Here is a 113,914-nt window from a genome sequence, read left to right on the forward strand (position 1 = left end):
TGCTCATGACCGGCCACACCGACGACGCAAAGAAGCCTGGCCCACGTTTGACCACATTCGGCCGCATCTACGAGGCATTCAATCGCCAGTTCGAGCACATGCGCGGCAACTACGCCGCCGTCCTGGGCGGGTTGCTGGAGCGCCGCCGCGTGTTTGCACTGTCGTTCCTGGGCTTCTGCGTGGCGTCGTGCGCGCTGTTCCTGGTGCTCGGCCGAGACTTCTTCCCCGATGTGGATGCGGGCCAGATCCGTCTGCACATGCGTGCACCGTCGGGCATGCGCATTGAAGAGACGGCACGCCTGGCCGACGAGGTGGAGACGGCCATCCGGCAGATCATTCCCAAGAACGAGTTGTCGACGATTCTCGACAACCTCGGTGTTCCGAACTCGGGTATCAACCTGTCGTACAGCAACGCCGGCACCATCGGCACGCTGGACGGCGAAATCCTCATCGCCCTGCACGAGGGCGAGCGCAAACCCAGCGCCGAATACATCCGGCGCCTGCGCGAAGAACTGCCGAAGCGGTTCCCCGGCGTGGAATTCGCCTTCCAGCCCGCAGACATCGTCAGCCAGATCCTGAACTTCGGCCTGCCGTCGGCCATCGACGTGCAGTTCTCAGGCGCCGACGTGGCCACCAACAAGCAGCTCGCGGGCATGCTGGCCAACCGCATCAAGCAAATACCGGGCGCCGTGGATACACACGTACACCAGCGCTTCGACCAGCCCACGCTGGCCTTGAACATGGACCGCACGCGCCTCCAGCAGGTCGGGCTCGAAGGCCGCGACGTGGCGCAGAACCTGCTGGTGTCGCTCAGCTCCAGCTTCCAGACTTCACCCACGTTCTGGCTGAACCCGATCAACGGTGTGGTGTACCAGGTGGCCGTTACAAGCCCGCAATACCGCGTCGACTCCCTCGACGCGCTACTGCGCACCCCGGTGGCGGGCTCACGTGGTGGCGCGGCACAGGCAGGGGGGCCGCAGTTGCTGGGCAACCTCGTGCAGGTCAGCCCCGGGGTGCAACCCCAGGTGGTCTCGCATTACGACATCACCCCCGTGGTGGACGTGTACGCCGCCGTGCAGGGCCGCGACCTGGGCGCCGTCGCCAAGGAAGTGCAGAAAGCCGTCGACGACATCCGCCCGAGGCTGCCGCGCGGCGCGCAGGTCACGGTGCGCGGTCAGGTGAAGACGATGGAATCGTCGTTCGTCGGCCTGGGCGTTGGACTGGTGATGGCGATCGTGCTGGTGTACCTGTTGATCGTCGTGAACTTCCAGTCGTGGATCGACCCGCTCGTCATCGTCACGGCCCTGCCGGCGGCGCTGGCAGGTATTGCGTGGATGCTGTTCGTGACAGGAACGACGCTGTCGGTGCCGTCGCTCACGGGGGCGATCATGACGATGGGCGTGGCAACGGCCAACTCGATTCTGTTGATCTCGTTTGCCCGGGAGCGCCTGGCCGAAGGCATCGCGCCGGTGCAGGCCGCGCTGGAAGCCGGCGCCACCCGCCTGCGCCCGGTGCTGATGACGGCGCTGGCGATGATCATCGGCATGGTGCCCATGGCGTTGGGCCTTGGCGAGGGCGCAGAACAGAACGCGCCGCTGGGGCGCGCGGTGATCGGCGGTCTGCTGTTTGCAACCGTCTCGACCCTCTTCTTTGTTCCGGTGGTGTTTGCCAGCGTGCACAACAGATTGCAGCGGCGCGCCGCACGGCGGAGTCACGATTTGCGGGGAAGCGAAGGACATGTCTGAGCAAACATCCAGTGCCCATTCCGGGGCGCATTCGGGGCCGCATTCTGGGCACCTCGCGGACGGCCCGCCGCACCACGTCGTCACGGTCGACCCGATCGAACAGGTGGACCGCGGCCCCGCCATGCGGCGCGCACACTGGGTCGTGATTGTGGTGGCGGTGCTGTTGGCGCTGGGCGCCGCGCGCACGCTGGTGGGCCGCTACTACAACGCGCACGCGCTGGAGCGCCAGGTGAGTGCGCAGACCAGCCGCTACGTCACCACCACCGCTCCCAAACCGGCCAGCGCCAACCGCGAGCTGACGCTGCCGGGCACGCTGCAGGGCTACGTTGAATCGCCCATCTATGCGCGCACCAGCGGCTACGTGCTGCGCTGGTTCAAGGACATCGGCGCCCACGTCGACAAGGGCGAAGTGCTGGCGCTGCTCGACACCCCGGAAATCGACCAGGAACTGAACCAGGCGCAAGCCACACGCAACCAGGCCGCCGCACGCAAGGCGCTGGCGCAGACCTCGCTTACGCGCTGGCAGAACCTGCGCCAGAAAGATGCCGTCTCTCAGCAGGAACTGGACGAGCGCACCAGCGCTGCCAATCAGGCCCAGGCCGACCTGGCCGCTGCCGAAGCCAATGTGCGCCGCCTGCAGGAACTGCAAGGCTTCCGCCGGGTAGTGGCCCCGTTTGCGGGCGTGGTGACCAAGCGCAATGTCGATGTCGGCGCGCTCGTCAACGCCGGCAATGCGGGCGCCAACCGCGAGCTGTTCACCCTGGCGCAGACCGATCCGCTGCGCATCTACCTATATGTGCCGCAGGCGTATTCGCAGCAGGTGAAGGTTGGGCAGGATGTGGCCGTCACGCTCGCAGAGCTGCCCGGCCAAACGTTCCACGGCACCATCGCGCGCGCCTCCGGCGCCATCGACGCCACCACGCGCACCATGCAGGTGGAAGTGCAGTTGCCCAACAAGGACGGCCACCTGCTGCCGGGCGCGTATGTGCAAGTCGCCATCAAGGGCAAAACGTCCGGCGACGATGCGGGTGCCAACGCGCAGGGGGCCTATCTGGTGCCGACCAACACGCTGCTCTTCCGCAAGGAAGGCCCACGCATCGCCGTCGCAGACAACGGCCGAGTCGAGCTGCGCCCGGTCACCATTGGCCGCGACTACGGCCGCACGGTAGAGATCGTCTCGGGCCTCAAGCCAAACGACGCGCTGATCCTCAACCCGGCCGATTCCATCGAGCAAGGCGAAGTGGTGACCATCGTCACACCGGCCCCGGCCCCCGCATCGGCACCGGCGGCTTCCGCGCCGCACGCATCATGACGCGGTTGCGAACCCCAGCGCTGGCGGCTTCGCTGATCGTCTCGCTGGCCGGTTGCTCGCTCGCGCCGACCTACGAGCGCCCGGCCATGGACATGCCCGCGCACTGGCAGACCGAAGCGCCCTGGCGCGCCGCCCAACCTGCCGATGCAGCACCCAAAGGCCCGTGGTGGCAGCGCTTCAACGATCCGCAGCTCGACAAGCTGATCACGCAGGCGCTGCAGGAAAACCAATCCCTCAAGGTGGCACTGTCGAACCTGGTGCAGGCACAGGCGCAGACGCGCGTGGCCCGTGCCAGCCTGCTGCCGACCATCACAGCCGCCAACAACGACACGCGGTCGCGCACATCCTCGGAACGGCCGCTCTCGTCGTACACAAGCCCGACGATGTCGACGGTGCAGAGCGATTTCGTGCTGCGCGCCGACGTGAGTTACGAAGCCGATCTCTTCGGCCGCGTGCGCAACACCGTCGCCAACGCCGCCGCGAGCGAAGCGCAGGCCGGCGCCAATGTCGAGAACTTCCGCCTGCTGCTTGCCGCGCAGGTTGCCACCACCTGGTACAACCTGCGCGAGACCGACGCGGAAATCGCCGTGGTGCAGGAAGGGCTCGCACTGCAGAGCAAGGCGCTCGATTTCGTCACCTCACGACATCAGGACGGCGTTGCGTCGGGGCTCGATCTGGCACAGCAGCAGGCGCTGGTCGACAGCACGGCCACGCAGGCCGAACTGCTGACCAAGCAACGCGCGCAGTACGAACACGCGCTCGCTACGCTGGTCGGCACACCCGCACCCGCCTTCCACATCGATCCGATTCCGCTCAAGGGCGCGGCACCGCAAATTCCGGTGGCGCTGCCGTCCGACGTGATCGAACGCCGCCCCGACGTGGCCGCAGCAGAGCGCGGCGCCGCTGCTGCCAACGCGCAAGTGGGCGTGGCGCGCGCTGCCTTCTTCCCGAGCGTGATGCTCAACGGCGGCGCCGGTTGGGAAAGCCGCGATCTGGCGCTGCTGTTTTCTGCGCCGACGCTGCTGTGGTCGTTCGGCACGCAGATCGCCCAGACGGTGTTTGACGCGGGTCGCACGCGGGCGCGCGTGGACTTTGCCAATGCGGCCTACCAGGGCGCGATTGCCAACTACCGGCAGACGGTGCTGGGAGCGTTGCAGGAAGTGGAAGATGGACTGGCCGGGCTGCAATCGCTGGACCGTGCGGCAACCCAGGCGCGCCATGCCGTGGAAAGCGCTCGCAAGGTCTACGACATTGCCAGCGTGCGCTACGAGGGCGGGCTCGCAACCTCGTTGGACGTGATCACCGCGCAGCAGTCGCTGTTGAACAACCAGCGCACGGCGGTGCAGATTCTCGGCCAGCAGATGACGACGAGCGTGTTTCTCGTCAAGGCGGTGGGCGGCGACTGGAACCACGTGATCGCCACGCCAACGCCAACGGCCAAGCGGTAAGCCTCAGGCAACGGCGCGCAGGAAGCGCGCGCCCACAAAAAGCCCCACCAACCAGCTCAACGTCAGCGCCACGGCAACGACCAGCTGGAGTAGCGCGGTGGCATCGCCGGGCACGCGCAGCGCCAGCGCAATCACCGCGGCCATCAGCGCACCCGCTGCGACCAGGCTCACCAGCAGCGCACCCAAACCGGATGCGAGCGTACGCACGAGCGGCGGATGCACATGTGCCGGCGGACACAGCACCGCCATGCGCGCCCGCACATAGGCGGTGGTGCGCGCGCCATCGGTGGCTTCGGCGTGATGGCGCATCACGTACATCCAGGTTTGCGTGTCGAGCACGCCGGAACTCAGCTCGTGCGTCACACGGCGCAGTGCAGCACGTTCGCGCGCGTGGTCGGTGGCATCGCTTGCCGTTTCGTTGGGGTTGAGCCTGTCGAATACGGCCGGCGCAGCAGCCGGATCGTTCGCGCGCACCTCATGCCGATACGTCACGCGCACGCGGCGCGACCGGGCGAGATACGCCAGCGTCCCGAGCGGCACCAGCACCTCCGCCGCCAGCAACAGCGCGAGCGGTAACCCCGCCGCCGTGCCGCCCGATGCCTGCGCGGCCCACGCCTTGATCCCACCGCTCATGCCCAGCGTGGCCAGCAATTGCAGCAGGCAATAGCCCAACCAGACCCATGGAAACCAGCGCACGCGCAAAAACGCCACAACCACCAGCCCCAACGGAAACGCCAGCCCAGCAAGCGCCAGCACCGGCCGCGCCGCGCCACCGCCCATCTCGCCCAGCATCAGCACCATGGCCATCGCCAAAACCACCACCAGCGCCGGCAACGTGCTCAACCACAGCAGCGTCACCAGCCAGCCGCGAACGCCATAAAGCCGGTGCGCCCGCGCACGCGCCGCCGATATCGCAATCCACCTTCCTTGCATGAAGCTCCTTGTCCGGGTCCGCCATGCGGCGCGCCGTAGCGCAGCATGGATTACTGAATTTCGGCGATTGTGTCATCGGGGCAACGCAGGTGGCCCCCTCTGGAGTGGGGACAGCCGCACATTGTTGCTAATGTCTGGGCGGGCCCAATGCCGACAAGGGTTTGCGAGCAATTAGTTGTTCTTAATTCAGATGTTGAAATCTCTGAGTGTTGTATCGGCGCCTTAATGTGGGCGCGTCCGCTGGCAAGGGTCAGCATGTCCGCCGCGCATACGAGCCCGAACCATTTGCATGTGATGTGTGCCACAAGGCTCCTTACACTCGCTGCAAACTCAAAGGAAGCCGATATGCGCCCACACCGTCTGCCGCAGTGCCTGCTGTCCGCCCTCATCCTGAGCCTTGCCCTCGCCGGCCCCGCCGGTGCTGCGCCGGAGCCTGAACCGGTCGACATCCTGATCCGCAACGGCACCGTGGTCGACGGCAGCGGCGGCGTGCCGTTCGTGGCCGACGTCGGCATCCGCCATGACCGCATCGTGCTGGTCCAGCCCTCCGCCACCGGCGTCCAGGCGAAAACGGTGCTCGATGCGAGGGGGCTCGTGGTGGCGCCGGGCTTTATCGATCCGCATACGCACGCCTATCACAACCTCATCTCCAAAGATCGGCACCAGAACCAGCCGTACCTGCTGCAGGGCGTGACGACGGTGGTGATCGGCAACGACGGCATTGTCCTCGAAGCCGACGGGCCGGATCTCGACCGCATCGGCCCGACGCTCAAGGCGCTGGACGCCAACCGCATCGGCACCAACGTGGCCATACTGGTGGGTCACAACGCGGTACGCCATCGCGTGATGGGCGATGTGGCCCGCGCACCGACGGCTGAAGAACTCAAAGCGATGCAGGGCCTGATGGAAGACGGCATGCGCGACGGCGCCTTCGGCATGTCGACGGGCCTCGTGTACACACCCGGGCTGTTCGCCAAAACCGACGAGGTGGTGGCGCTGGCCAAGACCGTGGCCGCGCGTGGCGGCATCTACGACACGCACCTGCGCGACGAGGGCAACTTCCGCACGGGCCTCGTCAACGCCGTGAAGGAGGCGCTGGACATCGGCCAGCAGTCGGGCATCCCGATCCACATCTCGCACATCAAAGCGCTGGGCGTGGATTCTTGGGGCAAGAGCGCGGAGATCATCAGCTTGATACGGCAGGCGCAGGCCGGCGGCATGAACGTATCGGCAAGCCAGTATCCGTACACGGCGTCGAGCACGCACATCATTCCGGCGCTGGTGCCGGGCTGGGCGCGCGACGGCGGCAACGACGCGCTGCTCAAGCGCCTGGAAGACCCGGCCACACGCGCGCGCATTGCCACCGACATGGAAAAGGCCATGCAACAGCGCAACGGGCCGGCGGCGCAGGTGCTGATCTCCACCAACCCCGAATACAACGGGCAATCGCTCGAGGCGCTGGGCAAGAAGCTCGGCGTGAGCCCCGTCGATGCGGCCATCAGCGTGATCCAGCACGGCGGCACGAACATCGTCTCGTTCAACATGAGCGATGCCGATCTGGAAGCGTTCATGAAGCAGGACTTCGTTGTGGGCGGCTCCGACGGCATTGCCGGACACCCGCGCGAGGCCGGTACCTTCGCACGCCGCATCGGTGAATACGTCACGCGCAAGCACGTGATAACGCTGCCGTTCGCCGTCCGCCAGACAAGCGCCCGCACCGCTGAGATCTTCGGCATCAAAGACCGCGGCACCGTGCAGGCGGGCAAGTTTGCCGATTTGGTCATCTTCGACCCAGCCACCTACGCCGACCGCGCGAGCTATGAACAGCCGGCGCTGCCGCCTGTAGGCGTGCGGTGGGTGCTCGTCAACGGCGCGGTGGCCGTGGCCGATGGCAAGGCGGTGCCGGAGGTTCTGGCGGGGCGGGCGCTGCGCAAGTGAAGCGCAGGAGCGCTACCATCGACGCTCCTTTCGCTTCTTTGAATCCATAACTGAACCGACATGCCCGACATCCAACGCTTCCACACCAACGCCCGCATGAGCCAGATCGTGATCGCCAACGGCATCGTGCATCTGGCCGGACAAGTGCCCGACATCGACTTCAAGTCGATCACCGAGCAGACCAACAACATCCTCGCGCGCATCGATACGTTGCTGGCCGAAGCGGGTGTCGACAAGACGCGACTGATCTCCGCCAACATCTGGCTGACCGACGCCAAGCACTTCGCCGAGCTGAACGCCGCGTGGGAGGCCTGGGTGCCGGCCGGCCACGCGCCCACGCGCGCCTGCGTGCAGTCGGGCCTGATGCGCCCGGGCATTGACGTGGAGATCGCCGTCACGGCGCTGGCCAAGGGTTAAGGAGCCAGCCGCCATGCGCTTTGACACCCTTGTGCTGGGCGCCGGCATTGTCGGCGTATCGGTGGCGGTGCATCTGCAGAAACGCGGGCGTGCCGTCGCGCTGGTGGACCGCCGGGCGCCGGGCTTTGAGACGTCGTTCGGCAATGCCGGGCTGATCCAGCGCGAGGGTGTGTATCCGTATGCGTTCCCGCGCGATCTGTCGACGCTGTTGCGTTATGCGGGCAACACGTCGGCGGACGTGCATTACCACCCCGGCGATCTGCCCCGACTGCTGCCGTTCTTGTGGCAATACTGGCGCAACTCGCACCCGACGCGGCACGCGGCGATTGCGCGTGAGTATGCGCCGCTCATCGCACATAGCGTGAGCGAGCACCGCGCACTGGCCGAAGCCGCCGGTGCCATGCATCTGATCCGCCCCAGCGGCTGGATCAAGGTCTTCCGCAATGCCGCCACGCAGGACAAGGAAACGCGCAACGTCGAGCGCTGGCAACGCGAATACGGCGTCGCGTTTGAAGCGCTCGACCCGGCACGCCTGCATACGGTTGAACCGCATCTGGACACATCGCTGCTGGGTGGTCTGCGCTATACGGAAGCCGACGCCGTCAGCGACCCCAACGCACTGGTCACGGCCTACGCAAAGCATTTCGAGCAACTCGGTGGCCGCCTGTTTGAAGCCGATGCCAACACGCTGACGCCCAACGCGCCGTGGCTGCTGCAAACGAAGGAAGGCGAGCTGCGCGCCGACAACGTCGTCGTGGCGATGGGCCCCTGGGCGGATGTACTGACATCGCGCCTGGGCTACAGCCTGCCGCTGGCCGTCAAGCGCGGGTATCACATGCACTACGCGCCCGCGCACGGTGCGCAGTTGAACCATCCCGTGCTCGATGCCGACGGCGGTTATGTGCTGGCACCGATGGCGCGCGGCATCCGGCTGACGACCGGCGCGGAACTCGCACACCGCGATGCACCGAAGACGCCCGTGCAGCTCAACGCCGTCGAGCCCATCGCCCGCAAGCTCTTTCCGCTAGCCGAACGTGTGGATGCGGAACCCTGGCTTGGCGCCCGCCCCTGCACGCCCGACATGCTGCCGATCATCGGGCCTGCTCCGCACCATCCAAGCCTGTGGTTTGCGTTCGGCCATGCGCACCACGGCCTGACGTTGGGGCCGATTAGCGGGCGATTGATTGCGGAAATGATGACGGGCGAGACACCTACCGTAGATGTTCGCCCGTTCCGTGCACAACGCTTCTGGGATTCAGCGCGCTAGTTCAGGCCGCCCTGGCACAGGTACTTGATCGACAGGTAATCGTCGAGCCCGTACTTGGAACCCTCGCGGCCGTAGCCCGATTCCTTCACGCCGCCAAAGGGCGCCGCCTCGCTGGCGAGCGCGCCTTCATTGATGCCGACGATGCCCGCTTCCAGCGCGCGTGATACACGCTCGATGCGGCGGATGTCCTGCGTGTAGAAGTACGAGGCGAGCCCAAACGGCGTGTCGTTGGCGGCCTGCACGGCTTCGGCTTCATCGACGAAGCGGAACAGCGGCGCAACGGGGCCGAACGTTTCTTCGCCGCACAGGGCCATGCTGCTGTTGGCGTCGGCCAGCACGGTGGGCGCATAGAAGTGTTCGCCAACTTCCGGCAGGCGCTTGCCACCGGCCAGCACGCGCGCACCGTTGGCAACGGCGTCCTGCACGTGGCGTTGGATCTTGTCGACGGCGCGGGCGTTGATCATCGGGCCGATCTGCGCATCCGGATCGGTGGCGGGCGCGACTTTCAGCGCGGAAACCCGCTCGGCCAGCATGGCGCCAAAGCGCTCATACACGCCGGCCTGCACGTAGACGCGGTTGGGGCACACGCACGTCTGGCCGCCGTTGCGGAACTTGGCCGCCAGCAAACCCGTGATGGCCGCATCAAGGTCCGCGTCGTCAAACACGATGAACGGCGCGTTGCCGCCCAGCTCCAGCGACAGCTTCTTTAGCGTGCCCGCCGATTCGTGCGCCAGATACTTGCCCACCGGCGTCGAGCCCGTGAAGGTGATCTTGCGCACGCGGCTGTCGTGCAGCCAATCGGCCACGGCCTCGATGCCGCGCTCACGCGAGGCCGAGATCATGTTCAGCACGCCCGGCGGCAGCCCGGCCTCCTGCGCAAGCTGCGCCAGCGCGAGCGCCGTGAGCGGCGTGTCTTCCGCCGGCTTGGCGACCACGGTGCAGCCCGCCGCCAGCGCCGGCGCGATCTTGCGCGCAATCATCGCCAGCGGGAAATTCCACGGCGTGATGGCCGCCACGATGCCGACGGGCTCCTTGACGGCGCTCATGCGCTTGCCGCGCTGCTGCTGCGGGATCAGGTCGCCGTAGATGCGCGTGGCCTCGTCGGCAAACCAGGCGACGTACGAGGCGCCGTACATGACCTCGCCGCGCCCTTCGGCAAACGGCTTGCCCTGCTCCAGAGAAATCAGCCGCCCCAGCGCGTCGGCATTGGCAACGATGGCCGCGTGCCAGCGGCGCAAGATGGCAGCGCGCTCGGCAGGCAGCGTGTCGCGCCACGCGGGAAAGGCGCGGGCTGCCGCGTCGGTGGCGGCACGCGCGTCGGCGGCGCTGCTGTCGGGCACGTTGGCGATGAGGCTGCCGGTGGCCGGGTCCGTCACGGCAAAACGTGCGCCGTCGGTGCCGGCAACCCACTGGCCGTCGATCAGGTTGTCGGTGCGCACGAGCCCCGTCTGCCGAAGTTGGTCGAAGCTGAAAGCCATCATCGATTCCTTCTCGTCGCTCAACCGAGGTGCGCGGCAATCGCCTCGCCCACCTGAGTGGTGTTGGCAGTGCCGCCCAAGTCCGGTGTGCGCGGGCCTTCTTTCAGGACGCTTTCGATGGCCGCGACGATGGCGTCGTGCGCAGCGCGGCCTGCCCCCTGCCCTTGCGTCAGGAAATCCAGCATCAACGCGCCCGACCAGATCATCGCGATCGGGTTGGCGATGTTCTTGCCGTAGATGTCCGGCGCCGAGCCGTGCACCGGCTCGAACAGCGACGGGAACGTGCGATCGGGGTTCAGGTTGGCCGATGGCGCCAGGCCGATCGTGCCGGTGGTGGCGGGGCCAAGATCGGACAGGATGTCGCCGAACAGGTTGGTGGCGGCCACCACGTCGAAGCGGCCCGGCTGCAGCACGAAGCGTGCGGTCAGGATGTCGATGTGCTGCTTGTCGAGCGTGACATCGGGGTAGCTTTGCGCGACTTCATCCGCGCGCTTGTCCCACCACGGCATGCTGATGGCGATGCCGTTGCTCTTGGTGGCGAGCGTCACGTGCTTGCGCGGGCGGCTCTGTGCAAGGTCGAACGCGAACTTGAGCAGCCGCTCTGCACCCTTGCGCGAGTAGACCGATTCCTGGATGACGATTTCGCGGTCGGTGCCTTCGTACATGATGCCGCCGAGCGATGTGTATTCGCCTTCGGTGTTCTCGCGCACGACGTAGTAGTCGATGTCGCCCGGCTTGCGGTTGGCGAGCGGGCACGGCACGCCCTCAAACAAACGCACGGGGCGCAGGTTGATGTACTGGTCGAATTCGCGGCGGAACTTGAGCAGCGAACCCCACAGCGAAATGTGATCGGGCACCGTGGCCGGCCAGCCGACCGCGCCGAACAGGATGGCGTCCATGCCTTGCAGTTGCTGCTTCCAGTCGTCGGGCATCATCTGGCCGTGCTGCTGGTAGTAATCACAACTGGCCCAGTCGATGTGCTGGGTCTCGAGGCTGATGCCGAAGCGGCGCGCGGCCGCTTCGAGCACGCGCAGGCCTTCGGGCATCACTTCGTGGCCAATGCCGTCGCCGGGGATCACGGCGATCCGGTAAGTCTTGCGGGTCATGTCAGATCCGTTGGAAAGAGAAGAAGGATCAGGCGGTTTGCGGCGCGATGAAGTCTCGCGCGAGCTTGCGGGCGCCGTTGGCGAACAGGAGGATGTCGATGCCGGTGGCGACAAAGGTGCAGCCGAGTTCGAGGTAGTGGCGTGCGAGCACGGGGTCGGATGTGAGCGTGCCGGCTGCCTTGCCCGACGCGATGATCGTGCGCATGGCGTTGTCGATGGCGGCCTGCACCTCCGGATGGCCGGCATTGCCGCGATGGCCCATCGACGCGGCCAGATCAGCCGGGCCGATGAAGACGCCGTCCACGCCATCCACGGCGCAAATGGCTTCGAGGTTCTGCAGGGCGATCACGGTTTCGGCTTGCACGAGCAAGCAGGCTTCGTCATCAGCCACTTGCAGGTAGTCGGTGCGGGCGCTCCAACGCGATGCACGGCCTACCGCGCTGCCCACGCCACGAATGCCGAACGGCGGGTAGCGCACCGCACGCACGAGATCGCGCGCCTGTTCCGCCGTATCCACCATCGGCACCAGCAGCGTGCGTGCGCCAATGTCGAGCAGGCGCTTGATGAGGGCGGGATCGCCGCTGTACGGCCGCACGATGGGCTCGGCACGGTACGGCGCCACGGCCTGCAGTTGCGCGAGGATCGTGCGCACGTCGTTCGGAGCGTGCTCGCTGTCGATCAGCAGCCAATCGAAGCCGGCCGTGGCACTCACTTCGGCCAGGTACGGATCGCTCATCGCCAGCCAGAAACCGATCTGGCGTTGCTTGGCGGCCAGCGCGGCCTTGAAACTGTTCGGTCGGTTAAGCGCGGGCGTCTGCATTGCGTTGGTCATGCGAATGATGTGTTTCAGGAGTGGGCTCGAAGCTGATGGGTTCCACCTTGCCGAGCAGGAAGAGGTAATTCAGGATCGCGAGGCCGATCAGTGCGGCGGAGAACACCAGCGCCGGAATGAACGAGCCCGTGGCACCCACGATGGCGCCGGTGACGATCGGGCCGACCACGCCTCCCATATTCGACACGCTGTTCTGCAGGCCCGCCACCATCGACACGTTGTTGCCCGGCGCCACATCCGCCGGAAGCGCCCACACCTGCGACGCCGCCACGGTCGTGCCAGACTTCGCGACGCACAGCAGGATGACTGCCACAACGGCCGACTGTGCGAACGCCGCCAGCCCGATGCTCGACGCCATCACGAGACCGATGATAAGGAACAGCTTGCGCGTGGCCGTGAGCGAAAGCTTGCCCGACGCATACACGCGGTCCGACGCCCAGCCCGCGAACACCTCCACGAACATCGAGACGAACAGCGGCAGCGACGCCATGAGGCCCATCTGCATCAGGCCCATGCCGCGTTCCTTGACGAGGTACGTCGGCAGCCACGTGATGAAGAAGTACGAGTTGTAGTTGATCATGAAGAAGCCGATGCACATCGCCCAGATGTTCCGGTGCGTGAGCAGCTTCGTCCAGGGCACCTTGGGTTCATCCTTGCGGGCTGGCGGCAGGCCGCGTTGGATGTGGGCCAACTCAGCGGCGTTCACGCCTTTGTGCGCTTCGGGCGTTTCCTTGAACACCGCCCACCACACCACTGCCCACACGATGCCCAGCCCGCCTGTCACTGCAAAGGTGATCTTCCAATCGAACATCACCAACAGCCACGCGATAAGGGGCAAGGCGACGGCGCTCCCCAACTTTGAGCCGCTATCGAAAATGGCCGCCACCGTGGCGCGTTCCTGTTTGGGGAACCAGCGCCCCGTGATGCCCGCGCTGCTCGGATACGCACCTGCCTCGCCGATGCCCAACGCCACACGCAGGCCCACCAGCGACTTGAAACCGTTTGCCAGGCCCGTCAACGCCGTCGCAACAGACCACCACAGCACCGCAAACCCGAGCACCTTCTTTTGCCCGAAGCGGTCGGCCAGAATGCCGGCCGGCAACTGCAGCAGCGCATACGACCAGAAGAACGCCGACATGACGACGCCCATTTCCACCGCGCTCAGGTGGAATTCCTTCTGGATGTGCGGCGCGGCGGCCGACAGCACGGTGCGGTCGATGTAGTTGATGGCAATCGCCGCCCACATGAGGCCGGCGACAACCCAGCGCACTTTCGAGCGCGGGCCGCCTTGTGACGTGTCCTGCATGGTTTGTCTCCTGTTTTGTAATAGGTGATGCGTGCCTTCGAGTCGAGGCGCTAACTCACGATGCCCATGTGCCACGGCACGAATTCATGGTCTCCAAGACCGAGCAGTTCGCTCTTGGTGCGCTCGCCCGAGGCGGTACGCAGGATGTGTTCGAAGATGTCCTGACCCATCTCTTCCACCGAACGTTCGCCGTCGAGAATGCGGCCGCAATTGATGTCCATGTCTTCTTCAAGCCGGCGGAACATGGGCGTGTTGCTGGCGAGCTTGATCGTCGGAGCGGGTTTCGAGCCGAACATCGAGCCGCGTCCCGTGGTGAAGCAGATCAGGTTGGCGCCGCTGGCAATCTGGCCCGTCACGGCAACGGGGTCGTAGCCGGGGGAATCCATGAAGACAAAGCCCGCGCGGTCGATGGGCTCGGCGTATTCGTACACGGCCTGCAGCGGCGTGGTGCCGCCCTTCATGGCCGAGCCGAGTGATTTTTCGAAGATGTTGGCCAGACCGCCCTGCTGGTTGCCGGGCCCAACCACGCCGTTGAACTGGCCGTTGTGGCCGCGCGTGTAGTTCTCCCACCAGGCCAGCCGATCGAGCAGCTTCTGGCCGACTTCGGGCGACACCGCGCGGCGCGTGAGCATGGTTTCCACGCCGTGGATCTCCGGCGTTTCCGACAGGATGGCCGTACCGCCATGGCGCACCAGCAAATCCATCGCCGCACCGAGCGCCGGGTTGGCGGTAATGCCCGAGAAGCCATCGGAGCCACCGCACTCCAGGCCGATCTTGATATGACTGGCCGATACCGGGCGGCGAACGATGTCGTTGGCCGCCGGCAGCATCTTCTGGATGGCGGCGATGCCCGCCTCGATGGTGGCGCGCGTGCCGCCGGTGTCCTGCATCACCAACGTGTGCATCAGGTTGCCGGTTTTCAGGCCCTGACTGGTCATCAGATCTGCCACCTGGTTGCGCTCGCAGCCCAGTCCGACGATCAGCACACCCGCCAGGTTCGGATGCCGCGCGTAGCCCGCCAGCGTGCGGCGCAGCACATCGAAATGCTCCGAGGGCGACGACATCCCGCAGCCGCTCGTCTGCGCAAATGCCACCACGCCATCCACATTGGGAAACAGCGCGAGGCGCTCCGGCGAGAACCATGCCGCAATGTTCTTGATGACGGTCGACGAGCAGTTGACCGACGCCAGGATGCCGATGAAGTTGCGCGTAGCCACGCGGCCATCGGGGCGGACGATGCCATTGAACGTAGCGCGCTGCGCCTCTGGGATGTAATCGACCGGGCGCACATCCAGACCGAAGCCCGGGTCGCGTGCGTAGTCGGTCAGCTCGACGTTGTGCGTGTGGACGTGTTCGCCCGCCGCGATGTCGCGTGCGGCGCGCCCGATGATCGTGTCGTACTTGCGGATGGCTTCGCCCTGGGCGATTCGCCGCGCGGCGATCTTGTGGCCGGCCGGCACCTGCGCGCGCAGGCGCACCGTCGTTCCGTTGATCGACAGGTTTGCGCCGAGCGACAGCCCTTCGCGCGCAATCAGCACGTTGTCTGCCGCGTTCAGCTGAATCAGCGGCCCAGCGTACGCTGGGGTTGCCTGCAACATCCTTTGCTCCTCCGGGCTGTCTTCTCGTGCAGCCGCAGTCGATCGTGAGTTTTGATGTTACCGGTTTATGTAACCGGTAACATTTGCGCAATCGTAGTCTGGTTTTGCGATAATTGCTAGCCCCTTTTTCCCTGTGTTTCCCCAATCGGCCCATCGATCACGTGACCAAGTCCACCACCGTGTCCCTCGTAGAAACCGCGCCGGCGGCCCCACGCCGTGCGCGCAAGAACACCGGGCGCGTCACTCTGAGCGACCTTGCCAAGCTGGTGGGTGTGACCAAGGTGACGGTGTCCCGTGCGCTGAACACGCCGGAGCTGGTGTCGGGCGACACGCTCGAGCGCGTGCGCGAAGCGGTGCGGCAGACCGGCTATACGCCGGACCTCGTGGCCGGCTCACTGGCATCCAACCGCAGCCGGTTGATCGTCGCGCTCATCCCGACGATTGCGGGCAGCGTGTTTCAGGAAACGGTCGCGGCGCTGACCACCGAGCTGGCTGCTGCGGGCTATCAATTGCTGATCGGCCAGAGCGGCTACGACGAATCACGCGAAGATGCACTGCTCGATGCGATCGTCGGACGGCGCCCCGCGGGCATCGTGCTGACGGGCGTGGTGCACTCCGCCAGCGTGCGGCAGAAGTTGCAGGCGGCCGGCGTACCGGTAGTGGAAACCTGGGACATCACGCGCAACCCGCTGGACATGCTGGTGGGCTTCTCGCACCAGAAGGTCGGCCAGGCGGCGGCGCGCTATCTGAAACAACGCGGCGCAAAGCGCCCCGCCGTCATCACGCCGAGCGACCGCCGTGCACAGGCCCGCGCGCAAGCCTTCGTGAAGGCGTTCGGCTCAGAGGCCGACATTCCCGTGATGGCCGCCGAATCCCCCGCCAGCCTCGGCGACGGCCGGCGCGCACTGGGCATATTGCTAGAGCAACATCCGGACACCGACGCCATCTTCTGCGGCGCAGACATCCTTGCGCTCGGCGTGCTGATGGAGGCGGAACATCGCGGCATTGCCGTGCCGGCGCAACTCCGCGTGGTCGGCTACGGCGACCAGGTGTTCGCCAAAGACACCACGCCCGCGCTCACCACCATCCGCATCGACGGCACAGGCATCGGCAAGCTGGCAGCGACGTTGCTGATCAACCGCATCGAACACGGCGACGAAGAACGGCGCACGGTCGATGTGGGTTTCACCCTCGTTGAGCGCGACAGCGCGTAGCGCTTAGGCAGGCACCGCGTCCGCATCGAGCGGAAACACGGGCCGCTGCACCTTCACAAACGGAAAGCGCGCGTAATCCGAACTGGTCACGCCGCCGCCATCGCACTCCACCACGGCCTTGGCAATCGGCACGAACACGGGCCGGCAATACATGCGCGACTTCAACAGCACGAAGCGCGCGGCATGCGGGTCCACGCCGATGTGCGTGAAGATACCGAGGTCCCAGTGCTCCTGCGGCGTCTCCGTGACGACGATCTGCGCCGCGCCGATGTCGAGCAGCGCCGTGCGGCCCATGCGGATGCGCTGGCCCGTATAGGTCGGCCCCGTGATGGTGTATTCGCCGTCGCTGATGCCGACAACCTTGCCCGTCAGCGCGCGCGGCACAGGGTAGATACCCAGCTGCACGAGCGGCACCTTGTCGCCCACGGGCAGCGAGACGGTAGCACCCTCGCCCGCCTCGATCATCGCAGCGACAGCTTCCGGGTCGCACACTGGCCCGACGGCGATGCCGCTCAAGCCTTGCTTCAACGCTTCGTGCAGGACGTGCATGTCATCGCACGTGCCGCCTGACATGCAGTTGTCGCCGTGGTCGAGCAGCAGCACGGGGCCGCTGCCGGGGGCGTGTGCCAACTTGGCCGCGCGCGCAATCGATTCGGTCAGCGGTTCAGAGCGGTAGACGAACCCTTCGCGGTCGGCCCAGATGGCATCGGCGATGCGTTGCGCCGCGGCGTCGGCGGCATGCTTGTCGCCGTTGCCGACCACCACGACGGAAAGGCACGGGGCGGCAATGTCCGCCAGCCCGAATCCGGCCAGGATCGACACGGCCAGCATGCCGTCAGTCTCGGCCTGCTTGGCGAGCGCCACGGCGCGGTGCATCGCCCCTTCGTCGGTGCGGCTGCGCAGGGTGTGCGTGACCATCGGCAGGCGGCGCCACGCGAGCACGGGGTTCGCGCGGCCGGCCAGCTTGTCGAACAGCAGGCGGCCGGCGTGCTCGCCGGTTTCGTACATGTCAACGTGCGGATACGTCTTGAAGCTGACTGCGATGTCGGCCAGGTCAATGAACTTCTGCGTGAGATTGCCGTGCAGATCCAGCGCGACGGCAATCGGCACGCCGGGCGCCACCGCGCGCAGGCGTTCGAGCAGATCGCCTTCGCCGTCGTCGCTGTTCTCGGCGACCATCGCGCCGTGCAGGTCGAGCATCAGCGCATCGCAGCCGGGTGCAGCCGCGACGATGGCGTCGCACAGCGTGGTGTACGCCTCGGCAGCGACCCGTCCGCTGGGGTTCGCTCCGGCCACGACGGGCACGACGATTTCCGCGCCCGCCGCCTCCGCCAGATCGATGAACGCACCGGCCGCCGTGCGCGTGCCCTTGGCGGCGCGGTACGCGTCGGCACCGTAGTGCGGATGGAACGATGCCAGCGGCGTCGGCACCGGCGAGAACGTATTCGTCTCGTGATTGAAGCGGGCGATCAGGATGCGCATGAGCGGTCGGGTGATGGTGTCAAACGCGGCCAGCGGCCTGGAGCATCGCGTGCAGCAGCACGTTGGCCCCGGCTTCCAGATGTTCGGGGCGGGCGTCTTCGATTTCGTTGTGGCTGATGCCGTCCTTGCACGGCACGAAGATCATCGCGGTGGGGGCCACACGCGCCAGATAGACCGCGTCATGGCCTGCGCCGCTGATCACGTCCATCTCCGACAACCCCAACTGCCGCGCGCCGCTGCGCACCGCGTTCACCAGCGTGGCGTCAAACGGCTGCGGCGGGAAGTAGACGACCTGGCGCAATGCGATGTCGATGCCGCTGCGTGTGCGCAACTCCGCCACCGCCTCATGCAGTGCCGCATCCATGTCGGACAACATCGCGTCGTCAGCGGCGCGAAAGTCGATCGTCATCGACACTTGGCCGGGAATCACGTTGCGCGAATCCGGATGCACGCTCAGGCAGCCCACCGTGGCCCGCGCGTGTGGCGGGCGCTCCAGCGCGATGCGGTTGGCAATGCCGACCAGCTCCGCCGCCGGCAGCAACGCATCGCGGCGCAGCTCCATCGGCGTGGGGCCGGCGTGCGCTTCCATGCCGGTCAAGACCACGTCGTACCAGCGCTGGCCGAGCGCGCCCGTCACCACGCCGATCGTCGTGGCGTGCGCCTCCAGCACCGGCCCTTGTTCGATATGTGCTTCGAAATAGGCACCGACGGCTCGGCCGCCAACAGGCTCACTCCCCGCGTAGCCGATACTGCGTAGCGCCTCGCCCACGGCAACGCCGTCGCGGTCCTGCGCGGCCAGCACGGCGTCCAGCGCAAACTCGCCGATGAACGCGCCGGAGCCCATCATCACCGGCACGAAGCGCGAACCTTCTTCGTTGGTCCACACGGCCACTTCGATGGGCGCTTCCGTTTCGATGCCCGCATCGTTGAGCGCGCGCACCACCTCGATGCCGGCGAACACGCCGTAGTTGCCGTCGAACTTGCCGCCGGTCGGCTGCGTGTCGATATGGCTGCCGGTCATCACCGGCGGCAGTGCATTGTTGCGGCCGGGGCGGCGCGCGAAGAGGTTGCCGATCGCGTCCACGCGTACGGTGCAGCCAGCGGCTTCGGCCTGCGCAACAAAGAAGTCGCGGCCCTGCCGGTCGAGATCCGTCAGCGCAAGGCGGCGCACGCCGCCCTTGGGCGTGGCGCCGATGCGCGCCTGCTGCATGAGCGTGTCCCACAGACGTGCGCCGTTGACGCGCAAAGTGGTATCGAGTTGGGTGGTCGTCATGATGTGTGCGTTTAAGCGGCCAGACCGACGCCAAGGTAGCGGTCCTTGATGGCGTCGTCGGCGCGGAAGGCTTCGTTGGTACCGCTGTAGACCACGCGGCCCTGTTCGATGATCACGTGGCGATCGGCGAGCTGCGTGCAGACTTCAAGATTCTGTTCGACAAGCAGGATGGACACGCCCGCCTGCTTGATGACTTTCAGCTGCGCGACGATCTCTTCCACGATGACGGGGGCCAGACCTTCGACCGGCTCGTCGAGCATCAGCAGGCGCGGGTGGTTCATCAGCGCGCGGCCGATGGCCAGCATCTGCTGCTCGCCACCGGACAGGTTGGCGCCGCCATTGCGCCGCCGCTCATGCAGACGCGGGAAGATGCGGTAGATGTCAGCCAGCTGCCACGGAGAATCCCGCCGCGCGCCGAGCTTCAGGTTCTCCTCCACCGTCAGCAGCTTGAAGATGCCGCGATGCTCCGGCACCAGGCACAAGCCCTGCGCGGCAATGCGATGCGGCGGCGGCCCAGCGATGTCCTTGCCGCGAAAGCGCACTTGCCCGCCGCGCGGCGTGACGACGCCGGCAATCGTCTTCAGCGTGGTCGATTTTCCGGCGCCATTGCGGCCGAGCAGCGTCACGAGTTCGCCCTCGCCCACCGTGAGCGCCACGCCCTGCAGCACGTGGCTCTTACCGTAATAGCCGTGGAGGTCTGCAACGTCGAGAATCGCCGTCGTCGTCATGCCTTGCCTCCCGTGATCATGTTGCCGAGATACGCGGCGCGCACGCGCGGATCCGCCCGCACGGCATCGGGCGTGCCCTCCATGAGCACCTTGCCCTGCTGCATGACGGTGATCATGTCGGAGATGTCCATCACGATGTCCATGTTGTGTTCGATCAGCACGACCGTGTGATCCTGCGCCAGGCCGCGAATGAGCGCCTTCATGGCGGGCAGGTCGTCCACGCCCATGCCGGAGGTGGGTTCATCCAGGAAGATCGCGCGCGGGTTGGCGGCCAGCGCCATGCCCACTTCCAGCCGGCGCTGCTGGCCGTGCGAAAGGACGGCGGCCGGCGTGTCGGCCAGGCGCGGCAATTCAAGCCGATCGAGCACGCGGTCGACCGTGTCGGCGCAGGCCAGCTCGCCCTGCGGCAGGCGCCAGCCGTGCAGGGCACGACGCGGCGTGGTGCCGAGTGCGGCGAGGCGCAGGTTCTCACGCACGGAAAGGCTCGGGAACAGGCTCGTCACCTGGAACGAACGCGCAATGCCACGCTGCACACGCTGGTAGTCGGCTTCACGCGTCACGTCGTGGCCATCGAAAACGATGGTGCCGCTGGTGATCATGCGTGTGCCCGTGAGCATGTGGAACAGTGTGGTCTTGCCTGCGCCGTTGGGGCCGATGACGGAGTGGACCGTGCCGGGCATCACACGCAGATCGACGCCGCCCAGTGCGGTGAATTTGCCGTACTGCTTGACGATGCCGGTGGCCTGGAGGATGGGGGTGGTGGTCATGCGCGCTCCTCCTGCACCGCCGGTGCGTGACGCAGTGCGCGCACACGCTGCCACAGCTTCTGCCCGAGCCCGAACAGCCCGCGCTGCATGAACAGGCTCACTGCGATCAGCAGGAAGCCGAGCAACATGAGCCAGCGCGGCCACAGGCTTGAGAGCCAATCCGACAGCAACACATAGAACGCCGCACCCAACACCGAGGCAAACACGTTGCCCGTGCCGCCGATGACGGTCATCACCAGAATCATTTCGCTGACGTGGTAGTCGATATTGGCCAGCGGCGCGATGCCCGTGAGCATGGCGTGCAGGGCGCCGGCCAGCCCTGTCACCGCACCGGAGATGACAAACGCCAGCAGCTTGAATGCGCGCACGTTGTAGCCGACGGCGAGCGCGCGCTCTTCGTTGTCGCGAATGGCCAGCAGCGTGCGGCCAAACACCGATTCCGTCACACGCTGCACGAGGAAGAACACCACGAGAAACAGCGCCGCGACAAACGCGTAGAACGCCCACGGCGACGCCGCAAATGCCGGACGCGGAATATCGAGCAGGCCGTTATCGCCGCCTGTGAGCGACGGCGTGGTGTAGGCCAGGAAATAGAACATCTGCGAGAAGGCCAGCGTCAGCATGACGAAGTACGTGCCGCGCTGGCGGATGGCGAACCAGCCGACCACCGCCGCCACGACCGCGCCCACCACCACGGCCAGAACAAGCGCCACCGGCATCGGCAGCGCGAGTTGCGTGAGGCCGATACCCGCGGCATAGCTGCCGAGCCCGAAGAAGATGCCTTGCCCGAACGACAGCAGCCCCGTGTAACCGAGTAGCACGTTGCAGGCCATCACGGCCATCGCGTAGACGAGCACTTCGGTGGCCAACGTGCCGGACGTCAGCACCAGCGGCAACAGCAACGTCACGCCCAGCGCCAGCCACCAGAAGCGCTGACGCGAAATTCCATGGAATGCGGCTTGCATCATCCCCTCCCCAGCAGGCCGTGCGGGCGCAGCAGCAGCACAGCTGCCATCGCCACGTAGATCATCAGCCGTGCGCCCTCGGGCCACAGCGTGCTCATCAGGCTCTGCACGATGCCGACCAGCAGGCCGCCGACCAGCGCCCCCGCAAAGCTGCCCATGCCACCCACCACCACGACCACGAAGGCGACGCCGAGGGCCTCCACGCCCATGAAGGGCTCCGCGCCGCGAATGGGCGCAGCCAGCACACCGGCCACCGCCGCGGTCGCCGCGCCCAGTGCAAACATCAAGCTGAACAGGCGGAATACGTTGATGCCGAGCAGCGACACCATCTCGGTCGATTCGCTCCCCGCGCGCACGGCGCTTCCCAGCCGCGTGCCCTCCAGCAGCCACCACAGCCCGAGCGCCAGCACGGCGGTAAAACCGATCACGAACAGCCGGTACTTCGGATAGACGAAATCGCCCCACATCACCACGCCCTGCAATGCATCGGGCGCTGGCACGTCCACGCCCAGCGGCCCCCACGCCACGATGATGAGTTCCTGCACCACCAGCGCCAGCCCCACCGTGACGACGATGTGGAATTCGTGCGCCTGCGCATACACGTGCCGCAGCAGCACCTTCTCCGTCACCCACGCCAGCGCGCCGATGACGAGGGGCGCGAGCACAAGCGCCAACCAGAAATCCATGCCCATCTGCAGGGCCTGAAAGCACAGATACGCGCCCAGCGCATAAAACGCGCCGTGGGCGAAATTGACGAAGCGCAACAGCCCGAAGATGATCGACAGCCCTACCGCCAGCAGGAAGTAGAGCATGCCGATCCCCACGCCGTTGACGACCTGGAGCAGGTAGACGTTCATTGCGTTGACCGAAATGGCACTCAGGAAGACAGGCGCCCGCGCTTCAGTGGCCGAAGGCGGGCGAGCGGCAGATCAGACCCTCAGGCCAGCTTGCACTGCGTCTGTTCGACCGGCAGGAACGCCTTGCCGACGGCGACCACCTCGGCAAAGTCGTCCTTGTCCTTCATGCGGTTCTTGGGCTTGCCCTTGAGCAGGTAGTAGTTCTTGAGCACCTGGTGGTCGGCCGCGCGAATTTCTTCGGGGCCCGTCAGGCCGTCGTACTTCATGCCCTGCAGCGCGGCAATCACGGCCTTCGGATCGGCGCTGCCGGCCTTGGCCATCGCGTCGAGCAGGATCTTGGTGCAGGTGTACGAGCCTGCCAGGCTGTAGTTCGGGTTGGTCTTGAACGCGGCCTGTGTGCGCTTCACCAGATCGCGGTTGGCGGGCGTATCCACGTCGTGCCAGTACTGCGCGCCGAAGTACACGCCGTCGCACAGGTCGGCGCCGAGCGATTCGAACTGCTCCAGACCGGACGCCCACGCCACCAGGATCGTCGTGTTCTTCTTCATGCCGAAGCTCACCGCCTGGCGCAGCGTGTCGGACGATTGCGAACCGAAGTTCAGGATCAGCAGCACGTCGGGCTTGGCGGCCATCGCGTTGGTCAGGTAGCCGCTGAATTCCTTCTCGGTGAGCGCGTGATAGCTGTTGCCCACATGCTCGATGCCCTTTTCCTTGAAGATGTTCTTGGCCGCCGAAAGCAGCCCGTCGCCAAACACGTATTGCGGCGTGATGGTGTACCAGCGCTTGGCCTTGGGCATCGACTCGATGAGCGGGCGCACGGTGCGCTCGATGGCGCCGTATGTGGGCACCGACCAGCGGAAGGTCGCGCGGTTGCAGTCCTTGCCGGTAATTTCATCGGCGCCCGCGGTCGTGATGAACACCCCGCCGAACTTCTCCGCCTCCTTGCCCATGGCCAGCGATTCGGAAGACAGGATGCCGCCCGCGAAATAGCGCGCGTTCTTCTGCTGCGCGAGTTCCTGGACCTTGCGCACGGCCGTGGCTGGCTTGCCCTCGGTGTCGAGCACGCTATACGCCAGCGGCCGGCCGAGCACCTTGCCGTATTGCTCCACGGCCAGCTTCATGCCGAGGTCGGCAAACTTGCCATTGGCAGCGAACGGACCGGACATCGGCACCGGGCAGCCGAGTTCGATGGCATCGGCCGCAAACGCAGAACGGGCCTGCAGCACCGACGCAGGCACGGCGGACAGCGCCGCCAGTTTGAGCAAATCTCGACGATTCAAAGCGCACTCCTTGGGGTTCGTGTATGGGACACAACAAGCGCCTGGAGCCACCTGCGGCGGCCTCCTCCTAGCCTGACCGGCGAGGTTTTTCGCCGACGGTAGCGTCGAGCAAGAACCAGACCAGTTTCTTATATTTGTTATGATAAATAGGCGAAATCATCATAGAATCCGCCTCCACGCTGCGTCAACGACGACGAAGTCGGTGTTTACGCCAAGGTGTGTGGGATTGAGGTGCCGGGCGACGATGCGGGAATGCGGTGCGTACGCACGATCGAAGGGCATGCATGCACCACCTCGGGCAGCCCGGGCGGCACAAGCTCGCAGTTAGAATGCGCGCAACTAGGAACGGACATCCATGGCCACACTCGGAGCAGGCAAGACGGCGTCGATCGGCATTCGCAAGCAGAAGCGCGCCGACCTCGTTGCCGAAGAACTCAAGCGGCTGATCACGCAGCGCAACCTCAAGCCTGGCGACAAACTCCCGCAGGAGGTCAAGCTGCAGGAGACCTTCGGGGTGAGCAAGGGCACCATCCGCGAGGCGCTCAAGTCATTGGAGGTACAGGGCCTGGTGAGTGTGAGCACGGGCCCCGCCGGCGGCGGCACCATTGTCGAGGTGCCACTGGACCGCACGTTCCAGCTCATGCAGAACTATCTGTTCTTCAAGGACATCGGCATTGCAGACGTCTACACCGTGCGCCGTCTGCTTGAGCCTGAACTGGCCGCGGGTGCGGTGCCGCATCTGACCGAAGATGATTTCCACGCGCTTGAGCACACCATCGACCTGTGCGACCCAGCGTCGACCAAAGCCGCTGCGCCGCTCGACCAGCGTCAGGAAGACCTTAGCTTTCACGACATCCTGGCCGCGGCCAATCCCAATCCGATGCTGCGGTTCTGCTGCGAGTTGATCAACGAAATGATTCGGCAGCTTGTGGTGTTCGGCAACGAAACCTCGCCGAAGGACCATGCCAAGTTCGGCGCGTCCAACGTCAAGTTCCACCGGCAGATTCTGGATGCGGCCCGCGCGCGCGACGCCGACACCGTGCGCGCACTCATGAGCACGCACATGGAAGACTGCACGCATCACGTCACGCGCATGAAGGGCCGCGTTCACGGCCGCCTCGTGCTCGATTCCGAGATGCCGCGCCGCCATCGGCCGCTGATCGACGATCACGACGACAGCGACCACAGCGACGACGGCGCGTGACGGTTCAGTAAGTCTTGTAGGGCAGGAACTTGCCGCTCATGACGATGCGCACGCGATCGCCCTTCGGGTCGGGCTCGCGGGTGAGGTCCATGTTGAAGTCGATCGCGCTCATGATGCCGTCGCCAAACTCTTCGTGGATGAGCGCCTTGAACGTCGTGCCGTACACGCTGATGAGTTCGTAGAAACGGTAGATCAGCGGATCCGTTGGCACTGCCGTGGGAAGCGAGCCCTTGTACGGCGTCACCTGCAGCAGCGCGATGGCCTCTTCGGACAGCTCCAGCGCCGCGCCCACTGCATGCGCCTGCGCTGCAGTCAGCGTCATCTGGCCGAGCAGCGCAGCGGTGCTCCATTCCTTGCTGTGGCCAATGACCTCGGCCAATTGCGTCCACGTCAATTGCTTCTTGATCTTCTGCAGGACGATCATTTCGGTCACATCTTCGCGTTGCATATCGGCACCTTCGATGGGTTGAGGAAACGGCGCGCAGCATAAGCAAGGTGGATGCCATGCACGCAGTTCAGCGCCCGTGGCGACGCTTGCGCCCGATGTAAAAATTTCCGCATCGCAACATACGTCCGGCAACCGTTTCAACGCGTTGTGGGTACAACTCGAACTAGGGCAAACCCCGAGATTGACAGCGCTGTCAATTGTGGCCATTCTTGCGTCCGTCGGCACCACCACACGATTCCGAAGAGAACGCTGACACCGCTGTCATGCATGGCAGCCGGTCCAATATCAGGAGACAGTCCATGGAGCTTGAAGCCGCACGTCCGGCCGCACGTCGTCAATCCCGCAACACGCGCTTTGGTCAACGCGTCGGCGCGTCGGCCATTGCAGCCGCCGTCCTCGCGCTGGGCGCAGGCAGTGCCCACGCGTATGACATCACCACCAGCCCGTATCTGACCGGCGACTGGGGTGGCCTGCGCACCCGCCTGGCCGAACAGGGCGTGACCTTCAACCTCGGCTACGGCAGCGAAGTTGCGCACAACTTCAGCGGCGGTACCGAACACCTCACGCGCTACACCGATCAATGGGTCATCGGTACGGCGCTGGACCTGCAAAAGCTCGTCGGCTGGCAAGGCGCCACGTTCCAGGCCACCGTCACCGACCGCAACGGCCGCAACCTCGGCAGCGACGCGAACATCGGCAACAACATGCTGATCCAGGAAGTCTATGGCCGCGGCCAGACCTGGCACCTGACGCAGTTCTGGCTGAACCAGAAACTGCTCAACGACCGCCTGGAAATCAAGGCAGGCCGCGTAACGGTGGGCGAAGACTTCTTCTCGTTCTCGTGCGATTTCCAGAACCTGACGTTCTGCGGCTCCCAACCGGGCAACTTGGTGGGCGGCTACTGGGTGAACTGGCCGACCAGCCAGTGGGGCGCGCGCGCCAAGGTGCACACCTCGGCCGAAACCTATGCGCAGATCGGCGTGTACCAGGTCAACCCGAACTACGTGGATGACGGCTGGGCCCGCCGCAACGGCTGGAAGCTGAACAACCCCGGCGGCACCACGGGCGCGCTGATTCCGCTGGAGTTTGGCTGGATGCCCACCATCGAGGGTCGCCCGGGCACGTACCGCGCAGGCGTCTGGTACAACACGTCGAACGGCAAAGACCTGTATGAAGACGTGAACGGCAACGCCCGCGGCATCACCGGCCTGGACGCCAAGCAACGCAGCGGCCAGTACGGCGTCTACCTGAACCTGCAGCAGCAGATCACGGGTGCGCCGGACGGACGCGGCGCCACGGTGTTCCTGAACTTCTCGCAAGCCGATCGCAACACCGCGCAGACCGACCACCAGATCTCGGTGGGCGTGCAGTACAAGGGGCCGTTCGATCGCTTGGCCGACACCGTCGGCTTTGCCGTGGGTGCCACGCACAATAACGGCCGCTATGCCGACTTTGTCCGTCAAACCAACGCACGCACCGGCGCCAATACCGTGGTGGGTGACGGCTACGAATACGTGAGCGAGCTGTATTACAGCTGGTCGCCGGTGAAGTCTGTGTACTTCCGTCCTAATCTGCAGTACATCCTTCATCCGGGCGGCACTTCGCAAAACAAGAATGCCTTCGTCGTCGGCCTGAAGACCGGCGTCACGTTCTAAGAATGCACTTGCGCACAATAGGAGACCTTTCATGATTTCCCGCGTACTGAACACCCTCGCCGCTGCGGCGATCCTGACTTTCGCCGCCACCTCGGCCCACGCCAGCAAGGAAGCGCCGGTGATCGGCTTCTCGATCGACGATCTGCGCGTCGAGCGCTGGACGCACGACCGCGACTACTTTGTCGAATCGGCCAAGAAGCTGGGCGCGACCGTCAACGTGCAGTCGGCCAACGCCAACGAAGCCAAGCAGATCGCCCAGATCGAAAACCTGATCGCCCAGAATGTCGACGTGCTTGTGATCGTGCCGTTCAACTCCAAGGTGCTGGGCAACGCCATCGCAAGCGCCAAGAAGAAGGGCATCAAAGTTGTGTCGTATGACCGCCTGATCCTGAACGCCGACATCGACGGCTACGTGACCTTCGACAACGTGAAGGTGGGCGAGCTGCAGGCGCAGGGCGTGGTCAAGCTCGCGCCGAAGGGCAATTACTTCCTGCTCGGCGGCGCCGCGACCGACAACAACGCACGCCTGCTGCGCGAAGGCCAGATGAAGGTGCTCAAGCCGTACGTCGACAAGGGCGACATCAAGATCGTCGGCGAGCAGTGGACGCCGGAGTGGGACCCCTCCAAGGCGCAGAACATTGTTGAGAACGCGCTGACCGCCAACAACAACAACATCCAGGGCATCGTTGCCTCCAACGATGGCACGGCCGGTGGCGCGATCCAGGCGCTGGCACGCCAGAAGCTGGCGGGCAAGGTGCCGGTGTCTGGCCAGGACGCTGACTTGGCCGCCGTGAAGCGTGTGGCCGAAGGTACGCAGGCCATGACGGTGTACAAGCCGATCAAGCAGATCGCCGCCACCGCCGCCGAGATGGCCGTCGACCTCGTGAAGGGCACGGCGCCGAAGTTCAACACCAAGCTGAACAACGGCAAGAAGGATGTCGACACCGTGCTGCTGACCCCGACGCTGCTGACCAAGGACAACCTGGACAGCACCGTCGTCAAGGATGGCTTCTATACGCATCAGCAGATCTTCGGCAAGTAAGCCGCCGATGCAGTGGTCAGTCGTAGTCAGTAGGAGAACGCCATGAGCAGTAACGGCACCCTGTTCGAGATGCGCAACATCGTGAAGTCGTTCTCCGGTGTGCGCGCGCTCGACGGCGTCAGCCTGGCAGTGAGGCCGGGCGAGTGCGTCGGTTTGTGCGGGGAGAACGGCGCCGGGAAATCGACCCTCATGAAGGTGCTGTCGGGGGTCTACCCCTACGGCACCTTCGAAGGCGAGATCCTGTGGGAAGGTGAGCCGCTGCACGCGCATTCCGTGCGCGACAGCGAGCGCGCTGGCATCGTCATCATCCACCAGGAACTGATGATGGTGCAGCAGCTCTCCGTCACGGAGAACATCTTCCTCGGCAACGAGATCACCAAGCCGGGGGGCCGCATGGACTACGACGCCATGCATGCGAAGGCAGAAGAACTCCTCGCCCGCCTGCGCCTGACCGACGTGAACGTGGCCGCGCCCGTGATGAACTACGGCAGCGGCCACCAGCAGCTTTTCGAGATTGCGAAGGCGCTCGCCAAGAATGCGCGCCTGCTGATCCTGGACGAGCCGACCTCGTCGCTGTCCGCCAAGGAAATCGAGGTGCTGCTGTCCATCATTGAGGACCTCAAGCGCAGCGGCGTGGCGTGCGTGTACATTTCGCACAAGCTCGATGAGGTCAAGCGCGTGTGCGACACCGTCACCGTCATCCGCGACGGCAAGCACATCGGCACACGCCCCGCCGCCGACATGACCATCGACAACATCATCACGATGATGGTCGGCCGCGAAATGACATCGCTCTTCCCCAAGGTCGAACACACGGTGGGCGACGTGGTGATGGAAGCGCGCAATGTCACCTGCTGGGATGTCACCAACCCCAACCGCAAGCGCACAGACAACGTAAGTTTTGCCGTGCGCCGCGGCGAGATTCTCGGCATTGCGGGCCTGGTGGGTGCCGGGCGCACGGAGATGGTGTCCGCGCTGTTCGGCGCCTACCCCGGCCGCTCCAGCGCAGAGATCATCATGGACGGCAAGCCGGTCAAGGTCAGCACGCCAGCACAGGCGATTGCCAACGGCATCTGCCTGGTGCCCGAAGACCGCAAACGCCACGGCATCGTCCCGTTGATGGCCGTGGGCGAAAACATCACGCTCGCCACGCTGGCGCAATACGCGCGCGGCTTGCGTGTCGACAAGGGCGCCGAACTCACCACCGTCGACCGCGAAATCAAACGCCTGCGCATCAAGACCGCCAGCCCGGCGCTGGCGATCGCCAGCCTTTCCGGCGGCAACCAGCAGAAGGCCGTGGTCACGAAGATGGTGCTGGCGATGCCAAAGGTGCTGATCCTCGACGAACCGACGCGCGGTGTCGACGTCGGCTCCAAGTACGACATCTACAAGATGATCGCCGACCTGGCCTCCAGCGGCGTGGCGATCATCATGGTCTCTTCCGAGATGCCGGAAATCCTTGGCATGAGCGATCGTGTCCTGGTCATCGGCGAAGGCCAGTTGCGTGGCGACTTCGTCAATCAAGGCCTGACCCAGGAGCGCATCCTGGCTGCTGCAATCAACGCTGAACCCGGCCGCCAAGCGGCTTGAATTGCCATGTCCAATATCCTGCAATCCCAACTCGCCCGCCAAAGCGGCGGCAATGGCGGTCCGCGCCTGGACGGCCGCGCCATCCAGCAACTGTTCGTGCGCTACAAGGTGCTTGCGCTGCTGCTGGCCGTGGCGCTCATCTGGGTCTTCTTCTACTTCCAGACCAACGGCACGTTCCTCAAGCCCAACAGCATCTCCAACCTGTTCCTGCAGATGTCGGTGACGGGCATGCTGGCCTGCGGCATGGTGTTCGTCATCATCGCGGGGGAGATCGATCTTTCCGTCGGCTCGCTGCTTGGCCTGCTGGGCGGGCTGGTCGCCATCCTCACCGTCAACCTGGGGTGGAACACCTGGCTGGCCGTGGGTACGGTGCTCGTGGCAGGCGCGGCCATCGGCGTGGTCAACGGCTTCATCACGACCAAGCTGCGCGTGCCCTCGTTCATCGTTGGCCTGGGCGGCATGCTGGCCTTCCGCGGCTTGCTGCAGTGGAGCACCGACAGCGTGACGATCGCTCCGGTGCCCGATGACCTCGGCAACCTCGCGCAGAGCTTCGTGCCGGCATGGCTGGCGTGGTCGCTGGCCGCCGTCATCGTTGCCGGTTCGGTTGTGCTGACCGTGCTCCGCCGTCGTGAGCGCACCCGCCTGTCGCTCTCGCTCACGCCGGTCTGGGCTGACGGACTGAAGCTGCTGGCGATCGCAGCCGCCTCGTTCGGCTTTGTCGCCGTACTCAACCAGGCCAGCGGCGTGCCCCTGCCGGTGCTGATCCTGCTCGTGCTGCTTGCCATCTTTTCGTACGTCGCGACACAAACCGTCTTCGGCCGTCACGTCTATGCGGTGGGCGGCAACATGGAGGCCACACGCCTGTCCGGCGTGAACGTCGGCCGCGTCAAGCTGCTGGTGTTTGTGCTGATGGGCCTGATGTGCGCCTTCGCGGGCATCATCACCACCGCACGTTCGGCGGCGGGGTCGCCCTCCGCCGGTGTGGGCGGCGAACTGGATGCCATCTCCGCCTGCTTCATCGGCGGCACGTCGATGCGCGGCGGCTCGGGCACCGTGTACGGTGCACTGATCGGCGCGCTCGTCATGGCGAGCCTCGACAACGGCATGCAGCAGATGAACGTCGACGCCTCATGGCAGATGATCGTCAAGGGCGTGGTGCTGGTCGTCGCGGTGCTGATCGACGTGCTGTCGGGCTCCAATCGGGGCTGACGGCGGCTCGGTTCACATCACTCCAGGGGCCCATCCGGCCCCCCTCCCTGATCCCGGAACGATACGGCGGCGCGCGACGTTGCAGCGCCGGCCGCCGATCGTCCTTTTTTCTCCTCATCCCGAACGGAATTCGACATCGTGGCTGACTACCAAACCCCTGCTCGTGTTCTTGTGACCGGCGTGGCCGGCAACCTGGGCCGCAAGGTCGTCGAGGCACTGGCCTCCGCCCCGTGGTGCACGTCCATCATCGGCGTCGACTGGGTTGCCCAGAACGTCGAGTTTTCGCCGCAAGCAGCCGAACGTTTTCAATGGGTCAAGGCCGACCTCACGCAAGCCGACGGCGCATGGACGGATCTGCTGGGCAACGTCGATGCCGTCATCCACCTGGCCGCGATCCACTCCACGCCGGACGCAACGTGGGAGCAGGCGCTGGCCTCCTACGGCATGACGCTCAATGTGCTGCAGGCTGCGGCCACGCACGGCGTGCGCCGCTTCGTGTTTGCCTCGTCCAACCACGCGATGGGCGCATACAAGGACCAACCCCTGGCCGGCACCATCGGCCCCGGCAAACTCACCGCCGAGCTTCCGCCCGCCCCGGGCACGCGCTGGAACAACGGCACGGAAGACGTCTACTCGCTCGCCTACGGTACATCCAAGGCAATGGGCGAACGGCTTTGCAGCGCGGTGGGCGCCGTCTCGGCAGCCAACGGGGGCAAGCTGTCGATCGTGTCGCTGCGCATCGGCTGGGCACTGCCCGACGAGAACGACCCGAACGACATCAACTATTCCGGCACCGCTGACACACCCGTCCCCACCGAACTGCCCGATGAAGCCAGCCACATCGCGCTGCGCTGGTTCCGCAACATGTGGCTCTCGAATGGGGATCTGCGCCGGCTGTTCCTGTGCTCCGTCACAGCCGACCCGGCACGCTGGCCAGCACCGGCCATCGTCGTGAATGGCGTGTCGAACAACCGCGGAATGGATTGGGGTCTGGAGACCGGGCGCGAGCTGCTGGGGTATGAGCCGCAGGATGATTTGTATGGGTTGATCCGGCAGCCCGCCTAAGTCAACGCGCGGGCGCGCAGGTCGATTCCCGAATCACCAACTCATACTGCAAATTCTCGTGCACCGAATGCGGCTTCAGCCCCGGCAGGTGCGGGCGATGAATGGCGATGAGCTGTTCCACAGCCGCATGCGCCATTGCCTGGATCGGTTGGCGCACGGTGGTGAGCGCCGGCCAGAGCTGGCGTGAAAGCGGCGTGTCGTCGTAGCCGCAAATGGAGAGTTCTTCCGGCACCTTGATGCCCCGCGCCTGCGCCACGCGGAGCACGCCGGCGGCCATATCGTCGTTGCCGGCAAAGATGGCGGTGGGGCGCGGCTCGCACGACAGCAGCCGCTCAGCGCAGGCCACGCCCGACTCGAACGAGTGCTCGCCCTGCTCGACCAGTCGTTCGTCGACTTCGATGCCGGCTTGCGCCATTGCGTCGCGATAGCCGAATACGCGCTGATACGCCGCGCCGTGGGCGGGATCGCACACCACGAAGCCGATGCGGCGATGACCGAGGCCGATCAGGTGCCGCGTCATGTCGCGTGCGGCGGCGCGGTCTTCGGTGTTGACGGACAACCCTTTGTGCTCACGATCGGCAGGTGCCAGCCGCACGTAGTCGATGCCGGCTTCATCCAGCGCCGTGATCAGCGACGGCACGTCCGACACCGGCGGCGTCAGGATGATGCCGGCCAGGGCACGCTGGCGCGCACTCTGGATGATCTGGTCGGCGAGGTTCGGATCGCGGTAGTTGCACGGCGTGAGCAGCAGGCTGTAGTCGAGCGCCTGGCAGGCTTCGAGCGCGCCATGCTGAATGTTGACGATGTAGTTGTCGGAGGGGTTGTCGTAGACCAGCGCGATGATGTCGGCGCGCTTGCTGGCCAGTCGCCGCGCAGCCGGGTTGGGCCGGTAGTCGAGCGTCTGCATCGCCTCGACCACCTTCGCACGCGTCTTCTCGCTGATGTTGGGCTCGTGGTTCAGCACGCGCGAGACGGTCTTGATGGACACGCCCGCATGCGCGGCAACATCATCGACAGTGACGGCTCCGGCGTTGCGCTTCATGGTCTGGCGATGGTCTGGCGAATGTGGTTCTGAAACACGGAACGGGCGCCATCATGCGCCCGCCAACGTGTTCGATTTTACCGCCAACCCCCACGCGGCGCGGCCGAAAAAAACTAACGGGCGCTCAATCCCGAACGGCCAATCGGCAGCCGGATGATGCCTTGGGCGAAGCTCACGCCCAGCAGAACGAGACAGCCGCCGATCCAGTGATACCCGTGCACCGTCTCCCCCAGCATCACCGCAGCCATGCCGGCCGTGAAGACTGGCATCAGGTTCATCAACACCGCCGTACGCTCACTGCCGATGCGCTTGAGCCCCTGCATCCACAGATACGACGCGACGATCGACGAGGCAATACCCGCAAACGCCACCAGCCCGATGCCCCTGGCCGGCACGGCCAGGCTGTGCGCCGTCATGGCTACCGGAACGAGCATCACGACGGCCATCAACACCTGCACGTACAGGTTGATCCACTGCCCGAACGGCAACGCCCAACGGCGATAGAGGATGTTGTACAGCGCGTAGGCAGTGACGCCGGCAAGCACCAGCACGTCGCCGTGGTTGATGCCGCCATCGAACAGGTTGGTTGGTTCTCCGCGCCCAAGCAGATACAGCACGCCCAGGAGCGACACCACCACACCGGTCACCGCCTGCGCCCCGACCGGCTGACGAAATACCGCCACGTTCAGGATCAGCCCCAGCATCGGGATCAGCGCGCCGATCACGCCCATGTTGGTCGCGCTCGTACTGTGCGCGGCGTAGTACGCCAGGCATTGGTACATCACCATGCCCAGCAGCGCGAGCACCGCAAAGCGGCGCCACTGCGCCACCACGGCATGACGCTGGCGCCATAGCGGCCGCGCACAGAACGGCGTGAGCACGATGGCCGCCAACAACCACCGGTAGAACGAAATGGCCGCCGGGTCAACCACGCCGGCCGCGGCCTTCGACACGATTGTATTGGCGGCCCAGATCAGCACCGCCAGCAAGGGATACAGCACAGGCACGACGGCCTCCTCGAACACCCGAAGACGGCAGTGTAGTAATGTCCGGTTCAAAACATATACTTCAAACCAGACAACCTCACCCCTCGAAAGCGACAACCGTGGCTGACACCGTGTACACCGCCTTCCGCGAAGCCGATCTGCGGGTGCCCAAGGGCGCTCCGTTCTACTTTCGCTACGACCATTTCGAGCCTGAAACCGATATCGAGCCGCACACGCACCCGTGGGGCCAGATCAACCGGATCAGCCTCGGGTTGATGGAGGTGGTGGTCGATGGCCGCCGGCTGACGGCGCCTGCCGAATACGTGATCTGGGTGCCGGCCAACCAGCCGCATTCGGCATCGATCCGGCAAGCGACGGATTTCCTCTCGCTGTACATGGCGGAGCCGCTTGCGCAGCGGCTGCCACCCATGGCTTGCCTGATTCCGCAAACGCCGCTGGTGCGTGCGCTGTTCGAAGACTTCGCCACGCGCCGCGTCACCGCCATGGCTGACGAGTGGGACTTGCGCCAGTTCGAATTGCTGGTCGAAACGTTGGTGCGTGCCGGCCACGCCGATAGCTACCTGCCCGACAGCACCGACCGCCAGCTGGAGCCCATCCTGCAAGCCATCCGCCTGGACCCCGCAGACACCAACACGCTGCAGCAATGGGCCGAGCGCGTGCACAGCACCGAACGCACCCTTGCGCGCCGCTTCCAGACCGAACTCGGCATGAGCTTCGTGCAATGGCGCAACCGCGTGCGCCTGCTTCGCGCGCTGGTGTGGCTCAAGGAGGATCGATCGGTGCAGGACATTGCGCTCGCGCTCGGCTATGGAACGCCGTCGGCGTTCATTGCGATGTTCCGCAAGCAGGTTGGGGTTTCGCCCGAGCGCTATCGACGGCAGATGTGTGGCGAGGCGGAGCGCCCCGCCGCATAGACCGTCGTCATCAAGCGACCGAGTAACCGCCATCGGCCACCAAGGCGTAGCCCGACACAACGCTCGCATCATCCGAAGCGAGGGAGGCCACGATGGTTGCCATTTCCTCTGCGCTGCCGACACGGCCAGCCGGTGTGCCCGCCGCAAAGTCATACATCGCTTGGGCTGACGGCCAGATGCCGCGATGGTGAAACGGCGTCTCGACCAGGCCCGGCGGTCTCGACATCTGGAACTATCGTGATGCGCGAAACGCGGCGATCGGCGTTGTGTTTGTCGGGATGCCGATCGGTTCGAAGAAGATCGCCTCGTTCTACTTCGTCGATGCGGACGGCGTGCTTAAGAAGATCGAATACAAGGTCCTGCAGCAGTAACCCCCGGTGAAACCTGCCGCACCCGCCACCCATGGCGCGGGCACGGCATGGCCAACGCCTGCACTCACGGCGGCACGTCAATTCCCCCAATCGCAACGCGCCCTCGTGCCTTGCTTGTTACATTGAGCACGAACGAAAGAGGGATGGGCCACCAACACAAAAAATAAGTTGCATATCTAACCATCCTCACCTACCATCAATTCACCATGTTCGACCACTGCCTCTACTTCAACACCACCGCCCTGGCCCGCAAGCTCGACCGGGTCTGGGCAGACGCCTTCGCGCCGTTTGATCTCACGCCGCCGCAAGGCTTCATGCTCCGTGCGATCGTCGACCGCCCGGGCATGCTGCAAAGCGAGTTGTCGGAAGCGATGTCCGTCACGCGCCCCACGGCAACGCGCGCGCTGGATGGCCTGGAAAGCAAGGGCTTGATCGAACGCCGCAAGACGGAAGCCGACGGTCGCGAGACCGCCATCTTTCCGACGCGGGAAGCCGTCAAGATCGGTGCGGCGTTGAACGAGGCGAGCGGCGCCGTCACCGCAAGGTTGAAGCGTGTGCTGGGCAGTACCGAATTCACCGATACGGTGACGAAGATCCGCGGTGTGCGCTCCACCCTGACATGAGCGTCATTTTTTTGGCCACGTAGTTGCATTGCTAACTAAAAAGAGAAACATCATGCCCATCCTCAACGTCAAAGTCAGCGCCAAACGTTCTGCAGAAATGACGCAGAAGATCTCCAGCACGCTTCTGGAACTCACCTCCCGCATCCTGGGCAAGGACTCGAAGGTCACGGCCATTGCCATCGACTATGTCGACCCGGAAGACTGGGTCGTCGGTGGGCAGACGCTGGCCGCACAAGGCAAGAACAGCGTCTATTTCGACATCAAGGTGACGGAAGAAACGAATACCAAGGCAGAAAAGGCGCAGTACATCGCCGAGGCGTTCACGGCTTTTGCTGAGCTGCTCGGCAATCTGCACGAAGAGAGCTATATCTATGTGCAGGACGTTCGCGCCGCAGCTTACGGCTACGGCGGCAAGACGCAGGAGTACCGCTACCAGCACACGTAAATGTGCCGGCCGCGCCGCTCCCAACCCAACAACGATCAGGTGAAATCATGAACCGCATGAGCGCTTTCTTCGCGGCCAGTTGGCTGGCCGCCGCACTGCTGTACTTTGGCCAACACTCGTTGCCGCTGACCGCGCTCTCGGGTGTGGTCTTGCTGGCCGGCTTCGATCTGCTGCGTCCGTGAAGCTTTAGCGGCTGCGGTGCTGCGCCCGGTATTGCAGTGGGCTGCAACTGCGGTCGGCAGAAAACGCGCGACTCAGTGCGCTGACGCTGCCGTAGCCGCATTCATCGGCAATGTGGTCGAGCGGCTGCCGGCCCGTTCGCAGCAGAAACGCCGCCAGTTCCAGCCGCAGCATCGCCACGTAACGCCGCAGATTGCTGCCGGTGGCGGCGGCAAAGCGGCGCGTCAAGCTTCGCTCGCTCATCGCTGCCTGGGCGGCCAGTTCCGGCAATGCAGGTGGCGCCGCCAGTTCCCGCTCCACGATCTCCTGGATGGCCAGGATGGCCACATCGCCGTGGCGCTTGAACTGAGCCGTCCATACGGCCATGTGTTCGTATGACGGCAAGGATTGCGTGAGCGCCGTGCGCAGCATCCGCCGCGATGCGCCCGCCCCGCGGCAGTGATCGATGACGTACGCGCAGGCGTCCACAGCGGGGTTGATGCCACTGACGGTGATGATGCGGCCATCCACCGCCAGGGGCCGGTCGGGCGTGTAATGCACGTTGGGAAAATGCCGTGCAAACCAGGCGCGCTCGCTCGCCAGCCCGGTCGCTCTACAACCATCAAGCAGTCCAGCCTTGGCGAACAGCGGCGCCGCGTTCATGCCAACGACCAGGGCGCCAGCCTCATAGCGCCTGCGCAGCCAATCGGCGATGTGCGCCTCTTCCGCATCCAATGCCGCCTCGGGGGCGAACTGTGCGGGCACGATCACGACGTCGTAGGCTGCATCGGTCAACGCGGCGGTGGCGGGCACGGCCATCTCGCCAAAGCTCTGGACGGCTGCCCCATCCGCAGACAGCAGATCGATATCGAAGAGCCGGCTGCCCATCACATCCACGCTGCGCGCCTGCATGGTGCCGGCAACCAGCAGCATCTCCTGGGTGAGGAATACATATCCGGCAAACAGGTGCGGCGGCAGCAGGATGGCGATACGCGCCCGCGCGTGCAGACCGGGGCGTTTGGAGGCAGCTTTCGGCTGGCGCTTCATATCAAGAAGGTGGCGATCCGGATCAACCGGAATTGTCGCGGCCTTGTTGAAATACGGCAACCCGTCTGCCGCCCATTCTGGAGCCGCCATGATTGCCCGCACGCTGTTCGATGCTGAACACGACACCCTCCGTGAATCCGTCCGCCGCTTCATCGACGCCGAGGTCCTGCCCCACCACGAGCGCTGGGAAGACCAGGGCTACGTCGACCGCGTCATCTGGGAGAAGGCGGCCGCCGCTGGCTACCACTGCGCCAGCATGCCGGAAGCCTACGGCGGTGCGGGTGCCGATATCCGCTACAGCACCGTGCTGATCGAAGAGATCGCCCGCGCGGGCGCCACGGGCCTGGGCTTTGGTCTGCACTCGGAAATCGTCGCGCCATATCTGCTGCACTACGGCAGCGAGGCGTTGAAGCGGCATTACCTGCCTAAGCTGGCGAGCGCCGAGATGATCGGCGCAATTGCGATGACGGAGCCTGGTGCCGGCTCCGACCTGCAAGGCGTGCGCACCACCGCCACGCGCAGCAGCGACGGCAGTCACTACGTCCTCAACGGCTCGAAGACCTTCATCACCAACGGCTGGCACGCGGATGTAGTGATCGTGGTGGCGCGCACCACGCCCGAAGGCGGCGCCAAGGGCACCAGTCTTTTTGTCGTCGACACCAGCATGGAGGGCTTCAGCAAAGGCAAGCGCCTGAAGAAGGTCGGCATGAAGGCGCAGGACACCGCAGAGCTGTTTTTCGACAACGTGCGCGTGCCCGCCGGCAACCTGCTCGGCGAGGAACATCGCGGTTTTGCCTACCTGATGCAGGAGTTGCCGTGGGAGCGCCTGCAAATTGCCATCACGGCCATCGCCTCGGCCGAAGGCGCGCTTGAATGGACGCTGCGCTACGTGCGCGAGCGCCAGGCCTTTGGCAAGTCCATCCTCGATTTCCAGACCGCGCGGCACGCGCTGGCGGAACTGAAAACCGAAGTGCAGATTGGCCGCGTGTTCGTCGACCAGTGCATCGCGCTCAAGCTGGCCGGCAAGCTCGATGCCGCCACCGCATCGATGGCCAAGTACTGGACCACCGACCTGCAATTCAAGGTGATGGACCGCTGCGTGCAACTGCACGGCGGCTACGGCTACATGTGGGAATACCCCATCGCCCGCGCGTGGGCTGATTCGCGCGTGCAGCAGATCTACGGCGGCACCAACGAGATCATGAAAGAGCTGATCGCCCGCACCCTTTAACGAGCACGACCATCAGGACGCAACGCTATGGAAGCCTATATCTACGACGCCGTGCGCACCCCGCGCGGCAAGGGCAAGAAGGACGGCAGCCTGCACGGTGTCACGCCGCTGCGCCTGGCCGCGACCGCGCTGCGCGCCATCCGCGATCGCAACCAGCTCGACACGGCATTGGTGGACGACGTCGTGCTCGGCTGCGTGGAACCCGTGGGCGAACAGGGCGCGTGCATCGGCCGCGTGGCAGTGCTGTCCGCCGGCTATGCCGAGACCACGGCCGGCGTGCAGATCAACCGCTTCTGCGCCTCGGGCCTGGAGGCCTGCAACATGGCCGCTGCGCAGGTGATGGCCGGGCAGAGCGATTTCGCCATCGGCGGCGGCGTGGAGAGCATGTCGCGCGTGCCGATGGGCGCCAGCGGCGGCGCGTGGCCGGTCGACCCGGCGGCCGCCATCCCGCTGTACTTCGTGCCGCAAGGCGTGTCGGCCGACACCATCGCCACCAAGTGGGGCTACAGCCGCCATGACGTCGACGCCTACGCCGCAGAGAGCCACCGCCGCGCGCATGCGGCCAGCACGGCCGGCTGGTTCAAAGGCTCCATCGTGCCGGTGCGCGACCAGAACGGCCTGACCATCCTCGACCGCGACGAGATGATCCGCCCGCAGACCACCGTGGACACACTCGCGCAGCTCAAACCGTCGTTTGCGGAATTGGGCGAGCAATACGGCTTTGACGCGGTGATCCGCCAGCGCTATCCGGAACTGGAGCGCATCGAACACGTGCACCACGCGGGCAACAGCTCGGGCATCGTCGATGGCGCCGCGGCCGTGCTGATCGGCAGCCGCGAGGCCGGCAAGCGCGCGGGCCTGAAGCCACGTGCGCGCATCCGCAGCTTTGCAAGCATCGGCTCGGAGCCGTCGATCATGTTGACCGGGCCTTCGTACGCAGCAGAGAAGGCGCTCAAGCGGGCCGGCATGTCTGCATCCGACATCGACCTGTACGAACTGAACGAAGCCTTCGCCTCGGTCGTGCTGCGCTTCATGGAGGTGCTGGCCGTGCCGCATGACCGCATCAACGTCAACGGCGGCGCCATTGCGATGGGCCATCCGCTCGGTGCGACGGGCGCCATGATTCTCGGCACGCTGCTCGACGAGCTGGAACGCCGTGGGGCAAGCACCGGCCTGGCCACGCTGTGCGTCGGTGCCGGCATGGGCACCGCCACCATCATCGAACGCATTTAAGGAGCGTGCTGACATGATCGACATCACCATCGACACCGACGGCATCGCCACGCTCACGTGGAACCAGCCGGGCCGTGCACAGAACGTGCTCAACGGCGAAACCTGCGCCGCCTTCTTTGCCGCCATCGACCGCGTATGCGCGGATGCAAGCGTCAAGGGCATCCTCGTCACCTCCGCCAAGGCGGATTTCATTGCCGGCGGCGACCTCGAATGGCTGCAGGCCAGCGACGACGCAGCCACGTTGTATGAACGTACGTGCGAGCTGCACCGCATGCTGCGCAAGCTGGAAACGTGCGGCAAACCCGTGGCCGCCGCGCTGCCGGGCTCCACGCTGGGCGGCGGGCTGGAGATTGCGCTTGCCTGCCACTACCGCGTGGCGGCCGACAACGCCCGCGCGCGCTTCGGCCTGCCGGAAGTCACGCTGGGCCTGTTGCCGGGCGGCGGCGGCACGCAGCGTCTGCCGCGCCTGATTGGTGTGCAGAAGGCGCTGCCGATGCTGCTGGAGGGCAAGCGCATCAAGGCGGCCGAGGCGCTCAAGCTCGGCATTGTCGATGCGGTCGTCAACGCGGGGGAAGAAGCCGATGCTGCGCGCACGTGGCTGCTGGGCGAAGGCCAGACCAGCACGCAGCAACCGTGGGACATCAAGGGCTACAAGGTGCCCGGGGGCGCCATCTCCAGCCCCGCCGTGCAGCAGCTATTCACTGCGGCCAACGCCATGCTGCGGCAGAAGACCTACGGCAACTATCCGGCAGCGGCCAGTATCCTGTCGTGCGTGTACGAGGGGCTCATCACCGATCTCGATACGGGCCTCAAAACCGAGGCACGCTACTTCGTGCAGGCGGTGCTGTCGCCGGAGGCACGGGCGATGATCCGTACCCTCTTCTTCAGCCTGAACGCGGCCAACAAGCTGGCCGCGCGCCCCGCCGATGTGCCGGTGCGCCGCTACGCCAAGGTGGGCGTGCTGGGTGCGGGCATGATGGGCGCCGGCATCGCTTACGTCACCGCCAAGGCGGGGCTGCCTGTCGTGCTGCTCGACACCACGCAGGAAGCCGCCGAACGCGGCAAGGACTATTCCCGCAAGCTCGTCGAGAAACAGGTACAGCGCGGCCGCCTGCATGCCGACCAGGCCGAAGCGCTGCTCGCGCGCATCCAGCCCACCACGTCCTACGCCGACCTGGATGGCGCGGGGCTCGTCGTTGAAGCCGTGTTCGAGCAGCGCGAGATCAAGGCCGACGTGACGCGCCAGGCAGAAGCCGTGCTGTCGCCGGAAACCATCTTCGCGTCCAACACGTCTACGCTGCCGATTACGGGTCTGGCCGAAGCCAGCCAGCGTCCGGGCAACTTCATCGGGCTGCATTTCTTCTCGCCGGTCGACAAGATGCCGCTGGTGGAGGTGATCGTCGCCCGGCAGACCACGCGCGCCACGCTGGCGCAAGCGCTCGATTACGTCAAGGCGATCGGCATGAGGCCCATCGTTGTCAATGACAGCCGCGGCTTCTATACGAGCCGCGTGTTTTCGACCTACGTGCTGGAAGGCCTGGCGATGCTTGCCGAAGGCGTGGCGCCTGCGCTGATCGAAAACGCCGGGCTGCTGGCCGGCATGCCGGTGGGGCCGCTTGCGTTGATCGATGAGGTTTCCAGTGAACTGATCCACAAGGTCAACCAGCAGACCCGCGCGGACCTGGGCGCCGCCTACATCGAGCGCCCGGGCGAAGCCGTGGCCGAGCGCATGGTGGCGCTGGGTCGCATCGGCCGCAAGGCCGGCCAGGGCTTCTACGACTATCCGGAAGGCGGCAGGAAGGCGCTATGGTCGGGGCTGGCGAACGAGTACCCCGCAGCGGCTGCGCAACCCGACGTGCAGACGCTCGTCGATCGGCTCATCACCGTGCAGGCCGTAGAAACCGCACGCTGCCTGGATGAACGCGTGGTAACCGATCCACGCGATGCCGATGTGGGTGCGCTGCTCGGTTGGGGATTCCCGGCATTCCGCGGCGGGCCGGTTTCGCACATCCATCGGGTTGGGGTCAGCGCATTTGTCGAGCTGTGCGATCGGCTGGCTGCGCAGCACGGCCGCCGCTTCGCGCCGCCAGCCCTGCTGCGCGACATGGCAGACAAACACGCCGCGTTTTACGAACGCTGACCCGCCGGCGCCCGCGTGCCCCCTGCGCGCGGCGCTTCTCTCCGCAGGCGTTGCGCCGCACAAACAGCAACCCACGGTAAGTCCGGGTGTTGCCTGCCAAAAGCAAACGATTGCGCTCCTGCTGCCCTGCTTCCACGGTCGGGTTAAGACACATGCGGCCCGCTCCGATATAGAGTGAGATGCACATGAATTGCCGACACCCAGGCACGCGGCACGCGTGCCCTAGGCAACTGGACACGCAACCGCTGGAGTGGGGATGCCCGCAGAGCAATCGAAGGCCTCTTCTGGTGGCACGACAGATACCCCGCCACGGCAACGATGGCGGAGCAAACTGTTGTCGCCGCTCAACATCGGTGCGGTCGTGGGCCTGCTGTTCATCTGGTCGTTCACGTTCCATCAACTCACCCTAGAGCACGACAGGCTGATACGCGATGCGCAGGCCCGCACGCAGGTTGAGGCACGGGCATTTGGTGAATACTCGCTTGGCAGCGTGCGGCGCGTGTCGGAGTTCTTGCTCGATCTGCGCGCGAGTTGGCTGGCCGGCCGCGAAGTATTCGAGCATGTTATCCGCGAGCGGCAGGAGACCGTGCGCGACCTGACCTTCCAGGTTTCCGTGATCGACGAGAACGGGATGCTGCTCTACTCCAGCATCGGCCCCACAACAGAACGCGTCGACCTGAGCCAGCGCGAGCACTTTCGCGTCCACAAGGATTCGGGCGGACGCGACGTGCTCTTCATCAGCGATCCGGTGCAAGGCAAGGTCTCGAAAAAGTGGTCGATCCAGTTCACACGGCCCATCCTCAGGGCCGGGCAGTTTGCCGGCGTCGTCGTCGTGTCGGTCAGCCCGGAACAGTTCGCCAGCTTCGCCAATACGCTGGCCGTGGGCAAGGACGGGGCGGCCACGATCATCCGCGAGTCAGGTCAGGTCCTGGCCCGCGTGCCCAACCCGACCGCGGGTATCGAAAAGCCGCCGCGCCGCCGCCAGTTCAACCAGCCGGGCGCGCTGGAAACGGGCAGCTACCGCGTGGTGTCGGGCACCGACGGCGTGGAGCGCATCATCGGCTATCACCATGTGCCGGAGATCGGGCTCTACTTTCTGGTGGGCGAGTCGGTGGCCTCGGTGCTGGCGCCTTACGACGGCTATCGGCGCACCGCGCTGGTCGAGGCGGCCGCCTCCACCTTGCTCCTCGCGCTGCTGTATTTCACGCTGCGTCGCCGGGGTGCAGAGCGCAAGCGGCACATCGAAGATCTGCGCCTGGCCTCCATGGTCTATGCGTCGAGCAGCGAGGCGATGATGGTGACGTCCCTCGACGGGCACGTGATCGACGTGAACCCCGCCTTTACCGTCACCACCGGCTATTCAGCGCAGGAGTTCAAGGGCCAGTCCAGCGACGCCATCCGCTCCGAATGCAACGAGCGCGCCGTGATCGACGCCATGCGCGAGGGTGTCTCAACCAAGGGCACGTGGAGCGGCGAGTACCTGATCCGCCGCAAGGACGGCAGCGAATTCCCCGCGCTGCTCACCATCGACACGTTTGCCGACAGCACGCTGGGCGAGCCGCGCCGGGTTGTGCTGATCCACGACATGACGGAGAAGAAGCGGGCCGAAGAGGTCATCTGGCGGCAGGCCAACTTCGATGCGCTCACCGATCTGCCCAACCGGCACATGTTCTACAACCGCCTGCGCCACGAGATCGCGCGAGCGCGTCAGGCATCTACACAGCTCGCGCTGCTGTTCATCGATCTTGACCGCTTCAAGGAAGTGAACGACACGCTCGGTCATGACCAGGGCGACGTCCTGCTCAAGGAGATCGCCCGGCGCATCTCGGCCATCGTTCGCGGCACCGATACGGTCGCGCGGCTGGCGGGCGACGAGTTCACCATCATCCTGCCGGACCTGCCTGATGCCGGCGCGGCCACGCCCATCATCCGCGCCCTGCTCGCACGCATTGCGGCGCCGCTGCAGCTTGGTGAGGAAAGCGTGGAAGTATCGGCCAGCATTGGCGTGGCACTGTACCCGCGCGATGCCGACAGCGCGGAATCGTTGCTCGTGCGCGCAGACCAGGCCATGTTTGCGGCCAAGAGCGCGGGGCGCAATCAATGGGCCGTCTTTACCCCGGCATTGCAGCGCGCCGAGCAGGAACGCCTGCGCGTGACCAGCGATTTGCGCGTGGCGCTCACGCAGGGCCAGCTTGCGGTGCACTATCAGCCGATCGTCGATCTGTTGACGGGCAAGGTGCGCAAGGCAGAGGCGCTGATCCGCTGGACGCACCCCGTGCGGGGCGAGATCGATCCGGCGGATTTCATACCGGTGGCCGAAGACAGCGGGCTGATCGTCGAAATCGGCAAGTGGGTGCTGAACCAGGCGCTGGATCAGCTCACGCAATGGCACGCCACGCTCGACAACACGCTGCAGGTGTCGGTCAACAAATCGCCGCTGGAGTTCCGCGCGCACCAGTCGAGCAACGAGTCCTGGCCCAAGGTGGTGGAGCGCCGGGGGCTTCCACCGCACAGCCTGGTCGTCGAAATTACCGAAGGCTCGTTGATGGCCGACAGCGCCGAGGTGGTCGAGCACCTGCACGAGTTCAGGCGCGCGGGTGTTGACATCGCGCTCGACGATTTCGGCACGGGCTATTCGTCGCTGTCGTATCTCAAGCGCTTCGACATCAACTACATCAAGATCGACCAGTCTTTCGTGCGCAGCCTCGCAGATGACCCGAAGGACATCGCGCTGTGCAGCGCCATCGTGAGCATGGCGCACGCGCTGCGCATCAAGGTCATCGCGGAGGGCATCGAAACCGAGGAGCAGAAGGCGATCCTGGTGGCGGCAGGTTGTGACTACGGCCAGGGCCACCTCTTCTGCCCGCCGGTGCCGCCGGCAGCGTTTGCAGCCTTTGTGGTCAAAAGGCAGCAGCTTGCGGAAACCTGACCGTCTTTCAGCCGCCGCGCACGGCCCGCGCAAAGGCCTGCACCACATCGGCAGACGCATCGGTGATGGCCCAGTAGCCCATGCCGGCGCTGCGCCAGACCATCAACTGGTAGCCGCGCTCGGTGCGCAGCGCGGGCTCGGTATCACTGCCCGCCTCGGGGCGTACGTACATATCGACGGGATGCTGCGCCGAGCGGTAGACCAGTACCGCCACCGGGCGTCCGTCGATGTAGTCCAGCCGCCCGCCGATGAGCGGGAAACCGCGTGCGGCAAGGTCAGTCACGGGCGGCGCATAGTCGATGCGGCCGTTGAACCACGGCTTGACCGTGTGGCGATCCGATGACAGCACATCCGTCTCCCGCGCGCCCAGCAGCGCCCGCACGTGGCTTGCGGTGATGTCGTGCGCGGTGAGCGCAGCCATATCGGGTCGGCCAACCAGCACGCCCACACCGAGTGCCACGGCCGCGAGCGCGGCTGCGCCCAATCCCAAGCCGAGCCCCCGCGATGGCGTGATCAACCAATTGGCCAAGCGCTGCCATGGAAATTCCGTCCGGCGCGGCGCGCCCGCACGGGTCGATTCGGGTCGCACGCCGGACTCTGCCTGCACGGCCTGCAATACACGTTCGCTCAAACCCGCCGGCGCCTTCATGTACAGCGCCGGCGCACGCAGCCCCTGGCGCAGCGCACGCGCCACGCCATCGTGGCGCACTGCGATGTCGGTGCAAGCGGCACACGTGCCCAGATGCGTTTCCATGCGCAGGCTGTCGGCCGCACCGAGTTCGCCATCGGCGCGGGCAGCCAGCAGCGCGCGGATGTCGTCACAGTTCATGGCGGGCCTCCTTCGTGCTGTTTCCCATGCCGCCCGATGCGCGGATGGGTGTCACATTGGTGCGCGGTGGCGCGTTGTCTTCCGTCAATAGGCGTGCGAGTTGCTGCCGCGCACGTGCCAGCCGCGACATGACCGTGCCGATGGGCGCGTCGACCACGGCGGCAATGTCGCGGTACGGCAGGTCTTCCAGCTCGCGCAGCACGAGCACCTCGCGATACGGCACGGGCAACTGCGCCAGCGCGGCATGCACGCGGCGCACATCGTCGATGCGGGCGAGCAGCGCGGCGGGGTCGACACCGTAGCTGGCGCTGTCGTCATTCGCCTGGCCTGCTGCATCGTCATCCCATGGCTGGGCCGGGGCCTGCTTGCGGCGCGCGCATTCCGAGAACCACGTGTTGCGCACGATGGCGAGCAGCCACGGACGGCCATCGCCGCCGCGAAACCCGCCGAACAGCCGGAACGCGCGCAGGCAGGCTTCCTGAACGATGTCGTCGGCGTCTTGCGCGTCGCCCGAGAGCCAGCGTGCCAGGTTGTAGGCGGCGTCGACATGCGGCAACACCGCCTGCGCAAAGCGCTGCGCGTCGGTGGGCAGATCGAGCATGGGGTCTGGCAGGTCGGGCATGGCAGCCTAGAGGCGGTTGACCTCCGTATACCTGGGTGCAATCCAGTTTATTCCCGCCCCGAAGAAATTTTGTGAAAACGCGAATCTTATGGAATACGCGGGCACGCCGGCCGGTATGACAGGCAGGACCGGCGCTTCCTCCATTTCCATCGCGCTGGGCCCACTTCCCATACTCAGCCATCTATTGCAGGGGACACCCATGAGCAAGCAACCCGGACGACGCCAGTTCCTGCAACTGGCCGCGGTCGGCGGTCTGGTGTACGCATCCGGCCTGCCCGGCTGGCAGGCAATGGCGGCCACCACGCGCGCCGCCGGCGCCAAGCCAGACGATTTCTATTTCGTGCAGTTATCGGACACGCACTGGGGCTTCAAGGGCGCGCCGAACCCGGATTCGCAAGGCACGCTGCCCAAGGCGATTGCGGCGGTGAATGCGCTGTCGCCGGCGCCGGATTTCGTCATCTTCACGGGCGACCTCAGCCACATCAGCGACGACCCTGCCGAGCGCCGCAAGCGCTTGGCCGAATTTCGCGACATTGCCGCGCAGATCAAGGTGCCGGTTGTGCACTACATGCCGGGCGAGCACGACGCTTCGCTCGACAACGGCGAGGCCTATATCGAACTCTTCGGCCGCACGCATTACTCGTTCGATCACAAGGGCGTGCACTTCATCGCCATCGACAACGTGTCCGACCCGTCCGCCCGTGTGGGCGATGCACAACTCGTGTGGCTGGCGGCGGATGTGCGTTCCGTGCCTGAGCACACACCCATCGTCGTGTTCACGCACCGGCCGCTGTTCGACCTGTACCCGCAATGGGACTGGGCCACGCGCGATGGCCAGCAGGTCATCGACTTGCTGATGCCGCACCCGAACGTGACGGTGTTCTACGGCCACATCCACCAGGAGCATCACCACATGACCGGGCACATCGCGCACCACTCCGCGCGCTCGTTGATGTTCCCGCTGCCCGCGCCGGGCTCGCAGGCCAAGCGCAACCCGATCCCGTGGGATGCTGCCGCACCGTACCGCGGCCTGGGCTGGCGCAGCATCGCCGAGCACGGCAAGCAGGATGCCGCCACCTGGGCGTTGGCCGAGCAGCCGATCCAACCCAACAGCGAAGCCACTGCCACCAAAACCCCGGAGACCACCTGACATGCGCGCCTTCATCGCACACAACCCCAAGCGCCGGCTGGCGCTGCGTCAGTTCACCGTGCTTGCGGCGGGTGCGGCGCTCGCCTGCGTTGCGCACGGCGAGGGCCCGACGGTCATCCGCGTGCACGCGCGCAAGTTCACGTTCACGCCCGACAAGATCACGCTCAAGCGCGGCGTGCCCGTGGTGTTCGAACTGACCGGGCAAGACATCCTGATGGGTTTTTCGATTCCGGATTTCAACGTACGGGCCGATGTGGTGCCGGGGCAGACCGTGCGGCTGGCGCTCACACCCGACAAGACGGGGACGTTCGATTTCCTGTGCGACATCTTCTGCGGCTCGGGCCACGAGACGATGAATGGGACGTTAACCGTCACCTGAAGCGCAACGCCGCATACCCAACGCAAAACGCCCCGATCTGTTCGGGGCGTTTTCATCTGCGAGCGCCGCCTTAAGCCAGCGCGTCCCGCTCGGCCAGGGTCAGCAGCAGTTCGTCGAGCCGCTCCATGGTGGAGGTCATCCCGTCCTTCAACCCCATGTCGATGACCTTCTGCACGTCCTCTGGCGAGTTGTACAACACCACAGTCGTGACGAGGGTGCGTTCCTTCGCATCGGCAAAGGTGACATCCCAGCGGGCGCGGGGCAGATCCGGATTCACGGCGCCGGTTTCGTCAGAAAAAGCATCGAGCGCCGCATAGCCGTCGATCGGGTTGATCTTCTGATAGTCCAGGCGGCTCCAGAACGACTGTCCATCGGGGGTGATCATGGCGTAGTGCCAGTAGCCGCCTTCCTTGAATTCCATATGCTTGGTCTTGGTGGTGAGCGGCTTGGGCGCAAACCACTGATCGAGCAGTTCGCGCTTCGTATGGCAATCCCACACGAGCTGGCGCTTCGCCGCGAACTCTCGCCTCACGGTGAGGCTGCTCTTTTGCATGTCGACCACGAAATCAAACCGAAGATCAGCCTTCATTGCCTTCTCCTTGGAGTTTCTCTAAGAGGTTGTCCAGATTGCGGTACCTGCCCGTCCAGATCGCGTGCTGTTGCTCAAACCAGCGCTCGGCGGCGGCCAACTTCTTGCGCTCGAGCGTGCACGTCCGGATTCGGCCGCTCTTTTCCGAGCGGACCAGCCCGACGTCTTCCAGCACCCGCATGTGCTTCATGAAGGACGGCAGCGCCATGTCGAATGGTTCCGCCAGTTCACTTACCGACGCGGGCCCTTCACCGAGCCGTTGAATAACCGCCCTGCGCGTTGGGTCCGAAAGCGCGTGAAATACCGCGTCTAGCGCAATTCCATTGTTATCCATTTGGCTAACTATATACGCGAGAATGCGTTGATGCAACAAGGTTCAACAGCGTGTGGTGACACAGGTGGGCGGCCGGTCAGCATGCACACGTACCCATGCTAGGATGACCTTCCCCCCGGCAGCCGCCACACCGCTCATGACGACCATCTACGCGACCCTCGGCGTGCAGCCGGACGCCACCCTGGACGAAATCAAGCGCGCTTACCGCCGCGCCGCAATGAAGTGGCATCCCGACCGCAACCCCGGCCGAGAAGCCGAGGCCTATGCGGCGTTCCAGGAAATTCGCGAAGCCTACTCGATCCTCTCCGACGCTGAACAGCGCCGTGTCTACGACGAGGTATTCGCACAGGAAATGCAGCGCTGGCAAGCGGAGCGCGATGCCCAGGAAGCACAGGAGCGCGAAGCGCAACGCGAGCGCGAACGCCTTGCGCAGGAGCATTACGAAAAGATGGTCGCCATCGCCATGCGTTTTGCCGACGATGGCCACCATCGCGACGTCCTGTTCGGCGTGCTGCTCGGCAGGGACTGCGATGCAGAACTCGCCGCACGCATCGCCGACAGCGTGTGGGCCTTGCAGGAAGCACGGCGCTCCCCCAAGCCTGCAACGGAGGTGTCCGACGCGCAGCCAGCGCCCGCACCCGAAGACGCGGCCTCCAAAATCGACGAATCTGCAGTGCCGCGGCGTGCGTTCGAGTCGTTCTGGCAGGGGTTGTTTGGCTTGCGCCCATAGGTGCCGATTGGCCTGCCCGCTAACTGCGGGTGATTGGATGCAAGTTCGGCTCGCGCTGCGAGCAGGATCACCAAGGTCGCGCTGGTGGTGGCAGGCAACGCCTTCGTCATGAGCCAAACGTTTGCCGATTGCCATTTGTCGAGGTGCCAAGTTCATTGAGGCGCTGAGCCACATGGGAAACAAACGCCCGCGCCTCGCGACCATTAAAGGATTCATGTGGGCTGCCGATGAACAGATTGCGTCTGTTGCGGTTAATCAGCTTATTCGTCGTCATGCCCAACTATCCGCATTCTGGCTGTCGCATGGGTTTCCCGATCTGCCGGGCGTGGCGGGCGCTGCTGGCGCACGCCGTCATCTCCAGGCAATCAATGCTCAGCAATATCGAGCGCCCCGATCGACGGGCGGCCGCGAGAAGTCTTCCCTGCTTCGCGAGCCCAACCGGCTCATACCGAACCGAAAGCGAGCGTGATATGCGACAAAGCCACTTTGCCCGGCTGCTATCCGGTCTGATCGGTTTGCTGATTCTGTCCGGTTGCCACCAGCAAGACGCCACCATCACCAGTTCGCCCTCGCCGCACCGAACCAGCATTACGGCATTGATCTGGGCACCGGACTGGCCCGAGCAGATGCTTCAGATTGCTGCCGAGTTCAGCAAGCTCAATCCCGATGTGCAGGTGGACGTTCAATTCATGATCGGCAATTCGGTCGAAGAGAACATCAAACCCCGCGTCGCTGCCGGCACGATGCCCGATCTTTTGAGCGTCAACCCAAATGCCTATTCGGCCGAACTGGCCGATCAGCGCGTCCTTGCCAATGTCAGCCAGACATTGGCGTGGACGAACATGCTCGCCCCGCTCAAGCGGGACTGGACCAGCCGCCGCGGCAAAGGGTTCGGCATCTCGGGCGGTGTCGCAACGACGATGATCTACTACAACCGCGAGATGTTCGAAAAAGCGGGCATCGACAAGCTGCCAGCAAATTTCGACGAGTTCCTGCGCGTTTGCGCGCAACTCAAACGCGCAGGATTCACGCCCATGATGTTGAACGGCGCATTCCCGAACATGCTCGGAAACGGACCGTTTGCCTCGGGCTTCGCCAACAACGTGATCGCGCACGAGCCGAACTGGAAAAGCAAGATGGCCGAGGGCACGCTGGATCTCGACACCCCCGAGGTCGCTGATATCTTCGCCAGGATGGCACTGCTGCCGGAGCGCGGCTACGTCCAGGCGTCGTTCATGGCAACCGGCTACGACGACGGCATGCGTCTTTTCAAGGAAGGCAAGGTGGCGATGGCCTTCCAGGGCAGTTGGGCGGCGGGCCTGCTGCTGCACGGCAATCGCTTTGCGGTCGGCGTATTCATCCCGCCATGGAACAAGCGCGGCGCTCAGATGGTGCCCGTGCTCGGCAGCGAGACAGGCTTTGCCGTATGCGAGACGCCCAACAAGGCAGCTGCAATGCGCTTTCTGGAATTCATCGCCGGCAAAGGCTTCCCGATTCTGCAGAGAAAGCGCCACAACATCTCCCCGTTCCAGCAAGACGCGGAAACGGCCGTCAGTGACCCGGAAATCGTCGACTACACGAATACGGTCAGCCGCTATTTGGTGACTGCCAGCCCGTACTATTCGACGCTGCCTTCAAACACGCTCGAGTCGCTGCATGGGTTGATGCAGGACGTGTTGCTCAAGAAGATGTCGCCCAGCCAAGCGGCGAAGCGACTCGACGAATCGGTCAAGAATGAAGCGAAGATGCACTACAAATGAACTCGATCCCACGGTTGCTGCAGCGCGCTTTCGACTATCTCTCACAGGACCTGCTTCGCCGCGTTGAGATTCGCCACCGGTTGGTTGCCGCGTTCATCCTGCTGTCTCTGCTGCCGATCTGCATTTCGGCCAGCATTTCGTATGTGAACTCGATCGCGGCGATCAAGGAGAACGCAGAGATCTTCTCGAAGGAGGTGGTCAAGCAAGTCTCGAGAAACATCGAATTGCGCATGCGGCAGATCGAGACGGAAAGCAACTTGCTGGTGCTCTCCAATCGGGTTCAAGGCGCGCTTGCCAGGGCTGCGAGCGGCAACGGCAAGGAGCAAAGCGAGGCACGCCAGGACATGGCGCGGCTGCTCCTCGAGCATTACGGATCGGTTGATTTCATCAACCAGAAGTATCTGCTCGACAAGAACAACCGGATTCTCGACACCCAGGCCGCCACGCAATTGACCCAGGGTGTGACACGCCTCGTCTCACGCGCTTAGGACGAGCATGCGCACACGTACTGGGGCAGCTACGACAACGGTGTTGGACAGCAAAACGTCGGGGTGGTGCGCGCCATCATCGACAAGAACAGCAACCGCCAGCTCGGCAATCTGGTGCTGATCGTCCGCCCCGCATACTTCTCGACCATCTTCAACGACGTCGCCACGGGCAGCGGTACGCAAATCTACATTCTCGATGCGAGTAACGAGGTCATCATCCGGGCCGCCGACGCCTCGAATGATATCGGCGCACTACCCGAACCCGGCCTGCTCGAAAACCTCGCGCGCAACGCGACATCGGGCGAGGCGCGAAGCTTTGTTGCGGTCGAGGGAAAGCGCGGAGGACGTTATTTGACTGCGTACGCCAAAATCCCCGGCACGACCTGGTTCGTGGTGAGCACCATTGCGGAGAAAAAACTGACGGCCGAGGCACAAGCGGTGCGAAACCAGATCGCGCTGGTCGGCATCTCGGGGGTTCTGCTGTCGATCTTCCTTGCTTACTTCATCTCGCACAGCATTTCTGCGCCGCTCAGGGAGCTGGTGCGCAAGGTGCACGATACCGGCGACGATGCCGGCGCCCAGGTCGACGAAGGAAAGCACGAGGAAGCCGGGGCCCGCGCCAAGGACGAACTGAGCAGGCTCGCGCAGCGCTTCGAGAGAATGCGCGAAGCGATCAAGCAGAAGATCCAGAAGATCAATGCCTCGCTCGAACAAACCGTCATCGAACGGACGGCAGAGCTCGTCACGCGGGAGCGGGAGTCGCGCACACTGATCGAGAACTCCCCAGATACGATTGCCCGCTATGACCGCGAGTCCCGCCGCATTTACGCCAACCCTGCGTTCTGTGCCCTGGCTGGTTGCAGCCTTACGGAAGCGCTCGGCAAGCGGCCCTCGGAACTCCCCGGCGGCGACAACGCGCGCGTCTACGAAAAGATCATCAGCGACGTCATTTCAAGCGGCACAAGCGCGCAATTCGAACTGAGATGGGCCGGCAAGGATGGGCAGGAACAATGCTCGCACGTCCGCCTCACGCCGGAGACCGACCAAGCCGGCAATGTGCATTCCGTGTTGGCGGTCGGTCGTGATCTCTCCGACCGGATGGCGTTTGAGGCCACCATCTGGAAACAGGCCAATTTCGATGCACTGACGGGCCTGCCGAATCGCCAGATGTTCCATGAGCGCCTCGCCCAGGAAGCCAGTCAGCCAGGCCATATCGGGCGGCGCATGGCGTTGATGCTGATCGATCTCGACCGCTTCAAGGAAGTCAACGACTCGCTCGGGCACGATAGGGGAGATACGTTACTGATCGAGGCCGGCAAGCGCATCGGTTCGTGCGTGCGCCAATCGGATACGGTCGCCCGTCTGGGCGGGGATGAGTTCACCGTCATCCTGCCCAATCTGGATGACGCGGAGAGCGTTGAACGGATCGCCAGGACCATCATCGGCAAGTTGGCCGAGCCATTCAAACTGGGCACGGACGAGGCCTTCATTTCTGCCAGCGTTGGCGTCACCTTCTACCCCGACGACGCCCACGATCTTGACGTGCTGTTCAAGAACGCCGATCAAGCCATGTATGCGGCCAAAAACGCCGGGCGCAATCGCTTCAGTTACTTCAAGCCCGACATGCAGGTGGAGGCCGAACAGCGCCTGCGGCTCACCAGCGATTTGCGCGCCGCGCTGCCCAGCGGCCAGTTTCAGGTCTACTACCAGCCCATCGTGGAGCTCGCCACGGGCGAGGTTTGCAAAGCCGAGGCGCTGATCCGCTGGCTGCACCCGGAGCGCGGCACCATCAGCCCGCATGATTTCATTTCCGTGGCGGAAGACACGGGCCTCATCGTCCCCATCGGCGATTGGGTATTCAAGCAGGCGGTGCAACAGGCGCGCCAATGGCGCGATCAATTCCATCCGTCTTTCCAGATCAGCGTCAACATGTCTCCGGTGCAGATGCGCCAGGATGGCCAACTGTGCGCGCGATGGTCCGACTTCCTTGCGCGCGAAGGCTTGCCGGTTCAGAGCGTGATGGTGGAAATCACGGAAGGGCTGCTATTGCAGGCCGAATCGCGGACGGACGAGACGCTGCTGACTTTGCGCAGCGCGGGCATCGGGATCTCGATCGACGACTTTGGAACCGGTTACTCGTCGCTTGCGTATCTCAAGCGCTTCGATATTGACTACCTGAAGATCGATCGTTCATTCGTCTACAACCTGAGCTTTGACGAAGACAACCAGGCGCTGTGCGAGGCAATGGTCGTCCTGGCACACAAATTGGGGCTCAAAGTCATTGCCGAAGGTGTGGAGACCGCCGAGCAGCGGGATTTTCTCAAGGCTGTCGATTGCGATTTTGCGCAGGGCTTTCTTTATTCGACGCCGGTTCCGCCGCATGAATTCGAACGTCGGGTATGGCCCATGAGCGAAAAGCGCGCCGCTGATGCTTCAGCATGAAGGACTGAGACACGGAGTCTGAAGAGATCACGCGCCACTTCGTTGCGCCCACAGCGGAAGAAGACTTTCACGTGGTGCGGCACACATGATCAACGTTATCGCGCGCCCAGCAACCGACACTCCGCCGACAACGCCAACAGATTCGGATCGCGCTCCCGATTGCGCTGCATCACCAGCACGATGTGCTGACTGATGGCATAGCGTGCGGCCAGCGAAATCAGTTGCACCTTGGGGCTGAAATCGGCCACGCGGCACGGTAGTAGCGCGTAGCCGATACCACCGCTCACGAGGTTCATCAGCGAGAAGATGTCGCCCACGCGCAGCGCAATCTGCGGCGCAAAGCCGGCCTTGTCAAAGGCGGCCATGAAGTCGTGATACGTCGCAAAGTCGTCGCCGAGCGCGACGAACTTTTCGCTGCGCACGGTTTGCAAATCGATCTCTGCTGACGACGCATACGGCGAGCCGAGCGGCGCGGCAAAGAGGATCTCGTCGTCAAACATCGGCACGGTCAGCAGATCGGGATTGCGCAGCGGCTCGCCCAGCGCGATGACGATGGCGTCGAGTTGCCCGTCTTCGAGCTTGGCGAGCAGGCTGCGGTTCGAGCCCAGCGTGAGTTCGATGTCGAGCGCGGAGCGGCGTGTTTTCAGGCCCGCAAAGATGCGCGGCAGCGTGCCCACCGTCATTGAATACAGCCCGCCGATCTTCAGCGTGGTTGACGAAAACCCCGCCGCTTCGCGCGTGCGGCGCACGCCGGCTTCGCATTCGGCCAGGATGCGCTCCACGTGCTCGGCAAACACATAGGCGGTCGACAGCGGAATCAGCTTGCGGCCGTCGCGCTTGAACAGCGGGCAGCGCAGCCCTTCTTCCAGCGAATGCAGCGCGCGGTGCACGCTCACCGTGCTTTGCCCCAGCGCTTCCGAAACGCGCGCCATGTTGCCCAGCGTCATGAAGGACTGGAACACCTCAAGCTTCTTCAGGGTGATGTCGTCATCGATTGCCATGGCAGGGTCTCCTCCGGGCGCGTTCTGTTGGCGCGCTGCTATCAGAATTGCCCATTGTTTCATTAACTTCAAGTTAACGAAATGGCGCCAAGGTTGATTGAAGTGCACGTTCTTACGGCATACGGTACAGCCCATCAAATCAATCAAGGCTGGAGACGCCACCCAATGCAACCGATGCCCACCCAATCGGCAAACGGGGTCAACGCACCCATCCCGCCTCAATGGCGCCGGCGGCGCGACGAAAAGGAACGCCGCCTGGCTGCAGCCCGCCGCATTGCCAACGGCAAGGTCATTCCGACCAGCGATATCGTCGCCGCACTCGAAACGCTGCTCGCACCGGGCGACCGCGTCGTGCTGGAGGGCAACAACCAGAAGCAGGCGGATTTCCTGTCGCGCTCGCTGGCCAAGGTGAACCCCGAGCGCCTGCACGATCTGCACATGATCATGCCCAGCGTGAGCCGCGCCGAACATCTCGACATTTTCGAGGCCGGCATCGCGCACAAGCTGGACTTCTCGTTTGCGGGGCCGCAGAGCCTGCGCATCAGCCAGTTGCTTGGCGACGGGCTGCTGGAAGTGGGCGCCATTCACACCTACATCGAGCTGTATGCGCGGCTGGTGGTGGACCTGATTCCGAACGTGTCGCTGGTGGCCGGTTTCAAGGCTGACCGCGACGGCAACATCTACACCGGCCCGAGCACGGAAGACACGCCCGCGCTGGTCGAACCCACGGCGTTTTCCGACGGCATCGTCATCGTGCAGGTCAACGAGATCGTCGACGATCCGGCCGACCTGCCGCGCGTCGACATCCCCGGCTCGTGGGTCGATTTCATCGTGCAGGCCGACAAGCCGTTCTACATCGAGCCGCTGTTCACGCGCGACCCGCGCCTCATCAAACCCGTGCACGTGCTGATGGCGATGATGGCGATTCGCGGCATCTACCAGCGGCACAACGTGCAGTCGCTCAACCACGGCATCGGCTTCAACACGGCCGCCATCGAGCTGATCCTGCCGACGTACGGCGAGCGCCTGGGCCTCAAGGGCAAGATCTGCCGCAACTGGACGCTGAACCCGCACCCGACGCTCATTCCCGCCATCGAATCGGGCTGGGTGGAAAGCGTGCACTGCTTCGGCACGGAACTCGGCATGGAGCGCTACGTGGCCGCACGCCCCGATGTGTTCTTCACCGGCCGTGACGGCTCGTTGCGCTCGAACCGCATGCTGTGTCAGTTGGCCGGCCAATATGCTGTGGACCTGTTCATTGGCGCGACGCTGCAGGTGGATGGCGACGGGCATTCGTCCACCGTCACGCGCGGCCGCCTGGCCGGCTTTGGCGGCGCGCCCAACATGGGCCACGACCCGCGCGGCCGCCGACACGCCACACCGGCGTGGCTCGACATGACCGAACCGGTGACGATGCTGGAGCGCGGCAAGAAGCTCGTCGTGCAGATGGTCGAAACGTTCCAGGAAGGCGGCAAGCCGACCTTTGTCGACACGCTGGATGCGGTGGCCGTGGCCAGGCAAAGCGGCATGCCGCTCGCGCCCATCATGATCTACGGCGACGACGTCACGCACCTGCTAACCGAAGACGGCATCGCGTATCTGTACAAGGCCCGTTCGCTGGAAGAGCGGCGCGCGATGATTGCGGCGGTAGCGGGTGTCACATCGATCGGCCTGCGGCATGACCCATCCAAGACCGAACAGATGCGCCGCGACGGCCTGATCGCGCTGCCCGAAGACCTCGACGTGCGCCGCAGCGACGCCGGCCGCGAACTGCTCGCCGCCAAGAGCATCGCCGACCTGGTCGAATGGTCCGGCGGCCTGTACGACCCGCCTGCACGCTTCCGGAGCTGGTAATGGAGAAGACATTGCAACGGCCCCTCCCGGCCAGCCCGAAAGCACGCGCGAAGCGATTGGCCGCGCTGGTCGAGTCTGCCCTCATCGACGAAGTGACGCTGTCGCCCAAGCCCGGCCTGGTGGATGTGCGCGGCAACGGCGCGCATCACGATCTGGACTGGACGCTGATGGTGCATTCGGCCCAAACCCTGCGCCCCACGTTTGAAGCCATGGCACTGGCCGGCGCGCAGATCGAAACGCAAGCCGGCGCACAACTCGCCCTGCGCGAGCGCATCGGCCGCCTGGGGCGCGAAGGCGAAGCGGCCATGCTCGACGCCACCGGTGGAGTCAACACGCACCGCGGCGCCATCTGGGCGCTGGGCTTGCTGGTGACGGCTGCAGCTCAAACGCCGCCTGCAGTGGACGCAGCCGCTGTTGCGCGCCGCGCCGCGCGCCTGGCGAACATTCCCGACCGCTTTGCCCCCGTCTCGACTGGCCACAAAGGCGAGCGCGCCTGCAATGACTACGGCGTCGGCGGTGCCAAGGGCCAGGCCTGCGCCGGCTTCCCGCATGTGATCAAGGTGGCGCTGCCGGCGCTGCGCCAGGCGCGCGCAGCCGGCATTCGCGAAGACCACGCACGCGTGGATGCATTGCTTGCCGTCATGGCCGCGCTGGATGACACCTGCGTGCTTGCACGCGGCGGCGCGCAAGCACTGCGCGTTGTGCAAACGGGCGCGGCCACTGTTCGTGCAGAAGGCGGCTTGGCAACACCGCAGGGCCGCCGCGCTTTCCGCACGCTTGAACAAGACATGCTGGCGCTGCACGTGTCACCCGGCGGCGCGGCCGACTTGCTGGCTGCCGCGCTGTTCCTCGACCGCCTGCCCGCAAGCGCGCAGGCAGGGTACGACACCGAAACCGCTCATCAGGAAACCGAACATGGAGCATCTTGATTTTCAGTTCACCGGCGGCGCGCCCGCCGGGCGCCGTGCGTATGCCGGCGTGGTCGGCTCGGGCGACCTCGAAGTGCTGTTGACGCCGGGCAACGCCGGCCACATCGACGTGGCCATCACGACGTCCGTCAATGGCATGAGCGCGACGTGGCAGGCGCAGCTTGCACGCGTGTTCGGCTCGCACGCGTGGCCGGCGGCCAAGATCACCATCAACGATTTCGGTGCGACACCGGCCGTGGTGCGGTTGCGGCTTGAGCAGGCGCTCGAAGCGCTCGCGCAATCTTGAGGAGAAGCCATGTCACGCAACCCGATTGAACGCGATAGCTTTATCGAACGCGATGCGCGCCGACGCGCGATTGCGCTGCTCGACCCCGGCACCTTCCGTGAACTACTGGACCCGTTCGAACAATTGACCTCGCCGTGGCTGCCGCGTCAGGGCATCGTCACGCAGGCCGATGATGGCGTCGTGGTGGCGCGCGGCACGCTGGGCGGGCAGCCGGCGGTGGTGCTTGCCATTGAAGGCGCCTTCCAGGGCGGCAGCATGGGCGAGGTGTCCGGCGCCAAGATTGCCGGCGCGCTGGAGCTTGCGGTGGAAGACAACCGCAACGGCATTCCCACACGCGCCGTCATCGTCTTCGAGACCGGCGGCGTGCGGCTGCAGGAAGCCAACCTGGGCCTCGCCGCCATTGCCGAGATCCACGCCGGCATCCGCGCGCTGCGCGAGTATGGGCCGGTGATCGGCATCACCGCTGGCGTGGTCGGCTGCTTTGGCGGCATGAGCATCGCAGCGGGCCTGTGCAGCTACCTGCTGATGACGCGCGAAGCACGCCTCGGCCTGAACGGCCCGCAGGTGATCGAGCAGGAAGCCGGCATTGAAGAATACGACTCGCGCGATCGCCCTTTCATCTGGAGCCTGACGGGGGGCGAACAACGCGCCGCCACGGGGCTGGCCGATGTCTGCATCGAGGACGATTCCGTCACGATCCGCGCGCAGGTGATCGAGTGGCTGCGCGCCGGCGCACCAACGCACCAGCGCAGCGAGCAGATCGACCACTACCTCGCACAACTCGCCGCTGTAGACACATCACGTCAAGCCACGGCAGAAGATGTGCGCACGCACTACGCAAAGGACGTCGCATGAGCCAGAACGAACTTTCCACGCGCGGCGCGACCTGGATGCGCGTGCTTGCCGGCGGCGCGCCGGTGCCAGGTTACGGCAGCACGCTGCAAGTCGTCGATGCCGCGCTGGCGGGACGGCCCACTCGCTACATCGCCATCGTGCCCGACGCCGGGAACCGCTTCCCCCGCGCGCGCAACGGTGAAGTCGGTCTCATCGAAGGCTGGCAGCTTGCGCGTGCCGTGCGCGATGCCATGCGTGCCGATGCAGGGCAGGAAAAGAAGCGCGCCATCGTCGCCGTCATCGATGTGGCAAGCCAAGCCTACGGGCGCCGCGAGGAGGCCTACGGCATCCACCTCGCACTGGCTGCGGCGGCGGATGCCTACGCGGCTGCCAGGTTGGCTGGCCACCCCGTCATCGGCCTCATCGTCGGTCGTGCCATGTCGGGCGCGCTGCTGGCGCACGGCTACCAGGCCAACCGCCTGCTCGCCCTGGACGATGCCGACGTGATGGTGCACGCGATGGGCAAGGCTGCAGCCGCGCGCGTGACGCTGCGCTCCGTCGCCGACCTGGAACGCCTCGCACAAGAGGTTCCGCCCATGGCGTACGACATCGCTAGCTTCGCCTCGCTCGGCTTGCTGTGGAACCTGCTGAAGGTGAAGTCTGCCGACGCGCCCAATGCAGTTGACATCGATACCGTGCAGACGGCGCTCGCGGCGGCGCTGGCCGATATCGCAGCCGACCCATCGCGCGGGCTGGAAAGCCGCCTGGGCGCGCCGCTGCGCGGCGCATCGTCGGAAGTTCGCAAACGCCTGCGCGAGCAATGGAACGCGCAGCCAGAAAGCGCATAACGAATAGGAGACACATCACGGCGCGAACACATGCGCCCCGATGGTTTGGCCGTACCTGCCCTAGATGGCGCCTTGAATTTTTGCAAGCGGGCGGAAAAAGGAAGGGGAACTGTCTGAGCGCAGCGAGTTTTCCCCTTCCCCGCCCGGTTGCAGAAATTCAAGGGGAAGTCGCCATCTTGGGCGCGCCTTTCTTTGCTTACTTTCTTTGGCAAGACAAAGAAAGTAAGTCAGCCCCGGCAGGGGATGAAACAAGGGATGCACCACCAACGCAATCAACGCAAAACAACCAGTCTTCAAACCTCGATCACCACACCACACAACAGGCGACCCATCGCCGTTCCTTCAGGAGACAAAGACGTGATCATCTACGGTACAACCCTGCTGGCGCTCTGTCATATCGCCGGCCTCTTCCTGGGCGACCTGCTCGGCCAGGCCATCGGCGTAAAGGCCAATGTGGGCGGCGTGGGCATCGCCATGCTGCTGCTCATCTTCGCGCGGCTCTACCTGCACAGGCACGGGCTCATGCCGGCCGCCACCGAGGCGGGCGTCTCGTTCTGGGGCGCCATGTACATCCCGGTAGTGGTCGCCATGGCGGCCACACAGAACGTCGTCACGGCACTGCGCGGCGGCCCGGTTGCGCTGCTCGGCGCCATCGGTGCGGTGCTGGTGTGCGGTGTCTGCATTGCACTCATCAACCGCACGGGCAACGCGGAAGACCGGCGCCCGCTGCCCCCGCTGCCTGAAACCGAACAAGCCCGCGCCTAAGGAGCCCCACCATGCTGTCAATGCTAGAGAAAGTTCTGCAGCACAACGGGCTGGTCGCGGCGTTCGCGCTGGTCGGCATCGTCATGGGTCTGTCGATGTGGGTGTCCAGGAAGCTGACGTTTGGGCGCGTGCACGGCTCGGCCATCGCCATCATGATCGGGCTGGTGCTCGCCTATTGGGGCGGCATGCAGACCGGCGGCGAACGCGGCCTGGCCGACCTGAAGCTGTTCGGCGGCATCGCCCTGATGGGCGGCGCCATGCTGCGCGATTTCGCCATCGTGGCGACGGCCTTTGAAGTGCAGGTGACCGAGGCACGCAAGGCCGGCATGATCGGCGCCATCTCGCTGCTGCTCGGAACGGTGCTGCCGTTCATCGTCGGTGCCAGCGTTGCCTACGCCTTCGGTTACACCGATGCGGTGAGCGTCACCACCATCGGCGCGGGTGCTGTCACGTACATCGTCGGGCCGGTCACCGGTGCGGCGCTCGGTGCCACCTCCGATGTGATGGCGCTGTCGATTGCCACGGGGCTCGTCAAGGCGATCCTGGTGATGGTCGGCACGCCGTTCGCGGCCAAGGCGCTGGGCTTGAACAACCCGCGCGCGGCCATGGTGTTCGGCGGGTTGGCGGGTACGGTCAGCGGGGTGTCGGCGGGTCTGGCTGCCACGGATCGGCGCCTGGTGCCGTACGGCTCGCTGGTGGCCACGTTCCATACGGGCCTCGGCTGCCTGCTCGGACCATCGATCCTGTTCCTGGCCACACAAGCGCTGCTGCGATGACATCCACGCCGCTGCGCGCGCACGATCTGCTGTGGGTGTCTGAGACACCCGTGGCGATGGATGGCGCGCCCTTGCCGGACTGGGCCGTCACGGCATATCGGCAAGGCGCGCCTGTCGTGGTGCGCCGTGCACCGCGCGGCAGCGACGGTTCCGTGCCGGTCGGCCTGCGCGGCGGCGCGCGGCATGAACGCTGCGCAGCGACGGTAGCCGCCAACAGCATCACGCGTGTGGTCTCGCCCGAGGGGCTGGCAATTGCAGCTGTCTCCATCGCACACGACGCGCCGTTCGCAGCGCTGCGCACCTTGCGCGCGCTGGCGCCCGCACTCGACGCACTCGGCTGGGCGTGGGGCCCCACGGGCGGCGCAGGCTTTACGCTAGCCAGTGGTTTGCCAGTGCTGCATGCGGACAGTGATCTCGATCTCCTTGTGCGCATGCCGCGTGACCCGTCGACTGCGCAACGCGATCAGCTCGCTCGCCTGTTGGGCGATACCGAGTGCCGCGTCGATTTGCAGATCGACACCGGCCACGGCGGCTTCGCGTTACGCGATTGGCTGGCGTCGCCGCATCAAACGTTGCTCAAGACCGACCACGGCCCCCGGCTCGTCGCAGACCCATGGAGCGACGCGGCATGAGCATCCTGTTCATGTTTCCCGGCCAGGGCAGCCAGCGCGCGGGCATGCTGCATGCGCTGCCTGGTGACCCGGCCGTTGCGCAGACGCTGACCGAAGCCGGCGACATGCTCGGCGTCAATCCGCTCACGCTCGACACCGCAGAGGCGTTGCGGTCGACGGTGGCCGTACAGCTTTGTCTCTTGATTGCAGGCGTGGCCGTGGCTCGCACGCTGGCTCGGCAGGACGCAGGGCCGGACATGGTGGCGGGCCTGTCCATTGGCGCGTGGCCTGCGGCCGTCGTTGCCGGTGTGCTGGAGTTCAGCGATGTGCTGCGCCTCGTCCGTCTGCGTGGTCAGCTCATGGAAGACGCTTACCCAAGCGGGTACGGCATGGTCGCTATCATCGGCCTCGCCGAACCGGAGGTCAGCGGCATCGTTGCGCAAGTCAACACCACCGACACGCCGGCCTATGTCGCCAACGTGAATGCGGAACGGCAGATCGTCGTGGCCGGCAACGACGCAGCGCTCGCGCAGGTCGCCGAACGCGCGCTGGCCCACGGCGCATCGAAGGCGACGCGCTTGTGCATGGCGGTGCCGTCGCACTGCCCGTTGCTTGACGCACAGGCTGCAGAGTTAGCGACCGCTGCCGCAAACATCACCGTCCACGCGCCGCAACTCACCTACGTCAGCAGCAGTCGCGCGCGGGCGCTGTTTCGCGCGAACCTCATCGTTGAAGACCTGGCGTGGAACATGGCGCGACCGGTGTTGTGGCATGACACGCTTCAGCATGCATTGGAACGCGGCGCACGCATGGCGGTGGAGGTGCCGGGCGGCGGCGCACTGGCGCGTCTGGCGCAAGGTGTGTTTGCGGACGATGCGGTGCTGGACGCAGGCAGCGGACTGGACGCGGTGCTGGACGCAGGCAGCGGACTGGACGCGGTGCGGGTGCGGATACGGCGCCAACGTCGCATCGACGACTGATCGCATCGAACTCAGAGTCGGCCGATATCCGTTCTCGCGGTCTTGATAGCAAGATGCTCCCTTCGCAAAAAGGTCGCATCGGTCTATGAGCCCGCTTGAGCACGCCATCGCAGAGAATTACGCCTTACGCCGCCAGTATCTGGCGTTCCTCGAAGACCGATTTGGCGACGAGCTCCCGAAGACCCCCACACCGCGCGATATCGTCAAGCTGCTCAATTTGGATGAGGTGGAGTGGCGCATCTCGCGTCGACAAGCTCGGCTTCTCTTTGATGGCCAATCCTTGCAATGGATCGAAGGCGGGCAAGTTGAAAGACGTTGGCCTGCCGCCTCAGGAAAGCCGGGTTTCAACGGAAAGGAGCATCAATCGCTCAAGGATTGAGGCCCCATACCGGAAGGAAACTATGTCGCATTGCAGTCAGACTTCCAGAAATGGGAAGAAGCGCCTGCCATCAACCGCGCTGCCTGCATACTCAACTTCATCAGTATCAAAGCGGGACGCTGGCCCGGATGCACCATCGCGTGGGGGACACGACGTGTCGGATTGGTCCCGGACCCCGGAACCAACGTGTACGGTCGTAACAACTTCACTATTCACGGCAGCTGGTTTCCCGGCTCCATTGGTTGCATCGACCTGACCAATTCAATGGAGTCGTTCGCAAAGGAGTTTCTTCTCTATGCCAAAGACATGGAGCTGGCCGTTCGCTATTAGGCTAGCGTTAGCCCTGATTCCTGCGCTCGTGTTCTGCATCACCCCACTCGAACTTTGGGGCAGCTTAACTGCCCCAGAGGATTACCCTTTCGGCGCTGAAAGTCCTGCTGCGGCCATGTGGGCATACAAGTCGCAGCGCAACTACCTGGTGTGGTGTGCCGTGTCTTGGCTGGCAAGCGGCATCGCGATCCGGGCGCTGCTCGTCAAGCGCGCGCGCCTTCTCTCTAGAGGCCTGTGGTCGGCGCCATTTCTGATTGCCTGGGCGCTCACGGCGCTCGACGGGACACGGCTGGTGAGTTGACGCTGCATAAAAAAACGGGGCACATGGCCCCGTTTTTTTTGGCTGCTCGCCGCTTAGACGATTTCCCGTGTTTCCATGAACTGGATGTCCGGAAAGCGCTCCTGCGTCAGGCGCAGGTTCACCTGGCTCGGTGCCAGGTACACGTAGTCGCCCGCACCATCCAGGGCCACGTTGTGGCCGGCCTTGTCGATCAGCTTGTCGATATCTTCCTGCTTGCCGCGCAGCCAGCGAGCCGTGGAGCACTCGTGCGGTTCGAAGATGGCATCGACGCCGTACTCGTGTTCAAGGCGATGCGCCACCACGTCGAACTGCAGGATACCGACGGCGCCCAGTACCAGGTCGTTCGACGCCAGCGGGCGGAACATCTGCGTGGCGCCTTCTTCGGCCAGTTGCTGCAAACCCTTCTGCAACTGCTTCAGGCGAAGCGGATTGTTCAGGCGCGCGCGACGGAAGAACTCCGGCGCAAAAGACGGGATGCCCGTGAACTTGAGCGCCTCGCCTTCCGTAAACGCATCGCCCAGCCGGATCGTGCCATGGTTGGGCACGCCGATGATGTCGCCGGCGAAGGCCTCTTCCGTGGTGTTGCGGTCCTGCGCCATGAACGTGATGGCATTGTTGATGGCGACCGTCTTGCCGGTCGACACCTGCAGCAGCTTCATGCCGCGTTCGAAGCGGCCCGAGCACACGCGCACAAACGCGATGCGGTCACGGTGCTTCGGGTCCATGTTGGCCTGAATCTTGAAGACGAAGCCGGTGAACTTCTCTTCCATCGGCTTGACTTCGCGCGTTTCGGTGGGGCGCGCCAGCGGCTCGGGCGACTGGTCAACCAGCGCATCGAGCAGCGACTGCACGCCGAAGTTGTTTACCGCCGAACCGAAATACACCGGGCACTGCTTGCCGGCCAGGAAGGCCTCTTTGTCGAACGTGTGCGATGCGCCGCGCACGAGTTCGATGTCGATGCGCAGTTCTTCCGCCTGCGAGCCCAGCACGCGGTCCAGCTCCGGGTTGTCCAGGCCCTGGATCAGGCCGGCGGTGGCGCCCTTCTCGCTGTCGGCGTTCGGGTCGAACAGCTGCACCGTGTCGTTGACCAGGTGGTACACGCCCTTGAACGACTTGCCCATGCCGATCGGCCACGTCATCGGCGCGCACTGGATCTGCAGCACGCTTTCGATTTCATCGAGCAGCTCGATGGGCGCGCGGCCTTCGCGGTCGAGCTTGTTGATGAACGTCAGGATGGGCGTGCTGCGCAGGCGGCAGACGTTGAGCAGCTTGATGGTCTGCGCTTCCACGCCGTTGACGGAGTCGATCACCATCACGGCGGAATCGACGGCCGTGAGCGTGCGGTACGTGTCTTCCGAGAAGTCTTCGTGACCGGGGGTGTCGAGCAGGTTGACGATGTAGTCGCCGCCCTCGTTTCGGTACGGGAACTGCATCACCGACGACGTAACGGAGATGCCGCGCTGCTTTTCCATCTCCATCCAGTCGGAGGTGGCGTGGCGGTTGGCTTTACGTGCGCGCACGGCGCCGGCCATCTGAATGGCGCCGCCGAACCACAGCAGTTTCTCGGTCAGCGTGGTTTTACCCGCATCCGGGTGGGCAATGATGGCGAACGTCCGGCGGCGCCGGATCTCCTGCTGCAGCGTACTCACGGGCAAAAAACCGAAAGGGAAGGAGTGAAAAATGCGGATGGTTGCGCACGTGGCAAGTGCGCTGGCTGGCGGGTCATCCCGGCGGCCGATAGACTGCCCGAACGGCGTTGTCAATCCGGGGCAGCCGAGATTGTACGCGATCGGCGCCCTTGCTTAGGATCAACTGATCCGGGCCGCAAGCGCGGGAAACTCCCTAGGAACCGTCCCCCAGACGGACGAGACCAACCCGTTGTGGGAATGCACTGACAACCCTTTCGGAGCGGGTGTTATCGAAGTTGTCATGAAGCTCCCGTATTGTGGAGTCCGTCGCGAAACCCGCCTTTGGGTACGCCGCGACATTGAAAGAAGCAAAGAAGCAAGGAGTCCAACATCGTGCGTAGTCGAATCCCTGTCGATCCGGCAGTGCAACGCATCATCGAGACCACCCGCAAGGCGTGGCAACTCGACGAGCAAAGCGTGCGCGCGGCGCGTCAGCAGCGTGCCGCCAATCGCCGCAAACGGATCAAGGCCCTGCCGCAGGACAGCCTGCAGGCACTCGCTGCACTGGCCCTGCAAGCTGAAATCTGGGCCGTGCGCAAGACCGTGGTGACGGTCGGCTAGCCGCGCAGTTCCTCACCGTGTCGAGGGCCACAGTCGTGGCCCTTTTCTTTTGCGCGTCGCGCAACATTGGGGGCATGGCGGTTGCTTGTGACTGACTGACATGACTCAGCTCAGGAGGCCGACATGACCGAACTGACCCCCAAGCCGCCCGCCAGCAGCAATGGCACCACCGGCACAAATGGCGCCAACGGCGCGATCGTCACCCCGCTCCATCCGCAAATCGATCACACCGCGCAGCGCGTCAAAGATGCCACGGCCGAGGGCATCGACCGGCTGGCGAGCGTCCTCTGCACGGCGCTCACACAGTTCGACAAGCGCACCGAACAGTTGAAGAACCTGCACGCGAATGTCTCCGAACAGGCGAGCGGCTCCGTACGTCAGCACCCGGTCATTACCATCGGGCTGGCATTTGTGGCGGGGATGCTGCTGGAGCAACTGACCCGGGATTGATGCGGGGGCGTCTTAGCGGCTCTCGCGGGCTGCGCTTGCGTTGCCCCCGGCCACCCCACTGGAGAGGTTCGCCGCGATCGCCGGGTTGAGCAACGCCGCCTGCGCGGCGGCAGTGGCCCGGCCCGCGCCTTCGTACTGACGGCTGCCGAACTGCAACGCATATTGCCGCGTGACCAGCGCGCCAAAGAAGAAGATCTGCGCCGAGTAGTAAATCCACAGCATCAGCGCCACGACCGAGCCCGCCGCCCCGTAGGACGATGCGACGGCGCTGTTGCCGAGATACAGGCCGATGAGGTGTTTGCCGAGCGTGAAGAGCAGCGCCGTGACGATGGCGCCCAGGGCAACGTCGCGCCAGGCCACGCGCGTTTCGGGCAGCATTTTGAAAATGGTGCCGAACAGCAGCGAAACGACGGCAAACGAAAACGCCGACGACAGCACCTGCGCCACCAGCAACGCAATGCCCGAAGTGGAGCCCGCCCACAACGCGCCCCAAAAGCGCTCCACCACGGCCAGCGCCGCGTTGATGGTGAGCGACACCAGCAGGAGAAACGCCAGCACGAGGATCAGGCTGAATGACAGCAGGCGTGAACGCAGCAAGCCCCACATCCCGGGCTGCTGGCGCGGCGGCACCTCCCAAAGCTCGTCGAGGCTGTCCTTGAGTTCGGAGAACGCCGTGGTGGCGCCCACCAACAACAGCACGATGGCTGTAATTGCCGCGAATAGGCCATTGCCCGAGCGCCGGGTTGCGGCAAGCACGGCTTCCACCGCAGACGCGCCCTGCGCGCCTACCAGACCCTGGATCTGCCCGAAGATTTCGCCGCGGGCGGCCTGTTCGCCAAAGAACAAGCCGGCGATGGAAATGACCAGCACCAGCACCGGTGCCATCGAGAACAACGTGTAGAACGACAACGCCGCGCCCTTGCTCGCGGCGCGATGCGCAGACCACTGCTGCCCTGCCCCCATCAGGACCTGGGCAGATCGCTTGAGCAGGTTGCGGTCGAAGCAGGCGGTCAGGCGCATGGAGGGTCCTTTCAAAGCGACGCGGCCAGCGCGGTGCCGGCCTCGACCTTGAGCCTAGTCAGCACGCGGCACGCGCGCAAGCGCGACCGTGGCTGGCAGGAAGCGTGAGGGTGTTCGCCCTCAGTCGTTATCGCTGCCCAGCAGGCGGCTGATCAGGAAGCCTGCGCCGAATGCCAGGCCGATCGTCGCAAGCGGGTGCGATCGCATGCAGTCCGCCGCATCGCGCATCAAGCGCTGCTGCGAGGCCCGCCATTGATCACGCTTGGCAGCGGCCTCGTCAAGTGCGGTGGCCGCTGCGTCGGCAGTGCGGTCGATGGCCTGTGCCGTGGTCGCCTTCACACGCTCGGCGGCTTGCGCCACGTCGCCGCGGATGAGGTTGCCGTTGGCATCGGATTTGGGAAACGGGTTGGTTTGAGACGGTTCCATCAGTCAGCGCTCCTGGAGTTGCGTGGCATCGTGAAAGCCGGGTTGAAAGCTGTGCGCTTCATCCCGGCGTCATCCTCTGCCCGCGACCAAGCCCCAGATGAGGCTGACCACGAATAGCACCACGAAAATCATGAACAGGATCTTGGCGATGCTCGCTGCGCCGGCAGCGATGCCGCCAAACCCGAGCACGGCCGCAATCAGGGCGATGATGAAAAAGACGACTGCATAACGCAGCATGGTGACCTCCTGTGCAGTTGAGTGAGCTTGCCGCCATGGGGCGGATACCCCACTGCTTCAGCAAGCCGCGTACCGCGCCAGGAGGTCCGGCTATGCCTCGGTGGCATGCGCGCGGCCGGAGCTGCCGCTGCTGTCATCGCCGCCGTCGTCGGCATTGCTGTTGCCGTATTCTTCCAGCCGGTTGTAGAGCGTCTTGAGGCTGATGCCGAGCAGTTCAGCCGCGCGCTTCTTCACACCGCCGCACTGCTCCAGCGTGGCGAGGATGATCTTCTTGTCAGCGCTCGCCAGCGACGTGCCGACCGAAATCGTGAGCGTGGAACCGGACGACACCTGCGTGCTCGACACTTGCAGCGGCACGTTGGCCGTATCGATGCCGGCGTCGTCTGACAGGATGTACGCGCGTTGCACGTAGTTGCGCAGCTCGCGCACATTGCCCGGCCAGTGGTAGCCGCGCAGGGTCTCCATGGCCGGCGGCAGGAATGCCTTCTTGGTATTGCTCTGCGCGTTGAGCTGATCGAGGAAATGCTGGGCCAGCAGTTCAACATCCTTGCCGCGCTCGCGCAGCGGCGGCAGCTGCAGCGGAAACACATTCAGACGGTGATACAGGTCGGCGCGCAGCTTGCCGTCGGCCACGGCCTCTTCGGGGTCGCGGTTGGTGGCGGCAATCACGCGCACATCGGAGTCGATCTCGCGGTTGGTGCCCACGCGCATGAACACGCCGGTTTCCAGCACACGCAGCAGTTTCACCTGCAGCTCGATCGGCATCTCGGTGATTTCATCCAGGAACAGCGTGCCGCCGTTGGCCCGTTCGAAGTAGCCCTTGTGCTGGCGGTCGGCGCCGGTAAAGCTGCCGCGCTCGTGGCCGAACATTTCCGACTCGATCAGGTTGGGCGAGATGGCGCCACAGTTGACCGGCAGGAACGGTTGCTTGCGGCGCAGGCTGAGGTCGTGAATGGTCTGCGCGGCCAGTTCCTTGCCTGTGCCCGACTCGCCGATGAGCAGCACAGTCGCCTCGGTGGGCGCGACGCGGCTGACCTGGTCATACAGCGTCTGCATCGCCGTCGAGTTGCCGAGCATCTGTCCGAAGAGGCCCAGGCGCCGCAACTCGCCGCGCAGGTTGCCGATCTCGGCTTTCAGATCGCCTGGACGCGGGATGCGCGCCAGCACCGATTTCAAGCGTTGGAAATTGACGGGCTTGACCAGGTAGTCGGCCGCGCCCATGCGCAGTGCCTCCACGGCGGTTTCTACACTGGCGTGGCCGGTCATGACGATGATCTCGGTACCGGAGTGCGGCGCGATGTCTTCCATCAGATCCATGCCGTTGCCGTCGGGCAGGACGAGGTCGATCAGCACGGCATCGGGGCTGTGACGCGACATCTGAATGCGCGCATCGCGCAGCGACCCGGCCAGCGCGGTGGTGAAGCCTTCGGCACCCACCAGCTCACCCAGAGCAGCGCGTGCGTTGGCATCGTCTTCGACAATCAGAATATGTGGCATCTCGATTCGGTTGGATGAGCCGGCAGGTGCCGGCGGTCATGCATGGCGCAACGGTGCGCTTGGCGGCAGAACCGGCTGCAGGTGCAAAAAGCGTTCCATCCAATACAACCCGGGCATCGCACGGGCAAACCCACGTCGGCGATATGGATGTTGGTAATTTTTACACGCACGCATGCAAGAAATGGATCGAATACATCACTCCAGGGCGGACCGCTGGTACTACGCAGGAGTCAGCATAGTTGAGAAGACCGGCGCTTCGCCACCTGCGGGCGGAAATGGACACCGTACGTCGCATGGCCATGTGAAACCCTCGCGGCATCTGCGTCTCAGGCCGGTTTCTTGTCAGCGTTTGACCGACAGGATGGAAGAAACGTCAGCGCATGCCCGACATACAACGCGCTTGGGCGGCCCTGATAATGGCTCAACTTTTCAACACAATGTGACGGGATGACGACGTACCCTGCCTTCCGAAGACTGCATCGCTGAAGATGCAGCCGCTCGCCAGGACGTCCCCGTTGCGACCAACCACGAGGGAGCCATGTCCTTGAGCGAAGCCTTCGCCGACGATCGTGCAGTGTCCGTCGGGCGCCTGAGCTATCCCCCTGCCCTGGCCGACTTTGACGACACAGAACGCGTGCCGTCCGACGCCGAAACATTTCCTGCCCAACCGATCGCCGAGCCGGATTTCGGTCACCTCTACGGCCGCTCGCCGGTGATGCGTGCGCTGTACGATCAAATCGGCAAGGTCTCCGGCACCCTGGCCACCGTGCTCATCATGGGCGAATCGGGTACCGGCAAGGAACTGATTGCCCGCACGGTGCACGACATGAGCCCGCGCGCAGACCAGGCCTTTATCGCGGTGAACTGCGGTGCCATCTCGCCCAACCTGATCGAGTCCGAACTGTTCGGCCACGAGAAAGGCAGCTTTACGGGGGCTGCCCAGCGTCATATCGGGTATTTCGAACATGCCTGCCGCGGCACGATCTTCCTCGACGAGATCACCGAGATGCCGGTCGAGATGCAGGTCAAACTGCTGCGCGTGCTGGAGACCGGCGTGTTCATGCGGGTGGGCGGTACCGAACCGATCCAGACGCGCGCGCGCATCATCGCGGCCACCAACCGCAACCTGCTGGAAGCGGTGAGTGATGGCGCCTTTCGCGAAGATCTGATGTATCGCCTGGCCGTGGTGCCGTTGCAGGTGCCGCCGCTGCGCGATCGCGATGACGATATCGAAGAACTGGCGCTGCACTTCCTGGCCCAGTTCAACGCCGCACACCAGACCGACAAGGTGTTCTCGCGCCAGTCCCTGGCGGCCCTGCGCAGCCAGCCGTGGCCGGGCAATGTGCGCGAGTTGCGCAACGCCGTGCAGCGCGGCTACATCCTCGGCGAAAAAACCGTCGAACTGGCTGCGCCGCTCGCATCCACGCGCGGCCCTGCGCGCCCGACCGTCAAGGAAGGTGTGCTCAGCCTGTCGGTGGGCGTGACGCTGGCCGACGCGCAACGCGCGATGATCCTGGCCACGCTGGAGCATTTTCATGGTGACAAGCGCCAGGCTGCCAAGACGCTCGGCGTCAGCCTGAAGACGCTGTACAACCGCCTCGACCTCTACCAAAGCACCGCGGCCGCCGCCATGGCGGCCTGACGCAGGCGCTTCTCAGCGCTCCACCGCCTTCGCCCATGTTGTACCCGCTGCATCCGCGCTGACGTTCTAGCGCGGATGCGCGTGCGCGCGTTCGCCCGGGTGCTCGTGGCGGCGGCGTTCCTGCGGTTCCGGCGTCCGGCGGCGGGGTGCGGGTTCGGTCTCCGCGCGGGCGCGCGGGCCCGTGCGGACGGCAATGGTGAGTGTCATCGGCATGACGAGCCCTTTTCCTTTCTTTCGAGGTTACTGACCTGGCTTCGAGCTACCGGGATAGGAATTCCCGGTGGTCGTCGCGGCATCGTTGCCGCCGGCCTGCACGCCCGAATGCGACATGTCGCCCGCGCTATTGGTACCGCCCGGCACGGTCGACTCTGATTTCGACTTCTTGTGATGGCGCTGCTTCTTGTGCATCGGCTTGCTGGTGTCGCTGCCGCCCGCAGCAGGTGTCGCCTCGCCGCCGGCCATCGGTGTATTCGCGGTGCGATCGGCAGTGGACGACGGCGGATCGGTGCGCTTGCCCGGCGCCTTGGTCGGGTTGCTGGACTCCTGGTTGTCGACCGGCGCGGCCGTCGTCTGGGCCATGGCAGTGCCGACGCCAAGGCCGAAGATCGCGCTGGCAAGCGCTGCGGTCAGAAAACGTGTTCGCATGTGGTTTCTCCTGGGATGTGATGCTGGATAAGAAGGCAATGGAAGCGCACTGCGGCGCGTCTCCCGCCTCCCACTGCAGCAACGCATGTACCTGCGGTGCCACCCATCCGCGTCTGCCAGGGCAATCCCGCTAGCAACGCCGGCGCTGTCATGTGCCGGCAACACTTCGCATATAAAAACGACATGACCATGTAGAAACGGCGTGCCAGCCGCCCGTGAAGCCTTGTGGCGACTGGCTTTGTGGACATGGCATACCCTTTGCATCGATGCGGTGACCGGTCGACGGAAATGTCGACACCCACTCACCAAAGGAGGCAAGGCGAATGGTCAAGGCCGCTCTGGAAATGCGTGCGAAGCAGCATCTCGCGCTAACACCGCGACTGCAGCAGTCCGTCAAGCTGCTGCAGTTGTCTGCAACCGAATTTGCGCAGGAAATGCAAGAAGCGCTCGCAAGCAATCCGTTCCTGGAGGAAGTCGAGCAAGAAGCCGGTGCGCAGCCCGATGCCGCACGGACCGGCGACATTGCCATTTCCGCCGATCTGGACGGCACCGCGGCCGATCACACGCCTGCAGACGACGCCCCGCTGGAAACCACCACCAGCGCCATCGAAACCGATGCGACGCTAGCGGCATCGGAAGACTTCCCCACCGACTTCAGCACCTATTACAGCCACGGCGGCGCCCACCACGGCGACGGTGAAGACAGCGACATAGGCGAGTGGGTGCATTCCACGCCGAGCCTGCGCGAGCATCTGCATCAGGAGCTGCGCAGCTATCGCCTGTCAGACCGCGACTGCCTCCTCGCGCAGACGCTGATCGAAGCGCTGGACGACGATGGCTACCTGCGCCAGCTGCTCTCCGAGCTGGCTCCGCTGGCACCGGTGGAGCCGCCCCCCACCGAGAAGGAAATGCAGATTGCCCTGGCGCTCGTGCAGAGCCTGGACCCGCCGGGCGTGGCCGCGCGCGATCTGGCGGAGTGCCTGCGCCTGCAGATCGAGGCGCGCCCCGCGGATACCGAAGCCGAAGAGCGCATCCAGGAGATCGCACAAGACATCGTGCGCAGCCACCTGCCCCGTCTGGCCAAGCGCGAATTCACGCAGATGCGTCGCGCGCTCGGCTGTACGGAAGAGGAGTTGCGCGATGCCTGCGCGCTGATCCGCATGCTGGACCCGCGCCCGGGGCTGCGCTTCTCGCAGGCGCATGCGGGCTACATCGTGCCCGACGTGATCGTTGCCAAGATCAAGGGCAAGTGGATTGCCCTGACGAACCCGGCGGTGGCACCGTGCGCGCGCGTCAACAAGGTCTACGCGGAGCTGTTTGCCCAGACGCGGGGCCACAATCGCACACCACTGGCGCACCAACTGCAGGAAGCACGCTGGCTGATCCGCAATGCGCAACAGCGCTTTGCCACCATCCAGCGCGTGGCCGAGGCGATCGTCGGGCACCAGAAGCATTTCCTGGAATACGGCGAGGTGGCCATGAAGCCGCTGGTGCTGCGTGATGTGGCCGAAGAACTTGGCCTGCACGAATCGACCATCTCGCGCGCCACGGGCAACAAGTACATGGCCACGCCGCGCGGCATCTTCGAGTTCAAGTATTTCTTCTCGCGCCAGTTGGCGACCGACACAGGCGGCGCATGCTCGGCGGCCTCCGTGCGGGCGCTGCTCAAGGAGATGATCGAAGCCGAAGACGCGGACGCCCCGCTCTCCGATGTGTCGCTCGCGAAGATGCTGGCTGAGCAGGGCGTGATCGTTGCGCGCCGCACGGTCGCCAAGTACCGCGGCCTCATGCGCATTGCACCCGCCGAAATGCGGCGCCAGGTCTGACCACCGTGCGCAAGCTGCCCATCGATCACTACCCGCATCGCCACGACGGCGATGCCACGGCCGCCGCGTTGCATCTGGCGGACATCACGATGTTCTGGGCGGCGGAAAGCGGTGGCGTCAAACGCTACCTGCGGGCCAAGCACGACTTCCTGCGCTCCACGCACTGGCGGCACACGTTGGTTGTACCCGGCACGGCAGACGACGCCAGCAACGAGATCGCCGTAGTGCCCGGCGTGCCGCTGCCGCTATCGCGCGGCTATCGCATTCCGCTGCGCACCGGACCAGCGGTGCGTGCACTCTGTGCGTTGTCGCCGGACCTGATTGAAGCCGGGGACCCTTATCGGCTGTCGTGGGCGGCGGTACATGCCGGCGCGCGGCTGCAGGTGCCGGTAGCGGCGTTCTATCACTCCGATCTGCCTGCGTTCTTCCGCCGGCTGGGCGGCCCACCCGCGGAACTGGCCGCAGCGGCGTACGCCCGCAAGCTCTATCCGCACTTCGATACGGTGTTCGTGCCGAGCCGCTACATCGCGCAGAAGGTGGCCGACCTGGGCGTGCAGCGCATTGAGCTGCAACCGCTGGGCGTGGACACGCGCCTGTTCCACCCGGCACGGCGCTCGCTGCGCTGGCGCGAACAGCTGGACCTGCCGCGTGATGCCCGCGTGCTGCTATACGTCGGCCGCTATGCGCCGGAGAAAAACCTGCACGTGCTCTGCGACGCGGTAGACAAGCTCGACGACGGAAGCGTGCTCGTCACCATCGGCTCGGGCCCGACCCCTCCGCGCGGCAAGAACGTGCGCGCGCTCGCTTATGAAGGCGATGCGCAGCACCTGGCCGCCGCCATGGCCAGTGCCGATGTTTTCGTGCATGCAGGCGATCAGGAAACGTTCGGCCTCGTCGCGTTGGAAGCGATGGCCAGCGGCGTGCCGGTCGTCACGTGCGCAGCGGGCGGCTTGAGCGAGCTGGTGGACGAGCGCGTCGGCTATGCCGTGCCACGTTGCATCGCGGACGATTTTGCCCAGGCGCTCCAGGCGCTGCGCCAACGGGATCCCGTGACGCTCGCGCACGCCGCGCGCCGCCATGCGGTGCAGCACGACTGGCGGGCCGTGCTGCCGCAGCTGCTGCACCGCTATCTGGCGCTGCTCGGCCGGCAAGCCGGCACCGCCGCAGCAACGTTCGAACCGGCTCGAGAGCGCGTGCGCGCATTGCGCAGCCGTTAGCCCAGACCACAGTCGCTTAGTTGATCATCATGTCGCGCTATCTCATCCTCGCCATGCACGACGTCACTCCCGCCACCTGGCCCGCGTGCAAGGTGTTGCTCTCTGCGTTGGACGAGGTGGCGCGCGTACCCAAATCGCTGCTGGTCATTCCAAACTTCTATCGCGGCCCGACCGCCCGCAACAGCGAGCGCTTCTGCCGCGTGATGAGCGAATGCCTGGCGGAGGGCGATGAACTTGTGCTGCATGGCTATGCGCACCTCGATGACCAGCCTCCGGGCGGCTTGATCAATCAACTGATCCGCACGCGCTATACCGCCGGTGAAGGCGAGTTCTCGGCGATTCCGCTGGCAGCAGCGCGTGCGCGCATCGAAGCCGGCGCCGCGTGGTTTGCCGCCAACGGCTGGCCGCTGCATGGCTTTGTCGCACCGGCGTGGCTGATGAACCCGGCCACCTGGGAAGCACTCGACGGGCTGCCACTGCGCTACACAACCACGCTGCAGCGCTTTTACCTGCTGCACCCGCGCCGCCCGCTCAAGGCACCGTGTCTGACGTATAGCGTTCGCTCGCCGGCGCGCCGACTGGTGTCCCGGTACTACCTGCGTTGGCTCGCACAGCGGCACGCCGACGCGCCGCTGCTGCGCCTGGGCCTGCATCCGGCCGACGCGGCACATCCCGACGTCATTCGCCATTGGCAGGAACTGCTTGCCACATGCCTGGAGACGCGCACCCCCGTCACCAAGAACGGCTTTGCGCAGGCCCTGGCGCAAGCCTGGATGGGCGGCCCGGAAACCACCGTCACCGGGCACGCGCAAACGTCGTACTGAGCGCGGGCCTTAGAACAGCCACACCGACAACCCGCCGATCACCATCCCAAGCCCGGCTCCCGCCAGCACGTCGCTCGGATAGTGCAGGCCGAGCACGATGCGGGAGATGGCGACCATCAGCGTGAACGGCACCAGCGCCAGCGCCATGCGCGGGTAGTACGCTGCCATCACGATGCTGAACGACACCGCATGCAGCGTGTGACCCGATGGAAAACTGAACTGATCGAGCACGCGCCCGCACAGGTGGATCTCTTTGCAGGAAAGATAGGGTCGCGGACGGCACACGCCACGCTTGAGCACAATGTAGATGACGAGCGAGAGCAGCCCCGTGAGCCCCATCTGCTTGGCGCATTCCCAGCCGGTGTCACCGCCCACCACCGGCAACGCCGCCATCAACGCATACCAGAGCATGCCGTCACCAAGGCGGCTGACACCGCGATAGAAGCGCATGGCCGAGGCATTGCCCGCCACGTGGTTGAGCGCCACGGCGAGCTGCCGATCGCGCTCGCGCCAGCGCTTCCAGTCAGGCCAGGCGTGCGTCGCCATGGTAGGCCTCCCCGTTGGTGGCAGCGTCGTGCACGGCAATGAGCGCGGCTTCAAAGCGTTCGAGCACGCGCGGCCAATCCAGGCCCTGCGCCGTCAGCCGCGCTGCCTGCCCGAGGCGTTGCCGCAAGCCGGCATCGGTGGCGAGCGCGACGGCCGCCTGCGTGAATGACGCGGTATCACCGACGGGCGCGAGCCAGCCGTTCTCCTGGCTGCGCACGAGCATGCCGGCCGCTGCGGTATCGAACGCGACCACGGGCAAACCGCTGGCCATCGCCTCGACCACCACGTTGCCGAAGGTCTCGGTCAAGCTCGGAAAGAGAAACACGTCAGCCGATGCATAGTGCGCGGCCAGTGCCTCGCCATGCTGCGTTCCGCCAAAGATGGCATCGGGACAGTGCCTGCGCAGTGCGTTGCGCTGCGGGCCATCGCCCACCATGACGAGGCGTGCGCGGGGCACGCGCTTGCGCACCACATGAAACGCATCGAGCGCGACGCAGAGGTTCTTTTCCAACGCCAGACGGCCAACCGTGAGCACGATCGGCGTATCGGCATTGGCGCCCCACTGCGCGCGCAATGCGTCGCTGCGGGCTTGCGGCGTGAATTGGTGTGCATCGACGCCGCGTGTGCTGACGGTCAGGCGCGCAAAATCGAGTTCGCTCAACTGCCGCTGCAGTTCGCGCGTGGGGACAAACGTGCGATCGGTACGGTTGTGAAATGCGCGCAGATAGGCGCGCACGAGCGTGACGGCACCTTCCCACGCATAGTGGCGGCCGTACTCGTCGAAGCGGGTTCTGAAATCCGACGTCACCGGCAGACCGAGTTGCCGCGCGGCGCGGATGGCTGACCAGCCTAGCGGCCCTTCCGTGGCGACATGCACAAGGTCGGGCCGATAGGCGGCCCACGCGCGAAGCAGGCGCCGGCGCGCGGGCAACCCCATGCGCAAATCCGGATACAGCGGAATCGGCACGCCAGGAACGCGCAGCGTGTCATCCGCCAGTGCAGACTTGCCGGCGTCGATGGCACGTTGGCGCGGGCGCACCACCATCACGTCATGCCCGCGCGCCTGCAGGAACGCCGCGGTGCGCGCGGCAGTGAGCGACACGCCGTTGAGTTCCGGCGGCCAGGTTTCGGTCACATAAGCGATGCGCATGCGCCGATCAACCCTTGTGCTGGTCGCGCTCGTGCGGCAGCCGATCTGCCGAGCCCGACTCCGGCTTGCCGAGCATCTTGTCGATGTTTTCAGCGTTTCGGCCCGCGCCTGGCGCACGCGGCGGTGTCATGCCTGCCGGCCGTTCGCCGCGCTGATGCGGGCCCCGTAAGGTGGGGCGTAGTCGGTTCATGGCGCCCTCCTGCGGACGTGATCTGGTTGCCTTGCGCACCGCAACCGACGTGCCCACAGCGCACGCTCACATCATGCAAGGGACAAGACCTGCACCGCTGCTGCACAACCACGCGGTGCAGACGGTGCGGATTAACCATGCATGTGCCGGCGTCGCGGCGTGATCATTGCGTAAGGGTTACATGCGCGCTTGTAACGCTTGCTGCGCCAGGTGATTGAGAGGCAATCAGCGGGGGCGGTGCACGCGTTCCAGGCGCCGTGTGGAACGGCCGCGCAGTCGGTCCAGCAGCCGCTGCGACACGCCGGCCGGCGCATCGGTGGTGCCGAGCAGCGTACCAAGCGGGCGCAGTCGGTCGACGTGATCACACACCACCTTGATCATCGCCGTGATCGATGTCCCAAGCAGCAAGCCCCACAGGCCCCACAGCCAGCCCCACAGCAGCAGGCCGATGTAGACCACACACGGGTCGAGCTTGGACGCCCGGCTCTGCAGCCACGTCACGAGCAGCGTGCCGACCAGCGTGGCCAGCAGCAGCGTAACGCCTGCCACGACAAGCGCATCCGACCACGCGCCCATCTGCAGGTATGCGCCAATGCCGCTGGCCACGGCAATCACCACCGAACCGAGATACGGCACGAAATGCAGCACAGCGGTCGCCAGACCCCAGACCGCCGCGTCTTCCATGCCGAGCAGCACAAAGGCCACCGTGGTCAGTACGCCCAGCATGATGTTGGTGGCAAACAGCACCAGCAGCGAATACTGAATCTGCGTGCCGATCACCGCCATCATGCGCACCGCGCGCTTCTTCTCGCTCAAGGTGTTGCCCACTGCACGCACCCATTTGCGCTTGAGTGCCTGGCCCGAAGCGAGCAGGAAGTAGACGAGAAACGAGACCACGACGAGTTGTCCGGCCAGCGCGAAGAGGTTGGCGGAGCCTGTCCATAGAAACTCGCGCAGCGGCAGCACCGGCTGCGCGGCAGCTGGCTCGGCGTAAGCCGGGGCCGCGGGCGAACGCTTGGCAGGTGCTGGTGCCGGCTTGCCCTGCACGCCTTCGGCGGCATGCTCGAGCGCGACGGTCACATCGCGCATCTTGCCGAACGCGCCGCCCATGTGCCCGCGCATACCGTCGACGGCTTGCGCCATGCGCTCCGCCGCAACGGGCAACCGGTCCGCCATGGCCGACACGCCGTCTTGCATTCCGAAGACCAGCATCGCACCGGCAATCCACAAGCCCAGCACCACGATGCCCGCGGCTATGGGGCGCGGGACATAGCAGCGCCGCAGCCACACCACAACCGGGTTCAACGCAAACGCGAGCACCACACCCAGCGTAACCGGCACCAGGAACGCTCGCGCCCACTGCAGAAACACCAACGTGCCGCCAATGGCCACCAGCACCATCGCCACGCGCCAAGCCGGCTGCCGCAGCCCGTCGAGCAGGCTACCGTGCAAGGGTTCCAGCGGCGTGGTGGGTGGAGTCGGTTCGGCTGGCATGGCAGAGAATGCGGTTCTCCGTTCTCTGCGCAAAAGTCGTGCCCTGGCGGGCTATGACACGGAAGCAGCAGGCATCGCCAGCATCCGCAACGTACGCACCAGATCGTACGGCGACACAGGCTTGATCAGGTGTTCCTGAAAACCGGTGGCCAGCGCCTGAGCGCGATCGTGCGGCTGCGCAAATGCGGTCAGCGCGATGGCGGCCATCGGCGTCGCGCCGGTGGGCAGGTGTTCGTGTTCCCAAGCACGAATTCTCTGCAGGATCGCGTAGCCGTCTTCATCGGGCAGCGCGATGTCGCACACCACGGCCTGCGGGCGGCCTGCTTCACCCCGTGCGCCCCAGAGGTCGAGCAGCGCCATCGTCTCGTGCCCGGAGCCCACGCTGCCGACCTCCGCACCGACCTGCGTGAGCAATGTCGCCAGCGCGTCGCGCGCATCCTGCTGGTCGTCAACCAGCAGCACGCGCAGGCCCGCCAGTGAAGGCAGTGGCCCGCTGCGTTCGGGGTCTTCGGCCAGCGGCGTGATCAGATCGGCGCCGGCATGCAGCGGCAGGTACACGGTAAAGGCAGCGCCATGCTGGTCGCCCTCACTGCGCGCATACACGCGCCCGCCGTGCAACTCGGTCAGGCGCTTGACCAACGCGAGCCCAAGCCCCAGTCCACCCGTGCGCCGCGTGTGCGCGCCGTCGGCCTGGCGGAATGGATCAAACAGATACGGCAAGAACGCCGGCGCAATCCCGCGGCCGTTATCGCGCACGACAATGCGCGCCACCTCGCCCAACAGATCGGCCGACAGCCAGACATCACCGCCGTCCTGCGTGAACTTGATGGCGTTGGTCAGCAGGTTCCACACGATCTGCTCGACACGATCGGCATCGCCGTCAATTTCGTGATCGTCCAGGTCGATGGTGATGTGCAGGGCGATGTGGCGTTCGGCGGCCAACGCGTGCACGCTGTTGAGCGCGCGTTCCAGCGCCGTGCGCAGCACGAACGGTTCACGCGTCAACCGCAGCTTGCCGCTCATCACGCGTGTGGCGTCCAGCAGGTCTTCGATCAGGCGTACCTGCTGCTCGACGCCCGTCTTGATGCCCGCGAGCGCACGCTGCATGAGCGGCGCACCGCCGGCGATCTGGCTCTCCAATACATACGCCCAGTTCTGGATGCCATTGAGCGGCGAACGCAGCTCGTGCGACACCACCGCCAGGAACTGATCGCGCGCCCGCGCCGCGGCTTCTGCCTGCGCACGCGCGGCTTGTTCGCGCAGCAGCAGCGCATCGCGCTCGCGCTCGGCCTCGGTGCGTTCGGTCACGTCGTAAATGATGAGCAGCGCCGATTCCATCGCGCCGTTGCGATCCGCTTCCGGAATCACGCGCGCGTTGTAGTGCGCAATGCGCGGTCGTCCGTCGAACACGTCCAGATGCAAGGCAAGCGTCTGTTCTGCGCCCAGGGCGAACGCGTGGCGGGCGGCGTCCTCCAGCGGGCGCGTGACCTCGGCGGCAAGCGGCGATGCCGTCAGCGTCTTGCCAATCATCACGGCAGGCGTCACGCCAAAGGCTTCGGTGACCGCGCGGTTGACATACATGCAGCGCAGTTCGCGATCGAGCCGCGCGATCACGTCGGGCGCGTTCTCGACCAGCGTGACGAATTCGCGCTGATGGCGAAAGCGCTCGTGCTCGGCCTCCTTGCGCTCGGTGATGTCTTCCACCACGCAGACGAGCGCCTGTACCCTGCCGTCCGGCCCATGCTGCGGCGAGTACGCGGCGTGCACGAAGCGACGGCCAACATCGGCCCGATACTGCAATTCCATTTCAAACTCGACGCGCTGCCCCGCGAATGCGTCGTTCAGGTGCGACAGGACACGGGCATACGCTGCTTCACCCATCAGGTCGCGCAAATGGCGGCCCAGCACGTCTTCGTGCCGAAAGCCCAAGCGCTGCGCGTAGGCGCGGTTGGCAAAACGCACGCGGTGCTCGGGGTCGATCTGCACGAGCGGAAACGGCACGCTTTCAGTCAGCCATTGCAACTGGAATTCCGACTCGGTGAGTGCGGCCAGGGTCTGCTGGCCCTGCGTCACGTCTTCGACCACGCCCACGGCATGGGCGGACGCACCGTCGAGGCGTGGCAGGAGGTAGCCGCGTTCGCGAACGCGGTATTCGCGCGTTTGGCCGTCGTCGGTGCCGAGCCAGCGGTATTCGAGGGCAAACTCCTGCCCCCGCGCTAGGCCCTCCCAGGCGGCACGCAGCGCGATATGGTCATCCGGATGCACATGGACGAGCCAGCGGTCACGGATACCGCACAAAGAATCGGGCTGCACGCCCCACGTCTGCGCCCCGGCGCTCACGTGCAGACGCGTTCCCGTCAACGGATCGTCTACCCAGAACACATCAACCTGCTTCTTGGCGGCCGGTGCAGCATGCGTCTCGCGCGCTGCGCGCACGGGTGCCGACCAGCCCGTTACGGATTCACTCATTGCGCCCTTCGCTAGCAGTTTTCATTCCCGGGGCCGCCGCGAAAAAAATGCGGTGCCGCAGCACCGCATCATAGGGCGTGAAGCGAAGTTACTGCGAGGGCAATTCAGAAGCCGTCTGCGAGGCACCGTTGGCCTGGGCCACCAACACGCGAATCGCGTTCGGCGTCACCGCACCGACGCCCCCGGCCGGCAGCGTGGTGATCAGCCAGTCGGCGTTGTTGGCCAGGCTGAACGGTTGCGAGGTGAAGATGATGTTCTTCGTCCCGGCCGTCGCCACCCGCACCTGGTACGTCCCGCCATCGACGTAGATCGAATCCTGCGTGCTGGCCGGCGACGCGCCGCCGTAACCGGCACCGCTCATGGTCGGCGCAATGGCTGAAAGGTCCACGTTCGGCGCGGTCACGTAGACATCGACGTTGGGGGCGTTGTACGAAGCGTTGAAGGTGCGCACGCGCGCCTTGTCTGACAGGATCGACTTGTTATACGGATCATCGATGAGCGCCAGACTCGTGGCCGAGCCGTTGGAGCCCACGATGGCCAGCGCCGTATAGCGGTGGCCATTTGCCGGCGTGAAGCCGGTGGAAGCCAGCGGCGTACTGCTGCCCGTGTTCGACACCGTTGCCGTGCTGGCCGTCGCGTCAATGCCGAAGTAATTGCTGACGTTCTTGAAACCGACATTGGTGATCTTCGTGGTGCCGTTCACACCAAAGTCCACGTTGCCGATGAACGGGTTGGCGTGCACCGTGCGGTATTGCGGCGAGCTGGTGCCGATGATCTGCCCGATGTCGTTGTCACCGCCGCCGCATCCGGCAAGCACACCCAACGAACCCAACGCCAGCACGGCGACGATCTTCCTGATCTGTATCTTCATCTTGCACCTCGGAGGGAGAGTCCTGTCATGAACCGGGCCGCATGCATCGCACGCCCATGTACGTTGTTGTCGACTTGTGGAGCCGAAGATAGCCACGCACGTGCAGCGTGCCTATCGAACTGGTTCCGATCGTTTTGTCGGAAGCGTCCGACACACGAAGCGACGTTCCCGCATTGAGCATGGGGCGTGCCCATCGCGGTTGAATATCCGCTCGAATGCGGTGCCTGCGCCTGGGTACGGATGCGGATCGCTATACTTGCGCGAACCGTTTTGTCTTCGTGCCCACACACGCTCCGCATGTTCGAACCGCGCCCGGCAGACGCCGTGCCCCTTCCCGATAACGCCGCTTCCGAGGCTGATCTGCAGGCTTTCGCGCAGGAGCGTGAACGCGTGCAGGCGTGGCTCGCTGCGCGCGCTTCCGGCGCCCGTGCGGTGAGTGCTTCCACGCTGTCGCAGTACCGCGTGGAAGCCGAGCGCGTGTGCTGGTACGCGCGCACGTTCGGTAAGCCGATCGCAAGCTGGAAACGCGACGACGCGTCGGCCTATCTGCGCTTTTTGCAAGAACCGCCTGCATGGGCGATCAGTGCGCGCGGCATTGAACGCGACGATGCCAACTGGACGCCGCTGCGCGGCCGGCTCTCGGCACGTTCCGCACGACAGAGCAGCATCATCGCGGCGAACCTCTGCGGCTGGCTGCTGCGCACGGGCTATCTGCGCGCGAACCCGTTTCTCGATGACGATGCGATCGTCATTACCGTACCGGCGCCAAGCGCGCCCGCACCGAGGTCGGTCGCAACGTCCGAACCGGACACCGCGCTTGGCGCATCCGATATGGCATTGATGATCGATGCCGTGCGCGCGCGTGTCGCGCTTGGCCGTGAAGCGCGCTTGCGCCAGGCGCGCGACCACTTCCTCGCCGTGCTGCTCGCGCAGGCGAGCATGCGGGTATCGGAACTGGTAAGCGCACGGATGGGAGACGTGGCGCTGCACGCCGTGCCGGCCGCGCGCGTGACATCCGACGCGCTGCTGCCGGCGTCGGTCTGGCTGCTGGCAGTCGGCACAGGCCGCTCGCAGCGCTGGCTGCCATGCGATGCGCTGATGCCTGCGCTGCGCGAGTACCGCGCGGCCTTTGGCCTCTCGCCGTTGCCGCTGCCGAACGAAGCCACGCCGCTGCTGCTGTCGGTGCGCAAGCGCTCGCCGCGACGTGCAGACGGCACCATCATCGACTCCCCCGCCCTGCGTCGCGACTTCGGCGAGCGCAAGGGCATCGCCTCACGCTCGCAACTGCTGCTCATCGTCAAGGCCATGCTTGGCGAAGCCGCTGAATACGCTCGCGCCATCGGTCGCGCCGACGCAGCTGTGCGCCTCGCGAATGCCTCGCTGCGTAGCGTGCGCGGTGCCCATTTACGCGAGCGGCTTGCCACCGGTGAGCCGGCTGCCGACGTTGCCCACGCGCTCGGCCTTGCTGCCCTGCCGAGCGTCGCCGTGCGTGCGCGCGAAGCCGATCTGGCCGCCAGCATTACCGACGCAGCCCGCAAACTGGCCGTGCCGTCCGCCTGACATTCCTCCACACATCGCGCAGAAACGGGTACGCACCGCCTGCGTGAGTGCCGTATCAACGCATTGTCGAAACCAATTGTCGCCTCGATTTGCGCGACAGTTGTCACTTACCTCGTCCGCAGAATCGGGTACGTTCACTTGCCGAAACGGCGACAATGGTACGCAGAAACGGGTACGCCCGGCGCTGCAATCGCACGCAGAAATGGGTACGCTTTGGCGCAAATGCTCCAAAAAAAAACGCGGACCCAAAAGTCCGCGTTCGCTGTGGATCGCGTGGAGCCCCTGGCGCTCAGTGCCCGCCAGACAGATAGAAAAAGCGGAATAGGAACACCGCCGAGATGATCCACACGATGACCGGCACCTCGCGCATGCGGCCGGTGAACAGCTTCAGACCCGCGTAGGTGATGAAACCGAACGCAACGCCGTTGGCGATCGAATACGTGAACGGCATCATCAGCGCCGTCAGCACGGCCGGCACGGCTTCGGTGGTGTCTTCCCAGTTCAGGTCCACCAGCTCGCGCAACATCAGGCACGAAACGTACAACAGCGCGGGCGCCGTCGCGTAAGCCGGCACCACGCCAGCCAGCGGCGAGAAGAACAGACACAGCAGGAACAGCGCGGCCACCGTCAACGCAGTCAGCCCCGTCCGGCCGCCCGCCTGCACACCCGAAGCGCTCTCGATATAGGCGGTGGTCGACGACGTACCCAGCAGCGAGCCCGCCATGATGGCCGTGCTGTCCGCCAGCAGCGCCTTGTTCAGGCGGTCCATCTTGCCTTGCTTGAGCAGGCCCGCGCGGTTGGCCACGCCCATCAGCGTGCCGGTCGCGTCAAACAGCTCCACCAGGAAGAACACGAGCACGACGTTCAGGATGCCTACAGACAGCGCCCCCATGATGTCGAGCTGCATCAGCGTGGGCGCAAGCGACGGCGGCATCGACACCACACCGTGGAACGTATTGCCCGCAAAGAAGAAGCTCGCTGCCGTCACGGACAGAATGCCGATCAGGATGGCGCCCTTCACGCGCAGATGGTCCAGTGCGACGATCACGAAGAAGCCGATCACCGCCAGGATGACCGAAGGCTGGTGCACGTCGCCCAGCGTCACGAGCGTCGCCGGATTCCCGACGATCAGCCCAGCCCCCCGCAGCGACACGATGCCCAGGAACAGCCCGATACCCGCCGTGATTGCCACGCGAATCGAATGCGGAATCCCGTTGACGATCATCTCGCGGATGCGGAACACGCTTACCAGCAGGAACAGGCAGCCGGAAATGAATACCGCGCCCAGCGCCGCCTGCCACGTAAAGCCCATGCCCTTGACCACCGCGTACGCAAAGTAGGCGTTCAGGCCCATGCCTGGCGCCATCGCGATCGGGTAGTTCGCGTACATCCCCATGATGATCGTGCCGATCGCCGCGGCAATGCAGGTGGCGACAAATACCGCGTCGTGCGGCATGCCCGCGTCAGCCAGGATGTTCGGATTGACGAAGATGATGTACGCCATGGTGAGGAACGTCGTCAGCCCGGCAAGCACTTCCGTGCGGACGTCGGTCTGGTGTTCCTCGAGCTTGAAGGTGCGCGCAAGCCAGGTCATTCAGGTTGTCTCCTCTTGTTGTGAAGTGTCATCGCCGGCCGGCGCGGTCCTGCGCTTGGCTCCCCTGATGCACGCCCACCATGGGGCGAGGCTACTCTTAGCAAGATTCCGGCGCCCCCAGGCTGCACGGTCCAAATACTTGTTCATGTGAATCGAATGATGGAAACGCGACGGCCAACCAAGAGCCGGGCCGGCGCGCGGGATGCGCATGATGCCCGAAACGCCGGACGTATGCACTCGCCCGACAGGCCGCCTCCGGCTGGCAGCGAAGAACCCGTCCCCCCACCCACCCACTGACCGTACCCGTTTCTGCGAGAGCCAGATGGCACGTGGCCTGCGCGCCCGTAGGCGTACCCATTTCTGCGCCCCTCGTTCGCAGAAACGGGTACAAATTTCTACAAATGAGTGGGGCGGAATGACAATGCGGGGCGTACCCGATTCTGCGAGCCACTGAAAAACGAAACCGTACCCGTTTCTGCGCACGATCGCGCCCAAGGCTCAGCTCAAAGTGAACCTGTTTCTGCGGGCAGGGCCTCGAATCGGGCGAACCTGTTTCTGCGGGACTTCTCGCAGAAACGGGTTCGCCGTATCTGCAAGCCTTCACGCCAAGCCTTTGGCCAATAAGGCTTTTTACCCGCAGAAACAGGTACGCGGTGTAGAACGCCCAAGCCTTGAGATATCGGCAAGCAGCCTTCCCTCAACCAGGTTTCAGCGATGAAAGTTCAGAATGCACAGGTCAGGCGGAAGGCTCGATGACGTGCAGCCACATCCAGCTTACCCGCCGCCACGCAGAAACAGGTACGCACGGTGTGCAACCAAGCAATTCGAAGCGTGTGCTCGCTTTCTTATAGATGGCGCAAGAATAAGAGCCAGGAAGTCACGTGGATCGGCACGCACGCAGATTTGGGTACGGGTAGTCCGTGCGAAAACGCCCTTACTCACGCAGAAACAGGTACGCTTCGTCAGTTATCAGGCTGAGGGAGCCCAAAAAATCGACGAATCCCTCGCAGAAACGGGTACGCACTCGCAAAAGCGGACCGAATCGTGCGGCTCTCCCCCTTTTTTCTGTGGATAACACTGTGGACAACATGATGTTGTCCCCGCAGATTCCGGTACGCCCAACGCGCAGAAGCGGGTACGGTTTCGCGCAGAAGCGGGTACGCCATCGCGCAGAATCTGGTTCGGCCGTTCGCAGAATCTGGTTCGGTTTACCCCTCTGAACCAAGCGCTGACAAGGCTTTGCGGGCCGCGTATACGGTTTACCTGTAGTAAACGTAGAAGGTATATATAGCTTGTAGTAAGGAAAGGTCTTCCGTGGACAACCTTAACGGTTGCCCACCGATGCCCTTCCCGCGACAACGAGCAAAATTCAGAAAACGTACCCAATTCTGCGTGACAAGGCGAAGGCGTTTTAGTACAAAGGGTCTGAACAATTCTTGCCCACCATGGTCACCAAGCGCCTCACACCCAATGGGAAACCGGACGACAATTCGCCCGGCCGCATCATCGTCCCCTCGGGAGGGCAAGTCATTGCCGCGCCGGAGAAGTTTCAGCGCCTGTTCGACGAAGCACAGGCAATGGAACGAGAAGACGCCTGGCAAAGCGGCGAGGTCGGCTTCCTCAGTCGCGCCAGCGTGCAGGTCACCCTTCCCTATCGCGCTCCCAAAGGTGCACCGCCGGTCTGGACGCGTTCCAGCGGCAACATCTCGCTGATGATCCAGCCGGGCTACTTCACGCAGCAGCGCTCCGAGCGGGCCAGCAATGGGCGGCAGCGCATCGTCTCCGAGACCGTCTCTTTCGGCTATCCATATGGCTCGTATCCTCGCCTGATGCTGGCCTGGATCGGCAAGGAGATCATGGCCAAAAAGAAGCGCGGCGAATTCCAGGGCACGGTGGAAGACCGGCGCATTTCGCTGGGCAACTCGTTGTCCGAGTTCATGTACAACCTGGGCATCCCGATGGCCACGGGCGGCAAGCGGGGCACCATGACGCTGGTGCGCCAGCAGATGATTCGCCTCTTCTCTGCCACGATTGCCATCGTGCAGAACAAGTCGGCGCCCAGCAGCCAGAATCAGAACCAGGAACCGCTCTCGATCGATCGCATCGGTTATCTGTTGGCCGATCAGCTGTCCACCTGGTGGGATCCGATGCAGCCGGGCCAGGGCTCAATGTTCGAGAGCTTCGTGGTGCTGTCTGAACCGTTCTTCAACGAGCTCGTGAATCGGCCGGTGCCGGTGGATATGCGTGCGTTGAAGGCGCTCAAGCAATCGCCGTTTGCGCTGGATGTGTATTCCTGGCTCACATACCGCTTCTTTACGATCCAGAAGCGTACCGAGATCCCCTGGGAAGCGCTGCAGATGCAATTCGGTACCGAAACGGAAAGCGAGCGGAAATTCCGTGCGTTGTTCCGCAAGGCGCTGAAGGACGTGCTGGTTGTCTATCCGGACGCCAAGGTGGATGCAGACTCTTCCAAGGCGCTGATTCTGCAGCCTTCGCGTACGAGCGTACGGAAGTTGGCCTGAAGTCAGCAAGAAGCGCCAGGCAAAAAGAAAGGGGAGCAGAAGCTCCCCTTTTTCATCTCAGGCGATCAGCCCGAAACTTATTCCGGCTTGATCGCCGAGGCTTGCAGACCCTTCGGGCCTTGCTTCACCTCGAAAGTGACCTTCTGGCCGTCCTTCAGGGTCTTGAAGCCCGAACCCTGAATTTCGGAGAAGTGCGCGAACAGATCCGCGCCGCCGCCGTCCGGAGTGATGAAGCCGAAGCCTTTGGTTTCGTTAAACCATTTGACAGTACCCGTGGCCATGCAAAAATTCCTTTAAATAACAAAAAACACGTCGTCCAGCCGATCCGGACATCGCACGAAGAACCGGCTGATTCCGAATCTTGCGTAGACAAAGTCTTCAGACGACTGTCTGAGCATCATAACCAGTTTGGAGCGGAGTGTCGATGGGCGGCATTTTTCCGAAATGTCGCTTTTATGCATCTCACTGGTAAACACCTAGGAAGCCCGTAAATGCCGGGTTGAACGCATAAAGTTATGCGCCAAAGACCGCATTTACATCTCAATTTAGGTGAATTGAAAACCGCCTTTCCGTCACGTCTGCGGTCTCTCTATTTCGGTGAAATTTGTATGAATTGAATTTTATCGAACTTGTGTTTTCATGTCGCCTTCCCTAAGATGAGCGCTGCTGACTTTCAGCGCTGAAAGTGGAGGAGCAGTGAGCGCCAAGATCGTAACGGTATTCAATCAGAAAGGTGGCTGTGGCAAGACCACGGTCAGCATGCACATCGCCGGAACCCTTGGTTTGCGGGGGAGTAAGACGCTGCTGGTCGATATGGACGAGCAAGGAACGGCCACGCGGTGGGCCGCTCAAGCGCCCGAAGACAAGCCCTTCCCGGCTTCGGTGATTGGTTTGGCGCCTTCCGGTGGCGCCATGCACCGGGAGGTCCGCAAGTTTGTCGCGGACTACGACTACATCGTGGTCGATTGCCCTCCGGCGGTCCACTCACCGTCGTCGTCAAGCGCGCTGCTGATTTCCGACATTGCGCTGATCCCCGTGGTGCCGTCACCGCCTGATCTGTGGGCTGCAGTGGCTGCCAAAGCCCTGGCTCAGCAGGCCCAAGTCACCAACGAGACGCTGCGTATTCGCGTGCTGGCGAACATGGTGCAGCGGCGTGTCTCGCTAGCCAAGCAAGCAATTGAAATTCTTGGTGATGATGGAGATATTCCTTTGATGGATTCCATGATCGGATCGCGGTCTGCATTTCGTGAGTGCCAGGCCATCGGCGCGACGGTACACGGTGTGTCGGGCGCCCGGGAAGCCGTGAGTGAAGTCGACATCTTGATCGACGAGGTGTTGCAGTTGTTGCAGGAGGAACGTGTATGAGCGCGAAGTTGAAATCGCTCAAAGATGGCATGCTGGCCGGTATAGCCGCGGAGAAAACCAAGGCGACACCGGTCGATCGCTTTGCTTTGGCAGAAAAAGCGATTACATCGCATCCCCGCGGCCTGCTTGGCCAAGCGGCTCCCGTCTCCGCTTTCAGCGCTGAAAGTCCCGCACCTGCGAATACCTCCGAACGCCGGGTCATCAAGGTTCCGCTTGAACGGTTGCAGGAAAATCCGCTCAACGCCCGCCGCATCTACGATCCGCAGATCGTTCAGGAGCGGGCGGCATCCATCGCCACACACGGCCAGCAGACACCAGGGTTGGCAGCACCAGACCCCGCGCGGCCGGGCTGGTTTGTCCTGATCGACGGCCACTACCGTAAGCGGGCCTTGGCGGCTGCGGGGAAGGCCGAGATGGACTGCTTCGTCGAGGACGGCCTGTCGGACATTGATTTTTACCGTCTGTCGTTCGTCTTGAACGAGCAGCGGTCCGGCCAGTCCGTGCTGGACAACGCAATCGCTTGGCGACAGCTGCTGGACGAAGGAAAAGTTAAAAAAGAAGAAGATATTTGCGAGATTACCGGCGTATCCGCAGGAACAGTCAACAAGACACTGGCGCTGTTGAAGCTGCCCGAGTCAGTGCTCGAAGTGATGAAGGAGCGGCCGGCCGGAATTGGTATCGCAACAGGATATGAGCTGACACTGTACTTTAAGAGCGCTGGCGAAGACCGCACGCGCGAGCTGGTGCATCGCGTACTGGAAGAGGGCCTCTCCAGTCGCGACGTGGAGCAGATCCGCAAGGTGGCCCAGGAGGGGCGTACCCGCAAGGTCAAGGAAGTCAGCCGCCAGTATAAGATCCGAAGCGCTGAAGGTGATCTTCTAGGCACAATTAAGGAATGGGATTCCGGACGCGTCATGCTTGATGTGAAGCTGGGAGACCGTGGTGCGCGGGAATCGCTCGTCGAGGCGCTAAAAAGCCGGTTTGGCCTGGACGTCGCCCTACTGTAATTTCGCCGCAGCTCTCTTCACCATAAGCGCCCATAGGGCGCTTTTTTTTTTGCCTCAATTTCGCGCGCCAGAAGCCTGTCAGCGTGCTGAAGCGTACCCGTTTCTGCGCGCGCCCACTTACGTCGGGTGCGTCTACAGAACGGCTCAACTCACTGCTAAAGATGCCTCGAAACGGGCAGACTCGGCACCCGGGGGGTACCTCGGCCCTTGTGAATTCGACTGCAAATAGATTATGCCGATATTAAAATAATGAAGTCTATTAAGACAACATTGAGGTTTTTAACCCTTCTTGTACACTAGATGGGCACTTGTTAGCCCTTATGGCACGTCCCGGTCTCTATTTCTCGGCAGAGCAGCAGCAGCGGATCGTTGAAGCGATCCGGCGGCTGGATATCGCCTTCCCTCACGACAACGCCGTGTTCCTGGATGAAGTGATCGAAGCTGTCCAGGCTGTGACGCGTCGTGTTTATGGCGTTCGACGCTACGTGCAGTGGTTGGCGGAGGCGGGAGTACACCGACGTCCGAGCAATACGACGCTACAGAAAGCGGTCGATCGAGCGCAGGGGCGCGGGCCGGCTGCAGCCGGTGCCGCAGCGGACGCGGTAGAGCCGTGGCCGATCCCATTGGCGCACGCAGAAACGGGTACGCTTCCGGCGCGTGACGAGCGCAACCGGATCGCCTCGCGCGCCATTGGCGCGCCGGGTGCGGGCGCCGAATGGATGGAAGCGCGCATTCGTGCAGAGGTGGCGGAGCGCGCGCTGGAACACGAAGCCGCGCGTAACCGGCAATTGCAGGCCGCCATGGCCGACTTGGAGCGTCGTCTCGGCGAGGCGCTTGCCACGGCGCCTGCCGTGCCCCCCAAATTGACCGATGCAACGCTAGAGCGCCTAGAGCAGACCATGGAAACCGTGACCCGCCTGGAGGGGGCGGCCAGCGCGCTGGCGGGGACGGAGCGCTTTCTGCGCTTGCAGAACGACGCGGTACGCCAGCAAACGCAAAGTGAAGCCGATCAACTGCGCCAGCGCATCCGCACCCTCGAAGCCGAGGTCGCGCATTTGAACGCCCAGATCGACGCCTATCGGCGCACGCCCGAGCGCACCGCACCGGTCTCGCGCGGCTGGGTCAAGCCATCTTCCTGATTTCTTGACGCACTGTTAGCGGGCGCTTACTGGTCTGGCCAGCCGCAAGTTGGCGTAAAGCGGTACGCAGAATTGGGTACGCTTTTTCAACTTTCGGCGCTGAAAGTTGATGCGACGGCGTTGCAACCGGTTGTAGGAAAGGCGGCAACGCAGTGCCCGCCACGTTGCGCGGGGCACGCCAGATCGTGCGCCACCAAAGGTTGGACCCGGGGGCTTACGCTGGCATATGACTTGCTCATGACGCTACGTCTCACCAATGGAGTTGTCATGAACGAGAAGATCACCAAGGCCGTGTTTCCCGTGGCGGGGCTCGGTACACGTTTTCTACCCGCCACCAAGGCCAGCCCGAAAGAGATGCTGCCGATCGTCGATAAGCCGCTGATCCAATATGCGGTGGAAGAGGCTGCCGCTGCGGGTATCACGGAGATGATCTTCATCACGGGCCGCGCCAAGCGCGCTATCGAAGACCATTTCGACAAGGCGTACGAGCTTGAAACTGAACTGGCTGCCAAGAACAAGCAGGCGTTGCTGGAGATGGTGCAGTCGATCAAGCCGGCGGGCGTCGAGTGCTTCTATGTGCGCCAGCCCGAGACTCTGGGGCTGGGGCACGCCGTGCTCTGTGCGCAGAAACTGGTACGCGACGAACCCTTCGCCGTGATCCTGGCCGATGACTTGCTGGACAACCAGCCGCCAGTCATGCAGCAGATGACGGAACTTTACGATCACTACCGCTGCTCCATCGTCGGCGTCGAAACGATTGCGCCGGAAGCCTCGCGCTCGTACGGCGTGGTGGCTGGCCGTGAATGGGATGACCGCCTGGTCAAGCTCGATGGCATCGTCGAAAAGCCCGCGCCGAAGGATGCGCCGTCCAACCTGGGCGTGGTCGGGCGCTACATCCTGACGCCGCGCATCTTTGATCATCTGCGCAATCTGAAGCCGGGCGCCGGCGGCGAGCTGCAGTTGACGGACGCCATCCAGAGCCTGCTGGCTGAAGAGCAGATCCTGGCTTATCGCTACCGTGGTCAGCGCTTCGATTGCGGCAGCAAGTTCGGTTACCTGCAGGCGACCGTCGAGTTCGCGCTGCGCCATCCGGAAGTGCGTGCTGACTTCGAGGCGTATCTGCATGACCGCCTTGGCCTGTCGCACACGCGGGAAGATTTGTCTGCCGAGGTGGAATCGTTGGTCCGCGACGCCATTCCGTTGAGCGTGGCCGCCTGAGCATCGCCGCCTTCAGAATCGAATCGGCCGTGCGGGTTTCCGCACAGGTTGCCTCGGCTGATTCTGAGAAACCGCACACTTCTCCTGTCGTCCACCGTTCCGTCGATTTCCCGCAAAGCCTCGCGCCACGGGCTTTTGCGGCGGATCGGCGAGTCTGCTTTTCGCATGGAATGCTTCTTGAGTAAGAGCGACCACCCATAAACCGGCGGACCGCTCGGACGTCGCACACGCAGCTGGGTGTGCCGACATGTCACAAGCAAAGGCCGCCGCCAACGCTCCAAGGAGACACCATGACGCAGCCTCAGGCTGGCGCGGTCACGGGCGAGTTTTCGCCCGCGCAGGCCCCCACCAAAGACACTCCCGCAGACGTTCGCCGTCGTCTGCGTTCCATCTTCTCCGGTTCAATTGGCAATCTGGTCGAGTGGTACGACTGGTATGTCTACTCGGCGTTTGCGCTGTACTTTGCCAAGTCGTTCTTCCCCAAGGGAGACCAGACCGCGCAGTTGCTCAATACGGCGGCCGTGTTTGCGGTGGGCTTTCTGGCCCGTCCGGTGGGCGGCTGGCTGATGGGCATCTACGCCGATCGCTATGGCCGCAAGCGCGCACTGTTCTTCTCGGTGGTGCTCATGTGCGCGGGCTCGCTCATCATCGCGCTCACGCCGAGCTACGCGACCATCGGCGTTGCGGCACCCGTGATGCTGGTGCTGGCTCGTCTGCTGCAGGGGCTGTCGGTCGGTGGGGAATACGGCACCTCGGCCACGTACCTGAGCGAAGTCGCCAACAAGGAAAACCGCGGTTTCTACTCGAGCTTCCAGTACGTCACGCTCATCGCCGGCCAACTGACGGCGCTGGCGCTGCTGATCGCGCTGCAGCAGTTCGTGCTGTCGCCGGCGCAGCTTGAGGCGTGGGGCTGGCGCATTCCATTCTTTGTCGGCGCGCTGTGTGCGCTGGTGGCAATGGCCATGCGCTCGCACATGGAGGAAACGCAGTCCTTTACCGCCGCGAAGGCCAACAAGAAGCGCGGCACGCTGTCAGAGTTGGCCAAGCATCCGCGCGCCGTTGCGACGGTCGTGGGCCTGACGATGGGCGGTACGGTGGCGTTCTACACGTACTCGATCTACATGCAGAAGTTCCTGGCCAACACGGTCGGTCTGTCGAAGGACAAGGCGACGCTGGTGTCCGGCGCCACGCTGCTGCTGTTCGCCATGCTGCAGCCGATCGTGGGCGGGTTGTCCGACCGCATCGGCCGTCGTCCGATCCTGATTGCCTTCGGCGTGCTGGGCACGCTCTTCACCGTGCCCATCATGACCGGCATCAGCCAGACCACCAACGTGTGGACGGCGTTCTTCCTGATCATGGCGGCGCTGGTGATTGTCTCGGGTTACACATCGATCAACGCGGTGGTGAAGGCGGAGTTGTTCCCCGCCGAGGTTCGTGCACTGGGCGTGGGTCTGCCGTATGCGCTTACGGTGTCGATCTTTGGCGGCACGGCCGAGTACATCGCGCTGTGGCTTAAGCAGGCAGGTCACGAGTCGCTGTTCTATTGGTACGTGACGGGCACCATCTTCCTGTCGCTGTTGGTGTACGTGTTCATGCGCGATACTCGCAAGCATTCCCGCATCGAACATTGACCCATGTCGCCAACAGACGGCCACCCCGACCTTGCCCCACCCGCACGCGGGCGCGGCTGGCGCGTGGCTGTCGCGCTGGCCATGGCGGCATGCTGCGCAGCAGCGGGATGGGGCGCTTACGCCGTCGCCCTGCAGCGCTACGTTGCCACGCGGGCCGAAGAGGCCGGCCAGCGCACCACCTTCTACGCGCAGAACCTGCGCAGCACACTGGCGCGCTATGAATCATTGCCGAGACTGGCGGCGTTGGAACACGTGCTGCACGTCGCGCTTCTAGAGAACCCCGAGGCCGGCGACGCCGTTCCGCGCCGTGCAGCCAACGCCTATCTGAAAGAAGTCCAGGCGGCCACCGACTTGGCCGCCGCTCACCTGATCAATACGACCGGTCTCACGATTGCGGCCAGCAACTGGGATCTGCCGACCTCGTTCGTCGGCCAGAACTACGCGTTCCGCCCGTACTTTGTCGAAGCCATGCGCGAAGGGCTCGGCCGCTTCTACGGCGTCGGCAACACCACCGGCGAGAACGGCTATTTCGTCGCCGCCCCCGTGCGCGAAGACAACAAGCCGATCGGCGTGGTGGTCGTGAAGGTCAACCTCGACGCGTTCGAGGCCACCTTGTCGCGCAGCGGCGATACGGTGCTGCTGGTGGATCGGCACGGCGTGATCTTCCTGTCGTCCGTACCCGAATGGAAATACCGCACGCTCGGCACCTTGAGCGCGAACCAGCGCGCCGCACTCGACGCGACGCGCCAGTACGCGCCGCACATCCTCACCCCGCTCGGCATGAACGATGGGCGAGCCGCGAGCGTACCCTTTTCTGCGGACCATCCCCCGCAGACCGTGCGCGTGGCATTGCCCGGAAAATCGGTATCGACGCTGCGTGTGCAGTACCGCCCGGTGGGGCTGCTCGGCTGGCAAGTCGCCGTGTTGATCGATCCGCGCGATGAGCAGCGCACCGCGCTGGTGGCCGGTGCGAGCGCCGCGTTTGCGATGGCGCTGGTCTTTGCCGTGCTCGTCGCTTTGCGTTTGCGTCAGCGCCGGCGTGAAGAGCAGCACCGCGCGCGCGCCGCGCTGCGCGAAGTCCAGCGCGATCTGGAAGCGCGCATCGCCCAGCGCACTGCCGAGTTGACGTCCGCCAACACCGCACTCGCCGGCAAGGTCGAGGCGCTTGACGCCGCGCAACGCATCCTGCGCGAAACGCGCGATGCCGCCGTGCAGGCCGGCAAGCTCGCCGTGCTCGGCCAGATGGCCGCCGGCATCACGCACGAACTCAACCAGCCCCTCACCGCGCTCACCACGCTGTCCGACAACGCCAACCAGCTTGCCGAGCGCGGCCGCATCGACGAAGTGCGCGGCAATCTCACGCACATCAGCCAGCTTGCCGAACGCATGGGGCGCATCGTTTCACACATCAAGGCGTTCTCGCGCAAGGGCGATGGGGCACGTGCAGCGGTGTCGGTGGACGAAGCCATCCGCCAGGCGCTGATGCTGGTTGAGACGCGTCGCCGGCAGGCCGGCGTGACCGTGGTGACCGAGCCGGTGCCGACCGATCTTGCGGTCTGGGCCAATGCCGTGCGGCTTGAGCAGGTGCTCGTCAACCTCATCCGCAACGCCATCGACGCCACCGCCGAGGCGCCCGCAGCCGAATCGGCGATCGTGCGTGTGAGCGTCCAGCCCATCGAGAAATGGGTACGCATCACCGTGCGCGACTTCGGCCTGGGCATTCCCGCCGACGTGCTGCCGCGCCTGTTTGAGCCGTTCTTCACCACCAAGGACGATGGTCAGGGCCTGGGGTTGGGGCTGGCGATTTCGCTGGCGATTATCGAAGATTTTGGCGGCCGGCTCGAAGGTCGCAATGGCGGTGACGGCACGCCGGGCGCAGAATTCATCATCGAGCTTGAACGCGTTGTGAAACCCACATGACTGAACACGGTACGCCGGATTCTTCCCCCATTGACCACGCGCCCGTCTTCCTGATCGAAGACGATGACGTGGTGCGCCTGGGCTGCGAGCAAGCGCTCACGCTGGCGGATGTGCCCGTGCAATCGTTTGCCGATGCGGAAAGCGCGCTGGCTGCGCTTGCTACGCAAACGCCGGCCGTAGTCGTCACCGACGTGCGCCTGCCCGGCCGCGACGGCCTGGCCGTGCTGCGCGAGATGCTGCAGCACGACCGCCAGTTACCGGTCATCCTCATCACCGGTCATGGCGATGTGACGATGGCCGTGGCTGCCATGCGCGCCGGCGCCTACGATTTCATGGAGAAGCCGTTCCACTCCGAGCGCCTGGTTGACGTGGTGCGGCGCGCGTTGGAAAAGCGCAGGCTCACTTCCGAAAACCTGCGGTTGCGTGAAGCGCTGCAGGGCCGGCAGGCGTACCCGTTGATCGGCCAGAGCGCCGTCATGCAGAACGTGCGCCGGCTCGTCACCGCGCTGGCGCCGACCGATGCCGACATCCTCGTCACGGGCGAGACCGGCTCGGGCAAGGAAGTGCTCGCGCGCGCCATTCACGAAGGCAGCCGACGTCGCGGGCCGTTCGTTGCGCTGAACTGCGCGGCGTTGCCGGAATCCGTGTTCGAGAGCGAAATGTTCGGCCACGAGGCGGGCGCCTTCACGGGCGCCAACCGCCGCCGCATCGGCAAGATGGAATACGCAGATGGCGGCACGCTGTTCCTCGATGAAATCGAATCGATGCCGCTGTCGCTGCAGGCCAAGCTGCTGCGCGCGCTGCAGGAACGCAGCATCGAACGGCTGGGCAGCAACGCGAGCGTGCCGGTCAATTGCCGTGTTGTGGCCGCCGCCAAGGTTGATTTGAAGGAAGCATCCGATCACGGCAAGTTCCGCGCAGACCTGTACTACCGCTTGAATGTCGTGTCGATTGCGCTCCCTGCGCTGCGTCAGCGTGCCGAAGACATTCCGTTGCTGATGGCCCACTTTCTGCAGCAGGCCGCGGTGCGCTACGAGCGCGCCGCGCCGGATTGGTCTGCGCAGGACATGATGCGCTGGCAGCACCACGACTGGCCCGGCAACGTGCGCGAACTGAAGAACGTGGCGGAGCGCTTCTGCCTCGGATTGGACGATGGCCTGGTGGCGTCCGACGCGAGCCAGCACTCCCTGGCCGGCCGCATGATGGCGGTCGAACGCACCACCATCGAAGAAGCACTGCGCGCCACGGAGGGCAACGTTGCCCGCGCGGCCGACTTGCTCGCCGTGCCGCGCAAGACGCTGTACGACAAGCTCAACCGGCACGGCATCGAGCCGGACCGGTTCCGCAGTAGTTAGCGCAGCGAGGATTCGCCGATCCTGCGGCCACCCTGCGGCGGCCAGCACGTTGCTGCCAGCAGCACGGCCGCCACGGCGTAGATCGCTTCAGTCACGGCCAGCGGCAGCACATGCACCTGGTACAGCGCAGCGGGCAAGTCCGCCAGCGCATGCAGCACCACCGCCAGCACGACGATCACAAAACGCCGCTGGCGCACCGCGTGCCACACCACCAGCGTGAGCGTGAACTGGATCAACATCGCCGCAACACGCTCGCTCACCGCACCGAGGGCCAGCCACGGCGAGAGCTGCGCGAGCATGGCGTGAATCGTCCCCACCATGGCCGCGGCGCCGCTGGCCGCGAGACGCGATTCCAGCTCGCCGCGGTTGGCGGCAATGCCGAACATCACCATCTGCGCCTGCGATGCCGCACCGACCAGCCAGGCTTCGATGCCGGCGTGCCCGAGCGCGTACGCGACGGGTGTGGCGGCGTCTGCAGGCTTGCGCACGAGAAAGCGCAGGCCGATCCAGCGCCCGCTTTCCTCGAACAAACCGGCCATCAGCGCGCCGTAGATGACGAACAGCACGGGCATGCGCAGCCAATGCGCCGTGATCGGATTGAGCTGCAGCAGATACAGGTGCAGCGTGCGTTCCAGCACCAGCGCAAACACGACAAACACCGCCGCGCCCACGCCGATGTCGCGCCACGCCAGGCCAAAGCGCCGCCGTAGCCAGAACCACGCCGCGACGGGCACGCTTGCGATGAGCAAGGCCGCGACGGCGTGGGCAACGAGGGCAGGCAGGGCAACGGTGGGCATGGCGGATGGGGTAGTCGGGGCGATCGGGTTGGCGGCATGCTACCTGAGGGCGCAGGCGCGAGTCTTGCGGGCCAATTGTTACAATAGGTGCCTGCGGCAACAGTGCCGCTTCTTGGTTTCTTGATATGGCAGGACAGACGGTCGTGAAACGCATGATGTGGCGGTGGATCTGGATATGCAGTGTCGGCGTGGGCGCCCTCGGCCTGGCGGTGCCTGCCCAGGCTGCGCGCTGGCACCAATATCTGACGACGACGTCCGTCGTGGCTTCCATCGATCGCACGTCGCTGCGCTCGAACCGTACCGGTCACAAGACCTTTCTGGCCCGCACCGTGCTCAGGCGCAGCGAACGCCGCGCCCATGGGGCGCACTACCGGCCCGGCACGGTGATCCTCTCGCGCCAGGAGATCGACTGCCACCGCCAGCGCATTCGCCTGGTCGACTACGTGGTGCGCGGTCCCGACGGCGCCACGCTCGATACCGATACCGCAGCCGGCGCGCACTGGATGCGCATCCGCCCCGGTACGCTCGCTGCACGCTCCGCCGCCTACGTCTGCGGCCGTCGCTAGACGCCGCGGCGGCTCGACAATGCCGGGCGGGCATAGCACTATGGTGTCTGCCCTCCCACTAAACACGACACCGGACGCGAGGGGCGCCGGTGTCAGCCGACGGTCCGATGAAACTGACCCTGAAGTCGCAGGCGGCCATCATGGCGACCGTTATCAGCGTGACGGTGGTGAGCCTGTTCGGCTGGTCGCAACGCGAGCCGATCCGCCGCGAAGTGATGGCGCAGATCAAGGTGCAGCAGACAGCCTTGGTCAAGGAGTCGGCGGAAGACCTCCAGAAGCGCCTGGACACGTACCTGGGCGTGCTCGAACGCACCGCCCAGCAGATGCGCTCCGTGCGGTTCGACACGCCCGCGCAGGAAGCGGCGTTCTACCAATCCATCCAGCCGGCCAGCGGCCTGTTCGACGGCGTGTTCCTGGCCTCGGCTGAGGGCAAGGTGACAGCCGCGACGGTGCGCCGCGAAGGCGTGGTCGGCATCGACATTTCCGATCGGGATTATTTCAGGCAGGTCATGGTGGTTGACCAGCCGACAATCTCCGCGCCGCTGCGCAACCGCGTGGGCAGCGAGCCCATCGTCATCCTGGCCGCGCCCGTGCATGATCAGGACGGCAATCTCGTCGGGCTGATCGGCGCGTCGCTGTACCTGCTCAAGCCGAACTTTCTTGGCGACCTGCGCGACATGCGCGTGGGGCAGACCGGCCATGTCTACCTGGCGACGCGAGGTGACAACGCCGTCTATATCGTGCACCCCGAGGCCGACAAGACGCTCGCGCCGCTCGATGCCGATCCGACGGCGGCCGCGGCCTTCCGCGCAGACCCGGATGCGCTGCCTGAGCGTGGCGGCGACGTGGCCACCAGGCAAGACATCATCGCGGCCGGCTGGACCCTCGCTGCCGTGTTGCCCGGCGCCGAAGCCAACCGGCAGCTCTTCCTCATGCGGCAGCGTTTTCGCTGGTCGCTGCTGGTGCTGGCGGCGCTGATCGGCGTGTCGGTGTGGGCGGCGATGCTGTGGCTGCTGCGCCCGCTTGGCCGGCTGCATGCCGCCATGACGCAGCTCTCTGCCACGGACTTGCGCAATGCGCCGCCGCTTGAGCGGCTCGGTGCTTCAGCGGAAATCGACGCGGTGTCGACGGCGTTTCACAAGCTGATGGGCGAGGTCGTTCGCCAGCGCGCCGAACTGGAAGCCGTGAACGATGCCTCGCCACTCGGGTTGTTTCGCTCGGATGTGGACGGCCGGACTGTCTATACCAACGAGGCGTATCGCCGCCTGCTCGGTGCCACGCACGAAGAGGCACTGGCCGACGTGTGGCTTGCGCGCCTGCATCCGGACGACCGCGATGCCATCATGGCCGGCTGGCGCGATGCGCTCGCGCGGGGGGCCGGCTACCACGCCGAGCAGCGCGTGATCGTGCCGGGCCTTGGCGAGCGGTTGCTCGTCGTTACGACCGCGCCGGTGCGAGTGGACGGCGAGGCCGTGGGCCACGTTGGGGCCATGGAAGACATCACCGTGCGGGCACGGGCGGAACAGGCGTCGCGCGTGTTGACCAAGATCCTCGACTCCACCACCGACTTTGTTGCGCAGAGCGACATACAGGGCAACGTCACCTATATGAATCCGGCCGGCCGCCGCTTTGCCGGCATTGCGCTGGATGCCAATCTCCAAGGCCTGACCGTTGCGGATTTCTACCCACCCGAGACGATGGGCTGGCTGCGCGAGGTGGCCGTGCCTGCGGCGGCGCGCGATGGCGTCTGGATTGGCGAAACGACCGCGCGAGGTGCCGAGGGCCAGGTCGTACCGATCAACCACATGATCATTGCGCACCGCGATCCCGCTGGGCGTATGGAGTACTTCTCATCGGTCATGCGCGACGTCACGCAGGACAGGGCTGCCAAGGAGGCACTGCAGCGCAGCCGCGAAACGCTCCAAACCGTGACCGATGCACTGCCCGCGCTGGTGGCCTTCATCGACACCGACGAGCGCTTCCGCTTCCTGAATGCCGCCTACGAGAAGGCGTATGGACGAGCGGCCGCGAGCATGCTCGGACAGACGGTGCGTGAAGTCGTGGGTGACGATGCTTACAGCATCCTTCGCGATGCGCTGCGGCGCGCGCTGGGCGGCGAGACGATGGTCTTCGAGCGCGAACTCCGCGGCCGCGATCCGTACCGCTGCGAAGAGGTCAGCTACCTTCCGCAGTTCGACGCGCAAGGCCGCGTGGCGGGTGTGCATTCTGTCACCCTTGATATCACGGAGCGCAAGAAACAGGAGCTGCGCCTGCGCGCGCTCACCACCACCGACCACCTCACGGGCCTGGCCAACCGCGCCGGCTTTGAAGAGCGCTTGCTGGCGGCGCTCGACCAGGCGCGTGTGAATGGTTCCACCGGCGCACTGCTGCTGGTCGACCTTGACGGCTTCAAGGTCGTCAACGACACGTACGGGCACGCTCTGGGCGATGCCCTGCTGCGTACCTTCGCGCAGCGTCTGGCGCGGGCCGTGCGCCCGTACGACGGCGTGGCGCGGTTTGGCGGTGACGAGTTCGCCGTCATCCTGGAGCACCTGTCGCACCCGGACGACGCGAAGACGGTTGCCGCCAATATCCTGGCCGCATGCAACAAGCCGTTTCGCCTGCGCGAAGCGATGGTGCAGGTGGGCGCGAGCATCGGTATCGCGACCTTTGACGCGCGCACATTGGCGCAGAGCGTCGTCTTCGAAGCTGCCGACGAAGCGTTGTACGAAGCGAAATCGCGCGGCAAGGGCCTGTTTGTCAGCGCCGACGAGCTATCGGCGGGCTGATTTTCGCAGTGCCGCAAGGCACGCAGAAACGGGTACGCTCCACGTCGATTTGACGGTATTGCGCAGGCAATATTGCGGCGCAACATCGGCCCTCCAGGCCGGGCGGCGGACAATCCCCTATCGCACGGTCGTGCGCTTTCCGGTAAAGTCCGGCGACTGACTGCACGCGCCGGCGACCCCGGCGCGGCGCACAAGAGCGCTGTACCCATGGCGCCTTCGCTTCACACTCCGACGCACTCCCGGTGCACGCATGCCCGATCCGGCATCGCTCGCCCGGCAGGTCTTCCGCTGTTTCGCCAACGTTGTTTGTCTTCGTGGCGCGAACGCCGGCAGGCGAGCGTCCGGACGCGATGCAGGGCGCATGCGGGGGAGCGACGGTGTTGGGCCAGCGCATCTTCGAGACGCATCGCATTCAAGCAATCGCGACGGACAAACAAGGAGCAGGTTCGCATGAAAAAAATGATCAAACGGCTGCTGTTGACGGCAGTGGCTGCGGGGGCGGCAATCGCAACGGGCACGACTTTCGCGGCCCAGGACATCAAGATCGGTGTGGCCGAAGCGCTGTCGGGCGGCGCAGCCCAATACGGTGTGGCCATCCGCAACGGCTTCCAGCTGGCTGCTGATGAGATCAACGCCGCAGGCGGCATCAACGGCAGCAAGATCGCGCTGGTGATCGAAGACGAGCAGGGCAAGAAGGAAGAAGCCATCAACGTCTTCAAGAAGCTGATCTTCCAGGACAAGGTGGCGATGGTGTTCGGCCCCACGCTGTCCAACTCGGCACAGGCGGCGGACCCGATTGCGCAGGGGTCCAAGACGGTTGCCTTTGGCACTTCCAACACCGCAGATGGCATCACCAGCATCGGCGACTACGTCTTCCGCAATTCCGTGACCGAAGCCGACGTGCTGCCGGCCACGATCCAGACCGTTGTGAAGAAGGCCGGCGTGAAGAAGGTGGCCGTGCTGTACGGCAACGACGACGTCTTCACCAAGAGCGGCTACGACAACTTCAAGAAGGCGCTTGAAGACCTGAAGATCCCGGTGACGACCACCGAAACATTCGCCAAGGGCGATGTCGATTTCAAGGCCCAGCTCACCAAGATCAAGGCGACGAACCCGGACGCGATCGTACTGTCCGCGCTGATTGCGGAGGGTGGTCCGATCATGGTGCAGGCGCGCCAGCTTGGCCTGAACGTGCCGGTCATCGGCGGCAACGGCATGAACTCGGTCAAGGTGTTCGACCTGGCCAAGGACAAATCCGACAACCTGTGGGTGGGCAGCCCGTGGTCGATCGAGAACCACACGCCCGAGAACAGCAAGTTCATCACCGCCTACACCGCCAAGTACAAGGCAGCGCCGGATCAGTTTGCGGCGCAGGCGTATGACGCCATGTACATCGCGAGCAAGGCGCTGAAGACGGTCAAGTTCAGCGGCAACCTCGAAGCCGACCGCAAGGCGATTCGCGATGCACTGCCGGCAGTCAAGCACACCGGCGCGACGGGCGCGTTTGCCTTCCGCCAGGTCACCGCGCGTGGCAAGCCGGCCGGCTACGACGCCGTGCAGACGCCGATCGTGAGCGTGACCAAGAACGGCAAGTACACGATCGAGAAGTAATCTTCGGTTCTCGTTGAAACCCTTTGAACGAGACAGGCGGGGCGTAGCTAAACCTACGCCCCATCGTTTTTTTTGTGGCTGCCTGGTGACTGCTTTGGTCTCGTCCGGCCGCACCTCACTCTGATTCATCATGCTGGAACAGCAACTCGTCAATGCGCTGTCGCTCGGCTGCGTGTATGCGTTGTTCGCCCTGGGATTCACGCTGGTTTTCGGCATCCTGGGCGTGATCAACCTGTCGCACGGCGCGGTCTTCATGCTCGGTGCCTATGCGGCGCTGCAGGTCGTTCTCCACTTCGAACTGCCGCTGTGGGCGGCGCTGGCCGTCGGCTTTGTCGTGAGCGGTGTGGCCGGTCTCATCATCGACATCCTGCTGCTGCGCCCGCTGCGCCGCCGCAACGCGCCGCACCTGATTCCGATGATCGCCACCATTGGCGCGGGCATCGCCATCAACAACGCCATGCAAGGTGTGTTCGGGGCGGAGAACCTGCGCTTCCCGGCCGGGCTCGTGTCGGATGCCTCGCTGGACCTGGGCGGCATCCACCTCACGCCGCTGGAGCTGGGCATCATCGTGCTGTCGTTCGCGCTGATGGCGGCGCTCATGCTGCTGCTCAAGCGCACGCAACTCGGCCGCGCGCTGCGGGCGATTGCGGAGTCGCCCAAGGCCGCGGCGCTGCTCGGCATCAATGTCGAAGGGCTGTTCCTGCTGACCTCGTTTGCGGCGGCCGCGCTGGGCGGGTTGTCGGGCGTGCTGATCGGCCTGTACTCCAACGCCGTGTTCCCGCTGATGGGCCAGCCGATGCTGCACAAGGGCATCGCGGTCATCATCCTGGGCGGCCTGGGCGACATTCGCGGTGCGATGCTCGGCGGGCTGTTCCTCGGGTTTGCCGAGGTGCTGTCGGTGGCCTACATCGGCTCGACCATGCGCGACGCGGTGGCGTTCGGTCTGCTGTTCCTGATCCTGCTGGTGCGGCCGCAAGGGCTGTTCGGCAAGGTGCTGGAACGCAAGGCATAAGGAGACCGACATGGAATGGTTCGACAACTTCTGGTCGGTCTACAGCAACCTGGTGCTCACGCTGGGTATCAATGCTTTGCTGGCGCTGTCCATTTACCTCACGCTGTCGTGCGGCCTGCTGGCGATGGCGAACGCGGCTTTCATGGGCATCGGCGCGTACACCTCCGCACTGCTGACGATGAATGCCGAGATGCCGTTCTCGGTCGCGCTGCTGGGCGGCATGGCGGCACCGGCCGTGGTGGCCGTCGTCATCGGCCGGCCGACGCTGCGTCTTTCGGGCGTCTATCTGGCCATGGCCACGCTTGGTTTCGGCGAAGTCGTGCGCGTGCTGATCCTGAATACCGAGAACTGGACCGGCGGCGCGCTGGGCCTGAACGGCATTCCTCAATTGACCCAGTGGTGGCATGTGGCGGTGGCCGTGTTGGCCACGCTGTTCGTGCTGGCGCGCATGCGCCGCTCGAAGGTCGGCCGCGCATTCGAGGCCATCAAGGAAGACGAAACCGCTGCGGGCCTCATGGGCATCAACGTGTCGGGCGCCAAGCTGCTGGCGTTTACGCTGGGCGCGGCCATTGCCGGGCTGGCGGGCGCACTCAACGCGCACCTGACGTTCTTCATCGGCCCGAACGAATTCGGCTTCGACCGCGGCGTGGAAATTCTCACGATGACGATTTTGGGCGGCACCAACGGCCTGACGGGCCCGGTGCTCGGCAGCCTGATCCTGTCGCTGCTGCCGGAGTTGTTGCGTGCGTTCAAGGATTTCCGACTGGTCATCAACGGCTTGATCCTGATGGTGATCGTGCTGTTCCTGCCCAAGGGCATCTGGGACCCGGCGCGTTTCGCGCGCTGGTTTGGCGTGAAGCGCGGCGGCACCATGCCTGGCACGGGCGCCACCCCGGCTGCTTCCAATGAATCGCACTGAGGCCGCCATGCTCAAACTCACATCCATTTCCAAGCGCTTTGGCGGCCTGTCGGTCTTGCAGGACGTCAACATTGACGTGCCGCAAGGCAGCATCTTCGGCTTGATCGGCCCGAACGGCGCCGGCAAGACGACGGTGTTCAATCTGATCACCGGCCTGCTCGCACCCACGGGCGGGGCGCTCACGTTCAATGGCGAGAACCTGGTCGGCAGAAAGCCGCACCAGATCACGCAGATGGGCATCGCACGCACGTTCCAGAACATCCGCATCTTCAAGGAGATGACGCTGCTGGAGAATGTCGTGGTGGGCATGCACCGGCATCTCGACTACGGTGCGCCGGGCCTGCTGCTCTCGCTGCCAAAGTACCGCGCGGCCGAGCGGCGCGCGCGCGACCGTGCGCTGGAGCTGCTCTCGTGGGTCAAGCTCGACCACAAGGCGCATGACATTGCCGACAACCTCTCGTACGGCGACCAGCGCAAGCTTGAACTCGCGCGGGCCTTGGCCACCGAGCCCAAGCTGCTGCTGCTCGACGAGCCCGTCGCCGGCATGAATACCGGCGAGAAGGTCGACCTGATGGCCGAGATCGAAAACATCAAGGCGCGTGGCTACACGATCTTCATGATCGAGCACGACATGCGTTTCGTGATGGGCCTGTGCGAGCGCATTGCCGTGCTGAACTTCGGCCGCATCATCGCAGAGGGGCCGCCAGAGGCGATCCGCAACGACCCGCAAGTCATCGAGGCGTATCTGGGCCGCGATGACGACGATGAAGCGACCGGCGATGCCGCGCAGAAGGAGACGGCATGACCACGTTGCTGGAAGTGAAAGGGCTGGATGTGTCGTACGGGCACATCGCAGCCGTCAAGGGCATCGACTTTGCGCTCAAGGCGGGCGAGATCACCTCGCTGGTCGGTGCAAACGGGGCGGGCAAATCGACCACGCTGCTGGCGCTCTCGGGCCTGATTCCGAAGTCGCAGGGCAACGTGCGCGGCCAGATCCTGTTCGAAGGCGAAGACGTCACGCAGTGGTCGGCCCACAAGCGTGTGGAGCGCGGCATCGTGCAGGTGGCAGAAGGGCGGGCCACGCTCACCACCATGACCGTGCGCGAAAACCTGGAGCTGGGCGCCTATACACGAAACGCGCGCAAGGACCGCGGCCAGATCGCCTCCGACCTGGAGCGCGTGTTCCACCTGTTCCCGCGCCTGAAGGAACGCATCGACGGCTTGGCGGGCAACCTGTCGGGCGGCGAGCAGCAGATGCTGGCCATCGGCCGCGCGCTGATGGCTCGCCCGCGCGTGCTGCTGCTGGATGAACCGTCGATGGGCCTCGCGCCGATCATCGTGCAGGAGATCTTCCGCATCCTGCGCACCATCAATGCCGAGGGCCTGACGATTTTCCTGGTCGAGCAGAACGTGCGCCAGGCGCTGAAGATCGCGCAACACGGCTACGTATTGGAAACCGGCGAGATCGTGCTGGCCGACAGCGGCAAAAACCTGCTGGGCAATCCGCGCGTGCTCGAAGCCTACCTGGGCGGCTGAGTGTTCCGAACGCGCCTCGGCATGCAATATTGCCGAGGCGTAAGAACCGTATATCCATTGGGTTTGCGGTTCTTTTTCACCCGAAAGCGTACCCGTTTCTGCGTACGCTCAAAACCCCGTCAACACGTGTCGCTGTGCGTCGAACAACGCGATCAACGCGTCGGCCACAGCCCGCACGCGCGGTGATCGTCGAACGTCGGGGTGGATCACCAACCAGATTTCTCGATGCAGCGCGGGGTCGTCGACGGGCAATCGACGCAAAAGCGTACCCGTTTCTGCGGGCGCGCCGAGCAGGTGCGGGAGCGCGGCGACACCCAGTCCGGCCAACGCTGCCTGGTGCATTGCTGCCAGATCACTGCAGCGCAAGACCACGCGACGTTCGCCTGCGTAGTTGTCCAGCCAGCGCTGCTGCGGCACGTGGCGCAGGTTGTCGTCGTAGCCGATGAATTCCCATTCGGATTCGGGGCGTGCGAGCACTTCTGCGGTGGCGTACAGACCATAGCCGAGGTCGCCCAATGGCCGTGTCGCTAGGGCAGACGACGTCGGGCGCGACAAGCGCACCGCCAAGTCAGCTTCGTGCGCCATCAGGTTGGCGTTGCGCTTTTCACCCAGCAGCACGAGGTCGATGCCAGGCCATTGCCGGCGCAGGGTCGCCAGGTTTGGCGCGATGATATGGCTGGCCACCGTGGGCGGCGCGGAGATACGCACCGTCCCGCGCAAGCTACCGGCCCCGGCGGCTGCACGCGCAAAGCCGGCGGCTTCCTGCTCCATGCGTTCAGCGCGCTCGGCCAGCGCGTTGCCTTCGGCGGTCAAACGCCAGCCGCGCGGCAGGCGGTCGAACAGGCGCACGCCCAACGATTGCTCCAAGGCATCGGCACGCCGCGCCACCGTGGTGTGTTCCACCGCCAGCCGCCGTGCTGCGGCTGACAAGCTGCCTTCGCGCGCCAGCACGAGAAAGTAGCGCACGTCATCCCACTGCAAGGAAGAAGAAGGTTCGGCCGCTGCCGCACGCGCAAGCGCACGCACTTTCTTCGGCCGGTCTGAGCTTTTTTGCACAGAAGATGGTCAGTTTTTGTGAATTCCCGGGTGATTCTGAACGGATTACGCTTGTTTTACAACGTGACGAACGTAGTACCCGTCATCGATGAATCCCAAAAGCGTACCCATTTCTGCGAGGACATTTGCTATGCATGCCAAGGTGATCCAACTCCGCGAACCAGGACCGGCATTGGGTTTGCGGCCCGCCAGCCTGATGTTGCCGCCGCCCGCACCAAACGCGTTGACGGTGCGGCACACCGCCATCGGCGTGAACTTTGTCGATGTGTATCACCGTGCCGGGTTGTATCCGGTGCCGGCATTTCCGGCGGTGCTCGGTGTTGAGGGCGTTGGCGTGGTGGAAGCCGTGGGTACGGATGTACGCGGCTTTGTGGTTGGCCAGCGCGTGGCCTGGGCCGGCCTGATGGATGGCGCGCCCGGCGGCTACACCAGCCACCGCAACATCCCGGCCGAACGCGCGATTGCCTTACCCGATGCGCTGGATGACGAAACCGTGGCCGCCACGTTGGTGCGCGGCATCACCGCACACATGCTGCTGACGCGGGTACGGCAGGTGAGCGCCGGCGATACGGTGCTTGTGCACGCGGCAGCCGGCGGTCTGGGCGTATTGCTGGTGCAGTGGGCCAAGCGCCAGGGTGCGCACGTGATCGGCACGGTTGGCAGCGAAGCCAAGGCCGCCGTCGCCATTGGGCACGGTGCGGACCACGTCGTGCTGTATCGCCAGCAAGATGTGCGCGACGCCGTGCTGCAACTCACTGGTGGAGAAGGCGTCGACTACGTGATCGACGGCGTTGGCGGCGCGATGCTGCCGGCCTCGTTGGCGGTGACGCGGCCGTTCGGGATGGTGGCTAGCATCGGTCAGGCGGGCGATGTCGGCAACGCGCAAACGAACGTCGTCGATCTCGCGGCGCTTGGGCCCGCGCGCTCCATTGCGCTGGCGCGGCCAGGCGTGTTCCGTTACATGGCCGATCTGTCGAACTACCGGACGGGGGCACAGGCAGCATTGCAGCGCATGCTCGATGGCGTGCGCGTGCCGGTGGGCGGTACCTATGCACTCGAAGATGCGGCCGCCGCGCACACCGCGCTGGAGGCCGGGCAGACCTCGGGTGCGTTGCTCCTACGCCCTTGAGAACCCTGCGCGGCGCAGGGTTTCCATGCAAAGCGTACCCATTTCTGCGGGACGCTCGGCGTTGTTGTTTCACGTTGCCGGGTCTCGTGTTTCGAAGGTGTCACCTCATCCGATAAGGAGCCATCGCATGCTGTACCTGATTCTTTTCAACTACACCGCACCGCTCAAAGCACTCGACCGCGTGCTGCCTGCGCACCGCGCGCATCTCGATGCCCACTATGCGAGCGGCCACTTCCTGATGTCGGGGCCGTTCTTCCCGCGTGAGGGCGGCGGCATCCTGGCGCGTGCCGGTTCTCGCGAAGAGATCGACGCCATCCTCGCGCGCGACCCTTTCGTGATCGAAAACCTCGTGCAGGCGCGCGTCATTGCCTGGGACCCGAATCGTCGCAGCGCAGACGTACCGCAGGCGTGGTTGCCAGACGCCGTGGTTGCGACATCGACCTAAAACCGGTGCGGCGCCGCCGCTATCATGTCGATCCGTCCTGATGTGAATCGACATGACCGACACGCCGCCGCCTCAACCGGATATGCCGCGCCAGCCATGGTGGCGGCGCGCGATTGCCCGACTGCCCTTCGGTCGCGAGCATCTGGTGTTCGTGATTGCCGGCGTGATCGGCTGCGCGGGCGCCTTGTCGACGATCCTGTTTCGCGAGTGCCTGCGTCATCTGCAATGGTGGTTCTCGGGTACGGACCAAGGATTGGTGGCTACGGCGCGGGCGCTGCCTTGGTGGGCGCGCCTGCTGGTGCCGACCGTGGGTGGACTGCTGGCAGGCATCACCTTGCAGGTGGGCCTCAAGTGGATCCCGCGCAAAGGCGCTGAAGACTATATGGAGGCCATTGCGGTGGGCGATGGCGTGCTCAGCGCGCGGCAGAGTTTGGTACGCAGTGCGTCGTCGTTGTGCTCGGTGGCCAGCGGCGCGTCGATCGGGCGCGAAGGGCCGATGGTGCAACTGGCAGCAATGTGCGGCTCGCTGGTCGGCCGCGTGCTGCGGCACTGGACGCCCGTACCAGTCGAGCAATTGCGTCTGCTGGTGGCATGCGGCGCGGCTGCTGGCATCACCTCTGCTTACAACGCGCCCATCTCGGGCGCCGTGTTCGTCTGCGAAATCGTGTTCGGGGTCATCACCACGGCGACGCTGGGGCCGCTGCTGGTGGCGGCGGTCACCGCCGACATCGTGGTGCGCCAATTCTTCGGCTATGGGGCCGTCTACGAGATGCCGCACTTCGATTTCGTTTCCGGCTGGGAAGTGCTGACGTATCTGGGCCTGGGTCTGGCGGCGGGGATGGTGGGACCACTGCTGCTGGGTTTGATTGACCGCGCGCGCGACGCGTTTGCACAGACCAAGCTGCCGCTCACGCTGCAATTGGCCGCTGGCGGATTGATTGTCGGTGCGTTGTCCACGGGCGTGCCCGAGGTCTGGGGCAACGGCTACAGTGTGGTCAATGCCTTTCTGCACGAACCTTGGCTGTGGCAGACGGTGGCGCTGGTGCTGATCTGCAAGGTGGTGGCGACGGCGTCGAGCGCGGGCTCGGGTGCAGTGGGTGGTGTATTCACGCCCACCCTCTTCTGTGGCGCGGCGCTGGGGTTGCTTTACGGCACGGGCATGCACGCGCTGCTGCCGGATGCGGCGCCGGTGCCCGTCAGCTACGCGGTGGTCGGCATGGGGGCACTGCTGGCCGCCACCACGCATGCACCGCTCATGTCGATCCTGATGATCTTCGAGATGACGCTGTCCTACCAGGTGGTGCTGCCGCTCATGTTGGCCTGCATTACCGGCTATGTGACGGCACATGCAGCGGGTGCGCCGTCGGTGTATGCGCGCGCGCTGGCGCGCAATCGTCAGGACGCAGGAGACGACGCCCAGCACCTTCCAGCGCCATCAGACGGCACGCAGAAATAGGTACGCTTTGCCGGTTGGGGCTGCGCCCTCGAAATCTTTCGGGATGGCAAGCTTGCCGTGTCAGCGCCACACCGGAGACGGCGCGACGCAACAAATGCCGGAACCGTCGGTTCGGCTTAGCGACCCGAACGGCGATACAACTCGGCCATCATGCCGCAGCTTTCCACGTGCAGCGCGACGGCGCGGCTGGCTTCACGGCGCACGATTTGCCAGAAACGGGCGAAACGCGAGGCGGGAGCGGCTTTGAGAGCGACGGTGTTCATGGCGATTCCTTCTGAAGACTGATTTAGGGATAACCCCAATAGGGAATACCCGAATGTTAGTCCGAATATTGCGCCGCAGCAATTTGGATTCGCCAGTGTCGCCTCATCACCACATTGGGGTGGCTAACCCGCCACTCTGCTGACCGTGCCGGGGTTGCCATCCACGCGGATGGTCTCGCCGTCTTTCAACTGGGCCCGGATGCCGGGCACGTTCACCACCGCCGGAATCCCGAACTCGCGCGCCACGATGGCACCATGCGACAGGTAGCCGCCGGTCTCCATGACCAGTGCGCCGGCCTTCAAGAAGAGCGGCGTCCACGCGGGGTCGGTACTGGGCGCGACCAGGATGTCGCCGGCTTGCAGCGCCGTGCCGGCGGCAGCGTGGTCGACCAGCCGTGCCAGCCCCTGTGCCGAGCCTGCGCCGACGGCTGTGCCGCTCCAGGCGTCTGCGGCCAGGGCGATCGGCACAGTGGCCGCGACCGGCACCTCCCCATGTTCGGCGATGATGTCCGGCTCCTGCGCAGCAGCCCAATCGTTCAATTGCCGGCGGCGTTCACGCGCACGCTGGGCCGCAAAGCGCAGCGGCAATGCGCCGGTGCCTGCAGCCACGCATTCGTCCAGTGTCAGGTTGAAGATGTCTTCCGGCGCATCGAGTCCATCCTTGCCGACCAACCTGTCCGCCAGCTTCAGCAGGCCGATGCGCAGCGCTTCCAGATACGCCACGAGCGCGCTGCGCGCGGCCTCCCGCTGATTGCTGTCACGCACGGCACCCTTGAGCATGCCCCGCACGATCGGCCGCACCCAGCACGGCAGACGTTCCCACGCTCGCTCAGACGCCGTCTGCTGCCTTTGCCGCCCCGCCCTGGCATCGGTGCCGATCAGGCCGACCACGAGGTCGAGCAAGTAGTCCGGTTGCTCGCGCCAGCGCGGGTGGCGGAAGTAGCTCTCTTCAATGGCGCGGTGGCCATAGCGCTCCACGAACGTACTGAAGTGCAGGCGGAACGGGCTGCGCGCCGGCAGTTGCTGCGTCCACTGCGTGCCGATGCGTCTGTCGCCGCGAAGCCAGGCGAGCGCTTCGGTATCGGTGGCGACCGTTTGTGCCAGCGCCATCAGGTCATGGCTCTGCTGTGCGGTGACGCTGGGTTCTGTGCCGGCCATGAGCGCGGCGGCCAGCGCGTGGCCCTCGCCGGGGCACTGTTTTTCGATCACGTCGACCAGCCCCGAAACGGCGCCGCCCGCCGAGCCCTGCAGGAAGAACAGGCTGTCTGCGCGGCGCACAATGTTGAAGCGCTCGCGCAGGCAGGTGGCCAGCTCGGCGGTCGCTTCCGGCCACGCGTCTTCACGCCATTGCGCGGCTTGCTTGCGGGCCCGGTTCAGATCGCTCTGCGCATGGCGGCGCGCAGCGCCTGCTCTCAATAGATATCGCACGAGCCGTGCGCCTCGCGCCAGCCGCTGCGCCCACGTGGTGCGGGGCAGCGCAATCTCGGGCTGCGTGCCGCCCAGCATGCGGTTGATGGCATCGGGCGCAATGCCGAACGCGTCAAACGCCTCCCACTGCATCAACGAAACATCCAGGTACACGTGGCCGCCGAAGAGCCTGGCGCGCTCCAGGCCCGGCAGTAGCGAGTAGCCCGCAAGCGAGTACGCCAGCGTCAGCATCCGGTTGGCCGCGTGGCCATAGAGCGCCCAGTCGATGGGCGACAGCGGCGAAGGGAACACCTCGCGCGTGTTGCCGCGCGTCCAGAACGTCGGCT

At 64.8% G+C, this 113,914-nt stretch carries 104 protein-coding genes and 1 pseudogene (2 of these 105 running past the window's edge); 63 read left to right on the forward strand and 42 right to left on the reverse strand.

Annotated features, from left to right (window positions below):
- The 3 genes in view from ACUXH0_RS01585 to ACUXH0_RS01595 are tightly spaced (each overlapping or abutting the next) and all read left to right on the forward strand, a layout consistent with a single transcriptional unit that may run on beyond the window.
- Positions 1–1,745, forward strand: the 3' portion of a protein-coding gene (locus ACUXH0_RS01585; RefSeq protein ID WP_182593572.1) for an efflux RND transporter permease subunit. The gene continues 1,462 nt to the left of window position 1, outside the view; the window shows 1,745 of its 3,207 coding nt (coding positions 1,463–3,207); the start codon falls outside the window, past its left edge; the stop codon is at positions 1,743–1,745.
- Positions 1,738–3,057, forward strand: a complete 1,320-nt coding sequence (locus tag ACUXH0_RS01590; RefSeq protein ID WP_182593571.1) for an efflux RND transporter periplasmic adaptor subunit — start codon at positions 1,738–1,740, stop codon at positions 3,055–3,057. Before ACUXH0_RS01585 ends, ACUXH0_RS01590 begins: the two co-directional genes overlap by 8 nt.
- Positions 3,054–4,505 carry an efflux transporter outer membrane subunit gene (locus ACUXH0_RS01595; RefSeq protein WP_182593570.1) on the forward strand — a complete coding sequence of 484 codons (1,452 nt, stop codon included), beginning with the start codon at positions 3,054–3,056 and terminating at the stop codon, positions 4,503–4,505. Before ACUXH0_RS01590 ends, ACUXH0_RS01595 begins: the two co-directional genes overlap by 4 nt.
- A 3-nt stretch (positions 4,506–4,508) precedes the next feature.
- Here the strand turns inward: ACUXH0_RS01595 and ACUXH0_RS01600 are convergent, their stop codons facing one another.
- Entirely contained in the window at positions 4,509–5,438 is a 930-nt protein-coding gene (locus ACUXH0_RS01600) for a hypothetical protein (RefSeq protein WP_182593569.1), read from the reverse strand.
- A gap of 345 nt (positions 5,439–5,783) precedes the next feature.
- Here ACUXH0_RS01600 and ACUXH0_RS01605 point away from each other — a divergent pair, with 345 nt between their 5' ends.
- The 3 genes from ACUXH0_RS01605 to ACUXH0_RS01615 are packed head-to-tail and all read left to right on the forward strand — an operon-like array spanning position 5,784 to position 9,060.
- On the forward strand, positions 5,784–7,376 hold the full coding sequence (locus ACUXH0_RS01605) for an N-acyl-D-amino-acid deacylase family protein (protein WP_182593568.1): 1,593 nt from the start codon (positions 5,784–5,786) through the stop codon (positions 7,374–7,376).
- 60 nt (positions 7,377–7,436) lie between these two features.
- Complete coding sequence (locus ACUXH0_RS01610) at positions 7,437–7,793, forward strand: RidA family protein (RefSeq protein WP_024974375.1); 357 nt, start codon at positions 7,437–7,439, stop codon at positions 7,791–7,793.
- A 13-nt stretch (positions 7,794–7,806) separates the two neighbouring features.
- Complete coding sequence (locus ACUXH0_RS01615) at positions 7,807–9,060, forward strand: NAD(P)/FAD-dependent oxidoreductase (protein ID WP_182593567.1); 1,254 nt, start codon at positions 7,807–7,809, stop codon at positions 9,058–9,060.
- Here the strand turns inward: ACUXH0_RS01615 and ACUXH0_RS01620 are convergent.
- From ACUXH0_RS01620 to ACUXH0_RS01640, 5 genes are read right to left on the reverse strand one after another with little or no spacing between them, the layout of a single operon-like run.
- Positions 9,057–10,538, reverse strand: coding sequence for an NAD-dependent succinate-semialdehyde dehydrogenase (locus tag ACUXH0_RS01620; protein ID WP_065851645.1), 1,482 nt, complete (start codon positions 10,536–10,538; stop codon positions 9,057–9,059). The two genes, ACUXH0_RS01615 and ACUXH0_RS01620, sit on opposite strands and share 4 nt — an antisense overlap.
- 20 nt (positions 10,539–10,558) lie before the next feature.
- Complete coding sequence (locus ACUXH0_RS01625) at positions 10,559–11,644, reverse strand: tartrate dehydrogenase (RefSeq protein WP_065851638.1); 1,086 nt, start codon at positions 11,642–11,644, stop codon at positions 10,559–10,561.
- A 28-nt stretch (positions 11,645–11,672) separates the two neighbouring features.
- Positions 11,673–12,476 carry a 4-hydroxy-2-oxoheptanedioate aldolase gene (hpaI, locus tag ACUXH0_RS01630; RefSeq protein WP_004632569.1) on the reverse strand — a complete coding sequence of 268 codons (804 nt, stop codon included), beginning with the start codon at positions 12,474–12,476 and terminating at the stop codon, positions 11,673–11,675.
- A complete protein-coding gene (locus tag ACUXH0_RS01635) occupies positions 12,445–13,782 on the reverse strand; it encodes an MFS transporter (protein ID WP_024974380.1) in 1,338 nt (445 codons plus the stop codon). Before ACUXH0_RS01635 ends, hpaI begins: the two co-directional genes overlap by 32 nt.
- A 50-nt stretch (positions 13,783–13,832) precedes the next feature.
- Positions 13,833–15,380: a UxaA family hydrolase gene (locus ACUXH0_RS01640; protein WP_182593566.1), complete on the reverse strand. Its 1,548-nt coding sequence runs from the start codon at positions 15,378–15,380 to the stop codon at positions 13,833–13,835.
- Between the two features lie 161 nt (positions 15,381–15,541).
- On the opposite strand from ACUXH0_RS01640, the gene ACUXH0_RS01645 reads away from it, so the two are divergent.
- The gene (locus tag ACUXH0_RS01645; RefSeq protein WP_028866907.1) at positions 15,542–16,594 is read left to right on the forward strand and encodes a LacI family DNA-binding transcriptional regulator; all 1,053 of its coding nucleotides are present in this window, start codon (positions 15,542–15,544) and stop codon (positions 16,592–16,594) included.
- A 3-nt stretch (positions 16,595–16,597) separates the two neighbouring features.
- Here the strand turns inward: ACUXH0_RS01645 and ACUXH0_RS01650 are convergent, their stop codons facing one another.
- From ACUXH0_RS01650 to ACUXH0_RS01680, 7 genes are all read right to left on the reverse strand, one after another.
- On the reverse strand, positions 16,598–18,076 hold the full coding sequence (locus ACUXH0_RS01650) for a M81 family metallopeptidase (RefSeq protein ID WP_182593565.1): 1,479 nt from the start codon (positions 18,074–18,076) through the stop codon (positions 16,598–16,600).
- 19 nt (positions 18,077–18,095) lie between these two features.
- On the reverse strand, positions 18,096–19,349 hold the full coding sequence (locus ACUXH0_RS01655) for a Zn-dependent hydrolase (protein WP_028866908.1): 1,254 nt from the start codon (positions 19,347–19,349) through the stop codon (positions 18,096–18,098).
- Positions 19,350–19,360: 11 nt separating this feature from the next.
- Positions 19,361–20,077 carry an ABC transporter ATP-binding protein gene (locus ACUXH0_RS01660; protein WP_065851787.1) on the reverse strand — a complete coding sequence of 239 codons (717 nt, stop codon included), beginning with the start codon at positions 20,075–20,077 and terminating at the stop codon, positions 19,361–19,363.
- Positions 20,074–20,844 (reverse strand): ABC transporter ATP-binding protein, encoded by a 771-nt coding sequence (locus ACUXH0_RS01665; RefSeq protein ID WP_004632555.1) that lies wholly within the window; start codon positions 20,842–20,844, stop codon positions 20,074–20,076. Before ACUXH0_RS01665 ends, ACUXH0_RS01660 begins: the two co-directional genes overlap by 4 nt.
- On the reverse strand, positions 20,841–21,809 hold the full coding sequence (locus ACUXH0_RS01670) for a branched-chain amino acid ABC transporter permease (RefSeq protein WP_024542648.1): 969 nt from the start codon (positions 21,807–21,809) through the stop codon (positions 20,841–20,843). Before ACUXH0_RS01670 ends, ACUXH0_RS01665 begins: the two co-directional genes overlap by 4 nt.
- Positions 21,809–22,666, reverse strand: a complete 858-nt coding sequence (locus ACUXH0_RS01675; RefSeq protein WP_004632550.1) for a branched-chain amino acid ABC transporter permease — start codon at positions 22,664–22,666, stop codon at positions 21,809–21,811. The genes ACUXH0_RS01670 and ACUXH0_RS01675 overlap by 1 nt, the downstream gene beginning before the upstream one ends.
- Before the next feature lie 80 nt (positions 22,667–22,746).
- A complete protein-coding gene (locus ACUXH0_RS01680; RefSeq protein ID WP_004632548.1) occupies positions 22,747–23,946 on the reverse strand; it encodes an ABC transporter substrate-binding protein in 1,200 nt (399 codons plus the stop codon).
- Positions 23,947–24,301: 355 nt separating this feature from the next.
- On the opposite strand from ACUXH0_RS01680, the gene ACUXH0_RS01685 reads away from it, so the two are divergent.
- Positions 24,302–25,150: a FadR/GntR family transcriptional regulator gene (locus tag ACUXH0_RS01685; protein ID WP_182593564.1), complete on the forward strand. Its 849-nt coding sequence runs from the start codon at positions 24,302–24,304 to the stop codon at positions 25,148–25,150.
- A gap of 4 nt (positions 25,151–25,154) precedes the next feature.
- Here the strand turns inward: ACUXH0_RS01685 and cynS are convergent, their stop codons facing one another.
- Entirely contained in the window at positions 25,155–25,598 is a 444-nt protein-coding gene (cynS, locus tag ACUXH0_RS01690) for a cyanase (RefSeq protein ID WP_024542653.1), read from the reverse strand.
- Between the two features lie 299 nt (positions 25,599–25,897).
- Between cynS and ACUXH0_RS01695 the strand changes: the two genes are divergently transcribed.
- The 5 genes from ACUXH0_RS01695 (at position 25,898) to ACUXH0_RS01715 (ending at position 32,159) form a co-directional block, all read left to right on the forward strand.
- The gene (locus ACUXH0_RS01695) at positions 25,898–27,253 is read left to right on the forward strand and encodes a carbohydrate porin (protein WP_024542654.1); all 1,356 of its coding nucleotides are present in this window, start codon (positions 25,898–25,900) and stop codon (positions 27,251–27,253) included.
- 31 nt (positions 27,254–27,284) lie between these two features.
- Positions 27,285–28,295 (forward strand): D-xylose ABC transporter substrate-binding protein, encoded by a 1,011-nt coding sequence (xylF, locus tag ACUXH0_RS01700; RefSeq protein WP_182593563.1) that lies wholly within the window; start codon positions 27,285–27,287, stop codon positions 28,293–28,295.
- Positions 28,296–28,337: 42 nt separating this feature from the next.
- Positions 28,338–29,885 (forward strand): xylose ABC transporter ATP-binding protein, encoded by a 1,548-nt coding sequence (locus ACUXH0_RS01705; RefSeq protein WP_004632535.1) that lies wholly within the window; start codon positions 28,338–28,340, stop codon positions 29,883–29,885.
- A 6-nt stretch (positions 29,886–29,891) separates the two neighbouring features.
- Positions 29,892–31,094, forward strand: coding sequence for a sugar ABC transporter permease (locus ACUXH0_RS01710; protein ID WP_182593562.1), 1,203 nt, complete (start codon positions 29,892–29,894; stop codon positions 31,092–31,094).
- 138 nt (positions 31,095–31,232) lie between these two features.
- Entirely contained in the window at positions 31,233–32,159 is a 927-nt protein-coding gene (locus tag ACUXH0_RS01715) for an NAD-dependent epimerase/dehydratase family protein (protein ID WP_024974389.1), read from the forward strand.
- 1 nt (position 32,160) lies between these two features.
- On the opposite strand, the gene ACUXH0_RS01720 is transcribed toward ACUXH0_RS01715, so the two are convergent.
- Both ACUXH0_RS01720 and ACUXH0_RS01725 read right to left on the reverse strand, forming a co-directional pair.
- Positions 32,161–33,201, reverse strand: a complete 1,041-nt coding sequence (locus tag ACUXH0_RS01720) for a LacI family DNA-binding transcriptional regulator (RefSeq protein WP_004632530.1) — start codon at positions 33,199–33,201, stop codon at positions 32,161–32,163.
- 113 nt (positions 33,202–33,314) lie between these two features.
- Positions 33,315–34,208 (reverse strand): DMT family transporter, encoded by an 894-nt coding sequence (locus ACUXH0_RS01725; RefSeq protein WP_024974390.1) that lies wholly within the window; start codon positions 34,206–34,208, stop codon positions 33,315–33,317.
- 98 nt (positions 34,209–34,306) lie between these two features.
- On the opposite strand from ACUXH0_RS01725, the gene ACUXH0_RS01730 reads away from it, so the two are divergent.
- Positions 34,307–35,122, forward strand: coding sequence for an AraC family transcriptional regulator (locus ACUXH0_RS01730; RefSeq protein ID WP_182593561.1), 816 nt, complete (start codon positions 34,307–34,309; stop codon positions 35,120–35,122).
- Between the two features lie 10 nt (positions 35,123–35,132).
- On the opposite strand, the gene ACUXH0_RS01735 is transcribed toward ACUXH0_RS01730, so the two are convergent.
- A complete protein-coding gene (locus tag ACUXH0_RS01735; RefSeq protein WP_028866847.1) occupies positions 35,133–35,348 on the reverse strand; it encodes an SDR family oxidoreductase in 216 nt (71 codons plus the stop codon).
- A 351-nt stretch (positions 35,349–35,699) separates the two neighbouring features.
- Between ACUXH0_RS01735 and ACUXH0_RS01740 the strand changes: the two genes are divergently transcribed.
- Genes ACUXH0_RS01740 through ACUXH0_RS01750 form a run of 3 tightly spaced genes read left to right on the forward strand, consistent with a single transcriptional unit; the run spans position 35,700 to position 36,743 of the window.
- Positions 35,700–36,116, forward strand: coding sequence for a MarR family winged helix-turn-helix transcriptional regulator (locus ACUXH0_RS01740; RefSeq protein WP_028866848.1), 417 nt, complete (start codon positions 35,700–35,702; stop codon positions 36,114–36,116).
- 52 nt (positions 36,117–36,168) lie between these two features.
- Positions 36,169–36,561 carry a tautomerase family protein gene (locus tag ACUXH0_RS01745; RefSeq protein ID WP_028866849.1) on the forward strand — a complete coding sequence of 131 codons (393 nt, stop codon included), beginning with the start codon at positions 36,169–36,171 and terminating at the stop codon, positions 36,559–36,561.
- A gap of 47 nt (positions 36,562–36,608) precedes the next feature.
- Positions 36,609–36,743: a hypothetical protein gene (locus ACUXH0_RS01750; RefSeq protein ID WP_004632518.1), complete on the forward strand. Its 135-nt coding sequence runs from the start codon at positions 36,609–36,611 to the stop codon at positions 36,741–36,743.
- A 4-nt stretch (positions 36,744–36,747) separates the two neighbouring features.
- On the opposite strand, the gene ACUXH0_RS01755 is transcribed toward ACUXH0_RS01750, so the two are convergent.
- Positions 36,748–37,767, reverse strand: coding sequence for a GlxA family transcriptional regulator (locus ACUXH0_RS01755; RefSeq protein ID WP_182593656.1), 1,020 nt, complete (start codon positions 37,765–37,767; stop codon positions 36,748–36,750).
- A gap of 88 nt (positions 37,768–37,855) precedes the next feature.
- Between ACUXH0_RS01755 and ACUXH0_RS01760 the strand changes: the two genes are divergently transcribed.
- The 4 genes from ACUXH0_RS01760 to ACUXH0_RS01775 all read left to right on the forward strand — a co-directional run bounded on the left by ACUXH0_RS01760 (position 37,856) and on the right by ACUXH0_RS01775 (position 45,300).
- Positions 37,856–38,998, forward strand: a complete 1,143-nt coding sequence (locus ACUXH0_RS01760; RefSeq protein WP_028866850.1) for an acyl-CoA dehydrogenase family protein — start codon at positions 37,856–37,858, stop codon at positions 38,996–38,998.
- A gap of 27 nt (positions 38,999–39,025) precedes the next feature.
- The gene (locus tag ACUXH0_RS01765) at positions 39,026–40,231 is read left to right on the forward strand and encodes an acetyl-CoA C-acetyltransferase (RefSeq protein ID WP_028866851.1); all 1,206 of its coding nucleotides are present in this window, start codon (positions 39,026–39,028) and stop codon (positions 40,229–40,231) included.
- Positions 40,232–40,244: 13 nt separating this feature from the next.
- The gene (locus ACUXH0_RS01770) at positions 40,245–42,371 is read left to right on the forward strand and encodes a 3-hydroxyacyl-CoA dehydrogenase NAD-binding domain-containing protein (RefSeq protein WP_182593560.1); all 2,127 of its coding nucleotides are present in this window, start codon (positions 40,245–40,247) and stop codon (positions 42,369–42,371) included.
- Positions 42,372–42,627: 256 nt separating this feature from the next.
- On the forward strand, positions 42,628–45,300 hold the full coding sequence (locus tag ACUXH0_RS01775; RefSeq protein WP_028866867.1) for a bifunctional diguanylate cyclase/phosphodiesterase: 2,673 nt from the start codon (positions 42,628–42,630) through the stop codon (positions 45,298–45,300).
- Positions 45,301–45,307: 7 nt separating this feature from the next.
- Here ACUXH0_RS01775 and ACUXH0_RS01780 read toward each other — a convergent pair whose 3' ends face one another.
- Together ACUXH0_RS01780 and ACUXH0_RS01785 are read right to left on the reverse strand one after the other, a co-directional pair.
- A complete protein-coding gene (locus ACUXH0_RS01780) occupies positions 45,308–46,129 on the reverse strand; it encodes an anti-sigma factor family protein (RefSeq protein WP_182593559.1) in 822 nt (273 codons plus the stop codon).
- Positions 46,119–46,751, reverse strand: coding sequence for an RNA polymerase sigma factor (locus ACUXH0_RS01785; RefSeq protein WP_024974398.1), 633 nt, complete (start codon positions 46,749–46,751; stop codon positions 46,119–46,121). Before ACUXH0_RS01785 ends, ACUXH0_RS01780 begins: the two co-directional genes overlap by 11 nt.
- Positions 46,752–46,950: 199 nt before the next feature.
- Between ACUXH0_RS01785 and ACUXH0_RS01790 the strand changes: the two genes are divergently transcribed.
- Both ACUXH0_RS01790 and ACUXH0_RS01795 read left to right on the forward strand, forming a co-directional pair.
- The gene (locus ACUXH0_RS01790) at positions 46,951–47,901 is read left to right on the forward strand and encodes a metallophosphoesterase family protein (RefSeq protein ID WP_065851798.1); all 951 of its coding nucleotides are present in this window, start codon (positions 46,951–46,953) and stop codon (positions 47,899–47,901) included.
- A gap of 1 nt (position 47,902) precedes the next feature.
- Positions 47,903–48,280, forward strand: a complete 378-nt coding sequence (locus ACUXH0_RS01795) for a cupredoxin domain-containing protein (protein WP_065851800.1) — start codon at positions 47,903–47,905, stop codon at positions 48,278–48,280.
- A 70-nt stretch (positions 48,281–48,350) separates the two neighbouring features.
- On the opposite strand, the gene ACUXH0_RS01800 is transcribed toward ACUXH0_RS01795, so the two are convergent.
- Together ACUXH0_RS01800 and ACUXH0_RS01805 are read right to left on the reverse strand one after the other, a co-directional pair.
- Positions 48,351–48,869, reverse strand: a complete 519-nt coding sequence (locus tag ACUXH0_RS01800) for an SRPBCC family protein (protein ID WP_004632497.1) — start codon at positions 48,867–48,869, stop codon at positions 48,351–48,353.
- Positions 48,859–49,203, reverse strand: a complete 345-nt coding sequence (locus ACUXH0_RS01805; protein ID WP_065851840.1) for an ArsR/SmtB family transcription factor — start codon at positions 49,201–49,203, stop codon at positions 48,859–48,861. Before ACUXH0_RS01805 ends, ACUXH0_RS01800 begins: the two co-directional genes overlap by 11 nt.
- A gap of 103 nt (positions 49,204–49,306) precedes the next feature.
- Here ACUXH0_RS01805 and ACUXH0_RS01810 point away from each other — a divergent pair, with 103 nt between their 5' ends.
- From ACUXH0_RS01810 to ACUXH0_RS01820, 3 genes and pseudogenes are all read left to right on the forward strand, one after another.
- Positions 49,307–49,933: a J domain-containing protein gene (locus tag ACUXH0_RS01810; protein WP_259393647.1), complete on the forward strand. Its 627-nt coding sequence runs from the start codon at positions 49,307–49,309 to the stop codon at positions 49,931–49,933.
- Positions 49,934–50,403: 470 nt separating this feature from the next.
- A complete protein-coding gene (locus tag ACUXH0_RS01815; protein WP_170816394.1) occupies positions 50,404–51,693 on the forward strand; it encodes an ABC transporter substrate-binding protein in 1,290 nt (429 codons plus the stop codon).
- Positions 51,690–54,623, forward strand: a pseudogene (locus tag ACUXH0_RS01820) (bifunctional diguanylate cyclase/phosphodiesterase). The gene ACUXH0_RS01815 and the pseudogene ACUXH0_RS01820 overlap by 4 nt, the downstream one beginning before the upstream one ends.
- A gap of 95 nt (positions 54,624–54,718) precedes the next feature.
- Here the strand turns inward: ACUXH0_RS01820 and ACUXH0_RS01825 are convergent.
- On the reverse strand, positions 54,719–55,624 hold the full coding sequence (locus ACUXH0_RS01825; protein ID WP_182593558.1) for a LysR substrate-binding domain-containing protein: 906 nt from the start codon (positions 55,622–55,624) through the stop codon (positions 54,719–54,721).
- A 165-nt stretch (positions 55,625–55,789) separates the two neighbouring features.
- On the opposite strand from ACUXH0_RS01825, the gene mdcA reads away from it, so the two are divergent.
- The 12 genes from mdcA (at position 55,790) to ACUXH0_RS01885 (ending at position 64,517) form a co-directional block, all read left to right on the forward strand.
- Positions 55,790–57,478 carry a malonate decarboxylase subunit alpha gene (mdcA, locus tag ACUXH0_RS01830; protein ID WP_065851802.1) on the forward strand — a complete coding sequence of 563 codons (1,689 nt, stop codon included), beginning with the start codon at positions 55,790–55,792 and terminating at the stop codon, positions 57,476–57,478.
- A complete protein-coding gene (locus ACUXH0_RS01835) occupies positions 57,478–58,407 on the forward strand; it encodes a triphosphoribosyl-dephospho-CoA synthase (protein WP_004632482.1) in 930 nt (309 codons plus the stop codon). Before mdcA ends, ACUXH0_RS01835 begins: the two co-directional genes overlap by 1 nt.
- Positions 58,394–58,693, forward strand: coding sequence for a malonate decarboxylase subunit delta (locus tag ACUXH0_RS01840; RefSeq protein ID WP_065851805.1), 300 nt, complete (start codon positions 58,394–58,396; stop codon positions 58,691–58,693). The genes ACUXH0_RS01835 and ACUXH0_RS01840 overlap by 14 nt, the downstream gene beginning before the upstream one ends.
- Positions 58,694–58,702: 9 nt before the next feature.
- Positions 58,703–59,548, forward strand: a complete 846-nt coding sequence (locus ACUXH0_RS01845; RefSeq protein WP_065851808.1) for a biotin-independent malonate decarboxylase subunit beta — start codon at positions 58,703–58,705, stop codon at positions 59,546–59,548.
- A complete protein-coding gene (gene mdcE / locus ACUXH0_RS01850; RefSeq protein ID WP_065851809.1) occupies positions 59,545–60,375 on the forward strand; it encodes a biotin-independent malonate decarboxylase subunit gamma in 831 nt (276 codons plus the stop codon). The genes ACUXH0_RS01845 and mdcE overlap by 4 nt, the downstream gene beginning before the upstream one ends.
- A gap of 357 nt (positions 60,376–60,732) precedes the next feature.
- On the forward strand, positions 60,733–61,140 hold the full coding sequence (gene madL / locus ACUXH0_RS01855) for a malonate transporter subunit MadL (RefSeq protein WP_004632473.1): 408 nt from the start codon (positions 60,733–60,735) through the stop codon (positions 61,138–61,140).
- 11 nt (positions 61,141–61,151) lie between these two features.
- Positions 61,152–61,916, forward strand: coding sequence for a malonate transporter subunit MadM (madM, locus tag ACUXH0_RS01860; RefSeq protein ID WP_182593557.1), 765 nt, complete (start codon positions 61,152–61,154; stop codon positions 61,914–61,916).
- Entirely contained in the window at positions 61,913–62,548 is a 636-nt protein-coding gene (locus tag ACUXH0_RS01865; RefSeq protein WP_182593556.1) for a malonate decarboxylase holo-ACP synthase, read from the forward strand. The genes madM and ACUXH0_RS01865 overlap by 4 nt, the downstream gene beginning before the upstream one ends.
- Entirely contained in the window at positions 62,545–63,507 is a 963-nt protein-coding gene (gene mdcH, locus ACUXH0_RS01870; RefSeq protein ID WP_182593555.1) for a malonate decarboxylase subunit epsilon, read from the forward strand. Before ACUXH0_RS01865 ends, mdcH begins: the two co-directional genes overlap by 4 nt.
- Positions 63,508–63,592: 85 nt before the next feature.
- Positions 63,593–63,886: a hypothetical protein gene (locus ACUXH0_RS01875; RefSeq protein ID WP_028866927.1), complete on the forward strand. Its 294-nt coding sequence runs from the start codon at positions 63,593–63,595 to the stop codon at positions 63,884–63,886.
- Positions 63,887–63,916: 30 nt separating this feature from the next.
- Complete coding sequence (locus ACUXH0_RS01880; protein ID WP_065851813.1) at positions 63,917–64,216, forward strand: hypothetical protein; 300 nt, start codon at positions 63,917–63,919, stop codon at positions 64,214–64,216.
- A 115-nt stretch (positions 64,217–64,331) separates the two neighbouring features.
- On the forward strand, positions 64,332–64,517 hold the full coding sequence (locus ACUXH0_RS01885) for a hypothetical protein (protein WP_037042922.1): 186 nt from the start codon (positions 64,332–64,334) through the stop codon (positions 64,515–64,517).
- 53 nt (positions 64,518–64,570) lie between these two features.
- On the opposite strand, the gene ACUXH0_RS01890 is transcribed toward ACUXH0_RS01885, so the two are convergent.
- Positions 64,571–66,166 (reverse strand): peptide chain release factor 3, encoded by a 1,596-nt coding sequence (locus tag ACUXH0_RS01890; RefSeq protein ID WP_004632461.1) that lies wholly within the window; start codon positions 66,164–66,166, stop codon positions 64,571–64,573.
- Between the two features lie 372 nt (positions 66,167–66,538).
- Between ACUXH0_RS01890 and ACUXH0_RS01895 the strand changes: the two genes are divergently transcribed.
- Positions 66,539–66,766, forward strand: a complete 228-nt coding sequence (locus tag ACUXH0_RS01895) for a hypothetical protein (protein WP_004632457.1) — start codon at positions 66,539–66,541, stop codon at positions 66,764–66,766.
- A gap of 123 nt (positions 66,767–66,889) precedes the next feature.
- Entirely contained in the window at positions 66,890–67,216 is a 327-nt protein-coding gene (locus ACUXH0_RS01900) for a hypothetical protein (protein WP_004632455.1), read from the forward strand.
- A 12-nt stretch (positions 67,217–67,228) separates the two neighbouring features.
- Here ACUXH0_RS01900 and ACUXH0_RS01905 read toward each other — a convergent pair whose 3' ends face one another.
- The 4 genes from ACUXH0_RS01905 to ACUXH0_RS01920 all read right to left on the reverse strand — a co-directional run bounded on the left by ACUXH0_RS01905 (position 67,229) and on the right by ACUXH0_RS01920 (position 70,396).
- A complete protein-coding gene (locus ACUXH0_RS01905) occupies positions 67,229–68,236 on the reverse strand; it encodes a YihY/virulence factor BrkB family protein (RefSeq protein WP_004632453.1) in 1,008 nt (335 codons plus the stop codon).
- Between the two features lie 120 nt (positions 68,237–68,356).
- Positions 68,357–68,662, reverse strand: a complete 306-nt coding sequence (locus ACUXH0_RS01910) for a hypothetical protein (protein WP_024974415.1) — start codon at positions 68,660–68,662, stop codon at positions 68,357–68,359.
- Positions 68,663–68,731: 69 nt separating this feature from the next.
- Complete coding sequence (locus tag ACUXH0_RS01915) at positions 68,732–68,899, reverse strand: DUF1328 domain-containing protein (protein WP_004632450.1); 168 nt, start codon at positions 68,897–68,899, stop codon at positions 68,732–68,734.
- A gap of 90 nt (positions 68,900–68,989) precedes the next feature.
- Positions 68,990–70,396, reverse strand: coding sequence for a sigma-54-dependent transcriptional regulator (locus tag ACUXH0_RS01920; RefSeq protein ID WP_182593554.1), 1,407 nt, complete (start codon positions 70,394–70,396; stop codon positions 68,990–68,992).
- Positions 70,397–70,934: 538 nt separating this feature from the next.
- Between ACUXH0_RS01920 and ACUXH0_RS01925 the strand changes: the two genes are divergently transcribed.
- Positions 70,935–72,038: a sigma-54 interaction domain-containing protein gene (locus ACUXH0_RS01925; protein WP_182593553.1), complete on the forward strand. Its 1,104-nt coding sequence runs from the start codon at positions 70,935–70,937 to the stop codon at positions 72,036–72,038.
- Positions 72,039–72,104: 66 nt separating this feature from the next.
- Here the strand turns inward: ACUXH0_RS01925 and ACUXH0_RS01930 are convergent, their stop codons facing one another.
- Entirely contained in the window at positions 72,105–72,251 is a 147-nt protein-coding gene (locus ACUXH0_RS01930) for a hypothetical protein (RefSeq protein ID WP_004632445.1), read from the reverse strand.
- A 27-nt stretch (positions 72,252–72,278) separates the two neighbouring features.
- The gene (locus ACUXH0_RS01935; RefSeq protein WP_024542660.1) at positions 72,279–72,683 is read right to left on the reverse strand and encodes a hypothetical protein; all 405 of its coding nucleotides are present in this window, start codon (positions 72,681–72,683) and stop codon (positions 72,279–72,281) included.
- Between the two features lie 323 nt (positions 72,684–73,006).
- On the opposite strand from ACUXH0_RS01935, the gene ACUXH0_RS01940 reads away from it, so the two are divergent.
- Genes ACUXH0_RS01940 through ACUXH0_RS01950 form a run of 3 tightly spaced genes read left to right on the forward strand, consistent with a single transcriptional unit; the run spans position 73,007 to position 76,550 of the window.
- Entirely contained in the window at positions 73,007–74,509 is a 1,503-nt protein-coding gene (locus tag ACUXH0_RS01940) for an RNA polymerase factor sigma-54 (protein ID WP_028866844.1), read from the forward strand.
- A gap of 5 nt (positions 74,510–74,514) precedes the next feature.
- Entirely contained in the window at positions 74,515–75,726 is a 1,212-nt protein-coding gene (locus tag ACUXH0_RS01945; RefSeq protein ID WP_182593552.1) for a glycosyltransferase family 4 protein, read from the forward strand.
- Positions 75,727–75,755: 29 nt separating this feature from the next.
- Positions 75,756–76,550 (forward strand): DUF2334 domain-containing protein, encoded by a 795-nt coding sequence (locus tag ACUXH0_RS01950; protein WP_004632436.1) that lies wholly within the window; start codon positions 75,756–75,758, stop codon positions 76,548–76,550.
- A 9-nt stretch (positions 76,551–76,559) separates the two neighbouring features.
- Here ACUXH0_RS01950 and ACUXH0_RS01955 read toward each other — a convergent pair whose 3' ends face one another.
- From ACUXH0_RS01955 to ACUXH0_RS01980, 6 genes are all read right to left on the reverse strand, one after another.
- Entirely contained in the window at positions 76,560–77,096 is a 537-nt protein-coding gene (locus ACUXH0_RS01955; RefSeq protein ID WP_065851819.1) for a phosphatase PAP2 family protein, read from the reverse strand.
- Complete coding sequence (locus ACUXH0_RS01960; protein WP_065851822.1) at positions 77,074–78,246, reverse strand: glycosyltransferase family 4 protein; 1,173 nt, start codon at positions 78,244–78,246, stop codon at positions 77,074–77,076. Before ACUXH0_RS01960 ends, ACUXH0_RS01955 begins: the two co-directional genes overlap by 23 nt.
- Before the next feature lie 7 nt (positions 78,247–78,253).
- Positions 78,254–78,436 (reverse strand): hypothetical protein, encoded by a 183-nt coding sequence (locus ACUXH0_RS01965; RefSeq protein WP_182593670.1) that lies wholly within the window; start codon positions 78,434–78,436, stop codon positions 78,254–78,256.
- Positions 78,437–78,661: 225 nt separating this feature from the next.
- Positions 78,662–79,930 (reverse strand): AI-2E family transporter, encoded by a 1,269-nt coding sequence (locus tag ACUXH0_RS01970; RefSeq protein WP_065851826.1) that lies wholly within the window; start codon positions 79,928–79,930, stop codon positions 78,662–78,664.
- A 51-nt stretch (positions 79,931–79,981) separates the two neighbouring features.
- Positions 79,982–82,399: a hybrid sensor histidine kinase/response regulator gene (locus ACUXH0_RS01975; RefSeq protein WP_065851828.1), complete on the reverse strand. Its 2,418-nt coding sequence runs from the start codon at positions 82,397–82,399 to the stop codon at positions 79,982–79,984.
- Positions 82,400–82,487: 88 nt separating this feature from the next.
- On the reverse strand, positions 82,488–83,270 hold the full coding sequence (locus tag ACUXH0_RS01980) for a DUF4397 domain-containing protein (RefSeq protein ID WP_065851830.1): 783 nt from the start codon (positions 83,268–83,270) through the stop codon (positions 82,488–82,490).
- A gap of 297 nt (positions 83,271–83,567) precedes the next feature.
- Between ACUXH0_RS01980 and ACUXH0_RS01985 the strand changes: the two genes are divergently transcribed.
- Positions 83,568–84,830: an integrase gene (locus tag ACUXH0_RS01985; protein WP_065851832.1), complete on the forward strand. Its 1,263-nt coding sequence runs from the start codon at positions 83,568–83,570 to the stop codon at positions 84,828–84,830.
- 289 nt (positions 84,831–85,119) lie between these two features.
- On the opposite strand, the gene ACUXH0_RS01990 is transcribed toward ACUXH0_RS01985, so the two are convergent.
- Complete coding sequence (locus tag ACUXH0_RS01990) at positions 85,120–86,424, reverse strand: NCS2 family permease (RefSeq protein WP_065851834.1); 1,305 nt, start codon at positions 86,422–86,424, stop codon at positions 85,120–85,122.
- A 1,445-nt stretch (positions 86,425–87,869) separates the two neighbouring features.
- On the opposite strand from ACUXH0_RS01990, the gene ACUXH0_RS01995 reads away from it, so the two are divergent.
- Positions 87,870–88,946: a replication protein RepA gene (locus ACUXH0_RS01995; protein WP_004632417.1), complete on the forward strand. Its 1,077-nt coding sequence runs from the start codon at positions 87,870–87,872 to the stop codon at positions 88,944–88,946.
- A 77-nt stretch (positions 88,947–89,023) separates the two neighbouring features.
- Here the strand turns inward: ACUXH0_RS01995 and ACUXH0_RS02000 are convergent, their stop codons facing one another.
- Positions 89,024–89,227 carry a cold-shock protein gene (locus tag ACUXH0_RS02000; protein ID WP_004632415.1) on the reverse strand — a complete coding sequence of 68 codons (204 nt, stop codon included), beginning with the start codon at positions 89,225–89,227 and terminating at the stop codon, positions 89,024–89,026.
- Positions 89,228–89,642: 415 nt separating this feature from the next.
- Between ACUXH0_RS02000 and ACUXH0_RS02005 the strand changes: the two genes are divergently transcribed.
- From ACUXH0_RS02005 to ACUXH0_RS02035, 7 genes are all read left to right on the forward strand, one after another.
- Positions 89,643–90,311 (forward strand): ParA family protein, encoded by a 669-nt coding sequence (locus ACUXH0_RS02005; RefSeq protein ID WP_004632410.1) that lies wholly within the window; start codon positions 89,643–89,645, stop codon positions 90,309–90,311.
- Positions 90,308–91,318, forward strand: a complete 1,011-nt coding sequence (locus ACUXH0_RS02010; RefSeq protein WP_024974426.1) for a ParB/RepB/Spo0J family partition protein — start codon at positions 90,308–90,310, stop codon at positions 91,316–91,318. Before ACUXH0_RS02005 ends, ACUXH0_RS02010 begins: the two co-directional genes overlap by 4 nt.
- Before the next feature lie 320 nt (positions 91,319–91,638).
- Positions 91,639–92,457 (forward strand): DNA-binding protein, encoded by an 819-nt coding sequence (locus ACUXH0_RS02015; protein WP_024542650.1) that lies wholly within the window; start codon positions 91,639–91,641, stop codon positions 92,455–92,457.
- Positions 92,458–92,724: 267 nt separating this feature from the next.
- Positions 92,725–93,675: a UTP--glucose-1-phosphate uridylyltransferase GalU gene (galU, locus tag ACUXH0_RS02020; protein ID WP_004632405.1), complete on the forward strand. Its 951-nt coding sequence runs from the start codon at positions 92,725–92,727 to the stop codon at positions 93,673–93,675.
- A gap of 290 nt (positions 93,676–93,965) precedes the next feature.
- Positions 93,966–95,306, forward strand: a complete 1,341-nt coding sequence (locus tag ACUXH0_RS02025; protein ID WP_028866835.1) for an MFS transporter — start codon at positions 93,966–93,968, stop codon at positions 95,304–95,306.
- Positions 95,307–95,309: 3 nt separating this feature from the next.
- Positions 95,310–97,226, forward strand: coding sequence for a sensor histidine kinase (locus ACUXH0_RS02030; RefSeq protein WP_182593551.1), 1,917 nt, complete (start codon positions 95,310–95,312; stop codon positions 97,224–97,226).
- Positions 97,223–98,581 carry a sigma-54-dependent transcriptional regulator gene (locus ACUXH0_RS02035; protein ID WP_182593550.1) on the forward strand — a complete coding sequence of 453 codons (1,359 nt, stop codon included), beginning with the start codon at positions 97,223–97,225 and terminating at the stop codon, positions 98,579–98,581. Before ACUXH0_RS02030 ends, ACUXH0_RS02035 begins: the two co-directional genes overlap by 4 nt.
- Here ACUXH0_RS02035 and ACUXH0_RS02040 read toward each other — a convergent pair.
- Positions 98,578–99,378 carry a YhfC family intramembrane metalloprotease gene (locus ACUXH0_RS02040; protein ID WP_004632398.1) on the reverse strand — a complete coding sequence of 267 codons (801 nt, stop codon included), beginning with the start codon at positions 99,376–99,378 and terminating at the stop codon, positions 98,578–98,580. The two genes, ACUXH0_RS02035 and ACUXH0_RS02040, sit on opposite strands and share 4 nt — an antisense overlap.
- A gap of 125 nt (positions 99,379–99,503) precedes the next feature.
- Here ACUXH0_RS02040 and ACUXH0_RS02045 point away from each other — a divergent pair, with 125 nt between their 5' ends.
- The 7 genes from ACUXH0_RS02045 to ACUXH0_RS02075 all read left to right on the forward strand — a co-directional run bounded on the left by ACUXH0_RS02045 (position 99,504) and on the right by ACUXH0_RS02075 (position 107,811).
- On the forward strand, positions 99,504–99,944 hold the full coding sequence (locus tag ACUXH0_RS02045) for a surface-adhesin E family protein (protein ID WP_004632395.1): 441 nt from the start codon (positions 99,504–99,506) through the stop codon (positions 99,942–99,944).
- A gap of 107 nt (positions 99,945–100,051) precedes the next feature.
- Entirely contained in the window at positions 100,052–102,733 is a 2,682-nt protein-coding gene (locus ACUXH0_RS02050) for a diguanylate cyclase domain-containing protein (RefSeq protein ID WP_182593549.1), read from the forward strand.
- 450 nt (positions 102,734–103,183) lie between these two features.
- Positions 103,184–104,344 carry an ABC transporter substrate-binding protein gene (locus ACUXH0_RS02055; protein ID WP_182593548.1) on the forward strand — a complete coding sequence of 387 codons (1,161 nt, stop codon included), beginning with the start codon at positions 103,184–103,186 and terminating at the stop codon, positions 104,342–104,344.
- 130 nt (positions 104,345–104,474) lie between these two features.
- Positions 104,475–105,356: a branched-chain amino acid ABC transporter permease gene (locus tag ACUXH0_RS02060; protein WP_182593547.1), complete on the forward strand. Its 882-nt coding sequence runs from the start codon at positions 104,475–104,477 to the stop codon at positions 105,354–105,356.
- A 10-nt stretch (positions 105,357–105,366) separates the two neighbouring features.
- Positions 105,367–106,275 carry a branched-chain amino acid ABC transporter permease gene (locus ACUXH0_RS02065; RefSeq protein WP_182593546.1) on the forward strand — a complete coding sequence of 303 codons (909 nt, stop codon included), beginning with the start codon at positions 105,367–105,369 and terminating at the stop codon, positions 106,273–106,275.
- A gap of 7 nt (positions 106,276–106,282) precedes the next feature.
- Positions 106,283–107,080, forward strand: coding sequence for an ABC transporter ATP-binding protein (locus ACUXH0_RS02070; RefSeq protein WP_028866888.1), 798 nt, complete (start codon positions 106,283–106,285; stop codon positions 107,078–107,080).
- Positions 107,077–107,811 carry an ABC transporter ATP-binding protein gene (locus ACUXH0_RS02075; protein WP_009240223.1) on the forward strand — a complete coding sequence of 245 codons (735 nt, stop codon included), beginning with the start codon at positions 107,077–107,079 and terminating at the stop codon, positions 107,809–107,811. The genes ACUXH0_RS02070 and ACUXH0_RS02075 overlap by 4 nt, the downstream gene beginning before the upstream one ends.
- 108 nt (positions 107,812–107,919) lie before the next feature.
- On the opposite strand, the gene ACUXH0_RS02080 is transcribed toward ACUXH0_RS02075, so the two are convergent.
- Positions 107,920–108,792 (reverse strand): LysR family transcriptional regulator, encoded by an 873-nt coding sequence (locus tag ACUXH0_RS02080; protein WP_182593655.1) that lies wholly within the window; start codon positions 108,790–108,792, stop codon positions 107,920–107,922.
- A gap of 205 nt (positions 108,793–108,997) precedes the next feature.
- Here ACUXH0_RS02080 and ACUXH0_RS02085 point away from each other — a divergent pair, with 205 nt between their 5' ends.
- The 3 genes from ACUXH0_RS02085 to ACUXH0_RS02095 all read left to right on the forward strand — a co-directional run bounded on the left by ACUXH0_RS02085 (position 108,998) and on the right by ACUXH0_RS02095 (position 111,897).
- Positions 108,998–109,996 carry a quinone oxidoreductase family protein gene (locus ACUXH0_RS02085; RefSeq protein WP_182593545.1) on the forward strand — a complete coding sequence of 333 codons (999 nt, stop codon included), beginning with the start codon at positions 108,998–109,000 and terminating at the stop codon, positions 109,994–109,996.
- 127 nt (positions 109,997–110,123) lie between these two features.
- Complete coding sequence (locus ACUXH0_RS02090; protein WP_004632378.1) at positions 110,124–110,441, forward strand: YciI family protein; 318 nt, start codon at positions 110,124–110,126, stop codon at positions 110,439–110,441.
- A 52-nt stretch (positions 110,442–110,493) separates the two neighbouring features.
- Positions 110,494–111,897: a ClcB-like voltage-gated chloride channel protein gene (locus tag ACUXH0_RS02095; RefSeq protein WP_024974437.1), complete on the forward strand. Its 1,404-nt coding sequence runs from the start codon at positions 110,494–110,496 to the stop codon at positions 111,895–111,897.
- Positions 111,898–112,013: 116 nt separating this feature from the next.
- Here ACUXH0_RS02095 and ACUXH0_RS02100 read toward each other — a convergent pair whose 3' ends face one another.
- Together ACUXH0_RS02100 and ACUXH0_RS02105 are read right to left on the reverse strand one after the other, a co-directional pair.
- A complete protein-coding gene (locus ACUXH0_RS02100) occupies positions 112,014–112,160 on the reverse strand; it encodes a hypothetical protein (protein ID WP_004632373.1) in 147 nt (48 codons plus the stop codon).
- A 123-nt stretch (positions 112,161–112,283) separates the two neighbouring features.
- Positions 112,284–113,914, reverse strand: the 3' portion of a protein-coding gene (locus ACUXH0_RS02105) for a PEP/pyruvate-binding domain-containing protein (protein WP_182593544.1). The gene runs 898 nt beyond the window's last position; the window shows 1,631 of its 2,529 coding nt (coding positions 899–2,529); its start codon lies beyond the right edge, outside the window; its stop codon occupies positions 112,284–112,286.

Source organism: Ralstonia sp. 110700041-2, assembly GCF_056280165.1.

Bases quoted from the DNA above. Each gene is read 5' to 3' on its own strand.
- ACUXH0_RS01590 (WP_182593571.1), top strand. From the start codon at position 1,738: ATGTCTGAGCAAACATCCAGTGCCCATTCCGGGGCGCATTCGGGGCCG.
- ACUXH0_RS01595 (WP_182593570.1), top strand. From the start codon at position 3,054: ATGACGCGGTTGCGAACCCCAGCGCTGGCGGCTTCGCTGATCGTCTCG.
- ACUXH0_RS01600 (WP_182593569.1), bottom strand. From the start codon at position 5,438: ATGCAAGGAAGGTGGATTGCGATATCGGCGGCGCGTGCGCGGGCGCAC.
- ACUXH0_RS01605 (WP_182593568.1), top strand. From the start codon at position 5,784: ATGCGCCCACACCGTCTGCCGCAGTGCCTGCTGTCCGCCCTCATCCTG.
- ACUXH0_RS01610 (WP_024974375.1), top strand. From the start codon at position 7,437: ATGCCCGACATCCAACGCTTCCACACCAACGCCCGCATGAGCCAGATC.
- ACUXH0_RS01615 (WP_182593567.1), top strand. From the start codon at position 7,807: ATGCGCTTTGACACCCTTGTGCTGGGCGCCGGCATTGTCGGCGTATCG.
- ACUXH0_RS01620 (WP_065851645.1), bottom strand. From the start codon at position 10,538: ATGGCTTTCAGCTTCGACCAACTTCGGCAGACGGGGCTCGTGCGCACC.
- ACUXH0_RS01625 (WP_065851638.1), bottom strand. From the start codon at position 11,644: ATGACCCGCAAGACTTACCGGATCGCCGTGATCCCCGGCGACGGCATT.
- hpaI (WP_004632569.1), bottom strand. From the start codon at position 12,476: ATGACCAACGCAATGCAGACGCCCGCGCTTAACCGACCGAACAGTTTC.
- ACUXH0_RS01635 (WP_024974380.1), bottom strand. From the start codon at position 13,782: ATGCAGGACACGTCACAAGGCGGCCCGCGCTCGAAAGTGCGCTGGGTT.
- ACUXH0_RS01640 (WP_182593566.1), bottom strand. From the start codon at position 15,380: ATGTTGCAGGCAACCCCAGCGTACGCTGGGCCGCTGATTCAGCTGAAC.
- ACUXH0_RS01650 (WP_182593565.1), bottom strand. From the start codon at position 18,076: ATGCGCATCCTGATCGCCCGCTTCAATCACGAGACGAATACGTTCTCG.
- ACUXH0_RS01655 (WP_028866908.1), bottom strand. From the start codon at position 19,349: ATGACGACCACCCAACTCGATACCACTTTGCGCGTCAACGGCGCACGT.
- ACUXH0_RS01660 (WP_065851787.1), bottom strand. From the start codon at position 20,077: ATGACGACGACGGCGATTCTCGACGTTGCAGACCTCCACGGCTATTAC.
- ACUXH0_RS01665 (WP_004632555.1), bottom strand. From the start codon at position 20,844: ATGACCACCACCCCCATCCTCCAGGCCACCGGCATCGTCAAGCAGTAC.
- ACUXH0_RS01670 (WP_024542648.1), bottom strand. From the start codon at position 21,809: ATGCAAGCCGCATTCCATGGAATTTCGCGTCAGCGCTTCTGGTGGCTG.
- ACUXH0_RS01675 (WP_004632550.1), bottom strand. From the start codon at position 22,666: ATGAACGTCTACCTGCTCCAGGTCGTCAACGGCGTGGGGATCGGCATG.
- ACUXH0_RS01685 (WP_182593564.1), top strand. From the start codon at position 24,302: ATGGCCACACTCGGAGCAGGCAAGACGGCGTCGATCGGCATTCGCAAG.
- cynS (WP_024542653.1), bottom strand. From the start codon at position 25,598: ATGCAACGCGAAGATGTGACCGAAATGATCGTCCTGCAGAAGATCAAG.
- ACUXH0_RS01695 (WP_024542654.1), top strand. From the start codon at position 25,898: ATGGAGCTTGAAGCCGCACGTCCGGCCGCACGTCGTCAATCCCGCAAC.
- xylF (WP_182593563.1), top strand. From the start codon at position 27,285: ATGATTTCCCGCGTACTGAACACCCTCGCCGCTGCGGCGATCCTGACT.
- ACUXH0_RS01705 (WP_004632535.1), top strand. From the start codon at position 28,338: ATGAGCAGTAACGGCACCCTGTTCGAGATGCGCAACATCGTGAAGTCG.
- ACUXH0_RS01710 (WP_182593562.1), top strand. From the start codon at position 29,892: ATGTCCAATATCCTGCAATCCCAACTCGCCCGCCAAAGCGGCGGCAAT.
- ACUXH0_RS01720 (WP_004632530.1), bottom strand. From the start codon at position 33,201: ATGAAGCGCAACGCCGGAGCCGTCACTGTCGATGATGTTGCCGCGCAT.
- ACUXH0_RS01735 (WP_028866847.1), bottom strand. From the start codon at position 35,348: ATGTCGAGACCGCCGGGCCTGGTCGAGACGCCGTTTCACCATCGCGGC.
- ACUXH0_RS01740 (WP_028866848.1), top strand. From the start codon at position 35,700: ATGTTCGACCACTGCCTCTACTTCAACACCACCGCCCTGGCCCGCAAG.
- ACUXH0_RS01745 (WP_028866849.1), top strand. From the start codon at position 36,169: ATGCCCATCCTCAACGTCAAAGTCAGCGCCAAACGTTCTGCAGAAATG.
- ACUXH0_RS01750 (WP_004632518.1), top strand. From the start codon at position 36,609: ATGAACCGCATGAGCGCTTTCTTCGCGGCCAGTTGGCTGGCCGCCGCA.
- ACUXH0_RS01755 (WP_182593656.1), bottom strand. From the start codon at position 37,767: ATGAAGCGCCAGCCGAAAGCTGCCTCCAAACGCCCCGGTCTGCACGCG.
- ACUXH0_RS01760 (WP_028866850.1), top strand. From the start codon at position 37,856: ATGATTGCCCGCACGCTGTTCGATGCTGAACACGACACCCTCCGTGAA.
- ACUXH0_RS01765 (WP_028866851.1), top strand. From the start codon at position 39,026: ATGGAAGCCTATATCTACGACGCCGTGCGCACCCCGCGCGGCAAGGGC.
- ACUXH0_RS01770 (WP_182593560.1), top strand. From the start codon at position 40,245: ATGATCGACATCACCATCGACACCGACGGCATCGCCACGCTCACGTGG.
- ACUXH0_RS01775 (WP_028866867.1), top strand. From the start codon at position 42,628: ATGCCCGCAGAGCAATCGAAGGCCTCTTCTGGTGGCACGACAGATACC.
- ACUXH0_RS01780 (WP_182593559.1), bottom strand. From the start codon at position 46,129: ATGAACTGTGACGACATCCGCGCGCTGCTGGCTGCCCGCGCCGATGGC.
- ACUXH0_RS01785 (WP_024974398.1), bottom strand. From the start codon at position 46,751: ATGCCCGACCTGCCAGACCCCATGCTCGATCTGCCCACCGACGCGCAG.
- ACUXH0_RS01790 (WP_065851798.1), top strand. From the start codon at position 46,951: ATGAGCAAGCAACCCGGACGACGCCAGTTCCTGCAACTGGCCGCGGTC.
- ACUXH0_RS01795 (WP_065851800.1), top strand. From the start codon at position 47,903: ATGCGCGCCTTCATCGCACACAACCCCAAGCGCCGGCTGGCGCTGCGT.
- ACUXH0_RS01800 (WP_004632497.1), bottom strand. From the start codon at position 48,869: ATGAAGGCTGATCTTCGGTTTGATTTCGTGGTCGACATGCAAAAGAGC.
- ACUXH0_RS01805 (WP_065851840.1), bottom strand. From the start codon at position 49,203: ATGGATAACAATGGAATTGCGCTAGACGCGGTATTTCACGCGCTTTCG.
- ACUXH0_RS01810 (WP_259393647.1), top strand. From the start codon at position 49,307: ATGACCTTCCCCCCGGCAGCCGCCACACCGCTCATGACGACCATCTAC.
- ACUXH0_RS01815 (WP_170816394.1), top strand. From the start codon at position 50,404: ATGCGACAAAGCCACTTTGCCCGGCTGCTATCCGGTCTGATCGGTTTG.
- ACUXH0_RS01825 (WP_182593558.1), bottom strand. From the start codon at position 55,624: ATGGCAATCGATGACGACATCACCCTGAAGAAGCTTGAGGTGTTCCAG.
- mdcA (WP_065851802.1), top strand. From the start codon at position 55,790: ATGCAACCGATGCCCACCCAATCGGCAAACGGGGTCAACGCACCCATC.
- ACUXH0_RS01835 (WP_004632482.1), top strand. From the start codon at position 57,478: ATGGAGAAGACATTGCAACGGCCCCTCCCGGCCAGCCCGAAAGCACGC.
- ACUXH0_RS01840 (WP_065851805.1), top strand. From the start codon at position 58,394: ATGGAGCATCTTGATTTTCAGTTCACCGGCGGCGCGCCCGCCGGGCGC.
- ACUXH0_RS01845 (WP_065851808.1), top strand. From the start codon at position 58,703: ATGTCACGCAACCCGATTGAACGCGATAGCTTTATCGAACGCGATGCG.
- mdcE (WP_065851809.1), top strand. From the start codon at position 59,545: ATGAGCCAGAACGAACTTTCCACGCGCGGCGCGACCTGGATGCGCGTG.
- madM (WP_182593557.1), top strand. From the start codon at position 61,152: ATGCTGTCAATGCTAGAGAAAGTTCTGCAGCACAACGGGCTGGTCGCG.
- ACUXH0_RS01865 (WP_182593556.1), top strand. From the start codon at position 61,913: ATGACATCCACGCCGCTGCGCGCGCACGATCTGCTGTGGGTGTCTGAG.
- mdcH (WP_182593555.1), top strand. From the start codon at position 62,545: ATGAGCATCCTGTTCATGTTTCCCGGCCAGGGCAGCCAGCGCGCGGGC.
- ACUXH0_RS01875 (WP_028866927.1), top strand. From the start codon at position 63,593: ATGAGCCCGCTTGAGCACGCCATCGCAGAGAATTACGCCTTACGCCGC.
- ACUXH0_RS01885 (WP_037042922.1), top strand. From the start codon at position 64,332: ATGTGGGCATACAAGTCGCAGCGCAACTACCTGGTGTGGTGTGCCGTG.
- ACUXH0_RS01900 (WP_004632455.1), top strand. From the start codon at position 66,890: ATGACCGAACTGACCCCCAAGCCGCCCGCCAGCAGCAATGGCACCACC.
- ACUXH0_RS01905 (WP_004632453.1), bottom strand. From the start codon at position 68,236: ATGCGCCTGACCGCCTGCTTCGACCGCAACCTGCTCAAGCGATCTGCC.
- ACUXH0_RS01910 (WP_024974415.1), bottom strand. From the start codon at position 68,662: ATGGAACCGTCTCAAACCAACCCGTTTCCCAAATCCGATGCCAACGGC.
- ACUXH0_RS01915 (WP_004632450.1), bottom strand. From the start codon at position 68,899: ATGCTGCGTTATGCAGTCGTCTTTTTCATCATCGCCCTGATTGCGGCC.
- ACUXH0_RS01920 (WP_182593554.1), bottom strand. From the start codon at position 70,396: ATGCCACATATTCTGATTGTCGAAGACGATGCCAACGCACGCGCTGCT.
- ACUXH0_RS01925 (WP_182593553.1), top strand. From the start codon at position 70,935: ATGTCCTTGAGCGAAGCCTTCGCCGACGATCGTGCAGTGTCCGTCGGG.
- ACUXH0_RS01930 (WP_004632445.1), bottom strand. From the start codon at position 72,251: ATGCCGATGACACTCACCATTGCCGTCCGCACGGGCCCGCGCGCCCGC.
- ACUXH0_RS01935 (WP_024542660.1), bottom strand. From the start codon at position 72,683: ATGCGAACACGTTTTCTGACCGCAGCGCTTGCCAGCGCGATCTTCGGC.
- ACUXH0_RS01940 (WP_028866844.1), top strand. From the start codon at position 73,007: ATGGTCAAGGCCGCTCTGGAAATGCGTGCGAAGCAGCATCTCGCGCTA.
- ACUXH0_RS01950 (WP_004632436.1), top strand. From the start codon at position 75,756: ATGTCGCGCTATCTCATCCTCGCCATGCACGACGTCACTCCCGCCACC.
- ACUXH0_RS01955 (WP_065851819.1), bottom strand. From the start codon at position 77,096: ATGGCGACGCACGCCTGGCCTGACTGGAAGCGCTGGCGCGAGCGCGAT.
- ACUXH0_RS01960 (WP_065851822.1), bottom strand. From the start codon at position 78,246: ATGCGCATCGCTTATGTGACCGAAACCTGGCCGCCGGAACTCAACGGC.
- ACUXH0_RS01965 (WP_182593670.1), bottom strand. From the start codon at position 78,436: ATGAACCGACTACGCCCCACCTTACGGGGCCCGCATCAGCGCGGCGAA.
- ACUXH0_RS01970 (WP_065851826.1), bottom strand. From the start codon at position 79,930: ATGCCAGCCGAACCGACTCCACCCACCACGCCGCTGGAACCCTTGCAC.
- ACUXH0_RS01975 (WP_065851828.1), bottom strand. From the start codon at position 82,399: ATGAGTGAATCCGTAACGGGCTGGTCGGCACCCGTGCGCGCAGCGCGC.
- ACUXH0_RS01980 (WP_065851830.1), bottom strand. From the start codon at position 83,270: ATGAAGATACAGATCAGGAAGATCGTCGCCGTGCTGGCGTTGGGTTCG.
- ACUXH0_RS01985 (WP_065851832.1), top strand. From the start codon at position 83,568: ATGTTCGAACCGCGCCCGGCAGACGCCGTGCCCCTTCCCGATAACGCC.
- ACUXH0_RS01990 (WP_065851834.1), bottom strand. From the start codon at position 86,424: ATGACCTGGCTTGCGCGCACCTTCAAGCTCGAGGAACACCAGACCGAC.
- ACUXH0_RS01995 (WP_004632417.1), top strand. From the start codon at position 87,870: ATGGTCACCAAGCGCCTCACACCCAATGGGAAACCGGACGACAATTCG.
- ACUXH0_RS02000 (WP_004632415.1), bottom strand. From the start codon at position 89,227: ATGGCCACGGGTACTGTCAAATGGTTTAACGAAACCAAAGGCTTCGGC.
- ACUXH0_RS02010 (WP_024974426.1), top strand. From the start codon at position 90,308: ATGAGCGCGAAGTTGAAATCGCTCAAAGATGGCATGCTGGCCGGTATA.
- ACUXH0_RS02015 (WP_024542650.1), top strand. From the start codon at position 91,639: ATGGCACGTCCCGGTCTCTATTTCTCGGCAGAGCAGCAGCAGCGGATC.
- galU (WP_004632405.1), top strand. From the start codon at position 92,725: ATGAACGAGAAGATCACCAAGGCCGTGTTTCCCGTGGCGGGGCTCGGT.
- ACUXH0_RS02025 (WP_028866835.1), top strand. From the start codon at position 93,966: ATGACGCAGCCTCAGGCTGGCGCGGTCACGGGCGAGTTTTCGCCCGCG.
- ACUXH0_RS02030 (WP_182593551.1), top strand. From the start codon at position 95,310: ATGTCGCCAACAGACGGCCACCCCGACCTTGCCCCACCCGCACGCGGG.
- ACUXH0_RS02035 (WP_182593550.1), top strand. From the start codon at position 97,223: ATGACTGAACACGGTACGCCGGATTCTTCCCCCATTGACCACGCGCCC.
- ACUXH0_RS02040 (WP_004632398.1), bottom strand. From the start codon at position 99,378: ATGCCCACCGTTGCCCTGCCTGCCCTCGTTGCCCACGCCGTCGCGGCC.
- ACUXH0_RS02045 (WP_004632395.1), top strand. From the start codon at position 99,504: ATGGCAGGACAGACGGTCGTGAAACGCATGATGTGGCGGTGGATCTGG.
- ACUXH0_RS02050 (WP_182593549.1), top strand. From the start codon at position 100,052: ATGAAACTGACCCTGAAGTCGCAGGCGGCCATCATGGCGACCGTTATC.
- ACUXH0_RS02055 (WP_182593548.1), top strand. From the start codon at position 103,184: ATGAAAAAAATGATCAAACGGCTGCTGTTGACGGCAGTGGCTGCGGGG.
- ACUXH0_RS02060 (WP_182593547.1), top strand. From the start codon at position 104,475: ATGCTGGAACAGCAACTCGTCAATGCGCTGTCGCTCGGCTGCGTGTAT.
- ACUXH0_RS02065 (WP_182593546.1), top strand. From the start codon at position 105,367: ATGGAATGGTTCGACAACTTCTGGTCGGTCTACAGCAACCTGGTGCTC.
- ACUXH0_RS02070 (WP_028866888.1), top strand. From the start codon at position 106,283: ATGCTCAAACTCACATCCATTTCCAAGCGCTTTGGCGGCCTGTCGGTC.
- ACUXH0_RS02075 (WP_009240223.1), top strand. From the start codon at position 107,077: ATGACCACGTTGCTGGAAGTGAAAGGGCTGGATGTGTCGTACGGGCAC.
- ACUXH0_RS02085 (WP_182593545.1), top strand. From the start codon at position 108,998: ATGCATGCCAAGGTGATCCAACTCCGCGAACCAGGACCGGCATTGGGT.
- ACUXH0_RS02090 (WP_004632378.1), top strand. From the start codon at position 110,124: ATGCTGTACCTGATTCTTTTCAACTACACCGCACCGCTCAAAGCACTC.
- ACUXH0_RS02095 (WP_024974437.1), top strand. From the start codon at position 110,494: ATGACCGACACGCCGCCGCCTCAACCGGATATGCCGCGCCAGCCATGG.
- ACUXH0_RS02100 (WP_004632373.1), bottom strand. From the start codon at position 112,160: ATGAACACCGTCGCTCTCAAAGCCGCTCCCGCCTCGCGTTTCGCCCGT.